Source organism: Rhizobium sp. C4, from assembly GCF_021026315.1.
GTDB lineage: Bacteria > Pseudomonadota > Alphaproteobacteria > Rhizobiales > Rhizobiaceae > Ensifer_A.
The window spans coordinates 1-115,343 of the sequence record NZ_JAJNCX010000012.1 but is presented as its reverse complement, the minus strand read 5'-3'; the positions used below and the strand labels follow the sequence as shown (position 1 = coordinate 115,343).

The window sequence follows — 115,343 nt, the reverse complement described above, 5'->3', positions numbered from 1 at the left end:
GCTGGAGTTCGATGAGCGCGCCCAGCAGAAGCGCCCTCTTCTCGAAACGGAGCCCCGCTTTGACGACGAGGCCGCCGAGCTCGATTTTCTCGCGCGTGTCTTTCTTCCGCGCGTCGGAGGAGATCGTACGCGCCATCCGCTCAAGCCTCAAAAGCCTGGCCCGAAGCCGGACCAGAACCGGCCGTCGCGATTGTGCCTTTGGCGTCGCTTGTCGTCGCTCCCGGCTTCTGGCTCCGCTGGCCATCGCGAAACCGCCTGGCGACCGTTTCGAAGGCCGCCTGCAGCTCGCCTTCGTCGATCTCGATCTCGCCGAGGCCAGCTTTCAGGGCGAGCCGGCCAATCCGTTCCGCCTCGCGTGTCTCCGCCTGACGAAGCTGCTCCTGGAGCTTGGCGATATCCTTGCGCAGCTGACCTGACGACTTCTTCATTTCCGATTGATCCTTCCGGGTGTCTTTGGCTGTGTATGCGGTTCACAAATTTCCAGAAGTTCGGGCGCGAAGCGACTATCAGAAGTGGTAGTTGGCTCTGCCAACGCTTCTGACCATCATCCCGGCCGTTCGAAGGACGGCATCCAAGGGCGCAATTATACGTCGCTGACGCGACGCCCTGGCTTAAGGCCCTGGCGGGGCCAGCCGCTTCCATCGAACGCGTTGCATTCGACCGGAAGATGGAGTGCCCTCACCGTGGCCGTCCCACATTTCTCAGTCAGCATTGTCGCCCGCGGCTCAGGTGCCAGCGCCGTGCTGTCTGCGGCCTACCGGCATTGCGCCAAAATGGAGTTCGAGCGCGAGGCGCGAACCATCGACTACACCCGTAAGCAAGGTCTCCTCCACGAAGAGTTCGTCATTCCCGAAGACGCGCCGGAATGGCTGCGGTCGATGATGGCCGACCAATCGGTCTCGGGGGCGTCCGAAGCCTTCTGGAACAAGGTCGAGGCCTTCGAAAGACGTGCAGATGCGCAGCTTGCGAAGGACGTGACCATTGCCTTGCCGATCGAGCTTTCCCCTGAACAGAATATCGAGCTTGTCCGTGATTTCGTGGCGATGCACATCACGGCCAAGGGCATGGTCGCCGACTGGGTCTTCCATGACGCTCCCGGCAATCCACACATCCATCTGATGACCACGTTGCGCCCGCTTTCAGAGGACGGCTTCGGTCCCAAGAAGGTGGCGGTGCTGGATCCGAACGGCAATCCCGTTCGCAACGATACCGGCAAGATCGTCTATCAGCTTTGGGCCGGCGACGCGGACGATTTCAACGCGTTTCGCGATGGCTGGTTCGCCTGCCAGAACCATCATCTCGCGCGGGCCGGGCTGGATATCCGTGTCGATGGCAGATCCTTCGAAAAGCAGGGGATCGATCTGACGCCCACCATCCATCTTGGAGTCGGGACCAAAGCAATCGAGCGGAAAGCGACGAGCGGGCGCGGCACGGAGAAGGAGGCGGTCTCTCTCGAGAGGTCGGAACTGCAGGAGGCGCGGCGCGCGGAAAACGCCCGGCGTATCCAGCACAATCCGGAAATCGTCCTCGATCTCATCACGCGCGAGAAGAGCGTGTTCGATGAACGCGATATCGCCAAGGTGCTCCACCGCTATATCGACGATCCCGCCCTCTTTCAGAACCTGATGGCCAGGATCCTGCAGAGCCCGCAGACGCTGCGGCTCGATCGTGAGCGGATTGATTTTACCACCGGTATCCGGCAGCCGGCGAAATACACGACGCGCGAGCTGATCAGGATCGAAGCCGAAATGGCCAATCGGGCGATCTGGCTGTCGCAACGTCTATCGCATGACGTTAAACGCCCAGTGCTTGCGAGTATCTTTGCACGGCATGAGCGCCTGTCCGACGAACAGAAGATTGCGATCGGACATGTTGCCGGACCTGAGCGGATTGCCGCCGTGATTGGCCGCGCCGGTGCCGGCAAGACGACGATGATGAAAGCGGCCCGCGAAGCCTGGGAAGCGGCCGGCTATCGCGTCGTCGGTGGCGCGCTTGCCGGCAAGGCGGCTGACGGGCTGGAGAAAGAAGCCGGGATCGTCTCCCGCACGCTTTCGTCATGGGAGCTGCGCTGGAACCAGGGGCGAGACCAACTCGATCACAGGACGGTCTTCGTTCTGGATGAAGCCGGCATGGTGTCGTCCCGGCAGATGGCATTGTTTGTCGAGGAGGTAACGAAAGCAGGCGCCAAGCTCGTCCTGATCGGCGATCCTGAGCAGCTACAACCGATCGAGGCGGGGGCGGCGTTTCGCGCGATTGCCGATCGTATCGGCTATTCGGAACTGGAGACGATTTACCGGCAGCGCGAACAATGGATGCGAGACGCATCGCTTGATCTGGCCCGTGGAAAGATTGGCAAGGCGATAGAAGCCTATGGCGCTTGCGGTCGCATCATGCCCTCGGAGCTGAAGGCGGACGCCGTCGCCAACCTGATCGCCGACTGGAACCGGGATTACGATCCCAAGAAGACGTCGTTGATCCTCGCGCATCTGCGGCGAGATGTTCGCATGCTCAACAATCTCGCTCGCGAAAAGCTGGCCGAACGCGGCCTTCTTGACGATGGGCATCTCTTCCGGACGGCCGACGGTGCGAGGAGATTTGCGGCCGGTGATCAGATCGTCTTCCTGAAGAATGAAGGATCAATCGGCGTCAAGAACGGCATGCTGGCGAAGGTCCTGGAAGCCTCGCCCGGTCGGATCGTCGCGGAGGTCGGCGAAGCCGGGCATCGGCGGCGGTTAAGCTTGGAACAGCGCTTCTACAACAATGTCGATCACGGCTATGCGACCACGGTGCATAAAGCGCAGGGCGCTACCGTCGATCGCGTCAAGGTGCTCGCGTCCCTCTCGCTCGACCGCCATCTGACCTATGTGGCCATGACGCGTCATCGCGAGGATCTCGCCGTCTACTACGGCCGCCGATCCTTCGCCAAAGCCGGCGGTCTGATCGAGATGCTGTCGCGCTCGAACGCAAAGGAGACGACGCTCGATTACGCAGGCGGCACACTCTACCGCCAGGCGCTTCGTTTCGCCGAGGCGCGCGGGCTGCATCTTGTCAATGTCGCCAGAACCATTGCCCGCGATCGGCTCGAATGGGCGGTAAGACAGGGCCAGAGACTGGCCGATCTGGCAGGGCGACTTGCCGCAATCGGGGCCGGGATCGGTCTCGGCTCAAGCCCCGAATCCCATTCCACCAAGGAGGCAAAGCCTATGGTCGCTGGTATCACAACCTTCGCCAAGACCGTTGATCAGGCCGTCGAAGACAGGCTCGCCGGAGACTTGGGCCTGAAGAAGCAATGGGAGGACGTCTCGACACGGTTTCGACTTGTTTATGCGGACCCGCAAGCCGCGTTCAAAGCGGTCAATGTCGACCAGATGCTTGCCGACAAATCGAGCGTCGCGGTGAGGCTGCAAGCCATTGCCGACAAGCCTGAGAGCTTCGGCGCGCTGAAGGGAAAGACCGGCATGTTCATCGCGGCCTCCGACAGACGAGACCGGGAACGTGCGATCGCCAATGTGCCAGCGCTTGCAGCCAGCCTGTCAGACTATCTGCGGCAGCGCGAGACGCTGGAGGCGCGGATGCTCACAGACGAGCTTTCAACGCGCAGGCAGGTATCGATCGACATTCCGGCACTGTCGGCGAGTGCGAAATCCGTGCTCGAACGCGTTCGCGACGCCATCGACCGGAACGATCTTCCGGCAGGATTAGAGTTCGCCCTTGCCGATAAAATGATCAAGGCAGAGCTGGAAGGTTTCGCCCGGGCGGTCTCTGAGCGTTTTGGTGAACGGACACTTCTTCCTTTGGCGGCAAAGGATCCGGACGGCGAGACGTTTCGTTCTGTCACAGCCGGCATGACCACTGGCCAAAAGGCAGAGGTTCAGACTGCCTGGAGCATGATGCGGACCAGTCAGCAGCTCGCCGCACACGAGCGCAGTGTCAACGCGGCAAGGCAATCCGAGGCCCTTCGGCAAACAAAAACAGAAGGGCTCTCGCTCAAATGAAGTTGCTCACGCACAGCCCCCGTCCAACTTCCCGAAATCGCAGGTTCAGATTTGTGTGTGTTGCCCTTTTGGCACCCGTCTCTCTCGCTGTGGCGGGCCTTGCCGGGTATCGGGTCAACGTGACACCGAGCGAACCGATCGGGATCTGGCGCATCCGGTCGCTAGGCCGACCTCCAGCCATCGGGGACGTCGTCTTCATCTGCCCGCCGGAAAGGCCGGACATGGATGAGGCCGCACTGCGCGGTTATCTCCGATCCGGTCTGTGCTCCGGCGGCTTTGCCCCGCTGATCAAGACGATCGTCGCGAGTGCGGGCCAGCAGGTTGAGATCGGGCAATCCGTCACCGTCGACCATGTCGCGCTGCCATATTCGGCGTTGGCTTCAAGGGACGGAAAATGGCGACCGCTGACGCCCCATGCTGGTGGCGTGGTTCCGAACGGCTTTGTGTTTCTGCACTCGGATTTCGTCGGGTCCTTCGATTCCCGCTATTTTGGCCCGATCCCTGCTGCCGGGATCTTGGGACTGGCACAGGAGGTCTTGACCTTTGCACCCTGACTGCCCTCGCCCAATTTTGCTCACTGTTGCAGCCATCGGCGTCGGATGGTTGGGCTGGAGCGGCTTTGTGCTCGCACTTCCGTTGTGCCTCGTCTTTCCCATCCTCTGGTCGATGGCACCCTCCCGCACCTCCGCCGCGCTCGTGTCAGCCGCCTATTTCCTGGCGGCCTCGCGCGGGTTGCCGCAGGGCGTAGCCACCTTCTATGGTTCGGACCTCTTGCCTGGCCTTATTCTCTGGATCGTTGCCTCACTGGGTTTCGTCATCGTTCACACCGTGCTCTGGACCGCGAAACATGGCCTGCAACGACCGCTCCGATATCTGGTGGCATGCATGCTGATGGCGGTTCCGCCGTTTGGGATCCTCGGCTGGGCGCATCCACTGACGGCAGCAGGCGTGTTGTTTCCGGGGTGGGGTTGGTTTGGGCTGGCCGCCCTTGCAACCGGCCTCGCCGCCTTGACGACCTGGCTTCGGCCGGTTGCAATACTCACCCTATCGGGTCTGTGGGCTTGGTCCGCCGCAAGCTGGACGCATCCTGATCTACCGGTCGGATGGAAGAATGTCGACCTCGAATATGGCGCAAGCCTCGGCCGGGACACGTCTCTTGAGCGGCAGGCGGCACTTGCAGGGGCGGCCCTCACCGAGCTCAGGACAGGCAATTGGGTCGTTGTTTTGCCTGAAAGTGCCATCGGCTTCTGGACGCCGACGGTCGCGCGAGTCTGGCAAAGAGCGCTGAAGGGTTCGAACGGGCTGGTTGTCGCCGGCGCATCCGCTGTGGTCGATGCCGGCTATGATAACGTGCTCGTGGCTATCACCAAAGACGGCGGGAATATCATCTACCGGGAGAGGATGCCGGTGCCCGGATCCATGTGGCAGCCATGGCGTGCCTGGTTTGGAGAGAGTGGCGGCGCCCGCGCGCATTTCTTCGACAACCCCGTCCTTGATATCGGAGGTACACGGGTTGCGCCTCTGATTTGCTACGAGCAACTGGTCGTCTGGCCGATCCTTCAGTCCATGGCCAAAGACCCTGCGCTGATTGTCGTAGTCGGAAACGGATGGTGGACCGCGGGCACGTCGACCGTCGGCATTCAAAACGCAAGTGCGGTTGCCTGGGCAAGGCTCTTCGACAAGCCGCTCGTGATTTCCTTCAACCGCTGACCAGAAAGCCAACCATGATCGATTTGGCCCTTATTGAGAAATGCGCAGACCCATCCCTAACCCCGGCGATCGTCGAGCAATTCGTTGCCTCGGCCGGGTCGGATGATCCACTGGCTGTTTCAGTCAAGATCGGTGGACGTCTGGTTCTCATTCCAAGGCCCACAGATCCCGCAACGGCTCTGGAGGCAATCCGAGGCTATGCCGGCAAGGCAAGCGTGAGGGTCGGAATTACGCAATATCCTGCGGGCGTCGGTATATCGGAGAGATCACAGCTGACGCCCGACATCTTCGACGCGTGCACCAATCTTCGCATGGGTACTGCGCTCTTTGCCAAGGTCGCTCGCATCGTCACCAAATGGTATGGTCGCCCGACAAATAGAGAGGTGCTACCGCAGATGATGGACGACGCGATCTACGCATGGCGCACCGAGGTGTTCGATGGGGAGAGAGTTTTCCAGGCCGCTGATCCAGGCGGGCCGACGTTTATTCCGGGCAAAAAGCGTGAGCCGGAAGATCAGGTGGATGATGCTAAATCAGGTAACTCCGCTGCATCAGCAGCAGGAAAGCTGCAGGAACGCGACAATGCAGGCCAAACCGGTATCCGTGTCGATCTTTCGCGTATTGGGGTACCATAAGTCCCTCTTATCAAAAACCTATATATCCGCCGAACATAATCTCCGCTCTCGCCCTACATATCCAGTTTCGGAATTACAATATTTTTTTCAGATGAATTACGTTGTCTCCAGTTTCTATAATTTGCGTCCTATGAGTTATCGCTATTACAATAGTATTCGGAAGAATATTCCGAATAGCGGTCATTATTGCCTTCTCCGTCGCTTCATCTAAAGCCGCGCTAGCCTCATCCAAGAGGAGTATTTGAGGTTTTTTCAGCAATGCACGAGCCAAGGCTATGCGCTGTCGCTCACCACCCGACAGATTGCTTCCCATTTGCCCGACCTCCGTCTCCAATCCGAGAGCAAAACTACTGATAGTCTCTGAAAGCGAGGAGGCACGAAGGGCCTCGTCCAGCTCCTCATTGCTGGCTTCCCTTCCCATGCAAACGTTATCTCTGATTGTACCCGCCATCAAAAATGGATCCTGAGGAACGATCGCGATGATGCTTCGCCAGTGTTCCTCACTAAATTGGTAGATCGGAGTACGGTCAAGTAAGACTTCTCCTGAAATCGGAGCTAGGGAGCGTGCTATAACACGAAGCAACGTAGATTTTCCCGATCCACTCTCGCCCACAATAAAGGAAAGCGTACCTCTATTGCAATTAAAGGAAACATCGGTCTGCAAAGGCGCTCTCGCGCCGTTGACGCCATACGAGAGCCTCTCTGCGGATAAAGAATTTGCCGCGAACACCAATGGATAATCTTTTGTATCATAAATATTATCGTTCTTTGCGGGACTATACCATAATTTCGCTGCCGGCATGATGGCCGCCTCTGCTTGCGTAAATTGACCAAATACATTGCCCAAGGTCTCTAAGGGACCGTTCATTTGCAATATCAATGCGTTAAAAAGAACAATATCACCGATTGTAATGTTTCCGGCACGCAACTCTGGGATTAATAACATATAATTGATAACAAATTGGATAAGCGATAACAAAAAAAACACTACCGAAAACTTTGCATGAAACGCTGCCCAGAGGTTCCAATTCCTCTTCATTTTCTCAACAGAAGAAGAATATTTAGATATAGCCCATCTTTCAGCACCAAAATAGCGGATCGATGTTATCCCAGAGATTGATACACCTAATTGGCCAGCTGCATTTTGTATTGAGGAAGTAGCTAAATGTAGAAATGTTCGCGTACGGTGATTGGAAAAGAATATTCCAAAAAAATACAATATTCCGTAGCAAATAGTTATCAAGAATACATATATCCCAACCTTAGAAAAAAGTATGGTTCCAGATAATACTAAGTGTAATAAAGCTGGAAGCGCCGAATACAATACGATAGATACCACCATCCTGGCGCCGTTCTGTCCTTGAATTATAGCGGATTGCATTTCGGAAGCGTTTTTTTCCCGAAATAGCCGTTCTTCCTTCTGGAGTATTCTCTTAAATAATTCCATGGAGACAAAATATATTATTTCGCTATTCAGCTTTTCTCCAAGATATATGGAGGATATACCTAGTGAAGCCGAGGCAGAAAATAGTACGGCGTATGCAAGAAACCAGTATATATCTTTGACATCGATCGCGTGCCCAAGTGTTAACGGAGCAAACGCGCCTGCAGATATTGCTAAAAATGAAGAAATTGTGAAGTGAACGATGGGCCGTGGATTTGATCTTGAGAATAGGAGAATTATTTCCCCTATAAATAGGCGACTCAACCTAGTTTCAGTCATTCACTTCCTCATATGAGAGGCCCCACGTTTCCGAAGATAACCATTCATTTCCCATATCATCGGGGCCCACTCGAAGGCTCTTAATCCGATGGGCTTGGTTGCTATTGAGACTTCTCTTCAGATTTTCTAGGTATTCCGGTGTTTCTCCAGCGTCGCATTCGTCCCAGACAAAAAATGCAGATCCCAATACAGTCGCCGTGTACCCCAGCTTCTTACGCTCGATTAGAAGGAAGATTCCACGGGCAACTACGGGTGAGCCCATGACAGCCGCGTCTTGCGGGGCGCACAAAGGAAACAGCAGTCTCCCGCCTATCGCGAGATTTTCGATCCACGGCTGCGCAGGACGGGCCGTTGCGAAGTTTACATATACCCGGTCTACCTGCTCTTGTGGCCAGGCGCTTCCGTTACCTTGGATCACCGACACATTGGCGTATCCATGCAAGTTTTCCACGCATTGCTCTTTGAGCGACGCATTTTGTTCAACAGCAAGAACCCTCCCGGTGGCTCCGACCAAAACAGACTGCAATGCAGAATAGTACCCCGTGCCCGCGCCAATATGAGCTATTGAGTGGCCCGCCGAGATCGCCAAATTGTGAATTCCGCGCGCATGTAAGGTTGGGCTTCCGTTGTTGACAAGCCTATTTTGCTGCAAAGCTATCAGGCAATCTTGATAGAGCACAACTGGATCTGACGAAGGTAGCTTATGGTAGCCTTCCCCTCGGGCGATGTACCATGGCGCCTTTCCTACGAAATCCTCACGCGGGACTGTCGCAAACGCAAACTCTAATGCCTCGTTAGTTATTCCGGCTGCCGCCAATATCTGCTTGGCGTACGCTAATCTTGCAATCGCCAAGTCGGCTCTTGAAAATGTCATTTGATCCTCACTGTATGCATTGCCACCGAGCGATCTTGCGGACTTTACCTGCCGCGTCTCGCCTCAAGGCAAAGGCGAATGGGGATGGGCTGCCGCGCAACGCTTCAAACTTTAGGTAATTCGCAACAGAGCGCAAATTCGTGTCTTTAGCAACCAAATCGGTAATCCACAGTTCGGTGCCACCGCTCCAGTCTTCTGGAGTGGGATCAAGGTGTTGCTCCCGCAGAAGCTGAGACGCGTTTGGCGTTAGCCACGCCCAAGTACAAAACGCGCTAATGTCCGATTTTTCGGAGGAAGGGCCGAAGAAGCGAACATAGCCATGTTCAATCGGAGGAAGAAAGAAACGCTCTAGGTCTGCGAGAGTCCAGTTCAGATAGGAGCGAGTTGTAATGCAGATATTACACATGTGCCAAAAGCTCTCTTCAACAGAAAGCTCAGATATAACTGTAAGATCTGCAAAAGGCTCTGCCCTCATGATCGCAATCTCAAGTGAAAGGATGGACGCCAAAAAAGGGCCAAGTCTGTTGATAGTCAGGAAATTCGGATATCGCCGGTCCAATGTTGAGGGCGTAAGGAGCTATAGTGTGCTGTGGAATTAATCCGGAAACGTGCACGCCGATGACCGAAACAGTCCGCCCCATTATTTCGTGTTCGCCGAGATCTTCGGAGAAAACCTCCATTTCCTGGGGTCGACTATTTTTGTTGGTAAACTGATCGGGCCAGACATTTCCTGTCTCCATTTGCATGAATGAATAGCAGCCCCTGTTCCAAAAAAAATCGAGATTTGAGAAATATCCATTATAGAAATGAAGATTATAACTATTGTGAAAGTATGATTGGGCGAATGTGTGATACCAGGAATAGAAAAAGAACACTTCTGAGGCTGCCTTCTCAATGGCGGCACTGCAGTCTTTCGAGGCGCCCAAGCCGATCATGTATCCGTTCTTGTCTTTTCTCACCATGATTGCAGCAACTGCGTATATATCCCGACAGCGAACCGGCAGTTCATAGAGTCTAAGCTGGGTGGGCAGCTCATCCACAACTTGGGATATAGTGCTAGGAAGTTTCTCATGCCCAATAACTTTAGACGCGATGTTGCCATACCACGTGAGAAAAAACGCATCACGTTCCAGAATTTCCAGCAGGCCATTTTGCAACGCAACATTCCTGTCAGGATGGGCAGCGTACCCGCTTGTAGACGTGGGCACAATTTGCACCCATTCTCGTCGCTCCTTCAATTCCCCGAATACTGGCAAGCGATATGGTGTTCCGCTGACAAGGCCAGTTAAAGTCCTCACTTTTAGCGACGAGAACAAGCCAAGTTCGGTGTGATAGGAAACCTCACCCTCTATTGCCCCAGTTCGACTGGCAATCTGCAGCAGAGAAGATCTCGCTCTTCTTGAAATGAGCTTCTCACAAAACTCGCTAACAGCCTTCGCCTGGGCGACCTCTTCGTTCAAATCAAAGCCGTAACCTGAGATATCTCGTTGGTCGTCGCGGACCTGAAAGAAATGATACTGTTGCAACGGGCGGGGTGGCGAAACTTTTGTGACCGATATCATCGTCGACCCTTTGCAAAATTCGGTCGGCTCGGAGCACCGCGCCGACCGAGATACTCTAGTACTCAACCACCAGAGTCGGGGCCATTAGGGCCGGGTCCCACCGGCCCTGGGGGGTTTGGCGATGGGTCTCCGCCGCCGCCGCCGCCGCCCGAACCACGTGTCAGTTTATATTGCTTTATAGACATGAGTTTCTCCTCTTCGGTTCAGTCTACGGGGGAAATTAGAACGCGAATTCCTCGCGCCTTGCAACTGCGATATTCGCACTCATGACTTCATGTACATTGGCCTGCTGCCGGTTTTTCGGAAACCGAGTTAGGCCAATCTAGCTTTTTCCAAGTTCCACCGGGTTGATACGGGCCCTCACTAATCAGAACCCATCCGCCCATTCTTTTTTGCCGATGGACATGATGCGCCAAGGCTGGCCTTCGAGTTTCCGCCAAGCATGGAAGAAATGATCGACGATGTCGTCATGGGATTTGAAGACGCGGTTTGAGAGCCAGTTCTCGCGCATGAAGCGCCAGAGGGTTTCAACTGGGTTCAGCTCTGGGGACTTCGGCGGCAACGGTAGGATGGTGATGTTTTTGGGCACGATGAGATGGTTGGACATGTGTCACAGCCCGCCTGATCCATGATCAGGATGGTGTTCGCGTCCTGGTCAACATGGCGGGAGATTTCGGCCAGATGCTGGGTCATCGCATAGGTGTCGCACCAAGGCATGACGAGTGCAGCCGCTTTGCCGAGCTTCGGGCAGATGGCGCCGAAGATGTAGGCCGACCTCGTGCGTTGATCGTGCTGCGCTGAAGGCCGTGTTCCAAGTTTGGCCCAACGGCGCGTGCTCTTGTTCTTCTGCCCGACACGGGCCTTATCCCTGAACCAAATCTCTATGCGTTTTCCTCGGGCCGCTCCGGTGGTAAATTCTGCCACAGCGGCGGGGAAACTTCTTTAAAATCCTCAATGGTTTGCCGGTCTTGCGCATGATGTTTGGGCCAGGTCGCATAGACGCCAGCGAACGACGCCGTCGAGATAGGGTGTTGGTCCACGCTCCATGGCCTGCGCGAAGGCCATGCGCTGCTGATCGTTCAACCGAGACTGCTAGCCCGGAGCCTTACCATTGATTAGGTCCTTCGGGACCGCGCTCGCTGAAACGCATGACTCAATCACAAACGATCTGGAGCGTGACATTGCCCAAACGGGCGGCATCGGATCGCGAGCCGCCATCATAGATCGACGCGAGCGCCAACAGACGCCGAACCTAGGCGGCGTCCTTCGTCTGCCGCGCCAGACGCCGCAGGCCTTCTCCATCAAAATCTTCCCGCAAAGAAATCCCTGTTCGCATCCAACACCTCCGTTTCGCACCAGAGATTCAGGTTCATCGCGTTTTGGGAAGCCAAAAGAGTCGAATTCAGCGAGACGCCGTATAAGATCCCGCTCTAGCTCCGCATAGATGCTATGCCGCACCCAATTTGATTTTTCCCGGACGCCGGAAAACCTCTAGTAAGTAATTATGGCCCCCCAGTCATTCGATATATTAGAATATAGATTAGTAAACGTTAAAGTGGTATACTAGCTGAAATTTTCCTTCTATGGGCAGATATCACAAAATATCTTGACCACGTCAAAGCTAAATGTATGGACATCATCGATGCGACAATCGCGGAAGATAATATAATATATCTATATTATATTATATATATATTTAATCCGCCCGAGGTGGTCGTGAAATAATTGTGACAGCATTCATTTTAGTTTGACAAATTTTACGAAATCACAGATTGTAAAGGTGCATACCTGTCCAACATAAATTGTGACGGAGTTCGTGCATGCGACCGCAATTCAATCTTGGGTTTATCTCGCGAGGTAGGCTGGCGCGGTTTCCTTGGCAACTGAAGGTTCGTAATTCTTCGAGCCGGAGAGAGTTATTTGCTCCAGCGTCGATACGGAGCCTTGCCGCCTCTCTCAATCCTGACAGTTGTGTCAGAAACTCAGATGCTGAAGCTGCTGAGCAAGACAAGGCGGCCGGGGGCCTTTCCACAGAGCCTGTCGTGTCGAGATCCCGTACTTTCGCCGCTACTGGCTCAATGTCCACGAGTTGTGTGAACTGGCGTCATCCAGGGCTAGCTCCTCGGCCCATTCCGCGGGCATGTTTATTGGGATTTTTTGTTGCCACGCACGTAGGTACCCGCAGTTGCCCCCCAGCACCACAAACTGTCTTGCGAACCAGCAGTGACGTTGGCGCTGCAGCGCTTATGACTGTCATGACTGCTCCCTCAAATGTTTTGAAACTTGTGATGGCGGCGATCTATTGGAGACCGGCTGTACGATTGGACTCGTCACGCTCCCAAGCCGTTAGCGACATTTTGATCCGCTCGTTTTTTGCGGGGAGCGATACGTTTCGTGCTGTCGACACTCATTCGGGCCGACAACAAAACCCGGAGGTTTTTGATTGATGACGAACTGCTTCTACGACTTGAACCTTTTTCCACAGCTTGCGTCGTTAAGAGATAAGTGGACCGTTATACGCGATGAAGCTCTAGCGCTAGCCGCACCTCGAACGCCCATACATAGAGTTGGGAAGCGCCACGAGGAGGTTTATGGCGAAGTTGCGCTACACGTTCAAAACGGCGGCTCGTATGGGTGGTTAGATGGGTGGGGCAGGGATGGAGCCAATAATGATTGGCTACAGTATGGTCTCATATACAAAGACAAGCCCATTGAATTCTTAGATAGGCAAGTTGAAAATACTATCGCCCTATTGTCGAAAATCGACGGTATTAATGTGGCTGCATTCTTGAAGCTTAAGCCCAATTCGTTGTTGCCAACGCATAATCACCCCGAACTGCGAGATCTAGGGCTGCTTCAGATGCACCTAACACTGGATGCAGCTAGTTCAAGAAATTTTTCATACCTGAATGTAGAAGGTGAATTTAGGCAACATGTTCCAGGTGAAGCATTTGTGTTTGATGGATCTAACTACCACTTTGCGTTAAATGCCTCTGATGCTGATAGGACGATACTTTATATAGAATTCAAAATAAACTATTCACCTGAAAATATAAAAATCGATGCAGCCGTATATGAATCGTGAGACGAGGTGGATACGACATGAAGACGAATAATACAAATCTGACGGAGCGCCAAGAACTTCTTCTTCAGTATATGGCCTCCGGATTGAGTGTGAAGGAAATTTCCGGGATGATAAATTTATCTCAGACAACAGTTCGGAATGATATCAGAAAGATAATGCGGAATCTCGGATGTATAAACATCCAACATATGGTCGCCAAAGCCATTATTTCCGGTACTATAGTTGTCACGCATATCGACTAAGTATCAGTATGAGTGTTGGCCGCGGTGAGAGTATCTTGCGGGTTTGGTGCGAGTGTCGGAAGTCCTAGCGCAAAGACTAGTGATAGTGCAATGACTGAGGTGCTTCCTTAATCTCGACCGCCCGGCTGGGTAATTCCCCGGATATTTGCTCATGGCGGACCGGATGCGCCTGCGCCGTTCATGAGCGAAATCTGCGGCCTGTTGCCGATGGCACTATGAGGTCGAACCTCGTTGCAGTTTCTAGGGCAATCCTCCATTTTTCGGCGCGCTTCCTAAAGGGTCAGGAATCAGTGCTGGCTCAAACAATCGGCGTGGAACTTGCCGTTGGAAGACGCAATGTTGGCGTTATCGGTGGGTTTGCCTGCCCGTGAGAAGTCGAACGTGATTGCGCATCCTGAAAATCGTTGACTCCCATTCGGGCTTTGCACCAGTGACCGATCCGCAGTTCTACTATCGCGGGAAGCGCACGTCAATTTTGATCGGAGCTTTTTGGCGCCTGACTGTCCCTTATCTGGTCTCGATTTCCGCGAAGCAGTTCACTTGCCTCGACGCCCAGCGCTTTGGCCAAACGATCCAGGACGTCAATGCTCGTCGCATAAACGCCCCTTTCAATCGAACTGATATAGGTGCGGTCGATGCCGGCCTCATGGGCAAGCGTCTCCTGAGACATGCGCCGGGCCTGTCTCAACGACTTCAAATTATTGCCCAAAACCTTGCGAAGCTCCATGCTGGCGAATGCAGCGGGTTGTAGAGTATTTCGCCACGGAGTATTCTCTACAAAACTAGGAAGCGCTGCCGTTTTTGAAGCGTGGGAGAGAGTATGCCCGCATGCAGGCGGTGTGTTCGTGCGCGCCGCTTTTGTGATACGTGTTGTCTGGCAATGGCCATGATGTGCGTTGGTCGATCAGGAATTGCGGACTGTGCCTTCGGCGACAGGACACGAGAGGAGCCTCGCAGAAGGTGGATTACGAAAAGATTTTTCTACGACCGCTGGTTGGCTTGCTGGAAGGAAAGCCAAAAGACATGATCGAGCGCCTCACGATCGATGCGATGAACAAACATCGATGTCTCGTCGGCGAGGCAGAACTGGCTTATGACCGGTTCAAGACCAAGCCTGACGAACTCGCTATTGCCGAGGCTCAGGAAGCCTATCTCTCATCGATGATCGCCGTCCACGCTCAACAGACGGTCGTCTCGACGCTGCTTGATATATTGGGCTACATCCCTGCGACCCCGATCGAGAAGGCTCATTGAGGGTCGAGATCAGATCAGACCGAGTTTCGTCGCAATCCGTGCGGCTTGCGTCAGGGTCGCGGCACCGAGCGCACGTTTGGCACCCTTCAGATGAAAGCGGACATTGTGCGGAGAGGTTTTCTCGATGTCGGCAATGTCGTCCGCAGTCTTGCCTTCTGCGTTCCAGCGTAAGCATGTGAGTTGGCCTGGCGTCAGTTCGACTGGAACATGCAAACGGGGCTTCAATTTGAGGATATCAAGCCTAGCATGGACTTGCCCAAATGCCGCGGCAGCGTATGTCGGCGTCATTGATCTGCTTTGCGCATAGTCGTGCTCGCTCGAAGCCAATGTCAGCATTGCCATCTGACCGAAACCAGACCTGATTGGGATGGATATGCCGGACCGGATGCCAAACTCCGCGGCTTCGGCGAAGAATTTCTGTTGGCGCCGCGTCAATCGGCCGGGCGTGGGATTCGCCCACGCGAACGGATCCGGTTTATGCCGCGCGCCCAACATGATCGGATCGACCGAGACGTAAAGTTCATCGACATATCTTTGCTGCCAAGCCTCTGGATAATTCGACAGGATCTTATGCGTATTGGCTTGGACGCTTATATAAGCGAACAGTTGAAACCCGGCTTCGTATGCTAGGTTCTGGAAAACGGTTGTCGCCGACTTCTCGTCTGCCGCCAACGAAACCTGTTCCGTCAGATGTTCAAGCCACAGATCCAATTCAAAGGCCCCTCTATGCGTGAGGAAATCAATGCAATTGAATTGCATTGTAAAAAAGGAAAACAAATCGCGATGTTAGGTCGTCTCCACGGGGTGGGAGAGCGAAACGACGACGGCAACTCTAAAGGGCATAATTTGAGATTTGTCAATCTCCGGAGTTGTGGCCGGGGTTTGCGTTCTTGACGTCACTCGCGATAGCTGGCCGGAAATACCATGTCCTGATCGACAAGGACGTTGAACGTGTAGCCTGGCCGGATCTGGATCGTCGGCTGCACATTCAGGTTCTTGGAGATGGTCTGCTCCGCAGCGCGTCCAAAGGTCTCGCCAAAATTCCGGCGAGCGGCATCGGAGGCCGTACTTTGGGTGGCGAGCGTCGAGCTCTGCGGCATCGACATATCGATCCCGGTGCCGATCAAGGCGATCAATGCAGCCGAGCCAAATGTGCGCCAGAGATGGCGATCGACCTCGTCCTCGAACCCACCATAACCTTCGGCGTCCGTTCCTGCCATGCCACCGATCTGAAGCGTCGAACCATTGGGGAAGATAAGGTCTGTCCAGACGACCAGCGCGCGCTCTTGACCGAACGAGATTTTTGAATCGTAACGACCGAACAGCTTGGCGCCCTGCGGGATCAAGAGGCGATAGCCGGTCGCGCTGTCATAGACATTCTGGCTCACCTGCGCTGTGAGCCGGCCGGGAAGATCGGAGTTCAACCCGGTAATCAGCGTGGCTGGAATGACGGAGCCACGTTTCAGTTCGAATCGGGAAAGCGACGGCACGACCTGATTTGGCAGATAGCCAAGGTCCTTGATATCCTGATTGAAGAAATCTTCCTTGGAGACTTGTCCGTTTGGGTCCGCATTTTGACCCTGCAGACCCGCCTTGAGAGCCGCCGAATAGAGATCTGGTGCGCTCTTCGTTCCACGGGCGGTGTCCGTTGCGTTTGAGCCATTGGATTTGTCGTTCCGGCTGACGGCAGACACATCGACCTTCAACGGTGAATCCAGGGCCGTTGCCCTTGCTTGCAGACGAGCCATGCGTTGCCGGTTTTGCTCGCGCAAATATTGCTCGTCCTGTTCCCGCCTCAGCCTCGCTTTCCATTCCTGTTCGGACTCCACTGTAGGCTGCATTGGTTTTCGCTCCGTCGGCGGCGTCTCTACAGTGTGTTGGTCTGGTGCCGACCGACGCTCGACGGGCGGCGTCGGTGTCGGCTGAAACGTCTCGCGCTCACCGGGATCACCGATGATGCCGTCACTGATGCCACGCTTCAATTGATCGCCGAACGAGGTCGCGGGTGAATTCGATGCACTCCCGACATTGCCTTTTCCACCGAACGACAGGCCTCGCCAGGAGAGACCAATGACCACGACACCGATGAACAACACGATGAAGACGATAACGGCAATAACGGGCAGCCGATTGAGGCGACGCATTCCGCTTTCGGATCCTTGAGCGTCGGACGTGCCGAGTTGAAGAGATTGGACCATGGCAGCCTCCGTCAGTTCTTGTGCATGATGGACAGCGGACTTGCAGGTGTCGCACCGGTTGCCGATGCGAGATAGACCCGCCCCAAGGCAATCGACGGGGTCGAAACCTGGGCCATCAATTGGCCATCCGCGCCTTGGATAGAATAGGCGAGTTCGACCGCCTTATCGGCTTTGGCAGCCGGATCGGTGATGACGGAATAGCCCCAGCCCTTGAGCGCGGCCTCGAGTGCAATCGCAAACTCGCTGCGGTCTGACTTGAGACGCAAGGTTGTCGCAGCCGGCGGGACCTGTTCAGCAAGCCTGCTTGAAAGGTCACCTGCAATGGCGCTTGCTGCGGGGCCGGATGCTGTTGTGGTCGGCGTATTTGCCAAACCGTCTTCAGCCGTCTGGCACCCAGAAAGAACTAACGCGATCCCGAGGAGAAAGGTGAGGCTGCGCATATCGTCAACCTCCCCTATTGATCGTGACTTTTTGTTGGCTCCAGCCCACACCGGAGATGAGGATCGCCTTATCGATTGCATAGTCGACGATCATCATGTCGTTTTTCATTCGATAGTTGACGATGCGATTTTGTCCGCCAGACACGACGTAGAGAACCGGCGCATCCTGTCCCTTGATCGATCGCGAGAACTGGATGTAGGTCTTTTGGCCATCGGAATAGACACGCTTTGGCTTCCACGGAGCATCACCGCTGACCGAATAGGAAAAGTTCAATTTGTCGGGCGCTGCACCTGAGATGCCGCCAGTTTCCAACCTTGCATTGATATCGGCGAGCTTCGTTGAAACGTCTTCAGGATATTCGAAGCCGACCCTTGCCATGTACTGCGTCGGATGGGATTTGAGCTGGATGTGATAGGTACGGCGGGACGTCGTCACCACCATCGAGGTCACCAGTCCCGGTTCTGATGGTTTGACGACGAGATGGATGGCCTGCCCGTTTGCAGCACCGGATGTGGCGGGCTCGACCTTCCAGCGAACGGTATCGCCGATCAGAACGTCGCGGACGATTTCGCCGCCCTGCAATTCGATATCGCAAACCTGCAGCGGCGAGCACACGATGGAGGGCTGTGTTTCTCCGAACAGGAAAATCACCTTTCCGTCTGCCCCTCGCGTGACGAGACCGGTCGCCCCCCGCCAACTGCCGGACAGACCGGCGCCCTTCGCCTCCTTGCTGTTCATCCCTTGTGAATCCGCCGCGACAGCTGACGCCGAAACGGCGAGCCAAGTGGCCGCCGCCAAAAATCCAATCCTCATCATGTGAATGTCCCTTGGCTCCTAGAGCTGTGCTGTCCAGTCGAAATCGCGGATGTAGAGGCCGATCGGGTTTAACCGGATCGTCGCCTCGTCCTGCGGGACAGTGAGTGCGACCGTCGCGATCCCCCGAAAACGCCGCGTGCCGGTTTCCTTGCCCTTCCGATCCCGTTCGAATTCGGTCCAGTCGATCTGGTACGTCTGGTTCGACAGTGCCACGATATTGTTGACCTCAATGGCGACGGTCGCAGATTTCGCGCGCTCGAAGGGCGAGTTACTGCGAAACCAGGCGTTGATTTTTTCCGTCGATGGGTCGGAGGCGCGCAGCAGGGCATAGGTGCGATCGATATATTGCTTTTGAACAACCGCATCCGGTGTGATGCTGCGAAACGCCGTCACGAAATTGCCAAGCGACGCGCGGACAACCCGGGCATCGGCATATTCGATCTGCTGCGGGAAACCGGCGCTAACGGCGTTGCCGAGCTTGTCGACCTCAATCACATAAGGAACGAGCTTGACCTGTGAGCTCAGATAGAGCGCATAAGAGAAGCCGATCACCGCCATCGACAACCCCAGAACGCCGACGATGCGCCATGCGGCTGCGGCTTTGACATAGGATCCATAGCGTTCCGACCATTCCTGGCGGGCCGCAAGATACGGGTTATCCGGGGCGCGATCTGCGGCCATCAATCATCCAATCGTTCAAAAATCATTTGTCGTTTCGTTCCGGAGCCGATGGCGTGCCGCTACGTCCGGACCGGCTCTCGTCAAGCTTGGCATTGGCCAGCCCCAGAATTGACCCGGCATAGGCACCAGGAGATCCGATCGCTTTTTCTTTCGCGGCCGAACCCGCAGCCTTCGCGCCGGAACTGAGGCCCGCGCCCATTCCCTTGAGCACCGAGCCTGCGGCCGACGATCCGGCAGCGCGGGCGGCTTGCGCGGCTGCAAAGCCGGCACCAACGGCACCGGCTGCGAGAAACGCACCGCCGGTCGCAAACGATGCGGCCTGTCCGCCGTGGCGGATCGTTTCCATGCCGCCGGTGACCGACGCCCCCTGAACCACGCCCTGAATGATGTTCGGCACATACATTGCGATGATGAACACCACGACGGAGATGCCTGCGATGGCAAGAGTGGTGATGAACTGGTCGCTGGTGGCGGTCGGGGCCTCAGCAAGACCGAGCAACACGCTTGAGCCGATCTTCGCGATCATGACCAGCGCCATGAGTTTCATGCCCACGCCGAAGGCGTAGACCAGGTATCGGACTGCGAAATCCTTCGTGAACGACGATCCGCCAAGCCCCAGCATGATCATGCCGGCGAGGAGGCCCACATACATCTCCACCATAACCGAAACGAAGATGGCTGCGACGAGCGAGAAGCAGATGACGACGATGGCCATCGCCAGAACTGCGGCAATCGCCAGGGCATTGTCTTCGAAGACGCCAAATTTTGCCTGCTGCGACATCTGCGATGCAACGCGGATGCCGGCATCGAAGACCTCGGCAGGTGACGCCGACCCGCCGCCGGAACCGATCTGGAAAAGACTGTCCACGACCGCCTTCGCGAAACTCGGTCCCTGCGTCAGCACAAAGGCGAAAAAGCCGATGAACATGATGCGGCGGACCAGTTCCGCAAACCAGCTGTCCAGCGATGCGGCCTGGATCGCGAGCCACACGGCGGCAATGCCGACCTCAATTCCCGCAAGGATCCAGAAGAGCGATTTCGCCGCATCCATGACAGTGGTCTCCCACCCCTTGGCCGCGGCAGAGACCTGGTTTTCCAGCTCGGTCAGGACCTGCCCCTGTTGCGCGAAGGCAGGCAGCGCCATGACGAGGCAGGCGGCGCCGGTGATCAGGAAAGTCCAACTCAGTTTGCGCGTTACCATCGGGGCCGCATCTCCTGGCCCTTCTCGATCGGCGGCAATTCTTTCCCTATCCCGAAGAACGTTGCGCGCGCAGCACGGTTCTCTTCAGTCATAGGTGACGCAGCCGCGCCTTCATCACGCATCAGAACGACCGTCGTGATGGTGGCAATGCCGGCGATGACCATGCAGGCGGAAACGATCAAGACAGTGCGTGTCACCAGCGCGGCTCCATTTTTTGACCGGAGGGAATCGGCTGCACATTGGCGTTGAAGAATTTCTCGCGACGGGCCTGCGCCAGATCCTTGTCGGTCTGCTCGCTCTGCAGCCAGGTCCCCATCATCGTGGTTTGTTGGGATACGATGCCGCGCAGCTTCTGCATTTGCGCGACCTGTTGGGCGGCGATCTGATGTCCGACCTGCAGCGCCTTCATCTGGCCGTCCGCAGATTGCGACATCGAGCGCAACTGGCTCATCGTATCTTCCTCGCTGTCGAACTGATCCGCAGTGAGGCTTGCGGCCTTGAGCGTGCTAGAAATCGTGTCGCGGTTCGTGTCCGACCAGGTCTGATAGGTCGAGGAGAAGCTTGCAGAATCCGGAAGCCCCGTCTTCAAATCGGCATAGCTCTTGAAACGCTGCCTCAGGAGATCGTCGGCATTTCCCATCGAGAAGGCTATGCCTTTGCCCTGGTTGACGATGCTGCGCAACTGATTGAGATCACCTTCAACCTGACCCCAAACCTGGTTGGGGAGCTGCGCGGTATTCTGCAGCATGTTTTGATAGATCTTCAGTTGGTTCTGGATCTGCTCGGAAAGCTGCGTGATTTGTGTGATCTGGTTGTTGATCTGCTCCGTGGACTGCCCAACAAGGGAGACGAGCTCTCCGTTGTTGAGCAGCTGCGTCATTTCTGTTGCGCCGGTGATGGCGCCGCTTGCGAGTGACGGCGTTGGCAGTATGGCGACGCCGAATGCGAGGACCGTCGCGATCAGCATTTTCTGAGTCTTCAGGGTCTCAATTGCGTTCATCATATCGGATCTACGCCCCTTTCGATCAGCCACTGATTTGGCCAGTCAGTTCCATGGGTGGCGAGGAGCGTCCGGATACGGGCGAGATCAGCTTTGCCCGAGGCACCGACAAAGGAAAGCGTGAGGGGGCCAAGCGACATGTCGAAAAGCCGGCGCCCGTCGGGAGAGACCACGTAATATTCGCGTTTCGGAATAGCGTTTGCGACGATCTCGATCTGACGCTCGTTAAAGCCAATCCTCTCGTAGAACTCGCGTGTGCCCGTCTCGCGCGCGGCACCATTCGGAAGGCAGATTTTCGTCGGGCAAGATTCCTTCAGGACATCGATGATCCCGGAGCGCTCCGCGTCTGAAATCGACTGGGTCGCCAAGATCACGGCGCAATTGGACTTTCGGAGCACCTTCAGCCATTCGCGAATCTTCTCGCGGAAGACGGGATGGCCGAGCATCAACCATGCCTCGTCGAGAATGATCAGGCTCGGTGAGCCGTCGAGCCGCTTGTCGATCTGCCGGAACAGATAGGTGAGCACGGGAACGAGATTGCGCTCACCCATGTTCATCAAATGCTCGATTTCGAAGGTCTGAAAGCCGCGAAGCCTCAGTCCATCCTCCTCGGCATCCAGGAGGTGTCCCATCGGCCCGTCGACCGTGTAGTGATGGAGAGCATCTTTGATCTCGCGCATCTGAACGCCGGACACGAAATCGGAGAGCGACCTGGCCTGGGATTGCGCCATCAGCATGATCTGACGGGATATCGCATTGCGATGATCGGGTGTGACGGCAACGCCTTGAATGGCGACGAGCATCTCGATCCACTCTGACGCCCACGCACGATCCTCGTCAGTCGCGAGATCTTCGAGTGGGCAGAAGGCGAGCCGTATCCCCTCCCCGTCCCGGCCGGCCCCAATCTCGTAGTGGTTACCGCCGGTCGCAAGGGTCAGAGGCTCGAGCGAGCGGCCCTTGTCGAAGGCGAAAATCTGCGCATATTCGTAGCGGCGGAACTGCGCGGCAATCAGCGCCAGAAGCGTTGACTTTCCAGACCCGGTTGGCCCGAAAATCAGGGTGTGGCCGACATCATCGACATGAAGGTTCAAACGGAAAGGCGTAGAACCACTGGCGACCTGCATCAGTGGTGGAGCGTTTTCCGGATAAAACGGGCACGGTGCCACCGGAGATCCGGACCAGACCGAGTTCAAGGGGATAAGGTCAGCGAGGTTGCTCGTGTTGATCAGCGGTTCGCGGATGTTGCAATACCAATTGCCGGGCAAGCTCCCAAGATAGGCATCCGTGGCATTAAGCGTTTCGATACGGGCACCAAACCCTTCGGCCTGGATGAGGCGACGAACGGCCTCAGCCTTCTCCTGAAGGACTGCCCGATCGGCGTCGAAGAGGACGATCACCGGCGTGTAATATCCATAGGCAACGAGTTGCGAGGACGCCTGCGCGATCGCATCCTCGGTTTCGCCAACCATCGCCATCGCGTCCTGATCTACAGACCGGGACTGCGTCTGGAACAACTGGTCGAAGAACGGCCGTACCTTTTGCTGCCACTTCTTGCGGGTGCGCTCGAGTTTCTCCCGCGCCTCTTCAGCATCGAGAAAGATAAAGCGTGATGACCAGCGATAGGTGAGCGGCATGAGGTCGAGACTGTTGAGTATACCAGGCCAGCTTTCCGCCGGAAGGCCGTCGATCGCGACAACACCCAGAAAGCGGTTTTCGACGCGCGGCGTCAGGCCATGCTCGAGCTCTGCCGTTGCAACCCAGTCCAGATACATCGGGATATCGGGGAGACGAACGGGGTGGTTTTCGCCGGTGATGCAAAACCGGATGAACTGCAGGAGTTCGTCGTAGCGCGCCCGTCTCTGCCCTCCCCTCTCAAAGGTTTCGTTCGTCTGCATGCGGCGGATCGACAATGTGTTCGCCAGATACTGTTCGATTTCGCGGATCGTGTTTTTGAACAGGTGGAGGACCGTGTCTGCATAAGACCGTTTGCGGCTCGCCTCGTCAGAATAGATGTATTTGCTGAGGCCCGTCCGTTTAGGCTCCAGCGGACGGTAGGTCAGGATGATTGCATGCTTGCTTTCGAAGTGGCCCTTCTCTCGGGCAAAATGCGCGCGGCGCTCCGCCTCTATTGCCTTGCTGACAGGATCCGGGAAATGTGAGCGTGTTTCGTCAGGGTAATCGACAGTCGGCACCCGGACCGCTTCGACCTGAATGATCCAGCCGGATCCCAGGCGCGACAGGATGGCATTGATCTGTCGTGACAACTCATTGCGCTCCTGATCTGTGGCGCTTTCTGAGTCCGGGCCGGCGAAATACCAGCCAGCCATGAGGCTCCCGTCTTTCAGAAGCATAACTCCATTGTCGATCAGTCCGGCATAGGGCACGAGATCCGCGAAGGATGGTCCGGTCGCGCGAAAACGCTTGAGGGCAACCATGATGGTATCCACCTCAGTATCGTCGCCACGGGGCAGACGTGGCTTTGTAATAGGGTCGATAGGAGATGTGGCGGATATAGACGCGCCGCATGAGCGGATCGGATTTCGCCATCACACGCAGCAGTCCGACGATGAAGACCCAGACCGCCACGCCAAATACCGCCGAATAGATGGTCAGAACGACGAAGATCAAAATGATTGCGGCCAGTCCCGTTATCAAAACGAGTTCGCGGTCGGCGCCCATCAGGAGGTTCGGGCGCGACAGCGCTCTGTGGATGCGATTGTGTTGCAATCCTGATTGAGGATCAGGCATTCGGCCCCTCCCCTTGCCACAGCGATATAACCATCTCGCCTTCGAGGAGCATTCCAATCGATGCGCCGGTGGCCCCAAACAAGCCGACGATCGTCGTGGCTCCAAGCAGGATCCCAGCGACAAGGACGATGTACATGAGCCGCCGCGCGAAATCGTTCAGCTCGCCGCCAAAGATGAGCATGCCGCCAGCGATCGCCACCGCAGCGAGCGCGATGTAGCCGGCGACCGGGCCGGTGATGGATTGCTGGATCTTTTCCAGCGGTCCCTCCCAAGGTAGGCTCCCGCCGGAGCTCGCCAAGGCCGGCGATGCGACCACGATCGCAGCAATCGTCAAAATCGCGAGGCTCCCTACATTTCGGTCAAGCCGCATTTCTGGGCTCCTCTCCATGGGATTCAGTCTGGTACTGGCCACCCGCAAATCTCACGACGTGCAGGATGTCGCTCACGCGGCGTCCGCGGGGCGTTCGTTCGATAGAGATGACGAGATCGACGGCATCGCCGATGACGCCATGCATCGGTTGCTGGCTGACTTCCGCTGTCAGTTGTTCAAGACGCTGGAGCGCCGACTTCGCGCTATTGGAATGGATCGTGCAGAGCCCACCCGGATGGCCGGTATTCCAGGCTTTCAGCATGGTCAGTGCAGCGCCGTCGCGAACCTCGCCGACGATGATGCGGTCAGGCCGGAGGCGCATGGTGCTTTTCAGCAGCCGCGCCATGTCGATCTCATCACTCGTGTGCAGGGCAACGGCGTTTGTCGCCGAACACTGGATTTCGGCCGTGTCTTCCAGAATGATCAATCGGTCTTCGGGCGCATGCTCGACGATTTCGGCGATGATGGCGTTTGCAAGCGTCGTTTTGCCTGATCCAGTTCCGCCGGACACGACGATGTTGAGACGCGATTTTACGGCGTTGCGAATGATCTCCGCCTGATTGGAGGTCATGACCTTCTTGGCGACGTAGGTATCGAGTGGGATGAGTTGGGATGCGCGCCGGCGTATCGTGAACGAGGGGCCGGAAACAACAGGCGGCAGAAGGCCCTCGAAACGATGTCCCCCGATCGGTAACTCGCCCGACACGATTGGGTGGTCGTCATCGACTTCCGAATCGAGCACGTGGGCAACGCTGCCGATCACGATCTCTGCCGAGCCTGGCCGCATATCGCCAGCGGGAGTGATGCCGTGACCAAGTCGCTCGATGAAGAGCTTGCCATCCGGGTTCAGCATGATTTCGACGACACTGGGATCGTCGAGCGCGACGCAGATCTGATCTCCCAACGCTTCCTGCAGCTTGCGAATCAATCGAGGTAATGACCGCTGTGTCATTGGTGTCCTCCCTGAGTGATTGGGAGGCGCTTTGGCAGGGCGAAGCGCTCGCTTTCTCGTCTACCTTGCACAGCCATCGATATTGCTCCTCTGCTGGATGTGAGGAGGTTTGCGATGTCCGGGTTTAGACTGCTACTATCAAAAGTGGTAGCAGTCGATTCTCAGCACAGAGCCGTATTTGGCAAACCAGATCGTTTATGGATGGCAAGATCTGACTATCAAAACTGGTAGTCCCCAAAAGTGAGGCAGCCTTGCTGTCAACACTAAGTGGCTATTATTATTGGGAAATGCCAAGGTTGCTGTTTTCAGCCTGATAAAGCCTCGAAGTGAGTTAAGGGTTTGTTTACCCTATTTTCCTTGCCATGATCCGGGAATCGGGCAATTGTCACGATAATTAGATAAAATCCTTGCGATTATCGTGACTAGAGGCAATAGGCTAAATGAACGTGAAAATGGCGGCTTCGGAGAAAGTGACGAGTTTCGCGGATACTATCCTCGCACAGGGTGGGGATATTTCCTCGAAGCTCGACATGCTGCGGCAGGAGAAATTCCCGCCGAACGCACAAAAGACCCTTCGCCAATTTTCTCTGGCTGAAGTCGCCGATTTTGTCGGTGTCTCCCAGAGTTATTTGAAGAAACTCCACCTTCAGGGCAAAGGTGTGGAGCCTACTACAACATCGACCGGCCGCCGCTACTACACCGCCGACCAAGTCAACGAGCTTCGTCAACTTCTCGATCGTGTTCCACATCGCCAGGCTCATGAAAAGCTTCAAGTCATAGCGGTCGTCAACTTCAAGGGCGGTTCGGGGAAGACCACGACGTCGGCTCATCTCGCACAGTTTCTGGCGCTGAAAGGCTACCGAGTGCTTGCGGTTGATCTCGATCCTCAGGCCTCTCTGACGGCTCTTTATGGCATCCAGCCGGAGCTGGACGAGAAGAAGTCTTTTTACGAGGCACTGCGTTACGACGATCAACGAAAGTCCATCAAAGACGTCATCCAGCTCACTAACTTTCCTAACCTGGATGTGGTGCCAGCCAACCTCGAACTGCAAGAATACGAGTATGACACTCCGATCGCGATGCAGCGGAAGGATTCGACTGCTGGCAAGCTCTTCTACACGCGCATAGGCGATGCTTTGACTGAGGTCGATGATCGATATGACGTGGTCGTGATCGACTGCCCTCCCCAGCTGGGGTATCTCACGCTGACAGCGTTGACTGCGGCAACATCGGTCCTCATTACCGTGCACCCCCAGATGCTCGACATCATGTCGATGTCCCAGTTCCTATTGATGCTAGGCGAGATCCTCAAGAGTGTCGAAAGCGTGGGCGTCGACGTGTCGCTCGACTGGTTCCGCTATCTCGTTACGCGCTACGAGCCCACCGACATCCCGCAACAGCAGATGGTCGGCTTCATGCAGTCGATGTTCGCACAGCAGATGATGAAGAATCACATGGTCAAGTCAACAGCGGTATCCGATGCGGGACTGACGAAGCAGAGTTTGTATGAGGTCGAGCGTGCGCAATTCACTGCGTCCACATATGACCGTGCGCGTGAGTCCATGGATGCCGTGAACAACGAGGTGATTGAACTTCTGCAGAAGGCTTGGGGGCGACGTCATGCGTAGCGAATTGTCAGCGGTACAAAGGTCAGTTTTTTGTAGAAAAAACAATATTGTGATAAAGCTCGAGGCGATCTGATGGCGCGTAAGGATGTTTTTGCAAACATAACGTCGTCGGCCAACTCAGGGACCGAACGGCGAGCGACACCTGGCTACGCGACGCACGGAGCATCTCGATCAATGATAAGCTCACTGAGCGAGCTTCGCGAGAAGGTCGCTCAGGCCGAACAGCAGATTTCGGGCGAGGCGATTATCGATCTTGACCCTGAACTTCTGGATTCGTCATTTGTCGCCGATCGGATCGGGGCAGATGATCTTGCCTACGGCGAGCTTCTTGAGGCTATCCGCGAGCGTGGACAGGACACACCGATAATGGTGCGCCCTCACCCAACAGTCGATGGTCGGTATCAGATTGTCTTTGGACATCGCCGGGCTCGGGCAGCAAAGGAACTCGGTCGCCCAGTCCGCGCTGTTGTGAAACCGATGTCCGATGCTGATCACATCATCGCACAGGGGCAGGAAAATTCAGCTCGTGAGAACCTTTCCTTCATCGAGCGCTCGATGTTCGCGCATAGGCTACTTGAGCTTTCTTACGAGAAGCCCGTAATCCAGGTGGCGCTTTCCATTGACGCACCGATGTTGACCCGAATGCTGTCGGTGGCTAGTCGAGTTCCAGTTGATATCGCTAACGCTATTGGAGCAGCAAAGTCTGTCGGCCGCAATCGTTGGACCGAATTCGCTCAATTGATCGAGAAGCCTTCGACGCTCGAACATGCAAGGACGGTCATCAATGATGAGGTATTCTCATCGCTGGACTCCGACATACGATTTGAGCGGCTCTTGGCCGAAATCAAGAGTGCTTTGAAGCCTGCAAGGCGCCCCAGCAACACTCGCGAATGGCGTGCCCAGGATTCCAGTGTCCGTGCTGAATTTAAAGGAAGCGGAAAGAGCTACTCGATCGCCCTTAAAGCGAACGATGCCGGCAGATTCGGGCGTTTCATCGCCGACAACCTGGACCGCTTGCATCAGGAGTTTCTGAAATCAACCCAAACAGAGGGAAAGTAGCGGCAAAAGAAAAAGGCCCCCAAACGTCGCCGTCGTGGAAGCCTTCCTCATGTCTAAGCAGCCTGAGAATCGCATTTCCATGAATCGCAGTCAAGAGTTTTTGGCGCCAGTTTGGTGAGCGGATTTCCTTTGCCTTTCGAAAGGTGAGAGGAAAATGCAAACAGGAAATGTGACGACGCCGTTCGGGCGGCGGCCAATGACGCTTGCCTCGGTGAAAAGTCAGCTTGCCACGGCAAACATCAAGGCAGGAAAGACTGTCGATAAGTGGAAGGTCTATCGCAGCGCCTGCGAGGCGAGAGGGATGCTTGGCCTGCGCGATCGCGCCCTTTCAGTTCTAAATGCACTGCTCAGCTTCTATCCTGAGCAGGACTTAAGCGAAGATAGCAATCTTGTTGTCTTCCCGTCCAATGCACAGCTCGCAATTCGCTCAAATGGAATTGCAGGAACGACCTTGCGCGAAAACCTCGCTCTGCTCGTCCAGGCTGGTTTGATTCACCGCAATGATAGTCCGAACGGGAAACGCTATGCCCGCAAGGGGAACGACGGCCGGATAGAAGCTGCATACGGCTTTAACCTCGCTCCGCTGCTTGCGCGTTCAGAAGAGCTTGCGTTGATGGCTCACCAAGTTGCAGAAGAAAGCCGAAAGCTTCGTGTTTTCAAGGAGCGCATCACAATCACGCGACGTAACATACGCAAGCTCATCACGGCTGCCGTCGAGGAGGGGGCTTCGGGTAATTGGCAAGCGATTGAGAACGCACTCGTCGCGACTATTGCGCGAGTAAAACTAGCAAAAACGTCTTCTGAATTAGAAGCTTGCCTCGACGAACTCAGCCTTCTCAACGATGAAGTCGTTAATACGTTGGAAAGTCAGTTAAAACGCCAAAAATCCGACACCAATGATGACGAAATCCGTCATCACATACAGAATTCAAATACCGAATCCAATCTTGAACTTGAACCTAGCTCAAGAAATGAGCAGGGCGAGCCGACGGTCGTGAAACCGAGAGGCAGTGCCGAGCCTGTAAAAGCGTTTCCGTTGGGGGTGGTATTGAGGGCATGCCCTCAAATTTCCGACTACGCGACTGGTGGAACCATTTCGCATTGGCGCGAGCTAATGGCGGCGGCGGCGGTCGTCAGGACAATGCTCGGGGTAAGTCCGTCGGCATATCAGGACGCCTGCGAGATTATGGGACCCGAGAATGCGGCGGTTGCTATGGCTTGCGTACTTGAGCGAGCTGGGCATATTAATTCGCCGGGCGGTTATCTGCGAGATTTGACGAGGCGGACGGAGAGGGGCGAGTTTTCGCTTGGCCCGATGTTGATGGCCTTGTTCAGGATGCACGAACCTCAACGACGGCAATCGGCATAATCTATAGCTTGTACAGGTGTCTGATCCCTGCCGCCGGCGCCGTATAATTTGTCAGCGGTACAGATGGCAGTTTCTTGCAATGAATACAGTATGATGAAGGTATCTTGTCGATTTCCACCCGGTCCGAACCGGCTCAGTTCTGCGTGGAAAGGAGATTCGCGTCAGGCCCCCCTGAACGCCCTACTGATCTGATCAGTCGCGGGTTTCATGAGGTAAGAGCGGATTGTGTGGTCACCGGTCTCGACGAGGGCCTCAATGGGCAGGACGGGAACGAGTTTGACCGCCCCGAGTTTCGGAGTGTCCTTCTCTTGAGGTTCAAGGCGAACAAGATAAGCGCCAGCAGCTGTCTTCTGGTCTATCGTGAGGTCGGGTGATTTCTGAACCACGTGGCCGCTGATCTCCGGCGTGGTGCGATGGTTGAAGGTGGAAAAGGGCATGATCGCCTATTGACCCTCGAAGATCTGGTCGATGTCCTGTGGTGCGATGCGGACTGCTGCGAGCAACTTGTCCTGCACCGGCGCGATCGTCATGATCGGATTTCCAGGGGGAGATCACGGCGCCGGATGGCGATCGGGCGGTTACGATTTTCCAAACACGAAAGACGCTGATAAACGATCGATTGTGAACGTGTCTAAGTGGTTGCCGCTTGTTCGGATAACGGATTTTGCCCTGGTAGGCAGTAAGAAGACAAATGAATAAATCGGGCTCCCGTCGGAGGGAATACAAGCGCATGCCCTTTCGATGCCGTCCGATCTTTCCTCACAAACTCCATAAGACCGAAGACGCATCATAGATTTTGCGTGTCGATCGTTCGCCAGCGGGACAGTAAACAGCATCGCGTGATCTTCACTTGTACTAGCCCTCGCTTCAACCGGCGGAATGTCTAAGGCGGCAAGGAACGTGCGAGGGACAGAAATCGTTAAGCTTTTTGGAGCGATTCACTTCCTTGCTCACAGGCGCCGTGCAATACAGCCAGTGAGAGCAACAATGAGATTTTTATGCGTGCGCCGCGCCACCAAGAATTTGAGAACATCATTGCTAATTATTTTCACAATGCAGACGTAAATGCGGAGGAGGAACAGGAACGGTTATCGAACTTGTTCAAACGGGCCAAGCGCGCTGTAGACCTCGCTGCAGATCATTGGAGAACAGTAGAGCCACAACTCGCCAGTCGGCTCGTGGTCGCCTTCACGACCGGGCTTGCAATCAGCCCCGAGGCAACGGGGCAACCGCCTGAATACTACCGTATCATAATCCCTTTGTCGCTTATCCATCGGATGAGCGACATCGCCGAACGGTGTGATAGTTCGCTTCGAGAGAAACCGTTTATGGTATCCGATGCGGATGTGGTCGTTTTGATCGCAGTGCTTTTGGCGTTCGGCCATGAGTTCTATCATGCAATTGCTGGCCATGTAGGCTTGAACCTCCCTGACGGGACGGCCGCCCCTAACGATTTCCAAGAAGTATCTAGCGACTTCATGGGAGCAGCTTGTGTTGCACGATGGCTGGTTGCGGACGATATCGAGGCGTTGTTGGCGATCGGCGAACACGATACACGCGCAAGGGGCTTCCAAGTGATGTTCGCCTTTACGCTCCTTGCACTGGTCTTTCGAGATGAGGCCGGTGAAGGCTATCCTCAGCCAACCGAGCGGCTACGAACATTCCTCGATGGCTTTGCCTTTGGTTGCGAGGGCTTTTGGTGGGAGGTGCATCCACTCATCAAGTTGACCCAAATAGAGCCCCACGACGCGCTACACAAAGTATTTGAAGGCGCGGCTCTCGGCGAAAGAGCTCGCCGGCTTTGGCTCAATATGCCAGACGAATACGATGGTGGTTCGAGGGTCTATGCACCGGCTGATCAGACGACGCGACGAAACTGGTACAATAATGCGCCCCTATTGAGGCCTATTGCCAAGGATCTCCTTCAGATCGTGCCCCGCGCCTCGAAGGAGCGCAAGTGAGTGATTTACTCATGCGGGGCGGCGACCTGAATCAGAAGTGCGGTCGCAATTGTTGAACATCCGCGGTTCTTGTCTAGGACAGGAACCGTGATGCCAGCCCATCCCACGTGGGGATAAGGAAGGGGTAGCTAAAGCCCTGACGCCTTGGTCAAATTCACCCGGAAGCGATCACGTCTTCGCTGATAGCGACGGGTCATTTCGGCCGAGGCATGACCGAGCTGCTTCTGAACATAACGCTCGTCGACCTCGGCCGAGGAGGCGAGGGGCGAGAGGTCTTGCCGGCCGCACCAGGCGGCAAAATGTTTCCAGTCGGACGCATAGGCGCGGCGCGTATTGGCGGAACTGGCGGCTTCGACATAGCCGCGGGCGCGATCGGTGAGGTCCTGCAGATGCGCCGGCAGGCCGGCGTTGGCGTCGGTAAGAGGCGAGGGCAGCCCGGCCGACAGCCGGGCCGCGGAAACTTCGGGGAAACCGCTGTGTTGCGCGGCGGCGCTGATGCTTCCGGAGGGTGATTTTCGCCGTTTTCGTCGATGATTTGGGCCATCGTCTATATAAAGAGCAAAATGAACGATAATGCAACATTATCAGTCATTTAGGAAAGTGCGCTTTCAAGGATATATGTGTACGCGCCCGTTGTCCGACTCGAAGGGCATTCGGTTATCGGTGAAGCAACAGGCGACCGGCGGCCGGAAGGGGCATAGCAGTCACTTCGTTTGGAATTGGAAAGGTCTCTCTGCCGGGATAGATAACAATGCGTTTTTGAGGCTGTAGATCCTCGCAAGCCAGATGAAAACCTTTCTCGAGTTTCGGTGACAGACTTCGCTTGATCTCTATGGCCCAAGGCTTTTGACCTGGAGGGGTCAGCAGGAGATCGATTTCGGCGCCGGCCGCTGTACGGTAGAAGTTGGCTGCAGTGCCGTCAGGCGATGCGGCGATCAATGTCTCTATAACGAATCCTTCCCAACTGGCACCGACAACTGGATGCCCAAGCAGTTGCTCGGCGCTTCCAAGTCCAAGAAGGGCGTGTGCAATGCCGCTGTCCCTGACATAGACTTTGGGTGATTTGACCAGCCGCTTACCGGCGTTGGCATGCCAGGGTTCGAGGCGGCGCACGAGAAGCAGGTCGACAAGAAGATCGAGATAGGACGCAACGGTCTTCCCATCGACCCCAAGGGAGCGAGCGAGTCCGGCTGCGTTGAGAAGCCCGGACTGGAGGTGTGCCAGCATGGTCCAGAACCGTCGCAACGTCTCAGCGGGAATGCGCGGTCCCAACAGTGGAATATCGCGTTCGAGATAGGTGCGAATAAAATCTTGTCTCCAACGCATGCTTGCACGGTCACTGGACGCGAGTAAACTATCGGGAAAGCCACCCCGCAGCCAAAGCGTATCGAGACTATCCGGCGATACTTCCAATCCATCGACGGGCTGCATTTCAAGATAGGCAATGCGGCCGGCCAGCGTTTCGCCCGACTGCTTAAGGAGATCGATGGACGCCGAACCGAGCAGCAGAAATTGGCCAGTGCGCCGTCCGGCTCGTCGGTTGCGATCAATCAGTCCACGCAGCACTTGGAACACATCTGGGAGGCGGTGAACTTCATCGAGAATGACGAGTTTGTCACTGTGACTTGCAAGATAGAGTTCCGGTTCTGACAGCTTGGCCCGGTCCGCCTCCGATTCCAGATCGAGATAGATCGAGGGCCGAGTCTTGCCGATATCCATGGCAAGCGTCGTTTTGCCGACCTGGCGAGGCCCAAGCAGCGCAACGGCTGGGCTGTCGTCAATCAGATTTAGGAGCTTTTCTTCGATTCTGCGTTCAATCATCCTTGCATTTATGGATATAAATTCCAGAATTGCAAGGATATTTCTACTATGTAAACAGCCGAGCTGCCCGACCACTGCGACGTGTTGCGCTGTTATAGTAGCTTGACGCCTGTTGCACTGAGCGATGGCGCGACTGCTCCATGGCCTCCGGCAGCGGAACGCCCCGGTTTGCAGCTTCGGTCAGATAGCCCGAACGCAACCCATGCGCCGAAAACTCCCCTGGCTCCAGCCCCGCCATTGCGGCCCGCTGCTTAACGATCTGGTTGATCGCACTCGGCTCTAGCGCCCGCTTCGAAACATTGCCCCAGCGATCGACCTTCCGAAAGATGCTCCCCGTCTCGATATTGGCAACCGCAAGCCAGGCATTCAGCGCATTCACCGGTCGACCGGTCAGATAGACGATCTCGTCGTGTTCAGCGCCTGACGTTTTGGTGCGACCCAGATGGATGGCGAGAGAGGGGAGGGGAGGGCCGCCTTCGAAGGGGATGGGGGGCTCAGCGGTGAGCTGTTCCTTGCGCAAACCGGCAATCTCGCTGCGACGGCGACCGCCCGATGCAAACGCCACCATCAGGATTGCTCGGTCACGGATATCGCGGAGGCTGTCCGTGCTGCAGGTCGCCAGCAACTTTGCCAGGACGTCGCCAGTCACGGCCTTGGCGCTTTTGCGTTTCCTCGGCCGCGGCGTTGCCCGAACGGCAAGGCGTATCGCGGATTTCAGCGAAGGGGACGAGAAGACGCCGGTGAGGCCACGCCATTTCGTCAGCGTCGACCAGCTGGCAAGTCGCCGCCGCACCGTGTCGGGCGCATGCGGCCCTGGCGATCGAAGGAAACCTTGTTCGCGAAGGCTTCGCTCGACGGCGGCCGGCATACCGTGGTGAGGATCGATCTCACGCTGTTCGGGCTGCCAGAGATGATGGGCAACGAATTTGAGAGCCAAAGCTTCGGGCGCTGGCCAGGGGAGGGAGGCGCCGGTTGCTGCGAGCGACCAGGCCTGCAGATAGGCAAGATCGGATGTGAGTGCGCGCAGGGTGTTTTCGCCCATGCCCTCATTGACCAGATGGCGCAGCGTTTCGATGTCCTGGTCGGTCAGCAGTTCGGCCAGTTCGTCGCGCCGGTCAATCGGCAGCACGCTGGCGATGGCGTCGAGTTCGTCGGCGCGGCGATCGATGGCGGTCTTGGAGTTGTCTGATTTGGCCACAGTAATACTCCGGATCGACGGTTTCGACGGCCGAGCGGCCGTGGATTGGACCGGATTCTTTCTGATTTGCGACTCAAAATCAATAAGCTCCGATAAGAGGTACTTATCGTGAGTGAGTGCCTAGAAAAATGATCGTTCCCTATGTGAAACGATAGCCCATATTAGCTTTCGTTAAGGCAACATTTACCATAATATCAACGGGGTAGATCTCGCGATAGTCAGCATCAGCGACCTGATGCGGCCGGCTTTTGAGGCCGGCGTCGCGCTGACCCGTCTCGACGAGCGCGTCGCCCGTTCTCTCGTCGGGCAAGGCTGGATGGAACGGCAAAATTTCGCCGACGCGTGCGCCTCGCTGTGGATCGACGGCGAACTCGTCCATCTCGAAGACCTCGTCCTCCACGACGCCACCCGCGACATCCGCACCCCGACCCACGAACTCACCATCGCCCGCGACGTCCTGCGCACGCGTCGGCGGATCGCCGGCCAATCCCCCGATTGGGCGCTCTCTACCGACGGCATCCGCTCGCTGCGGAAAACCGCGGAAATCACGACGGCTGACACGGAAGAGGCGACGACCGCCGATGCCATTTGGCTCGCGGTCGCAAGCGATCCGGAAGGGGAGGGGGATGATGCCGACGACGTCGAAAATCTTCCCGGCGTCGACTATGCCGCCATCGATGCCGTCCTCGCCCGATCGAATGCGGCGATCGCAAACGCGACAAGTCCCGGCCGCGGCGGCGGAGCCGAAAAAGATCCGATGATCTATGATCTCGATTGGGACGAGGATTCAAGGCTCGACGAATGGCGCGGCGTGCTGCGGCAGGCAGAAAATCTGCCGGCGGTGCTGCAGGCGATTGTTGCCCTCGTTGCCTGGAACGAGTTTTCGGTGTTGCAGCACGCGCCCTGGCTCAGCCGGCTGTTCGCGGCGTCGATCCTGCGCCAGGCCGGCATCACCTCAGGCGCGCATCTCGCCGCCCTCAATCTTGGCCTGAAAACCATCCCCGTCAACCGTCGACGGCATCGCGACCGCGAAACCCGGCTGCTCGCCATCGCCCACGGGTTTTTGGCAGCCGCCGAGATCGGGCTGAAAGAGCATGACCGCTTGGCGCTGGCGAAGACGATGATGGATCGGAAGCTGGAAGGGCGCCGGACGTCTTCGAAACTGCCGGAGCTGGTCGAGCTTGTACTGGCAAGGCCGTTGGTGTCGGCCGGGATGGTGGCGAAGGCGCTCGACGTCACGCCTCAGGCGGCGCGGCGGATTGTTTTGGAGCTCGGCCTCCGCGAGATGACGGGGAGGGGGAGGTTTCGGGCGTGGGGAATTATTTAGCTACTCGAGATGAACTTCGACATACATTGTGGCGATGATCGAAGACGGGAGGCGAACTTGGGAAAAATGAAGGAACTACAAATCGAGACCCAGAACCTTGCTCGCGATTGGGAAGGTTTGGTCGAAGATATTCTCAGTCAACCAGCAGTCGGTAGCGCGGTAGCGTTGAAGCCGGACGAGATGCCGGCCACTGAGGACGAGTACGAGCAGTTCCGCCTTGTACCGGACCTGAGGTTTCAACCGCTCGGGTTAGATCACTCGGTAGCTATTGAAATAAGGATGTTTCGTTGGCATCGCGATTGGCATCAGCGCATTTCGGACTCGATCGCCCATATGCACGAGATCCTCAGCTCGGACGAATTTGATCGCGGGATTATTGTAACGACGGTGGACCTCCCGGATAACCTACGAACTCAATTTTATTCCCCTGAGGACAGGAGGGTGGAAGTTTGGGGCGTCGAGAAGCTGCGGGAGCTTGCTGAAGGTAATGACGCTCTGTCGGGTATTCTTGACGAATTGCTTTCAGAGACAATTCTCGACGATGATCTGCGGGGTCCTCTCAAAATGGATCGAGAGTTGCGGCAAGGCCGTATGCTGTCAGATAAATTGCGACAGACGCCGGCCGGACTAAAGGGATGGAGAGATTTCGAGTTGCTGACCGAAGAGGCCATTCGCTTGTTGTTTGGACGCGACCTCTCAAGCATCAATGCCCAGCAACGAACTGATGACGGTCTCAATCGGATGGATCTGATTGGCCGGATCAAGACGGAGGGCGGTTCCTTCTGGGCCATGGTTGCTTCGGATTTTTCGACTAGATACGTCGTCTTCGACGCGAAGAATTCACATGATCCTATCACGCAGCAAGAGATTCAGATCACCGAGAAGTATCTCTTCGCGAGAGGACTCAGAACCTTCGCAGTCGTCATTGCAAGGAACGGCGCCGATCAGGGTGCATCGAAGCTCGTGGAAACCCAGCTCCGGGAGAACGGAAAATTTATTCTGGTCATCACTCTGGCAGATCTCTGTGCAATGCTCGAGGGGGCTGATGTCGGAGAAGCTCCTGAAAACTTACTTTTTGAAAGAATGGATTACGTTCTAATGAGGATGGGCCGCTAGCTTGTAACAGTAATAGACAGCACTGGTTGCTGCACTAGATAGCAGAGTCCACATGTTGAGGGCGAGCACGCGGGCGGCCAAGGGATCGAGCGTCGTTGGTGCGGGGACCATTCAGTCTGGATTTTTTTGACGTTGATATCGAACCAGATACTGAAATAGCGTTGTGCGCGGCTTCGAACCGAAAGCCTTTTCGATCAGCGGTCTCATCTCGTCATCTCGAGCGAAGGCGAACCTGACAGCAGCGCCGGCAATCAACCTATTGAGCCCGCCCACCCACCTCTCGGCATCATAAGCCTCGATTCTTCGCTGCGTCGCGACGTTGTTGACTGCGACAAAAGCTGACTTCGGGCCGATCGGCAAAATGATATACGAGTCCTCGGCCGCGAACTCGTAGAGGGTTATGATCGGCCGATCACTCGTCAAAAACTGAGCAGGACCGTCAATCTCGCGTACGAACCAACGCATATTGTTGATCAGTGCGCCGACTTGTGAATGATCGATCAGCGTTCGCAGGACTCTGAACATCCAGCTACGAATTTCATGGGGCGAACGGCCGTCCAAGTATTCTGTGAGGGTTGCCGGATCGGTCGGTCCTTTCCCTACTGCGTAAGCCGCTTCCAGCTCTGGCATCGCTCTTGCCCATTCCTCCATGAGACCGCCTGATAGCGTTTCAAGGTGGTCGGGCATACGCATCATCAACGACATTAGGAAGCGGGACCATGCGCTGCGTAGGCGAGAGTCGCGACGGAGTATTGGATCATTGGCTTCGAGGGCGACAAGAGCTTGGCTTGCCAGTGAATCGAGGGGCGACATGAAGCCCGACTCCAGCGCCTGTGCGATGTCTACGGGCGCTGCGTGATCGGTGTATAGTAGATCCTCGCCGCCCGACACCTCTGGGGAGACCCATTTCGCTACAATCTTGTTCTCAATGGGCTTGCTAAACCGGCGCAGCTTCCCGTCTTCCCCGGCCCATCGTGCCTGATAGAACGATGGTAGGTAGTGATGGTACAGCGGCTGTTGTTTTGTGTTGTCCACTTGTCCGGTACTTTGCGAGTAATGTAACGGTTAGCAATTCACTCTTTAATTGCATAACTGGAAGCTGCATAGGGACGAAATCAATGATCGACAGCCTAGATGGTATCCCAAACAAGCAGGTTCTCGATCTTTTCGCCAACGAAGCAGAGTTTCGAGATTTCCTCGTGGCTAACCTCGATCTCATTGAACCTGGCCTTGAGTTCCTGGAAAAAGAACACGTTATCCAGAATCCAAATGGTTCTGGTGGCAGGGTCGATATCTTGGCGCGCGATCCGTACGGCCATATCCTCTGCATCGAAATCAAGCGTAGCGATAGCAGTGCTCGTTCGACCCTGAACGAACTCAGCAAATACGTTGCTCTGCTGGTGGATCGAGACCAGCTCCCGCAACACAACATCCGATGCGTAGTCGTATCGACCCATTGGAACGAGCTGCTCCTCCCGCTGTCGTACTTTGCCCACTTCGTGAATGTTCAAGTTACGGCTCTGCAAGCAGTTCGCGATGGTGACCAGGTTTTGCTGCAGCCACTTACGATGACTGACATCAGGTTTCTCCCACAGCTTAGCCCTGATATGGACTTGATCTGGTTCGAGGCGGAGGAGCCACGCTTACGCTACGTTGATTTTCTCAAAGCTCGCTCGGCAAGACTCCCTTTCGTTCGGCTGGCGTTGCTACTTTTTCAGCTGCGCCCAGAGGCAAGCAAATCCCTCGATCCCTTTTCGATGATGATTTGCGTCTGGCGGATTAAAGATGGCCTTCACGATAAGATCGAAGGGGTGATCGGCAAGCCAATTGGCCAAGATTGGCCGTATGCTGCCCGAGGATGGGAGCCGGAGGCTGACGCTAAAAACTGGATTGATGACGCGCCTTTTACCGATTTCCCGGAAGTCGCCAAAGGTTGGACCCACGGCACACCGGAGAAACTCTCCTCGCTATTGCCGAACTACGGCCTTCAGGAGGTCGTGCGCCTGGGCGGGTGGCCGAAGAATGATCTTATTAACGACGATAAGAGAATTTTGGAGATGGCTCAAGCCACGTCGCCTTTGCTCGGCGCCGGTCGGCCCAGCCGCCATCGATTTCATACGACTGTGACACCCCGGATAGTGCCCTCCTGGCAAACAGCGATCGCTTCCTTTTTGGATTTCATATCCTTTGAGGAGCTTTGGAAAGCGCAAGCAGCGGCATATTTAGACCAGATCGTCGAGAGCGACGTAAGCGTGGAGCTGCATGCTTGGGACAAGAAGCACCTCGTTTATGCCATCCATCAGGCACGCTTCTATGAGGAGGCGATGTACAGCTTTTTCCAGATCGCGATCAGCAGACATGGAACGCTCCTGCGTGCCATGCGGGGAATGTACGTCTGGGACGGTGTGACCTGCCCGCCTTCCGCTTCTGAACTAATTCACACGGTCTACGGCGGGATAATGCCTGCGCGAGTGGCGATAGGCAGCGCCGTTGATGACGCTCGTTACGAACTCGCGAATAGACTACATGGATTTGTTTCGGCCTTTGATTGGTTGGATGAGGATGGCTCAGTACGCAGCTCCCGCTCTATAGCACGCTATTCGCTTCGGGACTTCGTCGCTAGCAATCCCGACTACAGCGCCGCTATATCCGATACATTGGAACAGGTGGGTTCGCTCCCAACTGATCCATCATCGTAGGCCACAAAACGGCATCAAACACGCGCCCAGTTTGACCCGGAGGGAAGCTCAGCGGGCAAGATGGAAAGGTCTCCGTGCTTTTCACGCGATCAGAGTTGTTGGTAACCGCTCTACAACCGAGAAGAGATCCATTGATGGCTTGACGCCTAGTATTCCTGCGACCCATCATTCAACAAATGAAGTATGAATTCGCAACACTTTCTCCAGAGGACTTCGAGAACCTTAGCCGAGATCTCGTCGGCGCTGCAATCGGCGTCCGGTTCGAGGCGTTCACAGTTGGTGCAGACGATGGGATGGACGGGCGCTGCACCAATGCTGATGGTTCGATCATTCTCCAGGCGAAGCACTATTTCCGATCCGGCTTCTCGAAGCTCAAGTCCAAGATGCGAGAAGAACGTGTTTCGATTGATGAACTGGCGCCGCAACGATACATCCTGACAACGTCTGTTCCACTTACCCCGGCAAACAAAGCGGCGTTAGCGGAGATTATCGGTCCGAGCCTCGCAGGCACCGGCGACATATTTGGCGCTGACGATCTCAATGCCCTGCTCAGGTCCTATCCAGAGATCGTCAAGGCTCATGAAGGGCTCTGGGCGCACAGCACACCGGTGCTAGAACAGGTCGTGACCAATGCGGTGCGCAAGGCTATGGCGCCGGCAGAGGTTCCCCCAACGCTCGCTCGCTTGATGCCGCCATTAGGGGCTGCGGCAGATGCGACTTTCGAGCCTGCGGCGCGCGATACGATTTTCGTAATCAAGTCCTCACCTATCGACGACGAGTTCACGCTTTGGCTCGCGCCAAAACTTGAGGCGGAGGGCTATCAAGTCTTTGCAGACGTGCTGACCCTCATGCCGGGCGAACGTTGGCGACGAGAGATAACCAGTGCGCTGCGCCACCGCGCGATCAAGGTCCTGCTTCTTTGCCGTGATTCCAGTCTGGAGGATACCGGTGTTCAGGACGACCTAGACATTGCCCTAGAAGTCGGAAAGGAAATCTGCGATCAGAGGTTTGTCATCCCGCTTCGCATGGAAACCTTTCGGAAGATAAAAGGTCTCGGCGACACCGTTGCGGTCGATTTCGTTCGAAACTGGGGAGAGGGGCTGCTCAAGCTTGTCGACACTCTGCAACGTCAAAAAGTCCCGCGAAGCGCGGACACGCCGATCAACCCAAATTGGGAGATTTTTCGCCGACGCGGGGCCGTGCCGATTATCGACATTCCCGAGCGCCTGACCTCAAACTGGCTTCGGGTCGCCGAGGCACCAGACTTCATCAGATATTTCGAATGTTCGGGCGTGATCAACAAAGGGCGCCTTCAGGGAGCAATCGAGAGCTATGGACATCCCTGCGCATTGGTCGGCGAATCAGGTTTTCTCGCATTTGGGAGCGTGCCGGAAATCGAAATGGCATTCGAGGGCGTCGGACGCTTCAAGCTGAAATACGAAATTCCACTGGTGGAATTTACAGAAGGCGGTTTCCAGCGGCTGCGGATCGACCGCCAGACAGCATCCAACCTTGTTATCGCAATGCTGAAGAAGGCCTGGATCAACTTCTGCAAACGTAACGGATTTATCGAATACGAGTATTCGAATGGTATTGGCTTCCACGCGTCACCGGAACAAGCGCCGACCGGCAAGCGGATTCCGTGGGGAAGCCAAGCGGAGAAGAAGCGGTCATCAATGCTCCGCAATTCTGCCAAGGGCCATATCTGGCAGTTCGGTGTCACCGCCATGCCCGCTTTCTGGCCATTTTGGCACTTCAAGCTGAAGTCGAGAGTCCTGTTCGCGCAAGATAACGCAACACCAGCCGGCCTTGTTGTCGACGATCCCAAAAAACTCCACCGGTTAAGAAGGTCGATCTGCAAGGGATGGCGCAACAAGCAATGGTATGGGCGTCTTCTCGCATTCCTTGAATTGTTATCCGCCGATTCGGCTTTTGTGCGCCTCCCCCTGTCGGAGACCGAAACGTTCGTTCTCGAGGCCTCGCCCATGTTGTTTTCCTCGCCGGTAAGTACCGTGCTTCCAAACGATCTCGATGACGAAGACGAGGAGTTGGACGACAGCACTCTTGGCCGGCCTGACAATGACGAGGAGGGCGGCGAATGAAGTTTCTCGAACGATCACTAGAGGTCGATCATATCCATGAGCCGGAGTTGGAGTTCGCCTTCGGTCAGAAGAGTGCTCACCCAAAAGACGGTCTGCACCTCTACGGTCCTCATCTCAAGGGGAAAAAAGCGAAAGAGATAAGCGTCGGCGTCATCGGCACAAGCGAAGGCATCGGTCACTTTCGGACGTGGAGTCGGGAGTTGCAATCCGTAGTCAGGGTGCCTCCGCCGGGGAAAGGAGAGAAGGCGAACCGGCTGCACCTCGCCAACTTCCCAGGCCTTGAGGAGACCTTCGGAATTTTCTACGATCCAGACGAGATCAGTGCACTATCAATTCCCCTCGCTGATATCGACCGTGCGACGAGAGTGACAAACCAGCACGAAGCAGTGGATAAGGTCGCAAAGCTTTTTATCGAGCGCGTAAGCAAACATCTCCGCAACGAAGAGCGTGCGGTCGATATTTGGGTGCTGGTACTGCCTGAGATCGTTTATGAGAGGTGCCGCCCCAATTCTAAACGAACAGGCTTGCCGACCGAGAAAGGCGACTTCGCCAAGAAGCAGAAAAAGCGTGAAAGCCTTCCACTATTCGCGGGTGTTATCGACCAAAGTGGCGAGACCATTTTCGACGACGTCCCGGATTTCCATCGGCGCATCAAAGCGGACTTTCTGAACATTGCACCTACGCAGCTCATTCGAGAAACCACGCTCGCCCCGGGTGCGTTTCTGAATACGGCTGGTTATCCGACCCGCAAGACCCAGGACCGTGCCACAGTTGCGTGGAATCTCGGCACTGGGCTGTACTATAAGACGCAACCGCGACCACCTTGGCGGTTATCGACGATCCGGCCCGGTGTCTGCTACCTCGGCATGGTCTACAAGAGCCTCCCGAATGACCCCAATGGCCACGCATGCTGCGCAGCACAAATGTTTCTAAACGAGGGAGACGGCGTTGTATTCCGTGGTGCAAACGGCCCCTGGAAGACCGGAGACTACGACTATCATTTGAAAGCTCCCGCAGCCAAAGACCTCTTGAGGCTCGTCCTGGACAGTTACGTCGACACCCATGGCCAGGCGCCTAAGGAGCTTTTCATCCATGGCCAGACATACTTCAACGACGAGGAGTGGAATGCGTTTGCCGATGCGGCGCCTGAAGGGACCAATGTTGTTGGGGTCCGAATTCGACCTACAGGCGGCGAAACGAAGCTCTTCCGCGACGGGGATTATCCTGTTCTGCGCGGCACAGCCTTGATCCTCGATGCGCAGACCGCCTACATTTGGACGACAGGATACGTTCCGCAGCTCGATACCTATATCGGTCCGGAAACTCCAAATCCGCTACATGTGACCATAACGCGGAGCAAAGACCCTAAGCCCGATATTCGTGCCGTCCTTTCAGACATCATGGGTCTGACAAAGATCAACTACAATTCTTGCAACTTCAACGATGGCCTTCCCGTGACGGTCCGCTTTGCCCGGATGGTCGGAGACGTTCTGACAATGGGCTCCGCCGGGAAAGGTGAGAAGAAACAGCCGTTTAAATTCTACATCTGAACGGCTTCATCAGGCCGGTGCGCGCCACCGTTTAAATGCGAGCGTAGCGAGGGGCAATTCTCGGCAGATTCGGTGGCAATCCCTCGAAGCCCCGGCTTTTGTAGAGGTGCGTGAAGCCGTCTTGTTCGGCGCCCGCCAGTGCAAAAAGCACCACATTCTCGTGTTCGACGCACACGCCCTTCACCTGATCAGAAATTCTCTTCAGCTGTCTTAGGGTTTCGCCCGGAGGCCGTTCAAGCGCTTCCGAGAAATCAAGAAGATCAAACTCCGCGACACCGCAGCTTCCAAGATCTCCATGCCCGTCATTGGCCAGATGATGAACGATTGAAAAGGCTAACCGATCATCCGTCGTTTCAAGTACGTCGAACTCGAATCGTTCCTTCAAGCTCAGTCTTGCCATCGCTATCCCCCCATTAAATCTTCGTCGAAGTTATTTGCATCGCGGAGGTCCCTCAACCCGTCTTGACGGGGCCAAACATGCCGCTCTCAACCATCGACATATATACCTTCTTCATCGCCAGCGCGGTGTCCTGACTAACGAATAGCGAGGATCTGCTCCCGTGCGGTGATCCCAGGAGATACGGGCGCATGGTCTCCCAGTTTTCCGCCCGCGATGACCACCGCCATACTGGCAACTCCTGCTCGATCATCAGCGGTACCGCCAGTGATTTCGGCACCATCTTGCCGATTTCGAGGGGCGCATCCCATTCGCAGCGGACGAGAACGGGCTGGGTCCCCACATTGTAGAAGGGAACATCCAGAATCTCCGCTGAGATCGTTGCCCGGGGGTGGTGGGGCAGAGCATCGGCAGCCTTTACAACCGCCGCGCCATCGACATAGGGGCAGGTCAGAAAGCCATGGGCGAAATAAACGGTATGATCTAGGCCGACGTATCCGCAACGCTCGCTCGGATATGTTTCCGGATGGTGGTCATCATGGTTCGATACCAAGGGGTGCCAGGTGGGATATCCGTCCACGACCGGCCCGCACTCTTCTATTATGTCTAGCAGCGCCTTTTCGCTTCGGGCCCGCTCTTCAGGCGAGAAATTCCGGGACACGAGATAGCTCTTTGCCCGCTCGTATCCATTCGTCGCAGCTTCGTCCGCCCTGAAAGCCATTGTCCATTCCTTGTACAATCCATGCATTATATATAAATATCGCGCATGAAAAATCAATTCTATGCGTAATATTATTTTACATGAAGATGCAACGAACGGGCCGTCCGGCAGCGTGAGGTCCTGAGCACACGACCCCCGGCGCGGTGGAAATCTGTCTGGCATTCAGAACGTCTAGTTGTGCGATTGAGAAAAGGTTGGCACGTTCACCATGCCACCCGCATCCCTCGAGCGATCTCATTTTTCATGTTGAAGACCATCAATATCGCCATCAACAAGTTCCCGGCGACACCGCCGTCGCTGACGAATGCCACCGGAGGGATTCGATCCTCCGTCGATATCGACCTCGCGGCGCTCTACCATCACTACTATCTCGATTGTTACGGCAGAATCCCTCCTGATCCGGATCCCGCGCATTTCGAGCACATCCAATTGCTGACGACGCAAACCGAGTTTCGGGTTCGGGGCGACGGCCTTGGGTCCAATCCCGCGACAAGGCAACACCGATCAAATGAACTTGGCCAAGCGTTCTTCAGATGGTTTCTGGATCAACATCTGGATATTCCTTACTTCGCCCACATGCATGACGCGCTTCAGGGACGGCTGAGCAACGTCCTGAACGGCTTCAAGGTCGAGCGGATCTCTGCCGGCGACGCGCCAGATTATCTCTGCGCCAGCGATGCCAACCATGTCTTTCTCGGCGAAGCCAAGGGCCGAATCGAGGCAGTATCGTTCGGGTCAAAGGACTTTAAGACGTGGCGAAAACAATTCGACCGTGTGAGAGTTACGGATCCATTAGGTGTCGTGCGATCCGTAAAGGGCTTCATCGTCGCGAGCCGCTTCGCGCGCGAGTCCCAACCTCGTGTCAAATCGGTACTGCTGGCCGAGGATCCCGCGACCCGCGGCGAGCCTTTCCCGGACGGTAGCCCCAGTCTGCGCAACATAGTCGTCTCCCTGCACTATGCCACGATTGCACAAAAGCTCGACCAGCCGTTGCTTGCGGCGGCCCTGCAGACATTAACAACCGTTCCGCCGGAGCTCCAGTTTCGGACCGTCATTTGGGAATGCTTGCTCGAGCCGATGAGAGGCATTCGCTTCGTTGGTGGATACTATCAAGCCGAGGATGGACACGATCCATTCGTGATGCTGCCCGATGGGCGTGCCAGCTTTAGCCCGGTACGGCCGTTGCGATTAGACCTCGCGAAGGGCACCTTCGTCGGGTTGGAACTCGGGCAATTCAAGAGCATCGCCGAGGGTGCCCGGCGTGGCACCGACGCATTGTCAAATCATCGCGCGTTGGATCGCTATCCGTTCGTTTACAGTGCCATAAGCTTTCTGCGCGACGGCTCGATCATTGGACCGGCGGAAATGTTCCGGCCGATTACTCTCGCAACTTTCTGACAGACCGAATATTGCAAGGCTGGCGTGACGCCCCGGGAGAATGCTTCATTGATGCTGCATTTCCAGCGCTCCCGCTATGGGGCGAAACAATGCCTGTCCGACAACATAAGCTCCAGGACCTGAGCTGAAGTATTTCCACAGGAGATCGAGGTCGACGGGAGTCGTCTTCAGTTCGTCGAGCAGCGCAAGTGCCAGTTCGATCGCTGCCAGCCCAATCGCACTTTCAGCCAATGCGGATAGTCCCGACGGTCGCTTTGGGTCTTCGGCAATCTGGGCTTCGAGGATCGCGATGATTGGTTTCATGTGGGGCTTGTCGCCCTCGCGAGCGTTCAAATCGTCAACGACATGACGCGCCAGCCGCAGCACCCGACCAGCTTCCTCGCCTACAATCTTTTCAACCTCAAGAGCCAGATTGTTCCGATCCGATGATGCCGCGGCGATACGCTGCTTGATCGGCTCCATGTCCTGATCGAACTTCCATCGTTCGATCTTCTGGAACAGATTGCCAAGGGCGGCCTGCCCATCTCCCTCGAAAATGGTTCGACGGAGATGAGCTTGAAGTGGTTCGGGCTTCTTGAGTTTCGTTGTGACATCGTTTGCCATCTCAACACGGATGTCATCCGGCGGATGGTCGGCATGCGGATCAATAAATACCGTCACTGTTTTCGACGGCATGTCAGACAGTGTCCCAAGCGCCACACCGAATGTCAGCGCCTGAAACAGGCTGACGATTGCCGCCGCTTGTTGCGTTTCGCCATCGGTGATCAATTGGATCGTGTGGCCGAACTTGAATGGATTTGCCGGAAGCTTTCCCGCCGTTTCGGCCGACTCCCACCAGACGAAATTATTGAGCTCTGCTCCGAGGACGAAATTCTTCACTGGAGCAAGCTGGTCAAGCCGAGCGAAGTCCTGAAAATGATGGGCGAAGAAAGTCAATGCGATGTACGCGACGGCGCGCAATCCCTCTGTGCCTCCAAGCGAGAGCTGGACCCTCATTGTCCCGCTATGTCCTGGATCACTGTCGGTGCGCTGCACCGATCCCGCAAAGAGCCGCAGACGCTCTCCCGTCTCAGTTTCGTATATGAATGGTTCGGCTTTGTCGGCGCGATCCGGCCGAACCGCCAGCAGAGCGTTAATCGGCTTGAGCTGATGCGCGATTATGCTTGCGAGCGGACCAAATCCGTTGTTGTGCGGACCGCAGTAAATCTGCTTGTTCGTCCGACGTCCGCCCAGGGCGGCCGGGAATACATGTTCGCGCGAGCCAGCAACCTTGTTGCAGATAATGCACTGCTTGGGCATCGGATTTCCTCATCTTTACCCTCAGTATGGAGGATCGAATAAATGAATCGAACTGAAATTTATAGTTGAATTTTCTCGAGAATGCGGTGGCACGCCACAATGTCCGGATATCGATAGCTGCATTAGCGCGGGAAACCCTAAGGGCTTGATGCTGGGGACCTCAGAGCTTGGGCTGAGCGAGACGATAGGAACTTTTCAATTTTGCTGCCGATCTCAGGGAATACGAAAGTGAGGAACGGTAGCGTATCCTCATCGGGTAGATAGCGTTGATCACCTGCACGGATCTTCTCTCGGATCGTGCGGGCGCGTTTTTCCCACTTTCCGCTCTTGTCCTGGGCCCTGATCAATTCCTCGCACCCATATTCTTTGAGGGCAAATCCCATCGCGAGCGCGTGTTCCGGATATCCGTCGCAAATGCGGTGCGCGACCTCGATGAGGTGTTTGAAGTCCCACCCGATCGGGCGCTTTTCGCGCGCGCTTAGGACGCCGTTCATCAGACCAGTAACGGCGCGGTCGTATCTGTCGTTAGTTGGAGGGGTAACGCCGCGGGCGGAGAGTTCTGCGACCAGGCTCCGCCACGTTTCCTCAGCGGACAGTGGTTCGGGAGTGTGCTGATTGCGCGACAACCAAAATGCGCAAATCCTTTCACGCAGGTCGCGATCCCGCGTTTCGAGCTCGATCCTTGCGTTTTCGAGGAGCAACTGAGATTGGCCGTCGTAGTCGAACGCCCAGGCTGACTGTGATTCCAGATCTATTCTCAAATCGCGGAAGGCGACGATCTGAGATGCCCAGTCATCTCTGATGACGCCCGATACCAGTTCCGGGACGCGGTAATGCACGCGGAGGTAGAATATGCCGCTACTCTCGGACAAAGCCGCTGTCTCTTCATCGACAACGAGAATGTTGGAGTTGTTGGAGAACAGCAGGTCGTCCGTCGTCATGCGCCGATAATCGGGGTCAAATCCTGCCATAACCCAAATAAGCAATGCGCCTTCATTGCGGTAGAATGAGCGACGTCCCGCTACCACGTCGAGGAAGGTCGTCGACAGCTGTGCCTCGAAAGCCACCCGGCCAAAGGTGGTGAGAGCCTGCACATCGGGTTGACGTCGGCTGCCGGGGTCTCGGGCAGAGCGCCACTGCCTTTCAGAGAGGATTTCGCTGTTCGAGGGGTCGGCTGCAAGACTGCGCAGGAGCCGTTCCTTGATCTTTCGATGAGCGACACTTTCTCGCTGGCCATCATATTTGAGCGCCCGGATCTCATCGCGGCTCAATGCGGAACGGGTGATCGACGGGCAAGAACCATCCTCCCGGCAGTGGCGAAAAAAGAAACGCTTCTCGCGAGAGGCAACCAGATAGACTGGCGTCGCGCAAAGCCCGCATGCGAAAAGCGGCTTGTCCGCTAGATTTTCCCGGATCGAAACGCGCTCCGCGACCAACCGATCATAGCGCTTTTGAGAGATAAAAGCTGTGGCTTCAAAGAATTCCCCGCTCTCCAAATCGAGAATCTCGGTGATCTCCGGCTTTTCGACAGGCTCGGCAAAAGCGAGTGGGTCAAAGGTGACATTTCCTTGCATGATCGCACCTGGTTTTACGAATCAGTCGAAGATAGGCAGATTCTGTTGCTTTCATGCACGCAAAATGAAGAATTACGTTTGATGAAAGAGTGTAGGTGAGGCGCGAGAAATGAATCGGTCCTTTTCCGATAGACATGGTTATCGTGGCCCGGAACCGGAAATCACGATCCGCGAGGATGCTCCCGACTTTCTGCGGTTCCAGGTCGCGAGCATCGCGCGAAACTGTGGTTTAAGCCCGACAGCTATCCGGACCATCGTATGCGATATCTTGCTCGAGGTTCCAGATCCTCGCAACTGGAGCGAATACCCAAACATTTGGGATGAAGTCCTCGGCTTGTTGAGAGGCTGCGAGTGGTACAAGGTCTATGACGTCGCTGAAGCACTTTGGCGCAGCTTCGAATACCGCCCAGACGAAAAGCGGCGCTTCGAGGACGATTTGAACAGGGTGTTCCGCGAGAAAGGGATCGGTTGGGAGCTCAAAGATCCGGATGGAATAGTGTTTCGTGGTGATCCGACTTTCGCGATTGCGACTGAGCAGGCGGTTGATGCTTTTGCGCAAAGCGGGAGGTACACGGCGGCCGGCGAAATCCGTGAGGCGCTGAAGGATATCTCACGTCGCCCGGATCCAGACCGAACAGGCGCCATTCAGCATTCGATGGCTGCGCTCGAATGCGTCGCTCGAGACATGACAAACGCCCCCAATCAGAACCTCGGCCAGATTATCAACAGTCTGGCCCTGACTCCGCCTTTGGGGGATGCGGTCCATAAGTTATGGGGTTACGCCTCACAGAATGGACGCCATGTCCAGGAAGGCCGAGACGCGACGGCCGCCGAGGCAGAGCTCGTTGTCAGTGTTGCGTGCAGCCTCGCCGTATTTCTGCTGAGGCGGACTTAGAACCTGCGGCAAATCGCTCTGTGAGGGTAACAACTATGCCTGTGGGATAGAGGGCCGTCACAGTCGTGGAACGATGTTCTTCTCTCGTTTTGCGGGTATATTCGCGGAACCACGAGTCTCGAAGGATCCACGATGCATATCTCCCGCGTTCAATTGGTAAACTATCGTAATTTCGAGCGGGCAGACTTTCATTTCAACAAAGGCATTAATACGATCATCGGCGAGAACGGTTCAGGAAAGACGAACCTGTTCCGCGCAATGCGGTTGATGCTCGACGATGATTTCCTCCGTTGGGCGTACCGACTTGAAGAGGGTGACTTTCACCGCGGCCTCGGCAATTGGCGTGGGCATTGGATCATCATCAGCATTGAGTTTGCGGAGGTGTCCCAGGAGGAAGCAATCCAGGCGCTTTTCCTCCATGGCACCGGCGTCATAGAAAACGACGCCGTCGCGAGAGCCACTTATAATTTAATTTTCCGACCTAACGCCGCGACGCGCACGCTTCTCAGCCAACTCGCTGAGGGGGATCATGCCGGCCTCGCGGGGATCTTGAACACGATCACGCTTGACGATTACGAGACGGTCTTCACCGGTAAAAGCACTGCTGATTTCTCCGATCCAGCCGTATATCAGGCGTTGGTTGGCGACTTTGCGACAGTGCAGTTTCCAGAGGAGCTTCATCCCGCGAGCCTCGGCGGTCGGGTTCCAGGGATCATGTCCGTGAGCAAGGAGGTCTGCTTCACTTTTGTCCAGGCGTTGCGGGATGTTGTCAGCGAGTTCCAGGGGCAGCGGACCAATCCATTGCTGACGCTGTTGCGCAGCAAGAGCGGCGAAATCGACCCCGCTGCATTGGCGCCGATCACCGAGCGCGTCAAAGCGCTGAATAACGAGATCGAAGCGCTTCGCGACGTTGGCGAAATCAGAGCCGATATACGACAAACGATCCGCGACGCAGCGGGAGAAACATATTCGCCTGCAAGCTTGGCGGTGAGGTCGGCGGTCCCCGACGAAGCCGACCGGCTGTTCCAATCATTGAAGCTTTTCGTCGGCGAAACGGACGACGACTATGAGGGAGCCATCAACGAGTTGAGCCTCGGTGGCGCCAACCTGATCTACCTGACGCTGAAGCTCCTTGAGTTTAAATACCAGAAAGCCAAACAGGCCTGCGCAAACTTTCTGGTGATCGAGGAGCCCGAGGCCCATATCCACACGCATATCCAGAAAACTCTGTTTGACCGCCTGAGTTATCCCGATACGCAGGTGATTTATTCCACACACTCGACCCAGATCTCAGAAGTCAGCAACGTGGAAAACGTAAATATCTTGGGGCGCAGCGGGTCACGCTGCGAGGCATTCCGTCCGAGTGCGGGACTGGATGAGCCGGAGATCAGAAGCATCCAACGGTATCTCGATGCGGTTAGAAGCAATCTCCTATTCGCTAAGAGTGTCATCCTTGTTGAAGGCGATGCGGAAGAAATCCTCGTACCTGTCCTCGTCAAAGAAGTACTCGGGGTGAGCCTCGATGAACTGGGCGTAAGCCTGATCAACATCCGCAGCACCGGATTTGAGAATGTCGCGGTGCTTTTCCACGACCTTAGAATAAGAAGACGATGCGCCATCGTCACCGACCTCGACGCGACGTTCTTCAATACGGAGCCCGCCGAGGACGATACGAAGGCGATGAAGGGCGCGAAAGAAAAAGCAATCGGAGCCCAGGCGGCCGGGGTCGCCCGGCGGGCAAGACTGACGACGTTCAAGGACGGCAACGACTGGGTGTCCGTCCATTATGCTCCGAGAACCTTCGAAGTCGACTTCGTGGCGGCGGGAAACTGGGAACTCGCTGTTTCAGTCTTGAACGCGGTCTATAAGGACAATCCGACCATAGTTGCTGCAACTGCGGAATTGAGATCCAACGATCCGGCAGTGTTTGGTCGTCGAATCCTTGCCATGGCGGATTATGCCGGCAAGGGTTGGCTCGCAATCCAGATGGCCAAGCAGGTATCCTCCTCGACGCGCATCCCGGACTATCTGGTCGAAGCGATCTTTTCCGCCCATCGACCGATCGGTCGCGCTGTTCTCGCAAATATGATCGAGCACCGCCTGAAATTTCACCAGGATCCCGCGGTGATCGGCGACCCACAGCTTGCGCAGCTCAGGGAGCAGGTAAGATCATTCCGCGCTGGCGAGCTGGCGACAGAGCCGCTCCGCGAAGCATTGATCGGAGCGGTCGCCGGCGACGTCATCATCGACGTCATGGGACATGCCTGATGGTTTTCGTATGGCAAAACGGCGACCTCAATGAAGAGCAGACGGATGCTGTCCTTCATGACGGGAGCATTTTCCTTGCCGCATGTCCGGGGAGTGGGAAGACGAGAGCTCTAACGTACAAGATCGCCCTCGAACTGTCGAAGCTGGAAAGCGAACGCCATTGGGTGGTCGCCATCACCTACACGCATCGTGCCGCCGAAGAGATTGCTGAACGTATCGAGAAGCTTGGGGTGTCGACCGATCGCCTCTGGATCGGCACGATCCATTCGTTTTGTCTCGACTGGATCATTAGACCCTATGCTATCTATCATGATCGTCTTGCCAACGGGTTCCGGGTGATTGACCAGCATGAAACCGATGACATCCTGACGGAACTCTGCCAACAATCTCCGAATTTTGTCCGCCCCCTGGATTGTCGGTATTATTTCACGACCGCTGGTTTCCAGCTTGAGGGAGCAAATCCGAACCGCCGAGCAGCAGCAACAGCCGTACTGCAACGCTATTGGGATCGGCTTCAGGAACACCGGCAACTGGACTTTGAGATGATCTTGAGTTGCGCATACGACTTGATTGCCAGCAAACCCTCGATTTCCGTGTTGCTCGGATCTCTATTCCGCTACATCCTCGTTGACGAATACCAGGACACCAAAGAGATCCAATACGCAATTGTTGCCGCCATTCTGAGGGCATCGGCCGGAAACACGAGAACGTTTATCGTCGGGGACCCCAACCAGGCAATATACGGTTCCTTGGGCGGCTATGCGATGGCTCGGCCAGAATTCGCGGCGCGCGCTGGCATCGATCTCGCCGAGAAAAGCCTGTCGAACAATTACCGCTCCTCCGAAAGGATCGTCGGCTATTTCTCGAACTACTGCGTCGCTCCGGCAGCCATTGAGGCTGTTGGGAAAGACCGCGACTACGGAAGCTTCATTTCCTTCGACCAGGAGATCAATCACCAAGAGCTGGATGATGAGATCGTGCGGCTCATTCGCCACAATATCGAAACGCTTGGAATTTCGCCGCACGAAATCTGCGTTGTTGGACCGCAATGGGTGCAACTGGCGGCGATAACTCGACGCCTCGTGGCCGCGCTTCCCGAATACAATTTTGACGGCCCGGGCATGGCGCCGTTTTCTCGAGACCAAGACAATATCTGGTTCAAGGTATCTCGTCTGGCATTGACCCGGCCAGAGCCGCAAATGTTCGTTCGAAGGATGCGCTGGGCCGGCGAGGTGCTGGAGCATTTTCGGTCCGTAGGTGTCGACACGTCGAAAGTTTCCCGAAGGGATCTTTTGCGTCACTGCAATCAAATCGAGATCCTGGTCGACGATGGCCTCGAATACCTAGAACTGTTTTTTGACGAGCTGCTGCTGGCGCTCGAGATCGATATCGCGCTGTTTCCGTCGCTCGGTGATCATCGCACGGCATTTTTCGAACGTTCGAGAATCCAAATCGAACGGCTGGAAAACGCCGGCGTGCAAGCGGTATCCAATATCGCGATGTTCAGACGCGTGTTCGCGACGCGTTCCGGAATCACGATATCGACCATTCACGGTGTCAAAGGGGCTGAATTCGATTCCGTAATAGCATTTGCGCTGCTCGAAGGCATGGTTCCGCATTTCGCTGATCCTAATGCGCTGGATAGCGCCAAGAAGCTCCTATATGTGATTGCATCGCGCCCGCGAAAGAACCTTCATTTGATTGCCGAAGTCGGGCGGGTCAATGGGATCGGCGAGCCGTACGAGACGACAAGTATCCTTGCCGAGCACATTTTTCGTTATGACTTGATGGAAGCCATTGAGTAGGCCTGCAGCGTACATCACGACGCCGCTCGGCATGGGGTTCGGCTACTTGCGGGGTCCCAATCGAATATTCCGGCTGCTCTACGTCGCCTACAATCTTGCAACCGCAATCGCTTCGAGGGGATCCAGGACCGCGTGCTGGATGACACTGAAATCGGAGACTGGGCAGTCACAGAGGTAACGGCCGCTGCTTGTCGACGTTCCCAGCCTCAAGACCTTGGACCTGTAAGCATGGTGCCAAGGCGTCCCCGGTCAGACTTCTCCGTCAACGGCCATTGAGGTGGGAAAACCACCGTGTGGTTTCGCAATGAACGCCAGCCGCGCCTTACGGAGTGGCCACGTCTTGTCGCGCCACCAGTAAAACTCCAGATGCGATCTGCCCTGCGCGCGAATTTCCGACTCGATATCGCGGCTTTCGCGTGTGCCCGGAACTGCGAGAAAATTTCCTGTCACGATGCAGCGAGTGCTGCCCCTTACAGTGGGCTCGGTGTCGAAAACAGCCTCGCCGATGCAAACTCCCAAGAAATCCCTGCAGCGCTGTCCCTCAGGGCTCTCGATGATGAGATCACCCGACTTGCGATCAAAGTAGATTTTCACCCGACTGCCGATTTCCGGTGCTGACGAGAGACGTGCGGAATATCCATTTTCTACTCCTGTGGTAGTCGTATTGGCACCAGCGAGGCTTTCGCAGGCACATCTGGAGAGCTTTCCTGGTCCGCAGGAAGGTCGAAACGCGGATCAGTGAGATCCAACGCGCCATGCCGCATCAGCGCCTTCTCAAGCCGACCGAGTATCCACTTATAGGCTTGGGGCGTGAGCTCCATATGCGGTTTTCTCATGATGGCCCGTCGCGGATTGAGATTGCCACCATTCCCCGCGTTGAGATTGCGCTGCGTTGGAGCAAAAGATCCCGGACCGAGTTCGGCCATCATGTCGGCCATGGACACCCCCGCCGAAAGCGGTCCGTTGATAAAGACGGGATCGTGGACGCGAACGTAGTGCGGCCAATTCTCCTTCCAGGCTCTCACCGACAAATCGGCTGGCGTGGCGTCATCCAGGACTGGCCTATGCTCCCTCCCGATAGCACGGCCGTAGATCACGTAGTCGCTCCGTGCCTGGACCATGCGTGCCATGAACATGATGGCTCCGTCTCGAACCTGACGGGGCCGTTTTCCAATCGGGTACGTGCAAGCCCAGTGCGAACCGGAGCGAATGACTTCCTCGTCGATCTGCATGGATAGCGACGCGCGGTTGTCCGTTCTTCCAAAGAACTTCACGAACGACTGCGCAGGCGCATCCGTCGGAGGCTCTAGCACAAAGGGGGATGGTGCGTTCACGGTCTCGCCGAAGTCGGGCAGAGAAACGCTATCTCTCGTCCCGACACGGTATGGGGCGAGAATTTGACGCCATTGCTCGATTTGGTCTTTCGACAGATCGTGCTTGGTGTTGGCCCATAGGCGATCGAAATAGCTCTGGCACTGTATGGCGATAGAGGGGTCATCAGCGGTAAAGCCGAACTCCTTGTTGTGAAACATGGCAGCTTCAGTGAGATTGGCGCTTGTCACGATCGCTCGCCTGGCGCCGAAGATATACATTTTGGAATGGAGGCCGACGACCCCGCGGATTTTCGCTCCGCTCTGGAGAAGGAGATCCAGCGCGTCCAGATCACTTACCCCTGCATTGAAGGCGTTGAGGTCGAAGCGAGTGATGACGCGAAGATCATAGGGACGATGGGCGAGCACCAGGCGCTCCACGGTCCGCTTTTTGATGAAGGGACATACGATCGACACCGTTTGGGGTCTTTCCCGCATGCCGGCATCCAGTTCGTCCGACCAACCAGAATCTACTAATCTGAAGCTCAACGGCAATCCTCCCGGTCAATACCGCCGGTGTGCGCGTAAAATCGCGCCCGTCGCCTTGCCTGATGCGACCTCGATCCCGACGAGGATCTGGATGCGAGGTTTCTGGAGTTCCTTCACCGCCAAAGCGAGCGGGGTGGCGTCGTCCATTTGCGTCCATCTATCCACGAGGTTGGCCATCTTGAGCAGGTCCGAAATAGTGTGATCTTTTAGATCGATCATTCCGCCTAGTCCCTTGGCGCTTTCCGAGATGAAGCGAATGGCGTCGACAGCGGTGAATGCTGCGGTCGGACGCCCCTTGTCATCGAGGCAGATGATTGCCTGGTGCTTTTCATCAAGCAGTTCGGCCAATTCACCCAAACTCGTTTCCGGCTTGACCGACACGAATCCCGGGTCGAGCTTCGCAGCCAGGGTATTGGCATTAGTTCCGTCCCGGCGAGGGCGCGTTCTAACGACAGTGCTGAGAGTTGAGTGATGCTTCATCCAAGATGCCGTTTCAGTGCATCGCAATTCGATCAGCCGCACGATTTTGGCGTGAATGTCGGTCACGTTCAGATCGAGAACCGGTTCGTGATGGGCCACGCGATTCCGGAAGACATTGATCGGCTTCACCAGGTTCTGGATCTCCTGGCGGCTTTGGCCGTGCTGCAGATTCGGGAAGGCGATATTGACGGTGGTGCGCCAGAGAGCGCCGTATTCGGGTCGGAAGAGGTTCGACCAAAAATCGAAGGTGAGTGTTGCGACGATCTGATCGCGCGGTGCGTTGGCGCCTGCCCTTTGTATGGCCTTGTCGAGCGTCGCCAGCCCGTTTCCCGTCAGGGTCTGATCGCGGAAGGTGGCGTCCTGATGCCAGCTCGCTCCGAACCTTGCGACAAGGATATCGTCGACGGCGTTTCGCAGCGTCACTTCCGCCACATTCAGCGGATAAAGGAAGGCCTTGGCCACCCGTGCATTGTAGAGGTACAGTGCCATCGCATATTCTTCGTGATTGCCCCCCTTTGCGAGGTAGGTTGCGAAGCGTGGCTCTGAAATCGAGGCCCGGATGGCCTGCAGCTGCGCCGGCAGGTAGGGAAAAGGAACTTGACTTTCTGCCATATTGCGTAGATAACCACCCCAAGCAGTCGAACAGGCCCCACTGGCTTGCCATGCGCCTTCGACATCGATCTTTTGTGCACCAGGTCAGGCCAGTCCTCACCTGGTGTTTCAATTTCTAAGGTGTGATTCAAACAGTAGCAAGCGGTAGAGTTGCTCCGAGCGTGCTGCCGAAAGGCGGCCTCGCGTCCAGGGTTTCGGATGTCGTGGGTGGGAGCGTGCTCCGCCGACCACGTCCTGATTATTGCACCGCCTGACTGCGCTTGATGGCCTGCGCCAGCGCTTCGACAATCTGCGAGAACCGATCTGGATAACGTAAGGCTGACTTAAGCTGGTCAGCCCAGCCGGGATTCGATGTACTCTATTGGCCATTGCGCCCTGGCCAATTCCGCGGTGGCGGATGAGAAACTCGCTCATCATCCCAAAAATAGGATCTTGCGCTACGATGGGCCTCTCACCTTGCACAAGTAAAGGTTTCAAGTGCTTAACGTGGGTCAGTCACGGGTCGACGGTTCGACTCCCATCAAGGCGAAGTAGGTTGAGCGAACAGCGGCTCGGCGCGAGATGCTCTCCCGTGCGACGGCAGCTTTGCGCCTTCAAATCGGTCGCTTAGACACCTTGGCGCTGACCCCGAAACCGGACACTCACGTTTTGATATGGCGAATGGCGAGCGTATTCCAGCCGAACTGGAGGAAATGCTTGTCCGGCAAGTTACGCGTGCTCGTGGGCAGCACTATGAAGGAACTCGATGGGCAGTGATCGAGCAACTGCGATCGTTGAACCTTGAGCCGGTTACCGTGGGCGCGCATTCAGCGCTTGAGCCTTTGAAATGAAATTTCTATCGCGCCTGCATTTCAAATAGCAGTTGTCGTCGTTAGCGGGAAAGTCAAGGACGGTAGTGTTTCGTGTGTTGCCCTATCGCCTTCGCGATGGCAGCCGAGTTTGAGGCGCAGCAGTTCGGCTAGGCGGTCATTACCGTCGATCAGGTCGGAGAGGAGAACCTTGTCCAGCGAGCGATAGAATGCATCCACCGCGCTGGAGATGGCGTCGCGGAGCCAGCAGACGTCCACAAGAGGACAGGTGTTGGACGCGCTGAAACATTCCGCGAAGGGCAGATCGGACTCGAAGATCCTGAAGACGGATCCGATATTGATTTGGGCGGGCTGGCGCATCAGTTGAAGGCCGCCATTCCGGCCACGGGTGGCGTCGATAAAGCCGTGATGGCCGAGCGTGCGGATGACCTGCGCCAGATGATTCTCGGAGGCATTGCAAGCGGCGGCAATGTCGCTCTTGCGGACCGTCATATGCGAATTGACCGCGCAGAACATCAGCGTCCTGATCGCCAGATTGGTTCGCATCGTGATGCGCATCGTGCCCGTTCCCCCCGGATGGCTGTGGCTATCTGTCCTGAATACATCACATTTCAAAGCTGCGATTGATCTATGTCAGGCCAGCACGCCACAGCCCCAGAAACTTGATCCATGTCATTTCCCGAAGGCGATTTTGCCGTAAAGAAGCATGCGAGATACATGATTATCCGAGATGTCCGCAGTGCGTACCAAATCAAAATCCGATCCCGGTGCTGATCGGCTGAAGGTGATCGAGAAGGGTGCGACGCAGGGATTGCGACGCGCGGGGCTCTTGACGGTACTTTCCGTGCTGACGGTCCTGCCGCAAAGCCTGTTCATCGGTGACAGTCTTGCCACGCTTGTCACGGGCGACACCCCCTTGCTGTCGCCGCTTCACGCGACGCTGGCCTATTTTGCTCTCGGTGTCCTGAGGCATGGGCTGGATGCCTGGGGCGGACGGTTCGCGTTTCGCGCGGCACAGGACGCGGTTGCCGCAGAACGCTCCTCGCTGGCAGTGGCGCAAAGCCGCATCTCACCCTATTCCGAGGCTGCGATCGCGTCTGGCGAAGGGGCGGCGCTCATCGGCGAGAAGCTGGATATTCTGTTGACCTATCTCACGCGTTATCACACGGCCGCCTTCAAGACGCGGGTCCTGCCGCTTGTGATCCTCGCTGCGACGGCCACCATCTCATGGGCTGCTGCGCTGATCCTTCTCCTCTCCGGTCCGCTGATCCCGCTCTTCATGGCGCTGATCGGTTATGCGGCGCGCGATGCCAGCGCCCGGCATCTCAAGGAGACGGGCTCGCTCAATGCGCTTCTTCTGGAACGCCTCAACGCGCTCGTCGATATCAAGGTGCTCGACGGGCGCAACACGATGGTGTCCCAGTTCTTCACTCGCGCCGACACTCTGAAGGAGCGGACGATGGCGGTGCTGCGTGTCGCGTTCCTTTCCTCCACCGTGCTGGAGTTGTTTGCAGCGCTGGGCGTCGCCATGGTCGCGGTATATGTCGGCTTCAGCCTACTCGGCACGTTCAGCTTCGGAACCTATGGCAGAGGGCTGACACTGGCGCACGGCATCGTGCTTCTGATCCTCGCACCCGAATTCTTTGCACCGTTGCGCGAACTCGCCGCAGCATGGCACGATCGCGCTGCGGCGCTGGCGGTCGCGGGTGAACTGGCCGAGATCGACTCGCGAGACGCGATGGCGATCCTGGGCGAAGGAGGCAAGGTTGCGGTACTCGGCGGGCCGATCAGCATCACCACGCGCAACCTCACCTTCGCAGCGGGAAGGTCGGGTTGCATCGTCTATCCGGACCTCAACATCCGCGCCGGCGAGGCGGTCGCCATCACTGGCCCTAGCGGCATCGGCAAGAGCACGTTGCTGGCGCTGATCGCCGGGCTCGCGCAGCCGGACCGCGGCCTGATCAGCGTCTGCGGGATCAATCTGGATGACGCGAACGCAGATGCATGGCGGATGCGCCTTTCGTGGGTTTCCCAAGTGCCGCATTTCGCCAATGCCAGCGTCCTTTCCAATATCATCGGTCCCGGCGGACTGCGCGATGAATGCAGACTCAAGGCGGCCATAGAGGCCGCGTCGCTCGGTCCGGTCATCGCCGCATTGCCGAGAGGCCTCCTCACACGGCTCGGGGAAACCGGCGCAGGACTTTCAGGCGGAGAGGCGCGCCGCGTCATGCTGGCCAGCGCGTTTTACGCCAGGGCCGATGTCGTTCTGGCCGACGAGCCGACAGCGGACCTCGATCCGCCGAACGCACAAGCTGTCACGGAAAGCCTTCTTGCGCTTGCCCGCCAGGGAAAGACGCTGATCATCGCGACCCACGATCGCCAGTTGGCAGACCGTATGGGCCGGAAAATCCGGCTGGGAGGTGCGGCATGAGGCGGCTCGCACGCATCTTCTTCCGGGTCTGGCGACCGCATGCAGGCAAGCTCGCCCTCGGAAGCCTGTTTTCCGTGCTTGTCGTCTTTGCGGGAGCCGCCCTGCTGGGTTTGTCAGGATGGTTCATCACGGCAACGGGAATTGCCGGATTGGCCGGAGCCGGGATCGCCTTCGATGTCTTCAGCCCGAGCGCCGCGATCCGCTTCCTGGCTCTCGGACGTGCCGGCGCACGCTATGGAGAACGGCTTCTCACGCACGACGCCACACTGGCGGGACTTGCGGAACTGCGCGGTCAGTTGTTGGCCGCCATGACACGCGCGCCGCTGCGCAAGCTCGCATCGCTCAATGGTTCCGAGCGGCTGAACCATCTCACGCTCGACGTGGACGCCCTCGACGGGCTGGCCCTGCGGCTGGTCATTCCAATTCTTTCCGCCGTTCTGGTCCTCGCCGGTTTTCTTCTTGTCCTCTGGTGGATCGAGAGCGGGACCGTTGCGGCATGGCAGGGCGCAAGTCTTGTCCTCGGTTTCCTGCTCTCTGCAGCCCTGATGCTGAAGACCGTCCAACGCCCCTCGCGGCTGGCGCACAAGGCGTTGCAGGCGATGAGGCTGCGGTTCATCGATCTTATGCGGTCCAGGCCCGAACTGGTCGTCGCCGGGAAGCTCGCAGGCCAGACATCGGCAGTCATGGACGCCCAGCACCGGCTCCAGAAAGAGCAGGCACGTATCGACCTTGCGGAGCGCGTATCCGGTCTTCTCATGGGCATGGCCAGTACGTTCGCTGCCGCGGGGAGCCTCTACCTTGGCATCAAGCTTGGCGAAGCCAAAGCGATCGATCCGGCGCTCGCCGCTATGGGCTTCTTCGGCGCGTTGGGAGCGGGCGAAATCACGGCACCCGTCCATCGCGGCCTGTCCGAACTCGGCCGCATACTGGATGCCGCGCGCCGGGTCGATGCGCAGATGATCACCGATCACGAGGAGCCGCGTCGTTCCATCATCGCGGATGCGCCTATCGCCGACGAGCCGGTTCTTCGGATGGACGAGGTGCGATACACCCAGGCGAGCCGAACCATCCTCCAGGATTTCCATCTCTCCGTCAGCGCCGGCGAGACGGTCGCGTTGACGGGGCCCAGCGGCGTCGGCAAATCGACCGCGCTGTTGCTGGCGATCGGGCAGCTTCAAACCGATACGGGCAATGTAAGAATCCACGGATGCGACATTCGTGCGCTCGATGAGAGCACATTGTTCAGCCTTGCCACGCTTCTGCCACAGCGAAGCGCCTTGATGAGCGGATCGATCCTCGACGCCCTCAGGCTGGCGCGCCCGGATCTTGCCGCGGAAGAGGCGTGGCAGGCGCTGGAAGCCGTCAGGCTGGATAACGTCATTGCCGCAAAGGGCGGGCTGGAATTCATGCTCGGCGAAGGCGGGGCTGGCCTGTCGGGTGGCGAGCGGCGGCGCCTTGCACTCGCACGCGTGCTCGTCAGACAGCCTCGGCTGCTCTTGCTTGATGAGCCGACCGAAGGGCTGGACGAAAAAACGGCCCGCGCGGTGCTCGCCGGCATCCGTCGCTATCTGCCTGAGGCGGCTATCCTGATGGCCTCGCACCGGCGACCGGAAACCGAATTCGCCGACCGTGTCGTGTCGCTCGTGTAGTCTGCGACCAAACAGCGCAAATGTGTATCCCCAATACACCTTATTGACCTCGATCAAGTCCAAGGCCTAGCGCTTGTTCTAAGCATCAGATCATCACTATGTTTGGCCAGGCGAGAGCATCATGGATATCGGCGTCGTCGAGCTGTCACGACTGCAATTTGCAATGACAGCGCTTTATCACTTCCTCTTCGTGCCTTTGACCCTCGGACTTTCCATCATCGTCGCGATCATGGAGACGGTCTATGTCATGACCGATCGGCCGATCTGGCGTCAGATGACGAAGTTCTGGGGCACGCTGTTCGGCATCAACTTCGTTCTCGGCGTTGCGACCGGTATCACGATGGAATTCCAGTTCGGGATGAACTGGAGCTACTACAGCCACTATGTCGGCGATATTTTCGGCGCACCGCTGGCGGTCGAGGGGCTGATGGCCTTCTTCCTCGAAGCGACCTTTGTCGGCCTCTTCTTCTTCGGCTGGGACCGCCTTTCCAAGCGCGCGCACCTGATCGTCGCCTGGCTTGTCGCCATCGGCTCCAACTTTTCGGCGCTCTGGATCCTGATCGCCAATGGCTGGATGCAGAATCCGGTAGGTGCGGCCTTCAACCCGCTGACGATGCGAATGGAAATGACCTCCTTCTTCGACGTCGTCTTCAACGAGGTCGCACAGGCGAAGTTCGTGCATACCGTCTCGGCAGGCTATGTGACGGCCTCCGTCTTCGTGCTGGGCGTCTCGGCCTGGTATCTGCTGAAAGGCCGCCATATCGAACTGGCGCGCCGTTCGATTGCGGTTGCGGCCTCCTTCGGCCTCGCGTCAGCGCTTTCGGTCGTCGTGCTGGGCGACGAGTCGGGCTATTCGGTCACGCTGTCGCAGAAGATGAAGCTCGCGGCCATCGAAGGCATGTGGGAAACGCAGCCAGCACCTGCCTCCTTCACGCTTCTCGGCCTGCCCGACCAGCAGGCACGCGAAACACATTATGCAATCCACGTTCCCTATGTCATGGGCCTGATCGGTACGCGGTCGCTCACCCGTGAAATTCCGGGCATTGCCGATCTCGTCAAGCAGGCGGAGGCCCGTATCCGCTCCGGCATCGTGGCCTACAACGCGCTGATGGACTATCGCGCCAACAAGGGCAAGGTCGCGCCGGATGTCGCCACGACCTTCGAGGAACACAGCAAGGACCTGGGCTTTGCCCTGCTCCTGAAGCGCTATGTCGATGACCCGCGCCAGGCGACAGACGCACAGATCGCGCAGGCCGCCAATGATACCGTGCCGACGGTGTGGCCGCTCTTCTGGGCCTTCCGCATCATGGTAGCGCTCGGCTTCTCGTTCATCGCTTTGATGGTCTGGTTCTTCTGGATGTCGTCCTTCCGCAACATGCGGTTCCCGCGCGTGGCGCTGCGGCTCGCCGTCATCCTGATCCCGGCGCCGTGGATTGCCGCCGAACTCGGCTGGTTCGTCGCAGAATTCGGCCGCCAGCCCTGGACGGTAGACGGCGTCCTGCCCACCGCGCTCTCGGCCTCCACCCTGTCGGTGACGGATCTGGCCATTACGCTAGCGGGCTTCGTGCTCTTCTACAGCGTACTTTTCGTGATCGAGATGGGGCTGATGGTGAAATACATCCGCAAGGGCCCGTATATCGACGTCCCCGAAACCGACCGCTGGCAATCCATTCATCGTGACAGGCTGACGGCCCCCTCGCCCTTTGGCCAGCAACCTGCGGAGTAACGATCATGATTCTCTTCGAACTTGTTCCCTTTGAAATCCTGCGGGTGGTCTGGTGGGTCCTGCTCGGTGTGCTCCTCACCGGCTTTGCCCTCACCGACGGTTTCGACCTCGGCGTCGGCGCACTCCTTCCCTTCGTCGCCAAAACCGACACCGAGCGGCGCGTTGCGATCAATACGATCGGCCCGGTCTGGGAAGGCAACCAGGTCTGGTTCATCCTCGGCGGCGGCGCGATCTTTGCCGCCTGGCCCCCGCTCTATGCGGTTAGCTTCTCCGGCTTCTATCTCGCCATGTTTGCCGTTCTCGCCGCCCTCATCCTGCGCCCGGTCGGCTTCAAGTATCGTTCGAAGCGCGACAGTGCGGCCTGGCGCAATGGCTGGGACTGGGCGCTTTTCGTCGGTGGCGCCGTCCCCGCGCTGATCTTCGGGGTCGCCATGGGTAATGTGCTTCAGGGCGTTCCCTTCCGCTTCAACGACGACCTGAAGATCTTCTATGACGGAACATTCTTCGGCCTGCTGAACCCCTTTGCGCTGCTGACCGGTGTCGTCTCGGTTGCCATGCTGATTACCCATGGCGCTGCATGGCTGCAGTTGAAGGCAGAAGGACCCGTGCGCGATCGCGCCCGCGCCATTGGCTCGATTGCGGCACTGGTCACCATCGTGACCTATGTGCTGGCCGGCCTCTGGCTCGCCAAGGGCATCGGCGGCTATGCGCTGGTCGGCCAGATCGTCAACAACGGTCCCTCGAACCCGACCTTCAGCGAGACCGCGCGAACCGCAAGCTGGTTCGGCGCGTTTGCGGAACGTCCGTGGATTGCGGTCGCCCCCATCGTCGGCCTCCTCGGCTCGCTGCTCGCCTTCTATGGCCTGCGCACCGGCAAGGACCTGATGACCATGCTCTATTCGAAGCTGGCGATCATCGGCATCATCTCCTCGGTCGGCCTGACGATGTTCCCCTTCATCCTGCCATCGTCGATCGATACACGCTCGTCGCTGACCGTGTGGAACGCCTCGTCGTCGCATCAGACGCTCTTCGTCATGCTGGTCGCCGCCGTGATCTTCGTGCCGATCATCCTGGCCTACACGGCCTGGGTCTACAAGGTTCTGTGGGGCAAGGTGACCGAGGCAGACATCAACCGCAACCACGAAACCGTCTATTAAGAGGAGATAAGACCATGTGGTATTTCGCCTGGCTTCTCGGCCTGCCGCTCGCCGCAATCTTTGCTGTCGTCAACGCAATGTGGCTGGAAATGCAGCAGGACCGGCAGATGATGAATGGCGGCGATAACAAGAAAAAGGTGCGCTAACGTCCAGGAGATTTTGAACGTGACGGCCGACAAGCTCTCTTCAGGTCGCCGACTGATCGTTGTGGCAGGCCATTGGAGAAAGGATTGGCTGGCGGAGCATGGAATTCAGGTTGAGGGCTTATGAAGCTCAGGCGATCGCGGCACCGGTCGCGAAGGTCAGTTATGGGCAGAAATTACAGCAGAAACTGTTCTGGCGGATGTCCGGATTGGAGAGATCATTTCCAGGTCCGGCCATTCCGCTGCCGGCCCCTAGCAGCCATTTCCGAGAGCAAGCAGCGAGCTCTACATTGAAATCTGGCGCAGCCGTATCGGCAAACGACGGGTCGGCAGTTCAAGTCCCTTCAAGACCTTGGCAGTGAAGAACGCATTCAACAGGAGCACTTCCGCCGGCCTCGTGAATTTGTCTGCTTTTCGCCCTTATCCCATCCATTTGCAGTGAAAAAAGTGCGTTTATACCAAGATGTTTGCTCATTTAGCAGTTAAGCCCCGCCGTGCTCAATTATCTGGGAGATTCTAACGGCGATCTACTGTATTCATGGTTGCAATGAACGTCGGGAGACCGTCTTTTGGCCATTTTGGACCCTCGCCTTCTTCAGCTTTTTGAAACACTGGTGGCAGCCGGTGCCGATTGGCTCGTTTTTGAACTGGTGGAAGGCATTGACGCCGGGGTCGTCAACGAGGAGAGTAGTGACGATTTAGCATTGGCGCGTGTCCTCGCGAGACAGGATCGCGAACCACGTAGAACCGCCGACCGGGTCGCGGTCAGTGTTCAGAGCTCGCCTCTAGAAGGAGATGAGCAACTCTCTTGGGCGGCACACTATGTCGCCGAACGTCTCGAGAACGCCCTCGACATGATGGACGTATCGATTGACCGAATGCATCGGCTCGTCATCAACGGTGACCCGATGAAGGATTCGTCAGCAGCACAATCATCCGTGAATTTCAGCCTACAGGACGACGGGGAGGCTGCGCTGGTGACGGTAGAAGATCGATCCGCTGGGCAATTGGCAGTGCGGGAGCTGCATGTTGCGCTTGAGCGGTGGCTTGGTGAGGCTACTGAGAGGCGGAAGTCGCTTTGATCACGGATGTTCAATCAGCCCTTAATGCCGTTCTCGGCAGCGTTGCAATCCTAAGGCATGCGAACGGTGCTGGCAGGATATTCGAGTTGTTCGTCATGACAGGCATAGCTGCGAAGCTGTCTAGCCGCGGCCATGACGTATGGCTACAACGCTCTGATGGGACGCGAATGAACCCAGGCGATCCAACACTTGACTTCATCCAGCGGGGTGGCGCTCCAGCAGGGATTTCACCGGCTTCGGCCGGGCCCGGCAATGCAAGCTGCATAGGTTTTCAGAAATCAGGTAGCACGAAAGTTTGGGAGGTTTGGAACGGTGTGCAGTTCGAAGGCCGCAGCGGCGCAGCACATGAATTGGACATCGCTATTGTGCCGCAGCAGGTGGGAACTACGCTACGCCTACATGGCGGGAACCCATTTGGCCGTCCGCGTATTGCGGTTGAGTGCAAGGATGTCGCCACGTCGGGCAGTATTGATGAAATGCGTGCCCTTGTCGCCCGGCTCTACGACGTCACCATCCTCGATGGGCATCGATCCCATCTCGGATTGGGGGTGCCGCCACAGGCGATCTATCCGGGCAATTTCGCCGGCGATCCTTATTACAGTTCTCAAATTACCTACCGCCAAGAGAACCTGCACAGCTTCAATGTATTTGCTCGCCGGACAGGCTTTGCCAAAGGCGCCGCGGCGATGACCGCCTATCATTGCATTCAGCCTCACGGTTCGATCACTGCGGGGAGCCCGGAGGCCGACATTCTGTTCACTGATATAGCAGACTGGATCGATGCCAATCTTCCTTAAAACGGGTCAAAACCGTGGCCGGCTGACAGCTACATCAGACTCGAGCTGTACTCGCTCTTGAAAACTTAGACAGCAGAAGCGGCAGGTTCGCTTCGAAGCGATCAAATTACGAGCAGAACTGGCAGGTTCCATTGCCCTTGCGCCCCAGTCTCAATGCTGGCGTTGGCAAAAAAAATTCTCCCACTAGGCGTGCATTCAATACTGACGCCAATCGAATGAATCTCGTACACGTGAAGAATTACGTTGAATTCGTCCTCTGGTTGATCATTATATCTTTGATTTCGATCTCAATCGATTGAGAGATGAGTTCGAAGTCCGATCCGATACTTCGCGCAGTTGGGGGCTGAGACGTGGCTGATATCGCAGGTCTGCTTGTCAAGGTTGTTGGGGACGGTACTGCGTTCACGGCGAACAAACGAACTCTCGGCCTAAAGGCGGGTTCAGTCGAGCCTGTCTTGAGCATGCCTCCGGACCCGGCCGCCGGCATGACAGTTCAGGCCGGGCAGGGGGCCACTTGGCTCAAGATCGGTGCAGATTTCAGGAACTCGGACAATCCATGGGATGATGCCCATGCTGTCGTCGATCGCGGTTCGGCCTTTGCAGCCGCGGGCGGAGCGCAGATGCTGGCCGTCGAACCCGATCTGGTCCAGCAATGGGACTACAAAGACGCGAACGGCGACCGCGGCATGGCGGCGAGCGCCAGCCCTGTCTGCGTTTTCGACGATCAGGACGACAGCGGCCGAAAAGCGGTCAAAATGGGAGTAGTCGCCTGGAATTCCGGCTCAGCCTTCAGCCAGTTCGACGCGGCGCGTCGGAAGGTCGGCAATAAGCAGGAAAGGATAACCGTTGCTCACCTCGACACGGGCTTTGATCCGAAACACCAGACGCGGCCCGTCGGGATCGTAAATAATGCGCTCTGGCGCAATTTCGTCGATGACGGCCACGGCCCAAACGATGCGATTGATCATGCGCCCGCCGGGACGTTGAGCAATCGCGGGCACGGTACAGGAACGCTCAGCCTGCTGGCGGGCAACAGGCTGGATGGCACCTCACCGGGCTGGCTGGGGTTTTCCGACTATGTCGGCGGCGCTCCGCTCGTGCAAATCATTCCAGTGCGGGTGGCGAACTGGGTCGTGCGCTTCAGTACGTCGACACTCGTGCAGGGTTTCGACTATGCTCGCCAGCAGGGCGCCCATGTGCTTTCCATGAGCATGGGCGGATTGTCCTCGGCAGCCCTCGTAGACGCCGTCAATCTTGCCTACGAGCACGGTGTGGTCATGGTCACCGCTGCAGGTAACAATTATGCTTATAGGCCATCGCCGAAGAGCATCGTTTTCCCGGCCCGCTACCAGCGCGTTCTGGCGGCTTGCGGTGTGATGAGCGATGGTCGCTCCTATTCGGGCCTCGCATCCGGAACGATGCAGGGCAACTATGGTCCCGACAGCAAGATGGCAACGGCGCTGGGAGCCTTCACCCCCAACGTTCCTTGGGCAGAAATTGATTGCGGCAAAATCGTCGACATGGACGGCGCTGGCACCTCGGCTGCGACGCCACAGATTGCTGCTGCTGCCGCCTTGTGGCTAGCCGAGCACTGGGACACGGTGAAGAACTATCCGGAGCCATGGATGCGCGTCGAGGCGGTTCGTCACGCGCTCTTCAGCACAGCCCTGAAATCTACTGCGAAAATGAACGCGCAGGAAACCCAGGAGAAGATCGGTCAGGGCGTCCTGCGAGCGGAAGACGCGCTTGCCGTCTTGCCGCTGGCCGCGAACAAGCTGAAGAAACTAAAACTTGCGACCGATTCCTGGAGCTGGCTCAACCTCCTCATTGGTGGCGGCGTCAGTCTGGCTCCGGAGGGACCGCAAGCGCGGCAGAAACAGCGTATGCTCGCACTTGAGCTGACACAGATGGCGCAGCGTGTCGCTTCTGTAGATCAGGCGATCTCCGATCCAGATGCGGATCCGGCACAGATATCAGCCGCTGCCCGCAATCGTTATCTGGAGGCCGCTCTCGACGAGGGCAATCCGTCCAAGCCCCTGCGAGCTGTGCTGGAGGCCGCTCTTGGCCGAGCCGCCGTGGCTACGACGGCTGTATCAGCTCCGCCGACGCCGCCGCCGATCGCGCGAAAGCCTCGGGCGGTCACCCCGCCGGCACGACGGCTGCGAGTTTATGCGCTCGATCCGGCGGTCAGCAAGAAACTGGATTCGGTCGCGATTCACCAGGCGACCCTTTCGGTACCGTGGGATGATGAGCGGCCGGACGGGTCGCTCATGCCAGGGCCGGTGGGTGAGTACATCGAAGTGGTCGATGTCGATCCGGCTTCGAACCGTGTCTATGATCCTGTCGATCTCAACGACAAGCGTCTGCTTGCCCAGGATGGCCTTACTCCCTCGGAAGGCAACCCGCAATTCCACCAGCAGATGGTCTATGCCGTGGCCATGACGACGATAGGTCACTTTGAGCGGGCGCTGGGGCGTCGAGCTCTCTGGGCACCGCGTTATGCCAGCTATATCGGGCGTGATGGCGACCGGAAGTCGAAGGGGTATGAAGTGCCGCGACTGCGCATCTATCCGCATGGACTGCGCATGGAGAATGCCTATTATAGCCCGGACAAGAAGGCCTTGCTATTCGGCTATTTTCCGGCAGATAGCGGCGGCGATGACACGACCGCGCCGGGATCCATGGTCTTCTCCTGCTTATCCTTCGATATCATCGCGCATGAAACCTCGCATGCACTCCTTGATGGTCTGCATCGCCGTTTCCAAGAGGCTTCTAATCCGGACGTGCCTGCGTTTCACGAAGGGTTTGCCGATATCGTTGCGCTGTTCCAGCACTTCACCATGAAGGAACTTGTCAGTTTCGAAATCGCTCGAACCCGTGGCAATCTTTCGGCCGTTAATCTCCTGTCGGGTCTCGCCATTCAGTTTGGGGAAGGGAGCGGTCGATCCGGCCCTCTTCGCGATTATGCCAAACCGAAGATGGCAGAGCTCGACTATGAGAAAACCCTTGAACCCCATGACCGAGGCTCGATCCTCGTCTTTGCGGTCTACGATGCCTTCCAGGCAATCGTCGCGCGGCGAACGCAAAGCCTCATCCAACTCGCGACAGGCGGGAGTGGCATCTTGCCAGCCGGTGCTTTGCACCCGGGGCTTGTAGAACGTCTGACGGAAGACGTCGTCAAGACTGCACGCAGCATGCTCGACATGTGTATTCGGGCTCTCGATTATTGCCCGGCGGTAGATATTACGTTTGGTGAGTATCTCAGAGCCGTGATCACGGCCGATTTAGATGTCTTTCCAGAGGACACCTACAATTATCGGCTGGCCTTCATGGATTCCTTCCGGAAGTGGAAACTTTTGCCGCGCGATGTGCGGACCATTTCGGAGGAAACGCTGACTTGGGATACGCCGGCGGTTGCCACGCCATGGCTGGAAAATATCCTGAAAGGGATCGATCTAGGATGGGATCGTAAGCTGACCCGGTCGAAAATATTCGAACTCAACGAAAGTAACCGTTGGAAGATGTGGACGGGATTGAAGAGCGTTCTGCTGGATAACCCGGGGATCCACGCACATTTCGGTTTGTTGCCCGACCTGCCGCGTTACCGGGACGATGGTACATTGCTCAAGAAGCCCGATAAGGGCGGCACGACGTTCGACGTCTATGGCGTGCGGCCAACACGCCGCGTCGAGCCGGACGGATCGTTTCGCACCGAGGTGATAGTCACGATCCAGCAGCGTGTTCCACTGAGACCCGACGGAACGATGGCGATGGAAGGCGTGAAAACCGGCGAGGAATTCCTCTGGTTTCGCGGAGGCGCCACGGTGATCATCGATCCGCGTAAGGGGCAGGAGGAAATCCGTTACGCGATAATCAAGAATACGGGAAGTAATGCGCGCCAGGAGCGACAGGCGAAAGCTGCCGCAGCCCATTACATTTCGCCGCTGAGAGCACTGTATTTCGGTGAAACTACGTCCGAGCCGTTCGCGATGCTGCATGCAGATCATGGGGGACACGACCATGGCTAAGGCACCCGCAAAGAAAAGAAAAAGGACATCGGCAGCTGCAAACGCGACAGCACCGTCTTCCCTGTTGAACAGCGCTCTTCCCGCGCTTACCGTTCGCCACTACTGCCAAGGTATAGGTGACAGCCATCTCCTTACATTTCGCAAGTCCGACGGCTCCATGTTTCGGATGCTGATAGACTGCGGCGTTCACAGCTCTATTACCGGCGGTGGAGATCTCATTCGGGATATCGCTGCCGATATAAAGAAAGAGACAGGCGGAAAGATCGACGTCCTGGTCGTGACGCACGAACACTGGGATCATGTTTCTGGTTTCACCAGTGCGGCGGAGATCTTCGACAAAAACAAATTCGCCGTCGACGAAGTCTGGATGGCCTGGAGTGAGAACCCGAAGGATCCCGATGCTATCGCATTTGACAGGTTCAAGACCCAGGCCCTCGCTGCTCTGAAGGACGCGAGCGCTAAATTGGACGCGGTCAAGGGCTTAGACAGCTACGTGGGTGGCCTCCGTGATAGCTTGAATTCGGTGCTGGGATTCCAATTCGGAGCGGCGGGGGAGAAAGTTCGGGCTGCGCGGGACGCCGCCGCCGCGCTTTCGAAAAGGCAGCCGCCTGTCTACATGGGGCCGGAGACTGCCCCATTCTCGATCCCCGGCCTGCCAAACATCCGCATCTACGTGCTTGGCCCGCCACGTAGCAGGGATGCACTGAAGCTGGAGACCAAGGCGAGCGAGCAATATCCGCTGGCTGCCGACAGGGCCCCTCAATTCCTGAAGCCCTTGCGTGCCGCGCTAGATGCCAACAATGCGGATAGTGCCGCCTATCCTGCAGACGATGCGTGCCCTTTTGACCCGCATATCGGGACTCCGCTTTCAGACATCCTGGCCGGGTCGGTGGACGGAGAGACATCCGATTTTGTTCGAAGGCATTACTCGGAAAGCTTACCGACGACGAGTGCCAAGCCCAGGATCGATGATGAAACGGTGAGGGACCAGTCCTGGCGCCGGATTGATGCAGACTGGTTGGGCATTGCCGCTGACCTCGCCATGCAGCTCGATCGCGGTGTCAACAACACCAGCCTCGTGCTGGCATTCGAAATGATCGACAGCGGACGGGTCTTCCTGTTTCCTGGTGATGCCCAGATCGGAAGTTGGTTGAGCTGGCAGGATTTGAACTGGAAAATTGGGGATGCGACAGTCACAGCGTCAGATCTGCTTGCTCGAACGGTCTTCTACAAGGTCGGACACCACGGCAGTCAGAACGCGACTGCGCAGGCAAAGGGGATGGAGCTGATGACGAGTCCAGATCTCTCCGCGTTCATTCCGACCAACCAGGCAGATGCGAAGAAGGTGGGCTGGGGCGAAATGCCGTTCCACGGCATCCTGGACGCGTTGGAAAAGAAAACGGGCGGGCGAACGGTGCGGGCAGACGACAGCTGGCTGGGCTCCGGAGCGCTTCCGGAGGCGCTTGAGCGGCCGTCCGGTTCACTAAGAGCCATTCGCTCCAATTCGAAACTGTGGGTCGAGTTCGACCTCGCCTAAATTTAGGGGCCCTTCACCGTGCAAGCTTTCCTTGGCAAACGTCTATCGTTTTTCAATAGCATCCTCGTCACGATCCTTATTTTGGTCGGAGCGATGTCAAGCATGGCCTTGGCGGCGGACGAACAATCCACGCTTGGTCTTTCGACCAACGTCTATTCCGCGTCCATCAAATCGCTCACCATGCTTTTCGTTATCGCCGTCATCCTCGAAAGCGCGTTTGCTGTGATTTTCAACTGGCGCGTTTTTCTCGCCTTTTTCGATACAAAGGGCGTGAAGACGGTTTTGATGGTCTTGATATCGTCGATCGTCGTGTTCGGATTTAAGATCGATATTTTCGCAAATCTGGTCGTTGCGTTCAGCGTACCGGATACGCTCACCGACAAGGCCGCGATCGCGCAGTTCCTGAGCACGCACGCAGCAGATACTTCCAATTTTTGGTCGAAGCTGATTACGGCATTCGTTCTTGCCGGTGGAAGCAGCGGGATCCACAATCTGATGTACGCGTTGGGTATTCGAACCAGTCGAGATGCCGAGGTCACGCCAAAGCCTGATCAGGACCAGGCTTGGGTTTCGGTTTCGATCAAACGAAAGAATATCGTAGGCCCGGTTCAAATCGGTGTGGTGAAGGTCGATGGCCCGCCGGCAGGTGAAACAGCAATACCGCTCTCGGGGACCGTGAGGTTCGCACGCCCGACACTTCAGGCTCTCCTCATGCGGGCAGTCAATCGCTTCCCCGCAAACGGTGGTTATGTGGTCGAGCCGAACAAGATTTATCTTGTCAGTGCGGTCGCGGATGTTCCCGGGGCGAAACCCGGAGAGCAAGTCCCGTTCAGGACTCAGCCGCGCTACTACACGTTTTCCCCGCGCGCTGTCGTTGATCTCAGCATTGAGATCACCGGCCCGGCAGTCGCGGTGGTCGAGCCCATAAAGACGAAGGACGTTGTGCCGCCTGCCGCAGATGAGGGCAGGTAGACATTGAAAGGGCTGGCGCATCCCATTCTGCCGTGGACCGTTCGCCGACGGAATGCGCAGAATTCAAAAGTCGACGGGCACGCATTCAGTGAGTTTTTGAATTGCGTGTTCCGAATGCCGATTGAGAGGAGGAGAAGTGGAGCGCGATTGGCCGCGAAAGAAAAAGCTGTCGTTGGCTGGCTGCAATCAACCAAGACGAGTATGACTGACAAGCCAATTGAACTTTTAACGGGAAGCAGTAATATCCGTAGGAACGCAGAAACGCTGAGTATAGGGGCGGCCCTTGATACGAATTGAAAGAACAAGCGTTTCAATGCCCCCGTCGCTGTTTGACAACAGCGACATAAAGCGAGGCGCTCTTGCCCACGTCCGGGAGTACTACCAGGTCGAACATCTGAAGCGCGGCCAAAAGAAGTTTACTTTCGACGAGACACCTTATCGCGGGAGGGATGTCAAGGCGGCGTTGCGGGAGCTGTTTCAGCAAAAATGCGCATACTGCGAAAGCGAGCTGACCGATGTGCGGCCAAACGAGATTGCCCGCCACAGGCCAAGGACCTTCGCAACAAGCATTAAGGGGGTGATCGATGAGGATTATTATTGGTGGCTCGCCTACGAATGGCAGAACATCTACCATGTGTGTGCCCATTGTAATCGCAGCAAAGGACGGCGATTTCCGGTCGAGGGTTCGCGCGCCGCGATCGGAACCACATATTGGGATGTCGTCAAAACCGAACAGGCGTTGTTGATCGACCCCTGCAACGACGATCCCAACGTTCACCTGGCTTTCGATGATACGGGCATGGTGGGAGGCTTGACACCACGAGGCCAGGCGACGATCGACATTCTGGCATTGAACCGTGCAGACCTCGTCTCTTCCCGCCAACAGGCATTGGCCATCTATCGGTCTGCGCTTCGCCTTGCGACCAAAAGCGGCGAGGGCGTGTTGAGCTCCGACTGGCTAAGGGAGCTGAACAAGACCCTTCGCGAACCGGGGCCTTACCTTGCCGCCCGCAGACAGTTCGCGGCACGAGAACTCAATCGTCAAATGGGTAGAGGGAACGGACTTCTTTCGCCCAGTCGGATGCTGAACTTCCTTGGAAAGATAACGGGGCGGGCAACGGCTGACCAGCTTCTCTCGGACCTTGTTGCGCTCATTCCTCCGATTGAGCTCAAGGGAACAGCGCTCAAACGGAAGGTGGCCGAAAGTCAGGCAGACGCCGAGTTTTCGGTCGAGGTCGGTCGCCAGAGAATCGATCCGGCATATTTCGAGAAGAGTCGGCTTCTCGAGTCGGTGGAAATCCGCGATTTCAAGAAGATCCGATCGGTCAAGCTAGATCTTGCCCGCTCCCAGTCGCCAACGGGACCTTGGGCGATGCTGCTCGGGGAAAACGGTGTCGGCAAATCGTCAATTCTTCAAGCGATTGCTTTGACAATGATCGGCGCAAAATATGTCGATCAACTCGACCTTGATCCCATGACGTTCATTCGCAATGGCGCAAGCAAGGCGTCGGTGGCGATCAAGATCACAGGTCGGCCTGAACCACTGACCCTTACGATTGACAAGACGGGTTTCAAGCACTCGTCAGTTGAATCGAAGGTTCTCACCCTTGCTTACGGTGCAGTCCGTCTTATGCAAAAAGCTGGTTCAGCGAAAGGGATCGACCTTCCCTATGCCAAGGTCGATAATCTCTTCAATCCACTTGTCCCGGTTAGCGATCCTGAAGCTTGGTTGTCGGCGGAAAAGACGACATCCTTCAACAAATTCGCCCGATCATTGAAGGACGTCTTCTTCGTGCTTGACGATGACGACAAGCTTGTGCGCCGGAACGGAAAGATTTCGGTAAAGTCGCGCCAGGGAAATGTTTCGTTTTCGCAGCTAAGCGACGGGTATCAGTCGGTCATCGGGATCACCGCCGACATTATGCGGGTCCTATCGAGCGTGTGGGACGCCATGGAGGCGGCCGAAGGACTGGTTCTGATCGATGAGCTTGGTGCACATCTGCATCCTCGATGGAGAATGAGGATTGTCTCCGGACTTCGAAAGGCCTTCCCGCGCGTCCAGTTCATTGTTTCGACGCATGATCCGCTTTGCCTGCGCGGTCTTCAGCCTGGTGAAGTCTTCGTTGTTGAGGACGAGGACGAAAGTGGCGTTCCCTACATCATCACCGATGTTCCCGATGTGTCGAAGATGACGGCGGAGCAATTGCTGACGTCGGAGTTTTTCGGCCTTCACAGCACCGTCGATCCGGAGCTCGACAACAAGTTCGAAAGATACCTTCAGCTAAAAGCAGAGCCGCACTCCGACGTGGTAACCGCTCAGCTTTCAAGCCTGGAAGCGGATCTGCAACAGGATGGTATCCTCGGCAAAGACAGGCGCGAGCGGATGATGTTCGAGACGATTGACTCCTACCTCGCCGAGGAGCGGACGCTAACCGAACCCGCGGATCGCGCATTGGCGAAAAAGGAGACCCAAGAACGACTGGCCTCGATCTGGCTTCAAGTTCCCCCTGTTCCCGAGACGGACGGGGGAAATGCGCAATGATCAAGGTCGAACGGCCGGCTTTGCCAGATGACATCAAGAAAATAATGGACGAGGAGCGCGCTGACGCCGAGGCATATCACAAGCCGCCATTTGACAAAAAGAAGCCGCCATATCCCTTCAAGGCCTACAAGAACAAAAGATTGGGAGAGCTTCTCCAGGAGGTCTTCCATAGCAAATGCGCCTATTGCGAGTCATCGATGGCCGCGGTTCAGCCCCAAGACGTCGAACATTTTCGTCCCAAACAGGCCGTACTCATAAACGGCGCGCTGGATAAGCCCGGATATTACTGGCTCGCATCGCACTGGCCGAACCTTCTTTCGTCCTGCATTTATTGCAACCGACCCAATCGGCACAAGATCGGCAGCAAGGCCGCGGCCCGGGCGCTTGGAAAGGGCAACGAGTTTCCTCTCGAAGTCGAGGCCAACAGGGCAAGAAGCCATACGATCGATATTGCGCAGGAAAAGCCGCTTTTGCTTGATCCATGCGTCGACGAGCCATCGGAACATCTGACATTTTTCTGCAATGGCTGGATAGAGGCGCGCAAAGATGATGCGGGCATACCTTCCAGTAGGGGAAGCAAAACCATCGACATCCTGGCGCTGCAGCGACCAGGCCTAAAAAACGAACGGCATGCGCGGGCGACGCTTATCCTCGGTGACCTCGTTATGTATGACGCGTTGGAAGCAGAAGTGGCCAAAGGTGAGGGTTCCAGAACAAACCTCGCGCTGGCGACCGTTCGGATCGACCAATATCTGAAGGACAATCAGCCATATCTTGGGATGGCCCGGCAACTCATCGAGGGCCGGAAGCCCGGTTTGATCGAGATGCTTCCAAAAATCCTCAATTCCGGTGCTCCCGAAATCAATGAAGCCAAAAAGCAATTGGCGGCCGCAATCCCTTCCGACTGATTTGAACAGTAGGCGAGGCCGCAGATGCTATCGGTGTTCAACCATCGTCATGCGGCTTCGAAAACCTCGTCCTGGTATGAAGGGTCCGCGACAACTTGAGTGGGCAGCGGCCGGCGGCATGGAATGCCATCGAGCATCATTGACGGTTGATGTATCCGAGGTAGGTTATGGCAAAAACGCCTGGAGCCAAGCAGCCAAAGAAACGAGAACTCCTGGCTACAGCCGGCGGAAACACCACGGCCTCGGGTGTAAGATAGTGCGCATGAATTCTTTTACGCGGTGGATTTCCGTTTCGCGGAAGGAACGCCTTAGCAGTGGGCCGAAGTGCTCCGGCGGCTACGTGATAGTGGACTGTTTCGCGGCGGTATTGGGATGTACGTGAGTTTCGTGCACCTCAACGCCCGCGGATCTGTGAACCGGGACTGGTGAAAAGCCGGCCTGCAGAGTGAGGACAACTCCTAGCCTCGGTTCTCTAGCTTCAACCCTTCATGAAGATGGACGAGAACCTTCGCGGTCGACTCGCCGACAGTGATCCTGCCGTCCTTGTTGGCGTCGAGGCCGGCATTGGCCTTGTAATTTTTGCTTGGATTCTCGTAGATCACCGTGCTGTCGGAATTGCCGAAGAAGGCCGGCGCTAAAATTGCCATATAGACGTCCGACAGTTTCTTGAAGGGGCGACCCTTGGCCCATCGCGTCATGTATTTCTCGACGAAATCGAGTTGGCGCAGTTCAGTCATGGTCGCGAGTTCGGCGACTGTGGTGCCCAGATCGGCGGCGGCGATCGGCGTGAATTGGATGAGCCCAGTCGCTGAGCCGCCGGCGAGGTTTTTCTGTTTCGCCGAGAAGCTGCGCGCCGTCTCGAAGGACATCGCCGCCATCAGGTAGCTTGGGTCGCAGTCCATGCCTTCGCAGATCGCGATCACCTTTTTCTTGAAGGCGTCATTGCCGAACTTCTTGTCGACATAGCGCCCCCAGGCGATGCCTTCGCCAGGCGGGACCACATCTGAGCCCGGAACATCCCCGCCGCTGCCGAGCGGCGGGCCGACCCAGCGGATCGCCGCGACTTCGGACCGGTCGAAATCCGAATCCTTCACCGAATTGCTTTGGTTGCCGCCGAGCAGCGTGACCTTGCCCGCAACGCCGCTTTGTGTCGGAGAGTAGAAGCTGACGTGGCCGGAGCGCGACCCGTCCGGCGGCGGCGACATGACGACGACCGCGCCGACAGGGATGTCGGCGCTGCCGAGCGGGATCGCCAGATTGCCCCATTTTTTCCAACTGGCGGCCCAGGCGGGATCGTGGACGATCGTATCGGCGACTTTACCCCCGACCTCCTTCATGCAGAAGGCTGCAAAAGCGCCGCACCAAGCCAGCACCTTGCTCGTCGAAAGATTGGTCGCGTCGAAGTATTCGAGCACCCTTTTGGTACCGGCCGCGCTGTTCTCTTTCAACACGCCGTTCTGCCACGGGTCGACTTGTTCGCGTAGCGCGATCTCCAGCCAGGGTGCATCGCCGGCGGTGATCGGGAGCAGTTCGGGAACGTGAAGTTGCATCAGCTTGAAGGCGTCTGCGAGCAGCTGGTCGATCTTGGCGTTCACCGCGGCGTAGAAATCAGCAACCGTGCGCGGCCCGGCGGCGACGCCCTTAGCCTCTGCTTCAGCCTTGTCGACCTTGAAGACGTGGTGATTGTGGCGAAATATCCGCTCCATCTCCGCCTCGCGAAGATCGTCCAGGTTCTTGACGATCTCGTCGATACGGGCATCGACTTTGCCGGCGATCTGCAGCTTGCGCAGTTCGATCGCAGCGAGCGGCGTGACCACAGCGGCAATGAAGACATCGGAATAGGTCGGGATGTAGGGACCGGTCTTTTCCGGCTCCGTATTGGTGCCGGCGCCTTGGTCATGCGCGGTAATCGCCTCGCTGATCGCGCGCGTATCCTCGCGTGTCAGGAAGGCTGTGCCGAAGATTTGGTCCGATACGTTGTCGCGATCGTCAGCTGTCAGTTCGGGAACGTGCGCTTTGTCGAGATACTGGCTCCAGCGCGTCGATGTGATCTGGAACGGGCCGACTGCATCGGTGCCCGGGGTAATGTTGCCGACGTTGGCGAGGCCGGATTCATAAAGCGCCAGCGCGATCAGGTAATCGGCGTTGACATAGTTCGTGCCTGTGTCCGGCAATGCGTTGATCCACTCTTCCGCCTGCACGCAGGTGGTCAGGAACGCCCAGGGGATGATCGGCGGTCGCTCGGCCGCCTCCGCCGGTTCGAGAAACTCCACCGGTAGCCAGCAGTGCCGGACGTCACTTACCATTCGAAACTTGACCCGTCGAAGGGTTCCGTCCGCACTGAGCGTTTCACCGACGTCGCCGACCGGATCGTCTTCTACGATGCTACCCACGGGAATGCGCGGCGGCACCTTGGCAAGCGCCGGTGGCTCCCCTTCGAACGGGAACTGCGCCTTTGTCAGTTTGTGGAACATGATCGCTTCCTCCGCCGCTTCCGCCGGACGCAGTCGTTCGGCTAGTTCAACAGCATTCGTTCGAGATCGGGCGTGAACTGCGAGTTCAGGAACGCCTTGTCGCCCGACCGGAAGACGTCACCTCCGATCTTCTGCTTGATGGCCACGATCTTCGGGCGAAGCGTCGTCAACGTGTCGGTATCCGAAATCTCGACGGTTGCGCCATGTTTCTTGGCTAACGCACTAAGGTCGTCGCGCAATTGCGCCAGCGCCGCCGCGTTCGCCGGATCGTTCTGGAAGAGGTTCCGCTCCAGGAAGTTGGAAAACTGAGGATCGCACTCTGCGAACTGTTTCGGCTGACCGGCACCAAACGTGTTTATGATTACTGTCTGGACATTGGGCGACAATTCGCCGGTCTCGGCCTGCTTTTGCGTATACTGGTAGGCACGGATCCCCTCAATGGTGCGTGGACCGGCCTTGCCGTCTGCCGGTACGCAAAGCGCCTTCTGGATCGCTAAGGCGATGGTATTCAAGGTCGTCGAATTCTTCGTACCTTGACCGCGATCCGGTTTAAACACTTCCGTGTTGGATGTAATGGTCCCCACCACTGGCAGGTCGCCAAAGGAGCCACCGGCTCTTGGCATCTCGCCCTGTGCTCCCAGCGTGGAGAAGTCGTTGACCTTCGCCTCGATCGCAAAAGGTAGGCAAAGACGCGTGTAGGACCTGAGCGCATGCTCAGCGTCCGGCTTGGTAGTGAACTGGATACGCTGCTTCTGAATATAGCTGCGGAAATCGTAACGGCCTCTGAGCACGATCGAATTGATCGTTGAGGATTCGATCTCGAGTAAAAGCCGACTGTGGTAGTTTTCCACACTCTTGGTCAAGAGTTGGAAGGCCTGGCCGACGATGGTGATCGCCGTGGTCCCTGCATTTACCTGGCCCAGTATCGCCGAGGTCGCCGCTGCGGTGTCGCCGATCTGACTGATCCACGGCCCCTTTGATCGCTTGCGATTGTCGAGCCATTGCAGATAGGCGTCGCAGCGCCGGTCGATGTCGTTCATGCCCTGCTGGACAATCAGATTCCAGCTGTCGACCTGGCACCTCGCGTTCGGCGCATAGCTCTGGCTGGTCGCCTGCCGGCAGAGATAGCTGAAATACTGGTTCTGCAGCGATTCCGTCCGCACCAGGCCCGGCGCTGTCAGCTCGGATCCGATGCCGTTGGTCAGGTAGTTCTGCTCACCGGCCTGGCATCCGGCAAGCGCCGTCGCGGCCAACACCAGAATTGGCACGAAAACGCTGAGAATCGACTCGCGTGCTCGGGCCAAGCGCGAGCGTATTATTGTTAAATGCGAGCGAAAGGCCGAATCAACCATGGGGTTAGCATGAGGCCCATTCTCGCGCGAGCGCAATCAGGCGAAGTGGCGAATTCACAAATATCAACAAGTATTCAACAGCACGCGTCACATGTAACTGCTTTTCGAATTTCGATGCTGCACCGAAATTTAATCGCTGAAGAAGATCGCGTGGTGGCAACTGCCAAGAAGGACACCGTGTCCTGGGTATGGCGGACTCAACCGAAAAAGCTGGAGCATCGTACGCACGTCCACCCAATCGACAGGCCTGGGAAGGCGTCGCGGAGGGCGGAGATCAATCTCAAGGCCGGTGAAGTGATTGGTTTTGAGGAAGCCTGATTTTGTCAACCAATTGGTGAATGCGCGCAACGTGACAAGGCGTCGCCGGATCGTCGCCTGTTTTTGAGCTCGCTCAGTCTTTAGGTGCTGAAGATAGGCGAGAACCAACTCGCTATCGAAGCCCTCGCTGTTTCCCTGATTCAGAAACCGGACAAAGGCCTCAAGGTCTTGCCGATATGCATTCATGGTGTTTCGGCTGAGGCCGCGCGTGTTTTCACAGTGCCGAAAAAATGCCTCTCTGTTCGATCGTGTAGTTTCCCGAGCCATAGCGACCTCCTTGAAATCAAAAGAGGTTTGCTATCGTTCCACCGTTAAGGATTGATGTGTAGGTGGCTTGAGCGCATACGACACCCATTCCCGAGTTCGCCAGCAATCAGCCACCGCGCTGACCGCCTCATAAGCAGGCAAAAGCACCGAATTTCGGGGATCGCTTAAAAAGATTGCCGCCCTAGCCTTGATCGTCGTCCGCAGCGAGCGCTTTGACCAGATTCAACAGCTTCGCGCGCACCTTTGCATCTGTCACCTTGGCAAAGGCGCGATTGAGAGCCAGCCCTTCCTTGGATGACACGAAGCTGATAAGCTCGTCGGGCTCAACACCTCTCTCTGCCGGGACGCTTCCTTCGGCCAGCGCCTTGGGACCGTCGTCGAAGAAGAAGGAAACCGGCACGTTCAGGATGTTGGAAACGGCTTGCAGCCGGCTTGCGCCCACACGGTTGCTGCCTTTCTCGTATTTCTGCACCTGCTGAAACGTCACGCCCAACCCTTCTGCGAGCTTTTCCTGGCTGAGGCCAAGCATGTTTCGCCGAAGCCGGATGCGGGAGCCGACGTAAACGTCGATCGGGTTTGGGGTCTTCTTTTTGATTTGCATGGATAAATCCTAGACGTGCAAGGGTTTCCGCAGGTTCAGGTGGTTGAGGATTGATTCAGCCTCAATCAGGAACGACGCAAAGTTTCCGCGAGCCAGATCTGCGAATGTGGGGAGTGGAGAGTGGCGAGGTGGCGCAATCGTGTTTCCTTGGCATAGGCTGCGGTACGCCCCCGCTGCTTTGCTCATTGACCCGTTTCTTGTGATCGGGGAGTTGGAAAACCGAGCGCACTCGATCCCTGCGGCCTTTAGCTCGGAGAACCTGGACATACGCCACAGGCTCCCCGACCATAAGGTCAACGCACCGAAACCATTCTGGTTGGCCTCTTACCAATGCACTTTGGGTTTTCCACGCCGCAGAGCGGCGCGTACCACCCCGCCACTGACTCGGCTTAAGAATGCGATCGCTGGCAACATCGTTGAGGGAAAACCATACAGGCAGACCAGTGCTTTGCTGGCCCGCGTATTTCCCACGACGAAGGTTTGACAATGGCCACTAAGCTCCAGTGATAACAGGAGCATTCAGAGTTAATTCAGAGAGCTCAGGATTACAACTGACAAAGGTGTAAATTACTTGCCATTGGTTGTGTTTTCGGACGAGGATCGAGGGGAGACGGCTTCAGTTGCGCTATCGGTCCTACGGGGCGCTGCATCTGCGTCTTGCTGTCGAACGAGCATCAAAGAGGCCGTCGCCAAAGCTTCCTTTGGCGACGTGCCCCTCAAATATTCGGTTTTGATCCGCGCTCGTAGCAGGCGCTGAAACGCTTGGTTTGCCAATGCCATCTTCCAACCATCCGATTTGGCCAGAATGCTGGCCTAGAATGGGATGCATGTCGATGACTTTCTATGAGTTCACTTCCGGCGTTTGCCCTGCTTCCCTTCTGAGGCACCGGCCTGGAACTGTTCGAAGGCCATTTTCAGGAGGTATGAGAGAAAGTCGTCGCCCAGCTGTTCGGCATTGAATAACGCGGAACGAAGATGCACCTCGGTCTCTCCACGCAGTTTGTTTTCTTCAGGCAGTTCTGCAACGTTTGCCATCTCGCGTCCCCCGACACACATCAAGCTGCACGAAGGATTTCGGCGGTCACAGAGCGCTCTGGTACCGTTCTACGATAAAGCGGCATGTCAACGCCGAGCTTCGAGCGCATCGTTTCGAGAACGCGCTGCGAAACCTCGAACTCGCCGCAGCAAACTGGCAGCTTCCCGTAGCCATCGGCGCGACCGAGCTCATTCACCTCAACGCCCGCCCGCCGATAGATGCGCTTCATCTGCGGTTCGTAGTTGGAGATCATGGTGTGAATGCCATGTTCCATGGCGCATTCGCAGAGAGCCAGGAACATCAGACTGAACGCCCGACCGGGATCGATATCGGGATGGTCGGCAGCGATCGCTTGCTCGTCGATGCACATCCGGGTGCCCTCCCAGATGCCGGGGGCAACAAGATTTGCCGTATCGGGAAACGTGCGGCGGAAAACATCGTAGAGAAGGGTAGGGCCGGTGGTCGGCATCAGACGCATCATGCCGTAGAGCGTCGTCCGATCGGGACCGCACCAGACGAGATATACGGGCTTCAGGGCATCATACTCATCGCGTTCACAATCGCCGTTGACGGGAACGTCCCAACCCAACTGGTCGGCGAACACCCGCTTGCGGAGCTTGAACATCTTCTCCATGAGGACTGGATACTTGTTGTATTCATGAGCTTGAATGGTAACGAACATCTGTCTCTCCGCAGGTGGTTGGATGGAGAGAAACTGCCCGGCAAAAGGCCATCTGAAAATTCGCACATATGGCTCAACACATATGTACCCGCACATTTGTACGGTGGGCATTCAGGGATTAATCAGCCTGAGCTTGATGGCCACCGCAACGGCCTGAGACATGTTTGCGCAATCCAGTTTGAAGCGGGCGGAGCGCATATAGGTTCGAACGGTATGCTCGGATATTGCCATGATCATGGCAATTTCCTTGTAGTCCTTGCCCTGCGCCGTCCAATAGAGCGTCTCCAACTCGCGCGGGCTCAAGACCGGGGCCGGGTCATCATCTCCGAACTGCTCGAAGATCGCCTTCTTGTGGAGTACGTGTGCCAGTTCGATCCAGTCTTGGCGGAAACGGGTCACGAGTTCGTCCCAGTTCGCTTCATCCGGTTTGGAGTTTAACGAGAGCAATGCTCGTCGGCCGATCTTGTCGAGGATCGGGATTGAGTATCCTGCAGCCCCGAGCCCATGCGACTGAAAATCAATCAGCATGGCGATGGCGTGTTCGCTGGGCTCGATTTCCGACCAGTCGAATGGCAGCGAACGCAGCAAGCCTTCCTTGATCACCGGATCGACATGCACGTAGCCCTTCATCAGATATCGGGCCACCCAGGTCGGAGGATAGGTGGTGCGGACATAGGGGGCATCGATCTGCAGCTGGCCAGCGACGGTCTGGGCCAGATGGTAGGTGACATGCCCCAATCCATAGCCATCGCGAAACTTCTGAACGGCCTGCTCGACATCGGCGGCGTTCTTGATGGACTGGAAGATGCCCTCATAGAGCCGTTCATCATCGTGCTGCTGATCGTGCATGGTTTCGTCCCTCTGGGAGTTTCTTATAGCGAGGGACAATTTATGGATGCAACCCAATTCGTACATATGTGGGAGGGGCGTTCAACGCGCTGGCATGGTACCGTTACTGATGGCCATGACAGCAAACAGAGTAAGCTCAACCGAGACCACAACCCCTGCAAACCTGGAGAGCTTCGTCCGAGCTTTGCAGGTCTATGGCGATCTAGCCGGCTCTGAAGCCATTACGCGTGCCCTTGTTGCAGAGCGCACCGGTGATCGTGCGGGTGCCATCTTCTGGCTCGATGTGTTCTCCGAAGTTGTTCGGGATCAGGCGAAGCAAACGATCTAGGTCACATACCCATAAAATAGTTTTTGATTTGAATGGATTGTGATTCACTGCCTCTGTTGATTTGGAGGCAGAGATGGCCCGCTTTGATTTGACGGATTTCGAATGGTCGGTGATTGAGCCGCTTCTTCCCACGAAGGTTCGTGGTAAGGCGCGGGTTGATGACCGGCGGGTATTGAATGGCATATTCTGGCGGTTGCGGACCGGTGCGCCCTGGGCCGATATTCCAGCTCGATATGGTCCTTATACGACCTGCGTCAATCGCTTCAACCGGTGGCGTCACGCCGGTCACTGGGCTCGCATTCTCAAGGCAATTTCAGAAGCTTACGACGGCGACATTCAAATGATCGACAGCTCATCGATCCGCGTGCATCAACACGCCGCCAATGGTCAAAAAAAGAGGAACGATCCGGTTGCATGGGTCGTTCGCGTGGCGGGCTGACAACCAAAATCCATGCCCTTGTCGATGCCGAAGGGCGTCCAATCATGTTGAAGCTGACAGCAGGCCAAGCGCATGATGGACGCTCGGCGGCGAATATGTTCGACACCGTCAAACCCGGTAACATTCTTCTTGCTGATCGCGCCTATGATAGCGACGCTCTGCGCGACACCCTCAAATCCCGTGGGGCATGGGGATGCATTCGCCCCATGCCCAACCGGGTCAATATTCCCGTCTTCAGCCCTTGGCTTTACAAACAGCGCAATGCGGTGGAGAGGTTCTTCAACAAACTCAAACACTTCCGAGCCGTCGCAACTCGATATGACAAACGCGACGACAATTTCCTCGCATCCGTCCAGCTCGCTTCAATTCGGATTTGGCTCCGTTCTTATGAGTCCGTGACCTAAAGGGCGCGTTCCAAAGCATTGTCTCGACGAACGCGCTTTCTCATCTTTTTGACGAAATGCTCAACCTGACATGACAAACATGGCGCCGGCTAACATGACGAAGATGCAGATGTAAAACGCCACGCGCCAGAGGTTAGCGGGCAGCGGCGTGTAGTCATTGCCGGGTCCAGGCTTCTTATCCCATCCGCTTACCATCGCGTGTTCTCCTCGACTTCTCAAGATCATTGGCCAGACGGTGGTAGACGACCTTGGGCTATAGCGAATGACCTCCCGGCGATCGAGTCTGGGTTCAGATCAGCATGGACAAACTCAGGGGCGCCCACGCTTTATGGCATCGCCAGAATCAAGGCGCAGTCCAAACCGCGCATCCGAACGTTCCAGATCCCCAGATGGCATTCGAATTCCCGGCGACCCAGGACGCATTACCCCACGTGGCTTGTCCCCAGAGCGGCGGTGAGCTGACAGGCGCGATGGCCGCTGCGGAGAGACGGTTCCCATTGGCGTCTAAATCATAAAGGGTGCAATTCCCGTTTGAGTAGTGCGCGGTTCGAAGCCTGCCGTCCAGGTCATAGCCGTAACTCGATGTTCCGGTATCTGCGTGCGCGATATCCGTACCCGCGAAAAGTGCAGGAAAAACAATCAGAAAAATCGACATCTTTCGAGTCATTTCTTTGGTCTCCGCAATGTAGTTGGAAGCTTTGTATCGCATAGCTGGAATGTTTCTTAGCACGATTTTGGAGTTATGTCATTGGATTTTAGGAACTATGAAGTTTTGTATTTCATATTTCGAATATGTCCCAAAATGAATATCGCATAGTTCCCGATTATTAGCATTTAGACAACGGTGGTTTTTGAATAGATTGTGACACTCAAAAAATTCAATTGACAGAAACCCCCGTCAGGACGATTGTGCAACCGGACACGCAATTCACTTTAAATTGCAGCGGAGATCTTGCATGAGATCCTACCTCAACCGCGAATTGATTTCGGCGGCGGCCTTCGTATGCCTGTTTCAACAGCCTGCGATTGCAGCCTGCACCGTTCCCAATCAGCTCATAAACGGGCAGACGGCCAGCGCCACGGCGCTGATGCAGGACTTTAGCGCTGTGGCAGCTTGCGCTGATTCTGCGGCACCCGCAGGTAGCGCCGGCTCGGTTCAATACAAGGCGGCTAACGGATCATTCGGCGCCGCGCCGCTTTCCAGCGGCCAGTTGTTGATTGGAGCAACCAGTGGGTCACCGGTCGCCGCGAGCCTTTCGGCGGGACCAGGTGTGTCGATCACCAGCTCCTCAGGTGCCGTTACCATATCGGCCGTTGCTACTACGGCCGCGAGCGCCGTGGACTGGTTGAATGAAGGAGCGGTCCTTCGTCCGATAGCCTCGACTTTTTCACTCCAGACGTCTTCGATTTCCCCCGCAGGAGCTAGCCTTGCACCGACAGTGCGCGGAATGGTGCTGACGACCAACAGTGCCACGGACGGTGCAGCCCTGATGGCCGAAACAGCGGCACCCTCTGGCGCCTGGCAAGCGACGATGCTGGCCATTTATTCTGGACCGATCGCGACATTCAGTTTTCCGGCGATCGCCGTCCGTGACGCCTCCGCAAACCGTGCCGTAGAATTCGGGATCGAAGGCAACGGGACGGCCTCATATCGCTTCGCCTACATTCGCTCCGCTGGCGGCATCGGACTTGACACTATCCTGTCCGAAACCAATTTGAGCGACATCGGTTTGCCGCCGCCCTCACAACCATTCTGGTCCCGCCTGACCTACGATGGGACAACTTTGTCCTGGTCCTTCTCGCGCGACGGTGAATTCTTTGTCACCGCCTTTTCCATTGCCGCCAGAGACAATCTGACGACGCTCTCGAAGGTTGGACCGGCCGCACTTTTCCGTCAGCCGACCAATGCTTCCTGGTCTTCCGCTTATCACATCCTTTCGTGGTCGGTCACATCTCTCTGACCGTTTCGTTTGCAGCCGAACAACAGGTGGTCTCATGCGCAGGTCTTCCTCCAAAGTGGCCCTACTCGCCGGAGCCTTGCTCCTTTCTGGTGAAGTGCAGCCTTCCCTTGCAGCTTGCTCGGTTCCGAACGCAATTACCAACAACACCGTCACCGACGCTTCCAAACTGATGGGGAACTTCGGAGCCATCGGAGGATGTGTGGACGCCGCATCGCCAGGCGGCGCAACAAACGCAATTCAGTACAACAATGGCAGCGGCGGCTTTGGCGGAACTTCACCACTAACGGATGGCAAGATCGTTATTGGTGCGACGGGCGGCGCCCCTCAAGCATCACAGCTAACTGCGGGCGCCGGGGTCTCGATCGTAAACGGTCCGGGCTCAATTACGGTTTCGACCACTGGAAGCGGAACCGGGGCCGCGGTCGATTGGCTGAACAAGGCCGCAGTCGTCAAACCAACGGCCTCCGCATTTACCATGCGCACCAGCACGACAGCACCAACAGGATCGGCAATTTCTGCCACAGGCCGAGGGATGCTTCTTTCGACAACGGCGTCGCCGTCCGGCAAAAATCTCCTGGCGGAAACCGCGCTACCGAGTGGGCACTGGCAAGCGACGATGTTAGGTGTTTACACTGGTCCGCTGTCAAACTGGACTTCGATTTCTTTCGGTATCCGAGACACCACAAATAATCGAGCTATTACCCTCGGCCTTGGTTCGAATAACGGAAGCTCCACCCGTTTCGACTATGTCAAGTTCAATGGTGGTATCGGCTTAGACAACTATGTCGGCGACACACCCTTAACAGACGTCGGCCTGCCTTACCCGACAGAACCGATCTGGTCGCGACTGACCTATGACGGAACCAATCTCATATGGGCTTTCTCGCAGGATGGCGAGCACTTTACGACCGCGTTTTCTGTCTCCGCGACAGACTATCTGACCAATCTAAACACGATCGGGCCAATCGTTACGATCGGCGCGCCTTCTGCGAACCCGACATGGGGCTCGGGATTTCACATCTTTTCCTGGCAGCTTGTTTCCATCTGATTGAGACTGAGGAGATATACGATGAGACGCGGAAGGTTGATCCTCGCTTCGAGCTTGCTGCTTCTGAGTGCCAATCTTGCATCTGCACAGTGCACTGTACCAAACACAATCGTCGATGGAACGATCATCGACGCGGCCCCGGTGGCAGCGGATTTCAACGCAGTTGCCACCTGTGCGGGCCAACTCGGATCTGCGGGGGCTCAAAATGCTGTGCAAATCACCGGGACGGGCGGAGCTTTCAACGCTGTCGGTCCCTTATCGAGCGGTCAAGTTCTGATCGGTTCGTCTTCCGGCACACCCGTTGCTGCGACACTCTCTGCTGGTCCGGGCATCTCCATCACAAACGGTGCCGGCGCAATCACGATCTCCGCGTCCGGGACGCCTGCCGGCGGGGGAGCTGACTGGCTAAACGGCAATGCGGTCGTTGCGCCGAACGCTAGTGCCTTTACGCTACGCACCGGATCGACCACGCCAACTGGTGCAGCGATCAGTGCGACAACGCGCGGCATGATGCTTGCTGCAACGAGCGCAACATCAAGCTTTACGGCGATGATGGCAGAAGTTCCTCTGCCGTCCGGACCTTGGCAAGCGACGATGCTGAGCCTCTACACGGGGCCGCTTTCGACCTATACCAATACTGGGATCGCCGTTCGCGACAGCGTCAACGCCAGATCGGTTCAGTTTGGTATGGGGGCGATGAGTTCAACCTCATATCGCTTTGACTATCAAACGACCTCGGGAGGAGCAGGCCTCAACTCCTACCAAAACGATACCGCGCTTGTTGATCCCGGCTTGCCGTTGCCCAACGAGCCGATCTGGTCACGTCTAACCTACGACGGGACCAAGCTCACATGGTCATTCTCCCGTGACGGTGAATTCTATGTCACGGGGTTTTCCGTCGCGGCGAACGCGTTCCTGACCAACCTGAACACGATTGGCCCCGTGGTATTTTTTAACCAGACGGCGCGCCCATCCTGGATCCCGACCATGCACATCTTGTCGTGGAAGGTCGTCAGTCTCTGAACTGAACGTACGACATTCAACAAAATCGCGGAGAATGGCAATGAAGTTGGCACTGTCGTCATCTCAGCATCAGGCCGCCTTGATGCGTTCGATACTTGGAACCGTTGTTGTAGCCATGCTCAGCTGCGCTTCCGTATCGGCCCACGCCGACACCATTGCAAATGCCCCAGGCTTCGCAGAGCCTCTCTTTCCGACTAGCAAAACGGCCTCACAGGAAGACCTGAAGCTCGGTTCGATGCTCGTCTCCTATGGAGGTCTCACTTCGAAACAAGGTGAGGAGCAGTTTCTTCGATACGCTGAACAGCATCCAAACTCCGGATGGACCGCAGCCATCTGGGCCAATCTCGGAGCAAAGTACTACCACGAAGGCCATTTCTCGAAGGCGCTGGAGGCTTGGCAAAAATCATGGGCACTCGGCAGAAACGCGACTGATCCGCAAGCGCGTGCTATGATCGACGGGGCTGTTTCCAAACTAGCCGGGCTTTACGCCAATCTGGGCAAGATGGACAAGCTCGCCGAATTACTCACCGACATTGGCGATAGACCGATTTCCGGCTCTGCGACCGAAGAGATTCAAGCAGCCGCAGAGCTCCTGAAACTGTCGAAGGCCGATCCGCGACATCTCTTCATCTGTGGCCCATTGGCATTGAAGGCCCTGGCTCTCGAAGAAGGCGCAAAACTTTCGCAGGTCGACTTTCTCCAGTGGTATCAGGCTGGTCCCAAGGGTACCAATTTCGAAGAATTGAAACGCCTGGCGGAAAAGCTCGATCTTTCGCCTTCAATCGTTCGCCGCAGTCCAGGGCAAGCTGTGCCTGTGCCCTCGATTGTGCACTGGAAGCTCGGGCATTTCGCCGCCATCGTCGGGAAGGCGAACGGCCGATACCATATTGTCGACTCAGTTTTCCCGAACGCAGAGATCTGGGTGACTGAAGACGCTCTGAATGAGGAAGCTTCTGGATATTTCCTGATCACCGGCAAGGATGGCACCGCCAGCGGCTGGCAAAAAGCATCCAGCGACGAGATCGCCAGCCTCTGGGGGAAGGGACCAACGAACCAGCCCAGACCTGGCGATGCTGGCGATCCGCCGGCAAACGGCCCAGACCCAGCAGGTCCTCCTCCAGGTGTTGCCGCTGGAGGTCCTCCTGGCTCTCCGCCCGGAACACCCCCAGGGACGCCACCGAACCAGCCTGAGCCACCTGAGCCGCCAACCCCACCAATGTCAAAAAGGAGGCCCCCGCCCCCCGTACCACCGAGGTGCCCTGCGCCGATGTGTTCTGTTGATATCAAAGAGTCGAGCGTCAGCTTGTATCTGAGCGACACTCCCGTGGGATATGTGCCTCCGATCGGCCCGTCCGCGATGGTGAAGATCAGTTACAACCAGCGCGAGGACAGTCAGCCGCAGAATTTCAGCTTCTTCAACCTCGGTCCCAAATGGACTTTCAATTGGCTGACCTACATCACCGACGATCCAACCAATCCGGGAGCAAGTGTATCGCGCTATCTTCCGGGAGGCGGCGCATTTTACTATGTCGGATTCAATGCCACTTCGCAGACGTTCTCTGCGCAGGATACTGACGGTTCGGTTCTCGTCATGGTGTCGCAATCGCCAGTCGTCTATCAGCGCAAGATGCGCGATGGCAGTACCGAGACGTACAGCCAATCCGATGGAAGCGCGAGTTTCCCGCGCCGCATATTCTTGACCAAGCTTCAGGATCCTCAGGGCAATGCCGTTCAGCTCAACTACGATAACAGTGCGCGCCTGACGTCATTGGTCGACGCGACTGGACGCGCGACGACCTTCTCATACGGCCTCAGTGCACAACCGTTGAACGTCACGAAGATCACGGATCCCTTCGGTCGAAGTGCGAACCTGACCTATGATGCTGCCGGCCGGCTAACCTCCATTACGGATATTATCGGGATCAAGTCGGCTTTCACCTATGATGCCAACTCGCTCGTCAACAGCCTGACGACCCCATACGGGACCACTTCATTCGCCTATACTCCCCCGGGAACCAGTAGCCCTCCTCGTTTTGCACAAATCACCGACCCACTTGGCTTCAAAGAGCGTGAAGAGTGGCTCGACCAGGCCCCCATTCCGGCATCCGATCCATCCTCAACCGTTCCTACGGGGATGCCGTACACCCCGACAAACCAATATCTCAACTACCGCGACAGTTTCCACTGGGACAAGAGCCAGTATATTGCCGCCGGCTGCACCGATAGCGGAGGCTGCGATTACAGTAAGGCGCGCATCCGCCACTTCCTGCACATGACCGGGTCGCAGATTAAGGGCACGACCCTGGAGAGTGAGAAGCAACCGCTCGAGAACCGGGTCTGGTTCCAGTATCCCGGGCAGACCTCGACGATCTATATCGGCACATTCGACTCTCCGATTGCTGTCGGACGTGTGCTCGATGATGGAACGACCCAGCTCACGCAATATACCTATGATGCGACGAGCTTCTTCAATCTGACGAGAATGGTCGATCCCTTAGGCAGGACCACGAGCTTCGGCTACGCCAACGATATCGATCTGGCGGCTGTATCCCAGACAACCGAATACGGTTTCAAAAAGACGCTGGCTCAGTTTGTCTATGACGGCCGTCATCTGCCGTTGTCCTACACGGATGCCTCAGGGCAGAAGACCAGCTACACCTATAATGCCGCGGGTCAAATGACCTCGACAACCGATCCTCTGAACCACCTCACCACGTTCAACTATGCCGCAAACGGCAATCTGCTCTCGGTCACCAATGCCAACAGCCAGACGGCGGCGACCTACACCTATGATGCTGCCAATCGGGTTGCGACATACACGGACTCCGAAGGCTGGACAGTTGCCTATCAATATGACGCCGCCGACCGTCTCACCAAGCAGACCTACCCGGATGGGACGTCTGAAACCTACAGCTACGATCGGTTGGATCTGGCCTCCTACACCGACCGTCTCGGTCGAACGACGACCTATCAATATGACGCCAATCGCCGGCTGGTGAAAACCACCGATCCTTCCGGTCACGTCATTCAATACGGCTACACCCCGACCAACGCGATGTCTTCACTGACGGACGCGAAGGGGAACGTCACCTCCTGGACATATGACCTGCAGAGCCGTCCGATCTCGAAGAAATACGCAGATAATTCGTCCACCACCTATACCTACGAGACGACCACCAGTCGCCTGAAATCCACCACCGATGCGCTGGGGCAGATCCGTCAACTGACCTATGCCCTCGACGATAGTGTGACGAACGTCGCCTATATGAATGCCGTGAACCTCACGCCTTCCGTCTCCTTCACCTGGGATCCATATTTCAAGCGGTTGGCGTCGATGTCTGATGGGACGGGGACGACCCGTTATTCCTACGGTGCACCGTTTCAGCTGGGGGCGCTGCAGCGGACAGGGGAGTGCTTTGTTGCCACCGGCGGCAGCACCTGCGCTCATCAGATCGCCTATGGCTATGATGAGCTGGGACGCGTCTCGTCGCGTTCCGTCTCAGGGGGCGGTGCGGAAACCTTTCAGTACGATGCCATTGGCCGCGTCACCGATCACCAAAGTGATCTCGGGGATTTCACCATCAGCTATCTGGGACAAACGAACCAGATTGCTCTGAGAAAACTGACGGGGTCGGGTGCTACGCTCCAGACGGCGTGGTCTTACCTCCCGAATACGGGCGATCGCAGGCTTGCCGGTATCAACAACACCGGATTGAGTGCAAGCCAGTATTCCAATTTCGCCTTCACGACCAATAGCGAGAACGAGTTCACGGCGATCACGGAAACGATCGATGGTACCGTGGCGACGCCCGCTTCGGCAAACCAGAACGCCAGCTACAACGCCCTCAATCAGCTCACCAGTCTCTCTGGCCAGGCGCAGACCTATGATGCCAACGGCAATCTGCTGAGTGATGGGCAACGCAGCTACGCCTGGGACGCAGAGAACCGGCTCATCGCCATCACCTATCCTTCCCAAAGCGGCAAGGCCACGAACTTTACCTATGATGGCATCGGTCGGCGCACCCGGATCGTCAGCACACCGGCGGGCGGTGGTAGCGCTCAAACGAGAAACTTCGTCTGGTGCGGCGATCGGATCTGCCAGGCACGTGACTCCTCCTATGCGCTGACCCGGCAATATCTCGATGAGGGCGAATATCTATCTGGATCGTCGCCGCAGACCTACTTCTACGGTATCGACCAGTTGGGCTCGGTTCGCCGCGTGTTTGCGAGCGCATCGTCAGCACCCGCCTACGACTACGATCCCTACGGCGTCGCGCTTCAGGCTACAGCTCCTCTCACTGACTTCGGCTATGCGGGAATGTTCGCAAATCCCGAAAGTGGGCTTAATCTCACCTGGTATCGGGCGTATGATCCCGGTGTTGGGCGTTGGATATCGAGGGATCCCGCGGGTGAATTTACCGATGAGGCGCGGAATCGGTACACCTATGTCGAGAACGCTCCTCTGCGTTACGTTGACGAAATCGGAAAGCAGCCTAAGGATAAGTATTATGGATTACCCAAGCCGTTCTGGAAATGGTACCATAAGCAGGTGAAGCAACCTGGAGATCCAGATCTGGAGAAGGAAGAAGCTCACGATTGGCATGACGAGTGGAAGCGTTTGGGTTGCCCGAGGCCAGATTGATGTTAGAAATCGCAACGATAGTTTATATAGTCTGCGGGAAACCTGTTGACGTAGATGAAATTTGTAAATTCATCAATAAGTTACCGTTCCGCTCTTATCAGTCGGGCGAAAAATCTTATAGACACTTCGAAGTCGATCTTATAGATGACGGTTTGGCCTCATCACTTGGAGATTCCATAAGAGATTTTCTAAAACACATAGATATTATTATTTTGACGCATAATATAAGCATATCCTCCTTTTTTGACGTCGCTGTTTATGTGAAAAATACCGGAGGAACCGGTTCTCTAAAAGTAGACGAGAATACGATTTGTGAATTACAGAGATTTAATTCGCACTTAGAGTTTTCTTTTTATCCTGTAGGTGATGAAGAATAATTCTTTTTAAGATATGCATTCTTGGCACCAGGCCTTATGATCTTCGAGCGGGCATTGAGAGAGTCATGTCACGTTAATGCTGACGAGTGCTCGCTTGGCATGGTAAAGTGATCAGGCGGCACTTCCGGTAAAACCCTTCCAAAGTGCGATAGCCCAGAGGCGATGCAGATGGACCTCGATTGTTGAACAATCAGTCCAATTTCTATTTCGCCCAGTGCGGGTTTCAGCAGTATTGAGATAGAGAAGCCTTAGCTTGTTGATTTCCACGCCAACGCAGAGCTGGAAGCCCTTCTTTCGGAAGAGCCGCCCCTCTTGAGGACGGTCGATATCCTGATCTTTTTCGTACCGAACTATGCAGGCTTGCTGTTGATCTCGGTGCACATGCTCGCCGACTTCTGAACAACTCTGGTTAGACGGCGGTGGACGGCCTTGAGACATTGCGAGTCAACTCGCAGACGCCGGTCTCGGACCGAACCGCCTATCGGTCGGTTGCGATGGTCAGCCTGTAGCGGGTTGCCTTGCGTTCACCGGTCCGCAGTAGCGCACCTTTCTCGACGAGATCTGAAAGGTCACGCGTGACTGTGGTGGGAGGAGCTCCGGTGATTGTCGCGTAGTTGCCGGCGCTCAGGCCACCCGTGAACCCATCCGGGCCCTCAGCCAGCATGCGCAGCAGGACCTTCTCTTGTCGCTCATTCAGGAAGCCACGCAGTCTGTCCATCAACTTCGTCTTTTCGATCAGGAAACGGACCAGGTCGTCTGTAGATGCTTGGGCTTCAAGCGCTCTGTCCGCAAACCAGGAAAGCCAGTCGTTGATCGCAAGTGTCCGGCTCGCCGCTTCCAGGCGAGCGTAGTAGTCCTTACGATGTTTAAGCAGCGATTTCGACAAGGCGTTGAATGTCGGCGTGGAGATCGCTTGAGCCAGCGCGCTTTCGGCAATGGCCCGCCCGATACGCCCATTGCCATCCTCGAACGGATGGATGCTTTCGAACCACAGATGGGCAATGCCGGCGCGTGCGAGCGCTCCAAGCGGACGCCTTCCTTTGGGCGACGTCTCGTCAAGCCATTTGATGAGCATATTCATCTCGCTCGCAAGGCGCTCGGAGGGGGGAGCTTCGAAATGAACCCGCTGTCGACCGAAGGCACCGGACACGATCTGCATCGGCTCACTGTGAAGGCGGTAGCAGCCTATATCGGCAATGTCGCGGCGCCCGTTCATCACCATCCGGTGCCACTCGAATAGCCGATCTCGTGTGATGGCTTCAAAGGGATGGCGGTAGAGATCGGCCATCATCTCCGCGATACCGGCCTCCGCTGGTCTGCTGCGCAAAGCCGCGGCCGACATTCCGAGTTGGCGGCGTAGCGAAGATTGCACGCTGTCACGATCGAGGACCTCCCCCTCGATCGCGGATGTGCTCAATGCGTCGGAGCTCAAGAGCTCGATCACGAGATCCGCTTGATCACCCCGGTGGAGATGACGCATGGCACCCACGGCGATCGCTGCATTCTCAACGAATGCCTGCTCCTTTGATCGCAGAAGGTCTGAATCCCTGTCAGTACCGGAGCAATACTCCCCAATAGTGCCGTTTGAATCTTCCCCAGGTGCTGCGGCCGCCGGTCTTCCGGGGCGCGCCCCGGAAGACCGGCGGCGCGTCATCGCCGATACTCCTTCCGATGGTCGGGAGGGGGATTTTGGTGATCAAGCTGAGGGAGACGATCATGATCCTGGATCTGCATCAGCAGGGGCTGACGGTGTCGGCCATTTCCAGAGAAACGGGCATCGACCGCAAGACGGTGCGGAAATACATAGAGCGAGGCCTCGAGGCTCCTGCCTATGGCCCAAGGAAGCCGCGAGCGACGGTGATCGATCCGTTTGCTTCCTACCTGCGGGAAAGGGTCAAAACCTATCCCGGTCTGACCGGGAGCCGACTATTTCGAGAACTGCGCGAGCGTGGCTATACCGGCGGCTACACCGCTGTGACGGATTTTCTCCGCGACGTGCGACCGCCGACAAGCCAGGGATTCGAAGTTCGCTTTGAGACGCCGCCGGGCGAGCAGGCGCAAGTTGATTTCGCCCAGTTCCATGTCGTCTTCACCGACGAGCCAATGACGCCGAGGATCGTATGGCTGTTCTCGATGGTGCTGGGTCACAGCCGCCTCATCTGGGCGCGCTTCGTCATGCATCAGAACCTGCCGACCGTTCTGCGCTGCCATATCGCCGCTTTCGAGGCCCTTGGCGGCGCTCCAAGGGAGGTGCTTTATGACCGTATGAAGACTGCGGTCATCGGCGAAGGGCAGACTGAAGGCATCGTCTACAATCGTGCGCTCATCGACCTGGCGCGGCACTATGGATTTCATCCGAAGGCATGCAAGCCTTATCGCGCCAAAACAAAGGGTAAGGTTGAGCGGCCGTTCCGCTATATCCGCGAGGACTTCTTCCTGGCTCGCTCGTTCCGCAATCTTGACGATCTGAACGCCCAGCTTCGGCATTGGCTGGACACTGTCGCCAATCCGAGAAAGCATGCCACGACACTTCGGGTCGTCAACGAAGCCTTCGCCGAGGAGCGGCCCCATCTGCGACCCCTACCGCTGGCACCGTTCAAGTCCGTTCTGAAGCTCGAGCGCCGCGTGTCGCGGGAAGGTATGGTCAGCGTCGGAGGCAATACCTATAGCGTTCCGGATGCGACGCGCAGTCGGATGCTCGAGGTCCACTCTCTCGCCGACGAAGTCCGGATCTGCGGGTTTCAGCAACCTCTGGACAGGGTTTTCAGTAATCTCCGGACACAGTTTTCGTTAATTCCCGGACAGTGTTTCCGCTAAATCCCGGACAGTTTCGGGCGACGGAAAGAGGGTTGGTTCGCGGCTGCGCCGACTTGGTTGTTATGCCTCTCACGACAACGTTGCGAGGGGCCGATGCCGAGACGGAAGCAAGCAAGACGAACGACAGTGAAGGATATCCGGACCATTTTGCGCCTGACCCACGAAGAGGGTCTTTCGGTGCGCGAGATTGCCGAGCGGCTGAAGATCGGCAAGAGCTCGGTATCGACCTATTTGCTACGAGCTCGGGAGGCCGGGCTTTCGTGGCCTTTACCAGTTGGCGCTGACGAGGATGCAAAACTGGAGCGGCGGCTATTCGGCCGAGCCGGCCGGCCGCCGCGCGATCTGATCGAGCCAGACTGGGCGCTGGTGGTTCAAGAACTGAAGCGCAAAGGCGTGACGCTGACGCTTCTATGGCAAGAATACCGAGCCAACCATCCCGATGGTTACGGCTTCACCTGGTTTTGCGGGCAGGTTGCAGCCTTTCGGCAGCGCACGAGTGTGGCCTTCCGCAATCGGCACGCGGCGGGTGCCGTTATGCAGACCGACTATGCGGGGCCGACGGTGCCGGTAATTGATCCGGCCACCGGCATTGTCCACCCGGCTCAGATCTTTGTCGCGGTGTTAGGCGCTTCGAACCTGACCTTCGCCTATGCCAGCTTCAGCCAGAAGTTACCGGACTGGATCGACGGCCAGATCCGTGCGCTGACCTTCTATGGCGGGGTCACCAAGGCGATCGTATGCGACAACCTCAAAGCGGGGGTTGCCAAGGCCCTTTGGTTTGAGCCGACATTGACGGCGACGTTCGCTGCCATGGCGGAGCATTACGATACCACGATCCTGCCGACCCGAAGCAGGAAACCGCGCGACAAGGGCCGGGTCGAAGGCGCAGTGCTGATCGTCGAGAGGTGGATTCTGGCACGGCTCAGGAACCGCAGCTTCTTCTCGCTGGCTGCCCTCAACGCGGCGATCGCCGAATTGCTTGAGGAACTGAATAGTCGGCCGATGCGCCATGTCGGCAAAAGCCGCCGCGAACTGTTCGAGGAGATCGAACGGGCAGCCTTGAAGCCCTTGCCGGCTATTCCGTTCGAATATGCGGAATGGAAGTCGGCGAAGGTTCACCCGGATTATCATGTCGAGGTCGACAAGACCTTCTACTCGGTGCCACATCGGTTGATCGGATGCACCTTGCAGGTGCGGCTCACCCACCGGGTGGTCGAGATCTTCCATGATCACCAGCGCGTTGCCAGTCATGTTCGTCGCTCCCAGCGTTCCGGCCACGTCACGGTCAACGACCATATGCCCAAGGCGCATCAGCGCTACGCCAACACCACGCCGGCCAATCTCATCAGCCGTGCGAACCAGATTGGCCCCAGCGCCGCCATCCTGGTCGAACGCATGATGCGCGACAAGCCACATCCAGAACAGGGATACCGATCGGCGATGGGCATTCTGTCGCTGGTGTCACGCTATGGAGCACAACGCCTCGACGCGGCCTGTGAGCGGGCGCTCATCATCAACGCCATCACCTATTCCTCCGTCGCCTCCATCCTCAAATCCGGCCTCGACCGGGAAAGACCGCAGGCTGAACACGCGGCCCCCACGCCTGCGCATACGAATATCCGTGGCCGATCCTACTACCAGTGAAGGAAGAAAGAATGCTGACAAACCCCACCCTCGACCAGATGCAGTCCCTCGGGCTCACGGGCATGGCAACAGCCTGGCGCGAATTGGCCGAACAGTCCGGCACCAATGAACTCAACCGTGATGAGTGGCTGGGCTTGATGCTTGACCGCGAAATGACCTTGCGCGCCGACAAACGCATCCGCAACCGGCTCGCTTCAGCCAAGCTCCGCTTCGCCCAGGCCTGCATCGAAGATATCGACTTCTCTGCCGCCCGAGGTCTCGATCGGCGCAACACCATGGCGCTGGCCCAAGGTCAATGGCTCACCGCCCATGAGAGTCTGATCATCACAGGCCACACCGGAACCGGGAAATCATGGTTAGCCTGCGCCTTCGGCAGACAGGCCGCCAGGCTCGGGCACTCCGTGCTCTATGTCCGCGCGCCGCGCATGTTCGAAGATCTGGCACTTGCCCGTCTCGATGGCTCCTTTCCTCGTCTCATCGACAAACTCGCACGCGTCCAGCTCCTCATCCTTGACGACTTTGGAACACATGCGCTTTCCGATCAGCAGCGCTTCCACCTCTTCGAAATCGTCGAAGAACGCTATCAGAGGAAGTCCACCCTGATCACAGCCCAAGTCCCGGTCGCAAACTGGCACGATCTCATCGCCGATAGCACGGTCGCCGATGCCATCCTCGACCGTATCGTCCACAACGCTCATCGCATCACTCTCCGTGGCGAGAGCATGCGAAAGCAAAAAGGCGCGATCCCCTTGACGGCTGATGAAAACGGCGAAATCAATCAGCCCTGATGGTAACCAGGCTGCCAAGGACCAACCTCGGCAAACTGTCCGGACTTTAGTGAAACTGATGTCCGGGATTTACTGAAATCAATGTCCAGAAACTGCGAAGCGCGCATCCAGCCGGCCTTGTCGGTAAAGGCCTTGGTGAAAGCCATGACCGCATCGCGCGTCGTCGTGATGTTGTAGAGATTGCACATACGGCGCTCCTCTTATTGCCACATCCCGCGCATCCTCGCGCCAACGTCGATCCTGATCTGGCGGGCGCTGCGTTCGCTGGCGGCAGCAGAGACCTTTGGCCAGCTCGTCGTCTCGAAGAATTGCAGCAGCGTTGCCGGGATGAAGCGGGTGCGAGAGGCGTATACATGCCGATCGCCTTGCGCATTCTGCCCGTGGGTGAAGAAGCGTTGCGGCGTGATGAGGGCGAGGTGATCACGTGCCCGCGTCATACCGACATAGAGTAGCCGCCGCTCCTCTTCGAGCTCAGCCGTCGTTCCCGCTCCGAGGTCGGATGGAATGCAGCCATCGACGACGTTCAGCATGAACACCGAACGCCATTCCTGTCCCTTGGCGGAATGGATGGTCGAGAGGATCAGATAGTCCTCATCCAGCAACGGCACGCCTGCCTGATCGCTGGTCGCATCCGGCGGGTCGAGCGTCAGCTCGGTGAGAAACCGCTCGCGGCTTGGATAGCCACTGGCGATCTGCTCGAGTTGAAGAAGGTCGGCCTTGCGGGTGTCTGCATCCTCATGGATGCGGTCAAGATGCGGCTCATACCAGAGGCGCGCAATCTCCATCTCACCCGGCCAGCCACCCTCGGCCTTGCGGAGGCTGGAGACCAGCTTGATGAAGGCCGGCCAATCCTCGCCCGTCTTCGGCGGTGGAGGGATTTCTGCAAGCGACTGCAAGGGTTCGGGATCAGCGGCAATCGTGTCGAGGATCTTGCCTGCAGTCTGCGGGCCAATGCCGGGGAGCATCTGAAGAATGCGAAACCCTGCCACACGATCCCTTGGGTTCTGAGCAAAGCGGAGCGTTGCCAGCAGGTCCTTCACATGGGCGCTGTCGAGGAACTTGAGCCCGCCGAACTTCACGAAGGGGATGTTACGACGGGTGAGTTCGACTTCCAGCGCGCCGCTGTGGCTGGACGTGCGGAAGAGGACTGCCTGTTGCTTCAGCGTCATGCCAATCTCGCGATTGGCCAGCACCTGTTCCACGATGTAGCTCGCCTGATCGTTCTCGTCCTTGACGGTGACGAGGAGAGGGCGCTGCTCGGACGCGCGATCCGTCCATAGGTTCTTGGTGAAGCGCTCTCGGGCGAGATCGATCACGCCATTGGCAGCGGAGAGGATCGGCTGCGTCGAGCGGTAATTCCGGTCAAGCGTGATGACGTCGGCGGGCTTCGGCGAGAACTCGGACGGGAAATCGAGGATGTTGCGCACGGTGGCGGCCCGGAAGGAATAGATTGACTGGGCATCGTCACCGACGACCGTCAATCCGCGGCCGCCCGGCTTCATGGCCATCAGAACGGAAGCCTGAAGCTTATTGGTGTCCTGATACTCATCGACCAGGACATGATCGAAGCGACCGCCGATGTCGTCGGCCAGTTCCGCATCCGACATCATCTGCGCCCAGTAAAGGAGCAGATCATCATAATCGAGGACGTTCTGTGCCTGTTTGGCCTCGACATACGCCGCAAAAAGCCGCTTCAGTTCCGCCTCCCAGCTTGCGGCCCAAGGGTAGGCGGACTTCAGGACATCGGCGATTGACGTCTGCGCGTTGACGACGCGGGAGTAGATCGCAAGGCAGGTTCCTTTGGTCGGGAAGCGGCTCTCGGTCTTGGAGAGGCCGAGCTCGTGGCGGACCAGATTCATCAGATCGGCGCTGTCCTCGCGATCATGGATCGTGAAGTCGGCATTCAAGCCGATCTGGTCGGCATACATCCGCAAGAGCCGCGCGCCGATCCCGTGAAACGTTCCAGCCCAGGCGAGCGCGTCGGTCATGATCGCAGCATTGTCGCCAAGCACCTGCCGACAAATGCGCTCAACCCGCCGTCCCATCTCGGAGGCTGCGCGACGCGAAAATGTCATGAGCAGAATACGGCGCGGATCCGCTCCATTGACGATCAGGTGGGCGACGCGATGCGCCAGTGTATTGGTCTTGCCCGACCCGGCTCCCGCAATGATGAGAAGCGGACCGCCGATCGATCCGTCTTCAGAACCGACCCCATGGACGACTGCGTCACGCTGCCTGTCGTTCAGTTTTTCCAGATAAGCCGCCATCTGTCCCCGTCGCATGCATACAAGTGTGCGTCCGGAATCGCTGTATCATTGCTGCCGGAACAAATATGGAACATATCAGCATGCACCGGGACTGGAAAGCCCCAACAAGGCCGACTTATCGGGCTGGACTCAGCCGTCTCACCTGGTCGCAAGCGGGGGCCTTGGAAACCAGGCGGCATCTCCGCGCCGATAAGCGCTCTTCAAAAGCGGCGTTGCTCTGCGCGCGTTGCATCTTGAGCAGACGACCTTGAAGCGAATGGTTTCAATCTTGGTATCGGGACCGAACCTCCAGACCAAGTCGAGAAGGTCGCTCTGCGATAGCCTCTCACAACTTGCGCATTCGAAAAAGAGTGCCAGCCGGTCGTCCACCACATCACGCAGTGTCCGGTCATTGGGGTTCCGGTTGTCTTCAAACTTTGGGTTCGGCATAGGCGAACAAAATAGGAACAAAATCCTGTTCGAGTCCAGTCCTTTTCTGCTTCGACAATGAGTCTCCAACTTTCTTGCGTCATGATCTCCGTCATAAGCGCCATCGGCTTGTGAACTGTCCGATCGGCATACAGATCTGGTGGAGCAACGGCTCCGCCTGCGAGGCGTCGCCGGCATCTTGGTCCGTAATGACGTATAATGATATCGCCGCTGTCGGGGTCCAGCGCCAGGTGCAGCTTGCGCCACCCCCGACCGGATTTGATGCCATGCTTTTCCTCCAGCCATTGGCCAGCGCCGTAGACCTGCAGCCCCGTACTATCGATCAATAAGTGGACGGGACCTTCCCGGGATGCCCCTATCTGGGCGCTTGTTCGGCGCTCTCGGTTTATTTGCACGACGGCTCAGGGTCGTGTGATCGGGAACGGCGAGATCAAGCCCAATCAGCTTTAGCAAGGAGGTCAAAAAGCCCTCCGTCTGACGCAGTCGAAGGCCGAACACCAGCCCAAGCGTCAGGGCAGTTTCGATCGCCAGATCGGAGTAGCGCGGCTGTCCACCGCGCTTCGTCCGCTTCGATGCCGGCCACGACGATAGCGCCTCCGGCATCATCCACAGGGTCAGGCTGCCACGCCGTCGAAGGCCTGCCTGGTATTCTGCCCAGGTCGTCACTTTGAACTTCATCTTGCCGATACGATGACGGCGGCAAGCGTTGTGTTTCAAACGAATGTTAAGTCAGTCGCGCTGTTTCCACCCCAGCTAACTACGCCACTGCCGATGAAGGGTCCGTGCTCCAACGCTGCATGGCATGATTAATTGCGCGATATCATTCGGTGCTTCAAAGTGGGATCGGGTCCCACCACGGGGAAACCTTCGAACGTCTTCAGCGTATCGAGAACGATTGACGTCTTCACGTGCTGAACGGACTCGTGCGGAAGAAGGACATCGTTTACAAACCTCGATAGATCGGAAAGCCCGCGCACGGCCACTTTCAGGTGGTAGTCCATTTCTCCGGTGAGGGCATAAGCTTCCAAAACCTCTGGCAAACCGTTGATCAACTTTGAGAATCGTTGAGCGTTGTCGCGGTTATGCGTCGCGAGTGTGACTGAAATGACGACCATCAACTCCAAACCGATTTTCTGCCGGTCGAGTATGGCCTGGTACCCGGAGATATATCCTTCTTCTTCCAGCCGCATTCGTCTTCGGGAACATTGCGATGGCGAAAGCGACACCCGTTCCCCAAGCTCGTTGTTTGTAAGGCGGCCGTCTCTTTGAAGTTCGTCTAGGAGACGTAGATCGAATTTATCAAGCTGCTCATTCATTGCGGGAAACTCAGTTTTTGCTCAAAGATCGTGCGAACTTTCGCATCCATCCGCCAACTTCGCAAGAACATTGCACGCTTCGTGCGCGATAATGACCTTATTGATTTGACCGCCTTTGGGGAGATAGCAATGGGACCCTTTCCACACGACGCGCCGCCATCTGAAATCACAGCTGATAATCCCGCAGGGACGGATGGCTTCGAGTTCGTCGAATTTGCACACGCGGAGCCCGAGAAACTGCAGGAGCTTTTCACGCGTATGGGTTACGCCCCCGTTGCCAGGCACAAAACCAAAGATATTACGGTCTGGAGGCAAGGCGATATCAATTATATCCTGAACGCCGAGCCAGGCAGCCACGGTACTCGTTTCGTAGAGGAGCATGGACCGTGCGCACCGTCGATGGCGTGGCGGGTCGTCGATGCTAGGCACGCCTTCGACCACGCGGTGTCAATGGGGGCCGTTCCGTACGAAGGTACAGACAAGACGTTGGATGTACCCGCCATTGTCGGCATAGGTGGCTCACTACTTTACTTTATCGACAGCTACGGTGCGAAGGGCTCTCCTTACGACGCCGAGTTTGAATGGCTTGGCAAACGCGACCCCCGGCCTGAAGGTGTCGGCTTCTACTTCCTCGACCATCTGACCCACAACGTCTATCGTGGAAATATGGACAAGTGGTGGGGCTTCTATCGCGAACTGTTCAACTTTACGCAGATCCACTTTTTCGACATTGACGGCCGCATGACAGGCCTTGTTAGCCGGGCGATCACCTCGCCCTGCGGCAAGATCCGTATTCCACTGAACGAGTCGAAGGACGACACCAGTCAGATTGAGGAGTATCTAAGGAAATACAAGGGGGAGGGCATCCAGCACATCGCAGTTGGAACCGACGGTATCTACGCCGCGACCGACAAGCTCGCCGCGAACGGCTTGCGCTTCATGCCCGGTCCGCCGGAAACTTACTATGAGATGTCATACGATCGCGTGAACGGTCATGACGAGCCGATCGACCGGATGAGGCAGCACGGGATTCTCATTGACGGAGAGGGCGTGGTGAACGGTGGCATGACCAAAATCTTGCTGCAGATCTTCTCGAAGACCGTGATTGGTCCGATCTTCTTTGAATTCATCCAACGCAAGGGCGACGAAGGGTTCGGGGAGGGAAACTTTAGAGCCCTGTTCGAATCGATCGAGGCTGATCAAATAAAGCGCGGCGTTATCAAGCCGACCGAGGCCGAGTAACATGATCCGAGGCCTCGTCGAAAGACTGGGCCATCGCTGCAACTTTCGGGAGGATGAAATGGAACTGGTGGTAGCTGAGAGGCCAGTCGGCTCGCGGGTCGTGCGCAACGGACCGACTTACATGCCGGGTTTCGGGAACGACTTTGAAACCGAGGCGCTTCCAGGTGCGCTTCCGCAAGGGCAGAACAGCCCTCAGAAGTGCAACTACGGGCTCTATGCCGAACAGCTGTCCGGGTCGCCGTTCACAGCACCGCGTGGAACAAACGAACGTTCTTGGCTTTACCGGATTCGGCCAAGTGTTCGACACATGCGTCGCTTTTCGAACGCCAGTTATCCTTATTGGAAGACCGCCCCATGCCTTGACGAGCACTCACTGCCGCTCGGGCAATTGCGTTGGGATCCGCTACCTGTTCCCAATACGGAGCTCGACTTTCTCGCAGGCATCCGAACGATGACGACGGCGGGCGACGTGCTGACGCAGGTTGGTATGGCGGCACACGCTTATACGTTCAACGCCGATATGGTGGACGACTACTTCTTCAACGCCGATGGCGAGATGCTAGTTGTTCCGCAGCTTGGAACCATCCGGGTTTTCACCGAGATGGGCGTGATGCACGTTGAACCGCTGGAGATTTGCCTCATCCCCCGAGGGATGATGTTCAAAGTTTCACGGATCGGCGAGGGCGATATCTGGCGCGGTTATATCTGCGAAAACTATGGAGCGAAGTTCACGCTCCCGGATCGCGGTCCCATCGGCGCCAACTGCCTTGCCAATCCACGAGATTTTAAGACGCCAGTTGCCGCCTACGAAGATAAGGAGACGGTGTGCCGGGTTCATGTCAAATGGTGCGGTAAGTTCTACGTGACTGAGATCGGCCATTCCCCGCTCGACGTTGTCGCCTGGCATGGCAACTACGCGCCGTTCAAGTACGACCTACGGACCTTCTCTCCTGTGGGTGCGATCCTTTTTGACCATCCCGACCCATCGATCTTCACGGTGTTGACCGCACCAACAGAAGAAGCCGGAACAGCGAACGTCGACTTCGTGATCTTCCCGCCTCGTTGGATGGTCGCCGAGCACACCTTCCGTCCGCCGTGGTATCACCGAAATATCATGAGCGAGTTCATGGGCCTGATCCAAGGCCAATACGATGCCAAAGAGACTGGCTTCGTGCCGGGCGGCATGAGTCTTCACAATATGATGCTGCCCCACGGTCCGGACGCGGGAGGGTTCGACAAAGCTTCCAACACCGATTTGAAGCCGGTGAAACTCGACCACACCATGGCGTTCATGTTTGAGACGCGCTTTCCGCAGCAACTCACCAAATTTGCCGCCGAGCTGGAGACGCTGCAGGACAACTACATTGAATGCTGGGATGGCCTCGACCGCAAGTTCGACGGCACACCTGGCATCAAGAGCAAGCCAAACAATTAACGGATCAAGAAATGAAGCTCGCGACCTTAAAGGACGGCACCCGGGACGGCAGGCTCGTCGTGGTATCTCGTGACCTCGCGCGTTGCGCGGATGCTGGCCAAATTGCAAGAACATTGCAGGCGGCGCTGGACGATTGGAACGTTGCGTTACCGGGGCTTGCCGTGCTCGCCAACGCGGTCGAGGAAGACACGGTGCCGACCCAGCCGTTTGTCGAGCGCGATGCGGCTTCGCCGCTTCCCAGGGCATTTCAATGGATTGACGGCTCGGCCTACGTCAATCACGTCGAACTTGTCCGGAAGGCCCGCAACGCGGAGATGCCGGAAAGTTTCTGGACAGATCCCCTTATGTACCAGGGTTGCTCTGACAGCTTCCTTGGACCGCATGAGCCAATCTCGATAGCCGAAGAATCCTTCGGGATAGACATGGAAGCCGAAGTTGCCGTTGTCTTGGACGATGTCCCGATGGGCGTGACACCTGAACAAGCTCGAAAGGCCATCCGCCTGGTTATGCTTGTCAACGACGTCTCACTGCGAGGACTGATCCCTGCGGAGCTAGCCAAAGGATTTGGCTTTTTACAATCGAAGCCTGCCTCGGCATTCTCGCCCGTTGCCGTCACGCCCGATGAGCTTGGTGACGCGTGGGATGGAGGAAAGGTCCATCTACCCTTGTTAGTGACGCTCAACGGCACACCCTTCGGCCGGGCCAATGCCGGTGTCGATATGACCTTCGATTTTGGCGACCTGATCTCACATGCTGCAAAGACGCGGAACCTCGTGGCGGGCACTATCATCGGCTCTGGGACTGTTTCCAACAAGCTCGATGGCGGTCCAGGAAAGGCCATCGAGCAAGGAGGAGATGGGTATTCCTGTATCGCGGAAATCAGAATGATCGAAACTATAGAATCCGGCTCCCCAAAGACGGTGTTCATGAAGTTTGGCGATCGAGTTCATATCGAGATGAAGGATCGAGATGGGCATTCAGTCTTCGGTACGATTGATCAAACTGTCACGAAGTATAAAGGCCCGCCAGCGTGAGCGAAATCGTCCTCTATGATTACTGGCGGTCGTCGGCGAGCTACCGTGTCCGTATCGCACTTAACCTCGCGGGCATCAGCTACAGGCGAGTGCCGGTTGATTTATTGACGGGCGAACACCGGAAGCCGGACTACAAAAAGGTCAATCCTCAGGGGCTTGTCCCAACGCTCTTGATCGACGGTGAGAAACTCAGCCAATCGCTGGCTATGATCGAGTACATCCACGAAACCCGGCCAGGCACCGATTTGCTCCCCGACGAACCAGCCGCACGACATCGCGTTCGAGCACTTGCTGACGCAGTCGCTATGGACATTCATCCCATTTGCAACATGCATGTGGCTTCTCACGTCGTCACACTCACTGGAGCTAAGGACGCGCGAGAGGCCTGGATGTCCCATTTCATTTCGGACGGTTTGTCCAAACTTGAAGCGATGCTCTCCAGCAGCGACGGCAATTACTGCTTAGGCGACCGTCCTACAATTGCGGACCTTTGTCTCGTCCCACAGGTTTACAACGCTCGTCGTTGGGGCATCGATCTGCAGGAATTCAAACGCATTGTCGAGATCGACGCGCGATGTGCCGAGCTGGCGTCATTTCGCGAGGCTCACCCCGACGCTGTAAAACCCATCTAGGAACACAGAATGTTCGACGAATTGACCGCCCCGTCAGAAGACGCGCTCTTAGCATTGATTGGCTTGCACCGTGACGATCCGCGAAACACGAAAATCGACCTTGGCGTCGGGATGTACCGTGATGATAATGGGCAGACCGCCATCATGCAGGCGGTGAAGGAAGCCGAAAAACGAATTTGGGATACTCAGAAGTCCAAAGCATATATCGGCCCGGAAGGTGATCCAGCCTTCCTCGACCTTCTCGCGAAAGAAGTTCTGGGGGCCGACTGGAACCAAACTTCCGTTATAGGCCTACAAACACCGGGAGGCAGTGGAGCGCTCCGTCTCGCGGCCGAGCTACTCGCTTACCAGGGTCCTCGGACAGTCTGGATTGGAACGCCGACATGGCCAAATCATAACGGCATTTTCAGCGCCGCAGGCCTTACCGTAAGAACACACCCGTACTTCGACGCAACCACGCAATCCATTCGCGTGGAGGAAATGCTAAGCGCACTGAGTGGCGCTTCGTCCGGAGACGTCGTCCTTTTGCACGCAAGCTGTCATAATCCCACCGGGGCCGCGCTGGCTCTGGAGGACTGGAATGCGATTGCAAAGGTCATGGCCGGACGCGGCCTCATTCCGCTGCTGGACAGCGCATACCAAGGGTTTGGACGGGGCATCTACGAAGACAGGATGGGACTTCATATCCTTCTTAAAGCCTGCCCGGAGGCCCTGATCGCTGTATCTTGCTCAAAGTCCTTTGGTCTTTATCGCGAGCGAACAGGAGCAATCTATGCAAGCTCCAATTCAGGAAACGTTCTACCTAAAGTGAGAGGGGCTCTCGCCTCTCTTGCCCGCGTCAACTACTCGATGCCTCCTGCGCACGGGGCCGAGATTGTTAGAACCATCCTTGCCGACGGCGACCTCAGGGCATCATGGTACGCGGAGCTAGAAACGATGCGGTTGCGCATAGTGGAAATCCGGCAAGCCCTTGCGGGTGCTCTCTCCCAGCAAGTACCAACGATGGCCGCGATTGCTAGTCAGGAAGGGATGTTCTCCCTTTTGCCCTTGGCTGGCGACACGGTCATGTCGATTCGCCACCGACACGCGATCTACATGCCGGAAAGTGGCAGAATTAACATTGCGGGCCTACGCCTCGACCAAGTCGGACGCTTGGCGAGCGTCCTGGTCCCACATTTGCATTAACGAATAGCGGCTGATGGAACTGGGCCGCGATTTGCGGTGTAGTTGCACATTGATTGTCTTCTCAGCCGCGACTGCGACCCATCGCGCCCTCGCCCACGACACGACTGCGGTGCCGGACCCTCGGCTCAACATACACGCCGGACAGATCTCTTTTGTCGATTTTCTCGAAAGAAATCGTGCGCCGACGGCCGTTCACACAGTGGCGGGTCGGATCACGACTACCGGTCTGCTGGGCGTCGTACCTCACCAAAAAAAGTCCATGCGAGATGTAACCCATCTCAAAAAACGTTGACAACAAAATGTCCAAAATGTACGAATTGTCCAGAATGAATTCACGGAAGGATTAGCCCATGGAGGAGTTGGATCGGGTCGTTTCAGGGATAGTCGCGCTGTTCTATCCGCACGTGGAGGCCGTCCTTCACGACGTTAAAAACGACCGTATCGCAAAGCTATGGAACGCCTACTCGAAGCGTTCAGTCGGCGAGGAGACGCTGCTGGACGCTGAATCAATAGTGGGCGCTCAGCTCGACGCCGTAATGGGCCCTTTCGAACGAACGCTCATTGATGGGAGGCGCGTCTCGTGCGTCAGCATTCCCCTGCAGGGTGGCCGCTACCTTCTGTGCATTAACTTCGATCTTACGGTCCTCAATGACGCTATCGGTGTGTTGCAGCGTTTTGCAACCCCGCTGAAGGTTCAACCGCCGGCCCTGGCTGCGGGCGATTGGCATGGTCAGATGAACCAGGTCATCGAAGATTGGTGTCGCGCCAACGAGCGACATAGGACGGCATTGGACAGGCAGGAGAGGCTTCAGATCATCGCAGAACTCGATGAGCGCGGGTTATTCTCCATGAGAAAGTCCGCAGACTATGTAGCGAGGGCGCTGCAGGTCTCCCGTTCGAGCATCTACCAATCGCTTAGCGAAATTCGTGGTTCGGGAAGGATTGCGAAATGAGCGCCTCAATCGAAGAGTTCGATAATCTGCGAAGCATTCGATACTTCGATGTTGCAGCGCTCGGCATTACACCGCAGTCCGTGCGAACTTCTACCGGTGCGATGCTCGAACAGAAGATGTCGTGGGGAATGGCGTCGCACTCCGATCTGAGCAGCGACCGGGTGATTGCCCACGCCGAGCAGGCCGTTCGTTCGCTCCTTGGTGTCACTGGCGGAAAATCATTCATCGCTTCGAGTTCGATGAGCGCCGCCTATTCGATCCTTCAAGCGTTGCCGCACAACGGCGGAACAATTGTATGCGCAGCGAACGAGTATCCTGGGCTGGTAGAGGTCGCTCGCACGTTATCTCGACAAACTGGATTGGAACTAAGATTCGTCGAAAGTGCGGAAGATGGTTCAACGAACTTGCTCGAGGCGATCAGCGATCGAACTGAAGTGGTCGTCGTTAGTCAAGTGCATTGGGTGACGGGGCGCGTCAATCCCATCGAAGAGCTTGGCAAGGCAAGGCGGCATCTGAATTTCGTCCTTGTTGTTGATGCTTCCCAAGGGCTTCCCATAGCACCATTGAATCCCGAGAAGATTGAAGCTGACGTTGTGGTGGCCGCCGGATTCAAATGGCTCGCTGGCGCACTTGGCTCGGCGGTCGCTCATATTTCGGAGAGGCTACTTGACGTTCTTGCTTCCCGCTTGGGGCCAAGCCTTTGGCCTATAGTCCCATCGACGCAGAGCTACGTTGCCATGCACAATCTCGCGGCATCGATCTCCTGGATGCAGGAATTCGGCATCGAGAAAATAAGAAACGATACCATTCAAGCGGCTCAGGCGATCAGGGACTTTGGTCAAGATGTGGGTTGGTCACCACTTGGAGGCAATGGCCGTCAAAGCTCGGGCATCGTTAGCTTTCCGTTCCCCGCAGCCCAGGCCGAGTACATCGTCGGACAAGCGCGGGCCGCCGGTCTTTATCTTTCGGCGCGAGCAGGCGCCATCCGCCTCTCACCTCACTTTACGGTATCCATCAACGAGTGCCGTAACGCGGTGGGTCTTCTCAAGCAAATCTCGTTGATGCCCAAATAACAGAGGGAACCTAAATGAAAACTGTCAAACGCACGCTTGCCATTGTCTCGCTCCTTTCGGGAATGGTTGCTGGGACCGCCGTGGCAAATGCGGCCGATGCAAAACTGAACGCTATGCTTCCGGAGAAGATTAAGACCACCGGAGTGGTCCGCGTCGCTTCCGACTTTCCATTCCCCCCATATGAGTTCATGGACAAGGACAACAAGCTCACCGGCTTCGAGTATGACTTGAGCCAGGCGGCAGGGGAATTGCTTGGCGTGAAGTTCGAATGGCAGAAGCAGCCGTTTGACGGCATCCTGCCAGGTTTGGCAGCGGGCAACTATGACCTTGCCTGGTCAAGCATCACCGACAAGACCCAGAGGCAGAAAATCGTCGACTTTGTCGACTATGCCGTCGGGCAGGGCGGCATTCTCATGAAGAAGGGTGCGGGTCTAAAAGGTAAGGCCGATCTATGCGGCTTGAAGATTTCCACGCAGAAGGGCGGAACGGGCGAGAAGGACATCCAGGACCTCTCAGCCAAATGTGTGCAATTGGGCAAAAAGGCGGCTGAACCGGTTCTTTACCCATCCTCAACAGAAGCAGAATTGGCGATTAAGTCCGGTGGCGCCGATGCGATGCTGAGCGATGCCGCAGGTCTCGCATACATCGCACAGACTGTGGACGGCGGTAAGGCGTACGATTTCTCGGTTTACACAGACTTCGAGAACCCCCGTTTCCCGCTAGGCGTCGCTGTGCCGAAGAACAACAATCAACTTCGTGATGCAATGCAAGCAGCGCTTCAGGCGCTAATTGACAACGGCACCTACGCGAAAATCATGGACAAGTACGACATCAAGGCTCTCAGCGTCGACAAGATCACCATCAACGCCGCGATCAAATGATCGTCGTATCGGCTCAACGTTGAGATTGCACATGAAAGCTCAAGCATCAACGAAGCCGACGATTGTCGCGCCCCAGATTTTCTGGGGCCGACGGATCGCAGCGGCAATCTTGCTCGTCATCATGGGATTTGCATTCAAGTCCATGGCGACCAACCCTCGTTTCGAATGGGACGCGGTGGCGAGATATCTTTTCCATCCCGAAATCCTAAGCGGCGTCGTCGTAACGATCGAGTTGACAGCGCTCGCGATGATTATCGGTGTCATCGGCGCAGTCATCCTTGCCTTGATGCGCCTATCCGGGAATCCGGTACTCGTCGTTATGTCAACGGCCTATATTTGGTTCTTCCGGGGAACTCCGCAGCTTGTTCAGATAATTTTCTGGGGGTTTCTGGGCGCCCTGTATCCAGACTTCGTGCTCGGGATACCTGGTACCGATGTCATATTTTTCACAGCGCCCACCAGTTCGGTAATCGGGGCGTTCACAGCGGCGTTGCTCGCGCTCGGGTTAAATGAGGCTGCCTATGCTTCGGAAGTCGTTCGAGCGGGCATTCTGTCTGTGAATTTTGGCCAGATCGAAGCCGCTCATTCGCTTGGCCTCACGCCTTCGAGAGCTATGCGCAAGATCGTTTTGCCGCAGGCAATGCGGGTGGTGATACCACCGCTCGGAAATGCCGTGATCGGGATGCTCAAGACCACCTCGCTCGTATCGGTAATTGCCGGACACGATCTTCTTACGAATGCGCAGTCGATCTACAACAACACCTACGAGATCATACCGCTGCTCCTTGTTGCCAGCTTCTGGTATCTCGTGATGACGACTGTGCTGAGCGTGTTTCAAGCTTGGCTAGAGCGAAAGTTCAACAAAGGCGTTAGACGTCCTCCAAATCTCATCATCGCGATGTTGAAGGATCGATCTTTGCGCGAACAGCAATCGCTCGCCATGCAGCGCAGCATTGCTGAGAGCAACGCGGCTTCGGAGGTGGCAGATGTCGGCCGGTAACGTTCCCTTTCTTGCGATTGAAGGCGTCCATAAGTTCTTTGGTGCCGACCACATTCTGCGGGGCATCGACCTCCAAGTTGATAAGGGCGAAGTCATTTGCATCCTTGGACGGAGTGGCTCGGGAAAGTCGACGCTGCTTCGGACGATAAATGCGCTTGAACCAGTAAGTGCGGGACGTATCGCTCTAAACGGAGAGCTTATCGGATACCACGAAAAAGGCGATCGACTGTACCCTTTGGGGGCCGTCGCGCTGGCTCGCCAGCGAACCAAGATCGGGATGGTATTTCAGGGGTTCAATCTTTTCCCCCACATGACAGTGCTCGAAAACATCACGATGGCACCTAAGATGGTACTATCAGTTCCGGCTCGCGAGGCAGAAGAGCAGGCTCGCCATTTTCTGGAAAAGGTGGGAATGTCCGACAAGGCGTCGGTCTATCCAACGTCGCTCTCCGGGGGACAACAACAGCGGGTAGCGATCGCAAGATCATTGGCTATGAAGCCAGAACTCATCTTGTTTGACGAGCCAACGTCAGCGTTGGATCCCGAATTGGTGGGCGAAGTCCTATCTGTCATGCAACAGCTAGCCGCAGATGGGATGACTATGTTAGTTGTCACGCACGAATTGCGGTTCGCACGCGATGTCTCTGACGTCACAGTCCTGATGCACAACGGCCGCATTGAAGAGATGGGGCCGACCAAGGACGTCATGTCGGCTCCGAAGACGAAGGCAGCCCAAGGCTTTTTCGCAAGTCTCAACTAAGTCCAGGGACCAGCCCTCACCAAAAAATCAAGTAAGCTCGGATGGACCCAAAGCTTCATCCGGGCGTCAACCGGAGATCGTTACCGGCATGAGATTCATCGCCAGAGAAGAAATAGAACCGCTGCCATTGTTACGCGAAAGTGTCGCCGCCATAAGGGACGCTTACGTGGCTGCTATCGATGGACGTGCGCAACTACCGCCGGTTGGATATCTGGGCTTTCCAAACGCAGACTGCCACGTGAAATTCGGGCACATTGCTGGAGATCCGATTTTCGTCGTGAAGCTGTCTTCTGGCTTCTATGATAATCCGGCGAGGGGACTTCCCTCGAACAACGGCATCGTAATTGCGGCTTCAGCACATACGGGCGAGATCGTTGCCGTCCTCGATGATCGGGGACTTCTCACGCAGCTCCGGACTGCAGTCGGAGGGGCAATTGCGACGTTGGCGCTGGCGCGACAGGATGCGAGGGTGATAGGAATTGTTGGCTCGGGCATTCAAGCCCGCCAGCATCTAAGAGCGCTTACCGCGATTTCGGACAAGCCATTGGAATTCCACGCGTGGGGTAGAAATCTTGCGCGGGTCGAAGAAATGGCGATCGACCTTTCTCGCGAGAATATTGTAGTGGCCATAGCCCAGGATATTCGACAACTATGTGCAAAGGCAGACGCGATCGTCACCACAACGCCTGCGTCGTCGCCCGTGATATTCTCAGACTGGATAAGGCCTGGCACCCACATCACCGCGATAGGTGCCGACTCTCCAGGGAAGCAGGAGCTAGAATCGGCTTTGGTCGCTCGTGCTGATCGCCTTGTGATGGATCTAGCTCATCAATGCCTCGATCACGGGGAGTTCTCCGCCGCTCACCGCCAAGGGTTAATCGATCCCGGCAGATGCGTTGAACTCGGTGCTATTCTTTCGAACCGGGAGCTAGGGCGTCGCTCCAACGTAGAAATCACAATAGCCGATCTTACAGGACTGGCAGTGCAAGACATCGCGATCACACGAACTGTGCTCGACCTACTGCATAACGCCGAGCAATAGCATCAAGTGGCGTTGGTGCACGGATCGATGAGACAGCTTCTGTTTCTCCGGCAATGAGCGCGCTTGATGATGCAATTGAGCGGGTTCGCGACAAGAAAGAACGCATTGCGGGCCACCTGACACTCACCGTGCCCCTGGTGGGCTATCATTTTCTCAATGATAATATCGGGACGTTTCTATGCGCGCATTCCGAAGTCGATATCGAAGTCAGGTTTTCCGATGCGATGGTGGACCTCGTCGCAGAAGGCATCGATCTGGGCATCCGCAATGGCCCGTTGCGGGATAGCTCGCTCAAGCAGCGACGCTTTGGGCCTTTCTACCACGGGCTTTTTGCGTCTCCTGATTATCTGAACCGGCGCGGCGAGCCGCAATTTGCAAATCTCGAAGGTCATGATCGCATAGCCTATCGGTTCAGCATGACGGGTCAGCTTCAGCCCTGGCGCGCACGCGAGGGAAGTGAGCTAGCGCTTTCGCCACCGCGGATCATTGTCAATGCCATCGAAGGTGCACGCAGCGGTACGCCTCCGGTGAGGGCCGCCTTGCGAGATTGGCGTGAACATCGGAAGTCCTAGTGCAAACACTAGGAGTAGTCCTATGACGAAGCATCCGATTGAAGTGATCACGTCCGTTGAGCGTCG

The 115,343-nt window shown here is 56.7% G+C and carries 95 protein-coding genes and 6 pseudogenes (1 of these 101 running past the window's edge); 55 read left to right on the top strand and 46 right to left on the bottom strand.

Annotated features, from left to right (window positions below; translation table 11 throughout):
- Together traD and LQK84_RS19260 are read right to left on the bottom strand one after the other, a co-directional pair.
- Positions 1-136, bottom strand: the 5' portion of a protein-coding gene (gene traD / locus LQK84_RS19265; RefSeq protein ID WP_230830358.1) for a type IV conjugative transfer system coupling protein TraD. The gene continues 80 nt to the left of window position 1, outside the view; 136 of the gene's 216 nt are visible here — the first part of the coding sequence; it begins with the start codon at positions 134-136; its stop codon lies beyond the left edge, outside the window.
- Between the two features lie 4 nt (positions 137-140).
- Positions 141-428 carry a TraC family protein gene (locus tag LQK84_RS19260; protein WP_230830357.1) on the bottom strand — a complete coding sequence of 96 codons (288 nt, stop codon included), beginning with the start codon at positions 426-428 and terminating at the stop codon, positions 141-143.
- A 255-nt stretch (positions 429-683) separates the two neighbouring features.
- Between LQK84_RS19260 and traA the strand changes: the two genes are divergently transcribed.
- The 4 genes from traA to LQK84_RS19240 are packed head-to-tail and all read left to right on the top strand — an operon-like array spanning position 684 to position 6,340.
- Entirely contained in the window at positions 684-3,995 is a 3,312-nt protein-coding gene (gene traA / locus LQK84_RS19255; RefSeq protein WP_230830356.1) for a Ti-type conjugative transfer relaxase TraA, read from the top strand.
- Complete coding sequence (gene traF, locus LQK84_RS19250) at positions 3,992-4,549, top strand: conjugative transfer signal peptidase TraF (RefSeq protein WP_230830355.1); 558 nt, start codon at positions 3,992-3,994, stop codon at positions 4,547-4,549. Before traA ends, traF begins: the two co-directional genes overlap by 4 nt.
- Positions 4,539-5,705 carry a conjugal transfer protein TraB gene (locus LQK84_RS19245; protein WP_230830354.1) on the top strand — a complete coding sequence of 389 codons (1,167 nt, stop codon included), beginning with the start codon at positions 4,539-4,541 and terminating at the stop codon, positions 5,703-5,705. The genes traF and LQK84_RS19245 overlap by 11 nt, the downstream gene beginning before the upstream one ends.
- Positions 5,706-5,719: 14 nt before the next feature.
- Positions 5,720-6,340 carry a TraH family protein gene (locus LQK84_RS19240; RefSeq protein WP_230830353.1) on the top strand — a complete coding sequence of 207 codons (621 nt, stop codon included), beginning with the start codon at positions 5,720-5,722 and terminating at the stop codon, positions 6,338-6,340.
- Between the two features lie 73 nt (positions 6,341-6,413).
- On the opposite strand, the gene LQK84_RS19235 is transcribed toward LQK84_RS19240, so the two are convergent.
- From LQK84_RS19235 to LQK84_RS19215, 5 genes and pseudogenes are all read right to left on the bottom strand, one after another.
- Positions 6,414-8,063, bottom strand: coding sequence for an ABC transporter ATP-binding protein (locus LQK84_RS19235; RefSeq protein WP_230830352.1), 1,650 nt, complete (start codon positions 8,061-8,063; stop codon positions 6,414-6,416).
- The gene (locus tag LQK84_RS19230; RefSeq protein ID WP_230830351.1) at positions 8,056-8,937 is read right to left on the bottom strand and encodes a protein-L-isoaspartate O-methyltransferase family protein; all 882 of its coding nucleotides are present in this window, start codon (positions 8,935-8,937) and stop codon (positions 8,056-8,058) included. The genes LQK84_RS19235 and LQK84_RS19230 overlap by 8 nt, the downstream gene beginning before the upstream one ends.
- 7 nt (positions 8,938-8,944) lie before the next feature.
- Positions 8,945-9,412, bottom strand: a complete 468-nt coding sequence (locus LQK84_RS19225; protein ID WP_230830350.1) for a toxin-activating lysine-acyltransferase — start codon at positions 9,410-9,412, stop codon at positions 8,945-8,947.
- Between the two features lie 10 nt (positions 9,413-9,422).
- The gene (locus LQK84_RS19220) at positions 9,423-10,499 is read right to left on the bottom strand and encodes a YcaO-like family protein (RefSeq protein WP_230830349.1); all 1,077 of its coding nucleotides are present in this window, start codon (positions 10,497-10,499) and stop codon (positions 9,423-9,425) included.
- Between the two features lie 367 nt (positions 10,500-10,866).
- Positions 10,867-11,835 (bottom strand): annotated as a pseudogene (locus LQK84_RS19215) (IS630 family transposase).
- A 1,110-nt stretch (positions 11,836-12,945) separates the two neighbouring features.
- Here LQK84_RS19215 and LQK84_RS19210 point away from each other — a divergent pair.
- The gene (locus tag LQK84_RS19210) at positions 12,946-13,584 is read left to right on the top strand and encodes an aspartyl/asparaginyl beta-hydroxylase domain-containing protein (protein WP_230830348.1); all 639 of its coding nucleotides are present in this window, start codon (positions 12,946-12,948) and stop codon (positions 13,582-13,584) included.
- A gap of 17 nt (positions 13,585-13,601) precedes the next feature.
- Entirely contained in the window at positions 13,602-13,826 is a 225-nt protein-coding gene (locus LQK84_RS25350) for a helix-turn-helix transcriptional regulator (RefSeq protein ID WP_442966985.1), read from the top strand.
- 149 nt (positions 13,827-13,975) lie between these two features.
- Here LQK84_RS25350 and LQK84_RS19205 read toward each other — a convergent pair.
- A pseudogene (locus LQK84_RS19205) lies at positions 13,976-14,212 on the bottom strand (integrase core domain-containing protein); the annotation flags it as partial.
- Positions 14,213-14,295: 83 nt separating this feature from the next.
- On the bottom strand, positions 14,296-14,496 hold the full coding sequence (locus tag LQK84_RS19200) for a helix-turn-helix domain-containing protein (protein ID WP_330166426.1): 201 nt from the start codon (positions 14,494-14,496) through the stop codon (positions 14,296-14,298).
- 290 nt (positions 14,497-14,786) lie between these two features.
- Between LQK84_RS19200 and LQK84_RS19195 the strand changes: the two genes are divergently transcribed.
- On the top strand, positions 14,787-15,080 hold the full coding sequence (locus LQK84_RS19195; RefSeq protein WP_230830346.1) for a transcriptional repressor TraM: 294 nt from the start codon (positions 14,787-14,789) through the stop codon (positions 15,078-15,080).
- A 9-nt stretch (positions 15,081-15,089) separates the two neighbouring features.
- Here LQK84_RS19195 and LQK84_RS19190 read toward each other — a convergent pair whose 3' ends face one another.
- The 12 genes from LQK84_RS19190 to trbB all read right to left on the bottom strand — a co-directional run bounded on the left by LQK84_RS19190 (position 15,090) and on the right by trbB (position 25,487).
- Positions 15,090-15,791 (bottom strand): autoinducer binding domain-containing protein, encoded by a 702-nt coding sequence (locus LQK84_RS19190; RefSeq protein WP_230830345.1) that lies wholly within the window; start codon positions 15,789-15,791, stop codon positions 15,090-15,092.
- 185 nt (positions 15,792-15,976) lie between these two features.
- The gene (gene trbI / locus LQK84_RS19185) at positions 15,977-17,278 is read right to left on the bottom strand and encodes an IncP-type conjugal transfer protein TrbI (RefSeq protein WP_230830344.1); all 1,302 of its coding nucleotides are present in this window, start codon (positions 17,276-17,278) and stop codon (positions 15,977-15,979) included.
- Positions 17,279-17,289: 11 nt separating this feature from the next.
- On the bottom strand, positions 17,290-17,718 hold the full coding sequence (trbH, locus tag LQK84_RS19180) for a conjugal transfer protein TrbH (protein WP_230830343.1): 429 nt from the start codon (positions 17,716-17,718) through the stop codon (positions 17,290-17,292).
- A gap of 4 nt (positions 17,719-17,722) precedes the next feature.
- The gene (gene trbG / locus LQK84_RS19175; RefSeq protein ID WP_230830342.1) at positions 17,723-18,535 is read right to left on the bottom strand and encodes a P-type conjugative transfer protein TrbG; all 813 of its coding nucleotides are present in this window, start codon (positions 18,533-18,535) and stop codon (positions 17,723-17,725) included.
- Positions 18,536-18,553: 18 nt separating this feature from the next.
- Entirely contained in the window at positions 18,554-19,216 is a 663-nt protein-coding gene (locus tag LQK84_RS19170; protein ID WP_230830341.1) for a conjugal transfer protein TrbF, read from the bottom strand.
- Between the two features lie 22 nt (positions 19,217-19,238).
- Positions 19,239-20,417 (bottom strand): P-type conjugative transfer protein TrbL, encoded by a 1,179-nt coding sequence (trbL, locus tag LQK84_RS19165; protein WP_230830340.1) that lies wholly within the window; start codon positions 20,415-20,417, stop codon positions 19,239-19,241.
- Positions 20,411-20,614 carry an entry exclusion protein TrbK gene (gene trbK, locus LQK84_RS19160; RefSeq protein ID WP_230830339.1) on the bottom strand — a complete coding sequence of 68 codons (204 nt, stop codon included), beginning with the start codon at positions 20,612-20,614 and terminating at the stop codon, positions 20,411-20,413. The genes trbL and trbK overlap by 7 nt, the downstream gene beginning before the upstream one ends.
- Positions 20,611-21,420, bottom strand: coding sequence for a P-type conjugative transfer protein TrbJ (trbJ, locus tag LQK84_RS19155; protein WP_442966984.1), 810 nt, complete (start codon positions 21,418-21,420; stop codon positions 20,611-20,613). The genes trbK and trbJ overlap by 4 nt, the downstream gene beginning before the upstream one ends.
- Positions 21,417-23,852 carry a conjugal transfer protein TrbE gene (locus tag LQK84_RS19150; RefSeq protein ID WP_230830337.1) on the bottom strand — a complete coding sequence of 812 codons (2,436 nt, stop codon included), beginning with the start codon at positions 23,850-23,852 and terminating at the stop codon, positions 21,417-21,419. The genes trbJ and LQK84_RS19150 overlap by 4 nt, the downstream gene beginning before the upstream one ends.
- Before the next feature lie 13 nt (positions 23,853-23,865).
- The gene (locus LQK84_RS19145) at positions 23,866-24,165 is read right to left on the bottom strand and encodes a conjugal transfer protein TrbD (protein WP_230830336.1); all 300 of its coding nucleotides are present in this window, start codon (positions 24,163-24,165) and stop codon (positions 23,866-23,868) included.
- Positions 24,158-24,535 carry a TrbC/VirB2 family protein gene (locus LQK84_RS19140; RefSeq protein ID WP_230830335.1) on the bottom strand — a complete coding sequence of 126 codons (378 nt, stop codon included), beginning with the start codon at positions 24,533-24,535 and terminating at the stop codon, positions 24,158-24,160. The genes LQK84_RS19145 and LQK84_RS19140 overlap by 8 nt, the downstream gene beginning before the upstream one ends.
- Entirely contained in the window at positions 24,525-25,487 is a 963-nt protein-coding gene (gene trbB, locus LQK84_RS19135; protein ID WP_230830334.1) for a P-type conjugative transfer ATPase TrbB, read from the bottom strand. The genes LQK84_RS19140 and trbB overlap by 11 nt, the downstream gene beginning before the upstream one ends.
- 440 nt (positions 25,488-25,927) lie before the next feature.
- Here trbB and repA point away from each other — a divergent pair, with 440 nt between their 5' ends.
- The 3 genes from repA to repC all read left to right on the top strand — a co-directional run bounded on the left by repA (position 25,928) and on the right by repC (position 29,543).
- Positions 25,928-27,115, top strand: a complete 1,188-nt coding sequence (repA, locus tag LQK84_RS19130; RefSeq protein WP_230830333.1) for a plasmid partitioning protein RepA — start codon at positions 25,928-25,930, stop codon at positions 27,113-27,115.
- Positions 27,116-27,187: 72 nt separating this feature from the next.
- A complete protein-coding gene (gene repB, locus LQK84_RS19125; protein ID WP_230830332.1) occupies positions 27,188-28,174 on the top strand; it encodes a plasmid partitioning protein RepB in 987 nt (328 codons plus the stop codon).
- A gap of 154 nt (positions 28,175-28,328) precedes the next feature.
- Complete coding sequence (gene repC, locus LQK84_RS19120) at positions 28,329-29,543, top strand: plasmid replication protein RepC (RefSeq protein ID WP_230830331.1); 1,215 nt, start codon at positions 28,329-28,331, stop codon at positions 29,541-29,543.
- A 161-nt stretch (positions 29,544-29,704) separates the two neighbouring features.
- On the opposite strand, the gene LQK84_RS19115 is transcribed toward repC, so the two are convergent.
- Complete coding sequence (locus LQK84_RS19115; RefSeq protein WP_230830330.1) at positions 29,705-29,980, bottom strand: hypothetical protein; 276 nt, start codon at positions 29,978-29,980, stop codon at positions 29,705-29,707.
- A 561-nt stretch (positions 29,981-30,541) separates the two neighbouring features.
- On the opposite strand from LQK84_RS19115, the gene LQK84_RS19110 reads away from it, so the two are divergent.
- A complete protein-coding gene (locus LQK84_RS19110) occupies positions 30,542-31,504 on the top strand; it encodes a hypothetical protein (RefSeq protein ID WP_230830329.1) in 963 nt (320 codons plus the stop codon).
- 128 nt (positions 31,505-31,632) lie between these two features.
- On the opposite strand, the pseudogene LQK84_RS25345 reads toward LQK84_RS19110, so the two are convergent.
- From LQK84_RS25345 to LQK84_RS19095, 3 genes and pseudogenes are all read right to left on the bottom strand, one after another.
- Positions 31,633-31,770: pseudogene (locus tag LQK84_RS25345) on the bottom strand (integrase); the annotation flags it as partial.
- A 391-nt stretch (positions 31,771-32,161) separates the two neighbouring features.
- Positions 32,162-33,325 (bottom strand): ATP-binding protein, encoded by a 1,164-nt coding sequence (locus tag LQK84_RS19100; protein ID WP_230830328.1) that lies wholly within the window; start codon positions 33,323-33,325, stop codon positions 32,162-32,164.
- A 46-nt stretch (positions 33,326-33,371) separates the two neighbouring features.
- On the bottom strand, positions 33,372-34,523 hold the full coding sequence (locus tag LQK84_RS19095; RefSeq protein ID WP_230830327.1) for a site-specific integrase: 1,152 nt from the start codon (positions 34,521-34,523) through the stop codon (positions 33,372-33,374).
- 235 nt (positions 34,524-34,758) lie between these two features.
- Here LQK84_RS19095 and LQK84_RS19090 point away from each other — a divergent pair, with 235 nt between their 5' ends.
- Both LQK84_RS19090 and LQK84_RS19085 read left to right on the top strand, forming a co-directional pair.
- Entirely contained in the window at positions 34,759-35,850 is a 1,092-nt protein-coding gene (locus tag LQK84_RS19090; protein WP_230830326.1) for an RHE_PE00001 family protein, read from the top strand.
- Positions 35,851-35,907: 57 nt separating this feature from the next.
- A complete protein-coding gene (locus LQK84_RS19085; protein WP_230830325.1) occupies positions 35,908-36,966 on the top strand; it encodes a hypothetical protein in 1,059 nt (352 codons plus the stop codon).
- Between the two features lie 111 nt (positions 36,967-37,077).
- Here LQK84_RS19085 and LQK84_RS19080 read toward each other — a convergent pair whose 3' ends face one another.
- On the bottom strand, positions 37,078-38,001 hold the full coding sequence (locus LQK84_RS19080; RefSeq protein ID WP_230830324.1) for a DUF4238 domain-containing protein: 924 nt from the start codon (positions 37,999-38,001) through the stop codon (positions 37,078-37,080).
- A gap of 83 nt (positions 38,002-38,084) precedes the next feature.
- Here LQK84_RS19080 and LQK84_RS19075 point away from each other — a divergent pair, with 83 nt between their 5' ends.
- The 3 genes from LQK84_RS19075 (at position 38,085) to LQK84_RS19065 (ending at position 43,317) form a co-directional block, all read left to right on the top strand.
- The gene (locus LQK84_RS19075; RefSeq protein WP_230830323.1) at positions 38,085-39,665 is read left to right on the top strand and encodes an endonuclease NucS domain-containing protein; all 1,581 of its coding nucleotides are present in this window, start codon (positions 38,085-38,087) and stop codon (positions 39,663-39,665) included.
- A 176-nt stretch (positions 39,666-39,841) separates the two neighbouring features.
- On the top strand, positions 39,842-41,767 hold the full coding sequence (locus LQK84_RS19070) for a toll/interleukin-1 receptor domain-containing protein (protein WP_230830322.1): 1,926 nt from the start codon (positions 39,842-39,844) through the stop codon (positions 41,765-41,767).
- Positions 41,764-43,317: an argonaute/piwi family protein gene (locus LQK84_RS19065; protein WP_112241221.1), complete on the top strand. Its 1,554-nt coding sequence runs from the start codon at positions 41,764-41,766 to the stop codon at positions 43,315-43,317. Before LQK84_RS19070 ends, LQK84_RS19065 begins: the two co-directional genes overlap by 4 nt.
- Positions 43,318-43,348: 31 nt before the next feature.
- Here LQK84_RS19065 and LQK84_RS19060 read toward each other — a convergent pair whose 3' ends face one another.
- Together LQK84_RS19060 and LQK84_RS19055 are read right to left on the bottom strand one after the other, a co-directional pair.
- Positions 43,349-43,717 (bottom strand): hypothetical protein, encoded by a 369-nt coding sequence (locus LQK84_RS19060; RefSeq protein WP_230830321.1) that lies wholly within the window; start codon positions 43,715-43,717, stop codon positions 43,349-43,351.
- Between the two features lie 52 nt (positions 43,718-43,769).
- Positions 43,770-44,435, bottom strand: a complete 666-nt coding sequence (locus tag LQK84_RS19055; protein ID WP_230830320.1) for a hypothetical protein — start codon at positions 44,433-44,435, stop codon at positions 43,770-43,772.
- A 243-nt stretch (positions 44,436-44,678) separates the two neighbouring features.
- Between LQK84_RS19055 and LQK84_RS19050 the strand changes: the two genes are divergently transcribed.
- Positions 44,679-45,833: a hypothetical protein gene (locus tag LQK84_RS19050; RefSeq protein ID WP_230830319.1), complete on the top strand. Its 1,155-nt coding sequence runs from the start codon at positions 44,679-44,681 to the stop codon at positions 45,831-45,833.
- Between the two features lie 45 nt (positions 45,834-45,878).
- Here LQK84_RS19050 and LQK84_RS19045 read toward each other — a convergent pair whose 3' ends face one another.
- Positions 45,879-47,132: an HNH endonuclease gene (locus tag LQK84_RS19045; protein ID WP_230830318.1), complete on the bottom strand. Its 1,254-nt coding sequence runs from the start codon at positions 47,130-47,132 to the stop codon at positions 45,879-45,881.
- A 137-nt stretch (positions 47,133-47,269) separates the two neighbouring features.
- Positions 47,270-48,706: a DUF6035 family protein gene (locus tag LQK84_RS19040; protein WP_230830317.1), complete on the bottom strand. Its 1,437-nt coding sequence runs from the start codon at positions 48,704-48,706 to the stop codon at positions 47,270-47,272.
- Positions 48,707-48,815: 109 nt separating this feature from the next.
- On the opposite strand from LQK84_RS19040, the gene LQK84_RS19035 reads away from it, so the two are divergent.
- The 3 genes from LQK84_RS19035 to LQK84_RS19025 all read left to right on the top strand — a co-directional run bounded on the left by LQK84_RS19035 (position 48,816) and on the right by LQK84_RS19025 (position 53,674).
- The gene (locus LQK84_RS19035; RefSeq protein ID WP_230830316.1) at positions 48,816-49,601 is read left to right on the top strand and encodes an AbiJ-NTD4 domain-containing protein; all 786 of its coding nucleotides are present in this window, start codon (positions 48,816-48,818) and stop codon (positions 49,599-49,601) included.
- Positions 49,602-49,733: 132 nt separating this feature from the next.
- Positions 49,734-51,869 carry an ATP-dependent nuclease gene (locus LQK84_RS19030; protein ID WP_230830315.1) on the top strand — a complete coding sequence of 712 codons (2,136 nt, stop codon included), beginning with the start codon at positions 49,734-49,736 and terminating at the stop codon, positions 51,867-51,869.
- Positions 51,869-53,674 (top strand): UvrD-helicase domain-containing protein, encoded by a 1,806-nt coding sequence (locus tag LQK84_RS19025; protein ID WP_230830314.1) that lies wholly within the window; start codon positions 51,869-51,871, stop codon positions 53,672-53,674. Before LQK84_RS19030 ends, LQK84_RS19025 begins: the two co-directional genes overlap by 1 nt.
- A 249-nt stretch (positions 53,675-53,923) precedes the next feature.
- Here LQK84_RS19025 and LQK84_RS19020 read toward each other — a convergent pair whose 3' ends face one another.
- The 4 genes from LQK84_RS19020 to LQK84_RS19005 form a co-directional block, all read right to left on the bottom strand.
- Positions 53,924-54,268 (bottom strand): hypothetical protein, encoded by a 345-nt coding sequence (locus tag LQK84_RS19020; protein ID WP_230830313.1) that lies wholly within the window; start codon positions 54,266-54,268, stop codon positions 53,924-53,926.
- A gap of 50 nt (positions 54,269-54,318) precedes the next feature.
- Entirely contained in the window at positions 54,319-55,482 is a 1,164-nt protein-coding gene (locus LQK84_RS19015) for a phospholipase D family protein (RefSeq protein WP_230830312.1), read from the bottom strand.
- Positions 55,483-55,548: 66 nt separating this feature from the next.
- A complete protein-coding gene (locus tag LQK84_RS19010) occupies positions 55,549-56,625 on the bottom strand; it encodes an Abi family protein (RefSeq protein ID WP_230830311.1) in 1,077 nt (358 codons plus the stop codon).
- Positions 56,626-57,476: 851 nt separating this feature from the next.
- Positions 57,477-57,992, bottom strand: a complete 516-nt coding sequence (locus LQK84_RS19005; RefSeq protein ID WP_230830310.1) for an RrF2 family transcriptional regulator — start codon at positions 57,990-57,992, stop codon at positions 57,477-57,479.
- A 181-nt stretch (positions 57,993-58,173) separates the two neighbouring features.
- On the opposite strand from LQK84_RS19005, the gene cydD reads away from it, so the two are divergent.
- The 12 genes from cydD (at position 58,174) to LQK84_RS18945 (ending at position 76,406) form a co-directional block, all read left to right on the top strand.
- Positions 58,174-59,865: a thiol reductant ABC exporter subunit CydD gene (gene cydD / locus LQK84_RS19000; protein WP_230830309.1), complete on the top strand. Its 1,692-nt coding sequence runs from the start codon at positions 58,174-58,176 to the stop codon at positions 59,863-59,865.
- On the top strand, positions 59,862-61,514 hold the full coding sequence (locus tag LQK84_RS18995; RefSeq protein ID WP_230830308.1) for an amino acid ABC transporter ATP-binding/permease protein: 1,653 nt from the start codon (positions 59,862-59,864) through the stop codon (positions 61,512-61,514). The genes cydD and LQK84_RS18995 overlap by 4 nt, the downstream gene beginning before the upstream one ends.
- 121 nt (positions 61,515-61,635) lie before the next feature.
- A complete protein-coding gene (locus tag LQK84_RS18990; protein ID WP_230830307.1) occupies positions 61,636-63,240 on the top strand; it encodes a cytochrome ubiquinol oxidase subunit I in 1,605 nt (534 codons plus the stop codon).
- A 5-nt stretch (positions 63,241-63,245) separates the two neighbouring features.
- Entirely contained in the window at positions 63,246-64,397 is a 1,152-nt protein-coding gene (cydB, locus tag LQK84_RS18985) for a cytochrome d ubiquinol oxidase subunit II (protein WP_230830306.1), read from the top strand.
- A gap of 14 nt (positions 64,398-64,411) precedes the next feature.
- Positions 64,412-64,543 carry a cytochrome bd-I oxidase subunit CydX gene (gene cydX / locus LQK84_RS18980; RefSeq protein ID WP_230830305.1) on the top strand — a complete coding sequence of 44 codons (132 nt, stop codon included), beginning with the start codon at positions 64,412-64,414 and terminating at the stop codon, positions 64,541-64,543.
- A 566-nt stretch (positions 64,544-65,109) separates the two neighbouring features.
- The gene (locus LQK84_RS18975; protein WP_230830304.1) at positions 65,110-65,622 is read left to right on the top strand and encodes a hypothetical protein; all 513 of its coding nucleotides are present in this window, start codon (positions 65,110-65,112) and stop codon (positions 65,620-65,622) included.
- Positions 65,619-66,419: a toll/interleukin-1 receptor domain-containing protein gene (locus LQK84_RS18970; protein ID WP_230830303.1), complete on the top strand. Its 801-nt coding sequence runs from the start codon at positions 65,619-65,621 to the stop codon at positions 66,417-66,419. Before LQK84_RS18975 ends, LQK84_RS18970 begins: the two co-directional genes overlap by 4 nt.
- Before the next feature lie 485 nt (positions 66,420-66,904).
- On the top strand, positions 66,905-70,447 hold the full coding sequence (locus LQK84_RS18965) for a S8 family serine peptidase (RefSeq protein ID WP_230830302.1): 3,543 nt from the start codon (positions 66,905-66,907) through the stop codon (positions 70,445-70,447).
- The gene (locus LQK84_RS18960; RefSeq protein ID WP_230830301.1) at positions 70,440-71,984 is read left to right on the top strand and encodes an MBL fold metallo-hydrolase; all 1,545 of its coding nucleotides are present in this window, start codon (positions 70,440-70,442) and stop codon (positions 71,982-71,984) included. Before LQK84_RS18965 ends, LQK84_RS18960 begins: the two co-directional genes overlap by 8 nt.
- 18 nt (positions 71,985-72,002) lie before the next feature.
- Positions 72,003-72,956, top strand: a complete 954-nt coding sequence (locus LQK84_RS18955) for a hypothetical protein (protein ID WP_230830300.1) — start codon at positions 72,003-72,005, stop codon at positions 72,954-72,956.
- A gap of 283 nt (positions 72,957-73,239) precedes the next feature.
- Positions 73,240-75,498 carry an AAA family ATPase gene (locus LQK84_RS18950; RefSeq protein WP_230830299.1) on the top strand — a complete coding sequence of 753 codons (2,259 nt, stop codon included), beginning with the start codon at positions 73,240-73,242 and terminating at the stop codon, positions 75,496-75,498.
- On the top strand, positions 75,495-76,406 hold the full coding sequence (locus LQK84_RS18945; RefSeq protein ID WP_230830298.1) for a hypothetical protein: 912 nt from the start codon (positions 75,495-75,497) through the stop codon (positions 76,404-76,406). The genes LQK84_RS18950 and LQK84_RS18945 overlap by 4 nt, the downstream gene beginning before the upstream one ends.
- Positions 76,407-76,864: 458 nt before the next feature.
- Here the strand turns inward: LQK84_RS18945 and LQK84_RS18940 are convergent, their stop codons facing one another.
- A complete protein-coding gene (locus LQK84_RS18940; RefSeq protein WP_230830297.1) occupies positions 76,865-78,880 on the bottom strand; it encodes a hypothetical protein in 2,016 nt (671 codons plus the stop codon).
- A 41-nt stretch (positions 78,881-78,921) separates the two neighbouring features.
- Positions 78,922-80,232 (bottom strand): hypothetical protein, encoded by a 1,311-nt coding sequence (locus tag LQK84_RS18935; protein ID WP_230830296.1) that lies wholly within the window; start codon positions 80,230-80,232, stop codon positions 78,922-78,924.
- Positions 80,233-80,241: 9 nt separating this feature from the next.
- Here LQK84_RS18935 and LQK84_RS18930 point away from each other — a divergent pair, with 9 nt between their 5' ends.
- Positions 80,242-80,550, top strand: coding sequence for a hypothetical protein (locus LQK84_RS18930; protein WP_230830295.1), 309 nt, complete (start codon positions 80,242-80,244; stop codon positions 80,548-80,550).
- Positions 80,551-80,559: 9 nt separating this feature from the next.
- Here LQK84_RS18930 and LQK84_RS25340 read toward each other — a convergent pair.
- The 5 genes and pseudogenes from LQK84_RS25340 to LQK84_RS18910 form a co-directional block, all read right to left on the bottom strand.
- Positions 80,560-80,817, bottom strand: a pseudogene (locus tag LQK84_RS25340) (site-specific integrase); the annotation flags it as partial.
- A gap of 181 nt (positions 80,818-80,998) precedes the next feature.
- Positions 80,999-81,418 carry a helix-turn-helix domain-containing protein gene (locus LQK84_RS18925; protein WP_230830294.1) on the bottom strand — a complete coding sequence of 140 codons (420 nt, stop codon included), beginning with the start codon at positions 81,416-81,418 and terminating at the stop codon, positions 80,999-81,001.
- An 849-nt stretch (positions 81,419-82,267) separates the two neighbouring features.
- Entirely contained in the window at positions 82,268-82,453 is a 186-nt protein-coding gene (locus tag LQK84_RS18920; RefSeq protein ID WP_230830293.1) for a hypothetical protein, read from the bottom strand.
- Positions 82,454-82,473: 20 nt separating this feature from the next.
- Positions 82,474-83,136 (bottom strand): acyl-homoserine-lactone synthase, encoded by a 663-nt coding sequence (locus LQK84_RS18915; RefSeq protein ID WP_230830292.1) that lies wholly within the window; start codon positions 83,134-83,136, stop codon positions 82,474-82,476.
- Positions 83,137-83,247: 111 nt separating this feature from the next.
- Positions 83,248-83,985, bottom strand: a complete 738-nt coding sequence (locus LQK84_RS18910) for a helix-turn-helix transcriptional regulator (RefSeq protein ID WP_230830291.1) — start codon at positions 83,983-83,985, stop codon at positions 83,248-83,250.
- A gap of 109 nt (positions 83,986-84,094) precedes the next feature.
- On the opposite strand from LQK84_RS18910, the gene LQK84_RS18905 reads away from it, so the two are divergent.
- The 7 genes from LQK84_RS18905 (at position 84,095) to LQK84_RS18865 (ending at position 94,207) form a co-directional block, all read left to right on the top strand.
- The gene (locus LQK84_RS18905; protein ID WP_230830290.1) at positions 84,095-84,313 is read left to right on the top strand and encodes a hypothetical protein; all 219 of its coding nucleotides are present in this window, start codon (positions 84,095-84,097) and stop codon (positions 84,311-84,313) included.
- A 73-nt stretch (positions 84,314-84,386) separates the two neighbouring features.
- Positions 84,387-85,156 (top strand): IS5 family transposase gene (locus LQK84_RS18900; protein WP_230830289.1). Its coding sequence is split into 2 segments (ribosomal slippage): positions 84,387-84,698 and positions 84,701-85,156, totalling 768 coding nucleotides; the frame shifts between segments, so codons are not numbered across the junction.
- A 956-nt stretch (positions 85,157-86,112) separates the two neighbouring features.
- Positions 86,113-87,117, top strand: coding sequence for a hypothetical protein (locus tag LQK84_RS18895; RefSeq protein ID WP_230830288.1), 1,005 nt, complete (start codon positions 86,113-86,115; stop codon positions 87,115-87,117).
- 34 nt (positions 87,118-87,151) lie between these two features.
- The gene (locus LQK84_RS18890) at positions 87,152-88,165 is read left to right on the top strand and encodes a hypothetical protein (protein ID WP_230830287.1); all 1,014 of its coding nucleotides are present in this window, start codon (positions 87,152-87,154) and stop codon (positions 88,163-88,165) included.
- Positions 88,166-88,186: 21 nt separating this feature from the next.
- On the top strand, positions 88,187-89,188 hold the full coding sequence (locus LQK84_RS18885; RefSeq protein ID WP_230830286.1) for a hypothetical protein: 1,002 nt from the start codon (positions 88,187-88,189) through the stop codon (positions 89,186-89,188).
- Positions 89,189-89,228: 40 nt separating this feature from the next.
- Positions 89,229-93,830: an RHS repeat-associated core domain-containing protein gene (locus tag LQK84_RS18870; protein ID WP_269072185.1), complete on the top strand. Its 4,602-nt coding sequence runs from the start codon at positions 89,229-89,231 to the stop codon at positions 93,828-93,830.
- Positions 93,830-94,207 carry a hypothetical protein gene (locus LQK84_RS18865; RefSeq protein WP_230830285.1) on the top strand — a complete coding sequence of 126 codons (378 nt, stop codon included), beginning with the start codon at positions 93,830-93,832 and terminating at the stop codon, positions 94,205-94,207. Before LQK84_RS18870 ends, LQK84_RS18865 begins: the two co-directional genes overlap by 1 nt.
- 478 nt (positions 94,208-94,685) lie before the next feature.
- On the opposite strand, the gene LQK84_RS18860 is transcribed toward LQK84_RS18865, so the two are convergent.
- Positions 94,686-95,861, bottom strand: coding sequence for a Fic family protein (locus LQK84_RS18860; RefSeq protein WP_230830284.1), 1,176 nt, complete (start codon positions 95,859-95,861; stop codon positions 94,686-94,688).
- A 38-nt stretch (positions 95,862-95,899) separates the two neighbouring features.
- Between LQK84_RS18860 and istA (LQK84_RS18855) the strand changes: the two are divergent.
- The 3 genes and pseudogenes from istA (LQK84_RS18855) to istB all read left to right on the top strand — a co-directional run.
- Positions 95,900-96,940: pseudogene (gene istA, locus LQK84_RS18855) on the top strand (IS21 family transposase); the annotation flags it as partial.
- Positions 96,941-97,117: 177 nt separating this feature from the next.
- Positions 97,118-98,668: an IS21 family transposase gene (istA, locus tag LQK84_RS18850; protein ID WP_230830283.1), complete on the top strand. Its 1,551-nt coding sequence runs from the start codon at positions 97,118-97,120 to the stop codon at positions 98,666-98,668.
- 11 nt (positions 98,669-98,679) lie between these two features.
- Positions 98,680-99,456: an IS21-like element helper ATPase IstB gene (gene istB, locus LQK84_RS18845; protein WP_230830282.1), complete on the top strand. Its 777-nt coding sequence runs from the start codon at positions 98,680-98,682 to the stop codon at positions 99,454-99,456.
- On the opposite strand, the gene LQK84_RS18840 is transcribed toward istB, so the two are convergent.
- The 4 genes and pseudogenes from LQK84_RS18840 to LQK84_RS18825 all read right to left on the bottom strand — a co-directional run bounded on the left by LQK84_RS18840 (position 99,447) and on the right by LQK84_RS18825 (position 103,468).
- The gene (locus LQK84_RS18840) at positions 99,447-99,644 is read right to left on the bottom strand and encodes a hypothetical protein (protein WP_230830281.1); all 198 of its coding nucleotides are present in this window, start codon (positions 99,642-99,644) and stop codon (positions 99,447-99,449) included. The genes istB and LQK84_RS18840 overlap by 10 nt on opposite strands.
- Positions 99,645-99,656: 12 nt before the next feature.
- A complete protein-coding gene (locus tag LQK84_RS18835; protein WP_230830280.1) occupies positions 99,657-101,723 on the bottom strand; it encodes an ATP-dependent helicase in 2,067 nt (688 codons plus the stop codon).
- Between the two features lie 516 nt (positions 101,724-102,239).
- Positions 102,240-102,830, bottom strand: a pseudogene (locus LQK84_RS18830) (IS5 family transposase); the annotation flags it as partial.
- Positions 102,831-102,958: 128 nt separating this feature from the next.
- The gene (locus tag LQK84_RS18825; RefSeq protein ID WP_230830279.1) at positions 102,959-103,468 is read right to left on the bottom strand and encodes an Lrp/AsnC family transcriptional regulator; all 510 of its coding nucleotides are present in this window, start codon (positions 103,466-103,468) and stop codon (positions 102,959-102,961) included.
- 129 nt (positions 103,469-103,597) lie between these two features.
- Here LQK84_RS18825 and hppD point away from each other — a divergent pair, with 129 nt between their 5' ends.
- From hppD to LQK84_RS18765, 12 genes are all read left to right on the top strand, one after another.
- A complete protein-coding gene (gene hppD, locus LQK84_RS18820) occupies positions 103,598-104,710 on the top strand; it encodes a 4-hydroxyphenylpyruvate dioxygenase (RefSeq protein ID WP_230830278.1) in 1,113 nt (370 codons plus the stop codon).
- Between the two features lie 58 nt (positions 104,711-104,768).
- A complete protein-coding gene (gene hmgA / locus LQK84_RS18815) occupies positions 104,769-106,145 on the top strand; it encodes a homogentisate 1,2-dioxygenase (protein WP_230830277.1) in 1,377 nt (458 codons plus the stop codon).
- Positions 106,146-106,156: 11 nt separating this feature from the next.
- Positions 106,157-107,179, top strand: coding sequence for a fumarylacetoacetate hydrolase family protein (locus tag LQK84_RS18810; protein ID WP_230830276.1), 1,023 nt, complete (start codon positions 106,157-106,159; stop codon positions 107,177-107,179).
- The gene (maiA, locus tag LQK84_RS18805; protein ID WP_230830275.1) at positions 107,176-107,811 is read left to right on the top strand and encodes a maleylacetoacetate isomerase; all 636 of its coding nucleotides are present in this window, start codon (positions 107,176-107,178) and stop codon (positions 107,809-107,811) included. The genes LQK84_RS18810 and maiA overlap by 4 nt, the downstream gene beginning before the upstream one ends.
- Before the next feature lie 9 nt (positions 107,812-107,820).
- The gene (locus tag LQK84_RS18800; protein ID WP_230830274.1) at positions 107,821-108,996 is read left to right on the top strand and encodes an aromatic amino acid transaminase; all 1,176 of its coding nucleotides are present in this window, start codon (positions 107,821-107,823) and stop codon (positions 108,994-108,996) included.
- Positions 108,997-109,346: 350 nt separating this feature from the next.
- Complete coding sequence (locus LQK84_RS18795; protein WP_230830273.1) at positions 109,347-109,949, top strand: helix-turn-helix transcriptional regulator; 603 nt, start codon at positions 109,347-109,349, stop codon at positions 109,947-109,949.
- Positions 109,946-111,022, top strand: coding sequence for an aminotransferase class V-fold PLP-dependent enzyme (locus LQK84_RS18790; protein WP_230830272.1), 1,077 nt, complete (start codon positions 109,946-109,948; stop codon positions 111,020-111,022). The genes LQK84_RS18795 and LQK84_RS18790 overlap by 4 nt, the downstream gene beginning before the upstream one ends.
- Positions 111,023-111,036: 14 nt before the next feature.
- Positions 111,037-111,903, top strand: a complete 867-nt coding sequence (locus tag LQK84_RS18785) for an ABC transporter substrate-binding protein (protein ID WP_230830271.1) — start codon at positions 111,037-111,039, stop codon at positions 111,901-111,903.
- Positions 111,904-111,934: 31 nt separating this feature from the next.
- Positions 111,935-112,903 carry an amino acid ABC transporter permease gene (locus tag LQK84_RS18780; RefSeq protein ID WP_230830270.1) on the top strand — a complete coding sequence of 323 codons (969 nt, stop codon included), beginning with the start codon at positions 111,935-111,937 and terminating at the stop codon, positions 112,901-112,903.
- Positions 112,890-113,663 carry an amino acid ABC transporter ATP-binding protein gene (locus LQK84_RS18775; RefSeq protein ID WP_230830269.1) on the top strand — a complete coding sequence of 258 codons (774 nt, stop codon included), beginning with the start codon at positions 112,890-112,892 and terminating at the stop codon, positions 113,661-113,663. Before LQK84_RS18780 ends, LQK84_RS18775 begins: the two co-directional genes overlap by 14 nt.
- Before the next feature lie 88 nt (positions 113,664-113,751).
- The gene (locus tag LQK84_RS18770) at positions 113,752-114,705 is read left to right on the top strand and encodes an ornithine cyclodeaminase family protein (RefSeq protein ID WP_230830268.1); all 954 of its coding nucleotides are present in this window, start codon (positions 113,752-113,754) and stop codon (positions 114,703-114,705) included.
- A 53-nt stretch (positions 114,706-114,758) separates the two neighbouring features.
- A complete protein-coding gene (locus tag LQK84_RS18765) occupies positions 114,759-115,277 on the top strand; it encodes a LysR substrate-binding domain-containing protein (protein ID WP_230830267.1) in 519 nt (172 codons plus the stop codon).
- Positions 115,278-115,343: the final 66 nt, after the last annotated feature.

Bases quoted from the DNA above. Each gene is read 5' to 3' on its own strand.
- LQK84_RS18935 (WP_230830296.1), bottom strand. From the start codon at position 80,232: ATGGTTGATTCGGCCTTTCGCTCGCATTTAACAATAATACGCTCGCGC.
- LQK84_RS25350 (WP_442966985.1), top strand. From the start codon at position 13,602: ATGAAGACGAATAATACAAATCTGACGGAGCGCCAAGAACTTCTTCTT.
- trbB (WP_230830334.1), bottom strand. From the start codon at position 25,487: ATGACACAGCGGTCATTACCTCGATTGATTCGCAAGCTGCAGGAAGCG.
- LQK84_RS18895 (WP_230830288.1), top strand. From the start codon at position 86,113: ATGAGATCCTACCTCAACCGCGAATTGATTTCGGCGGCGGCCTTCGTA.
- LQK84_RS19260 (WP_230830357.1), bottom strand. From the start codon at position 428: ATGAAGAAGTCGTCAGGTCAGCTGCGCAAGGATATCGCCAAGCTCCAG.
- LQK84_RS18960 (WP_230830301.1), top strand. From the start codon at position 70,440: ATGGCTAAGGCACCCGCAAAGAAAAGAAAAAGGACATCGGCAGCTGCA.
- LQK84_RS18770 (WP_230830268.1), top strand. From the start codon at position 113,752: ATGAGATTCATCGCCAGAGAAGAAATAGAACCGCTGCCATTGTTACGC.
- LQK84_RS19235 (WP_230830352.1), bottom strand. From the start codon at position 8,063: ATGACTGAAACTAGGTTGAGTCGCCTATTTATAGGGGAAATAATTCTC.
- LQK84_RS18990 (WP_230830307.1), top strand. From the start codon at position 61,636: ATGGATATCGGCGTCGTCGAGCTGTCACGACTGCAATTTGCAATGACA.
- trbH (WP_230830343.1), bottom strand. From the start codon at position 17,718: ATGCGCAGCCTCACCTTTCTCCTCGGGATCGCGTTAGTTCTTTCTGGG.
- LQK84_RS18870 (WP_269072185.1), top strand. From the start codon at position 89,229: ATGAAGTTGGCACTGTCGTCATCTCAGCATCAGGCCGCCTTGATGCGT.
- LQK84_RS19010 (WP_230830311.1), bottom strand. From the start codon at position 56,625: ATGGCAGAAAGTCAAGTTCCTTTTCCCTACCTGCCGGCGCAGCTGCAG.
- LQK84_RS18825 (WP_230830279.1), bottom strand. From the start codon at position 103,468: ATGAATGAGCAGCTTGATAAATTCGATCTACGTCTCCTAGACGAACTT.
- LQK84_RS19220 (WP_230830349.1), bottom strand. From the start codon at position 10,499: ATGATATCGGTCACAAAAGTTTCGCCACCCCGCCCGTTGCAACAGTAT.
- traF (WP_230830355.1), top strand. From the start codon at position 3,992: ATGAAGTTGCTCACGCACAGCCCCCGTCCAACTTCCCGAAATCGCAGG.
- LQK84_RS18890 (WP_230830287.1), top strand. From the start codon at position 87,152: ATGCGCAGGTCTTCCTCCAAAGTGGCCCTACTCGCCGGAGCCTTGCTC.
- LQK84_RS19140 (WP_230830335.1), bottom strand. From the start codon at position 24,535: ATGCGGCTTGACCGAAATGTAGGGAGCCTCGCGATTTTGACGATTGCT.
- LQK84_RS19030 (WP_230830315.1), top strand. From the start codon at position 49,734: ATGCATATCTCCCGCGTTCAATTGGTAAACTATCGTAATTTCGAGCGG.
- LQK84_RS18925 (WP_230830294.1), bottom strand. From the start codon at position 81,418: ATGCAAATCAAAAAGAAGACCCCAAACCCGATCGACGTTTACGTCGGC.
- LQK84_RS18780 (WP_230830270.1), top strand. From the start codon at position 111,935: ATGAAAGCTCAAGCATCAACGAAGCCGACGATTGTCGCGCCCCAGATT.
- LQK84_RS19005 (WP_230830310.1), bottom strand. From the start codon at position 57,992: ATGCGCATCACGATGCGAACCAATCTGGCGATCAGGACGCTGATGTTC.
- cydX (WP_230830305.1), top strand. From the start codon at position 64,412: ATGTGGTATTTCGCCTGGCTTCTCGGCCTGCCGCTCGCCGCAATCTTT.
- repA (WP_230830333.1), top strand. From the start codon at position 25,928: ATGAACGTGAAAATGGCGGCTTCGGAGAAAGTGACGAGTTTCGCGGAT.
- LQK84_RS19045 (WP_230830318.1), bottom strand. From the start codon at position 47,132: ATGCCCAAGCAGTGCATTATCTGCAACAAGGTTGCTGGCTCGCGCGAA.
- LQK84_RS18860 (WP_230830284.1), bottom strand. From the start codon at position 95,861: ATGACGCGCCGCCGGTCTTCCGGGGCGCGCCCCGGAAGACCGGCGGCC.
- LQK84_RS19015 (WP_230830312.1), bottom strand. From the start codon at position 55,482: ATGCGGGAAAGACCCCAAACGGTGTCGATCGTATGTCCCTTCATCAAA.
- LQK84_RS18885 (WP_230830286.1), top strand. From the start codon at position 88,187: ATGAGACGCGGAAGGTTGATCCTCGCTTCGAGCTTGCTGCTTCTGAGT.
- LQK84_RS19050 (WP_230830319.1), top strand. From the start codon at position 44,679: ATGTTGAAGACCATCAATATCGCCATCAACAAGTTCCCGGCGACACCG.
- LQK84_RS19200 (WP_330166426.1), bottom strand. From the start codon at position 14,496: ATGTCTCAGGAGACGCTTGCCCATGAGGCCGGCATCGACCGCACCTAT.
- LQK84_RS18835 (WP_230830280.1), bottom strand. From the start codon at position 101,723: ATGGCGGCTTATCTGGAAAAACTGAACGACAGGCAGCGTGACGCAGTC.
- LQK84_RS19060 (WP_230830321.1), bottom strand. From the start codon at position 43,717: ATGGCAAGACTGAGCTTGAAGGAACGATTCGAGTTCGACGTACTTGAA.
- LQK84_RS19240 (WP_230830353.1), top strand. From the start codon at position 5,720: ATGATCGATTTGGCCCTTATTGAGAAATGCGCAGACCCATCCCTAACC.
- LQK84_RS19145 (WP_230830336.1), bottom strand. From the start codon at position 24,165: ATGCCTGATCCTCAATCAGGATTGCAACACAATCGCATCCACAGAGCG.
- LQK84_RS18915 (WP_230830292.1), bottom strand. From the start codon at position 83,136: ATGTTCGTTACCATTCAAGCTCATGAATACAACAAGTATCCAGTCCTC.
- LQK84_RS19170 (WP_230830341.1), bottom strand. From the start codon at position 19,216: ATGGCCGCAGATCGCGCCCCGGATAACCCGTATCTTGCGGCCCGCCAG.
- LQK84_RS19115 (WP_230830330.1), bottom strand. From the start codon at position 29,980: ATGCCCTTTTCCACCTTCAACCATCGCACCACGCCGGAGATCAGCGGC.
- LQK84_RS19225 (WP_230830350.1), bottom strand. From the start codon at position 9,412: ATGAGGGCAGAGCCTTTTGCAGATCTTACAGTTATATCTGAGCTTTCT.
- LQK84_RS18905 (WP_230830290.1), top strand. From the start codon at position 84,095: ATGGCCATGACAGCAAACAGAGTAAGCTCAACCGAGACCACAACCCCT.
- LQK84_RS18785 (WP_230830271.1), top strand. From the start codon at position 111,037: ATGAAAACTGTCAAACGCACGCTTGCCATTGTCTCGCTCCTTTCGGGA.
- LQK84_RS19150 (WP_230830337.1), bottom strand. From the start codon at position 23,852: ATGGTTGCCCTCAAGCGTTTTCGCGCGACCGGACCATCCTTCGCGGAT.
- repC (WP_230830331.1), top strand. From the start codon at position 28,329: ATGCAAACAGGAAATGTGACGACGCCGTTCGGGCGGCGGCCAATGACG.
- LQK84_RS18910 (WP_230830291.1), bottom strand. From the start codon at position 83,985: ATGCACGATCAGCAGCACGATGATGAACGGCTCTATGAGGGCATCTTC.
- LQK84_RS18840 (WP_230830281.1), bottom strand. From the start codon at position 99,644: ATGTGCAATCTCTACAACATCACGACGACGCGCGATGCGGTCATGGCT.
- cydB (WP_230830306.1), top strand. From the start codon at position 63,246: ATGATTCTCTTCGAACTTGTTCCCTTTGAAATCCTGCGGGTGGTCTGG.
- trbI (WP_230830344.1), bottom strand. From the start codon at position 17,278: ATGGTCCAATCTCTTCAACTCGGCACGTCCGACGCTCAAGGATCCGAA.
- LQK84_RS19065 (WP_112241221.1), top strand. From the start codon at position 41,764: ATGAAGTTTCTCGAACGATCACTAGAGGTCGATCATATCCATGAGCCG.
- LQK84_RS19070 (WP_230830322.1), top strand. From the start codon at position 39,842: ATGAAGTATGAATTCGCAACACTTTCTCCAGAGGACTTCGAGAACCTT.
- LQK84_RS19110 (WP_230830329.1), top strand. From the start codon at position 30,542: ATGCGTGCGCCGCGCCACCAAGAATTTGAGAACATCATTGCTAATTAT.
- repB (WP_230830332.1), top strand. From the start codon at position 27,188: ATGGCGCGTAAGGATGTTTTTGCAAACATAACGTCGTCGGCCAACTCA.
- LQK84_RS19090 (WP_230830326.1), top strand. From the start codon at position 34,759: ATGCGGCCGGCTTTTGAGGCCGGCGTCGCGCTGACCCGTCTCGACGAG.
- LQK84_RS18765 (WP_230830267.1), top strand. From the start codon at position 114,759: ATGAGCGCGCTTGATGATGCAATTGAGCGGGTTCGCGACAAGAAAGAA.
- LQK84_RS18940 (WP_230830297.1), bottom strand. From the start codon at position 78,880: ATGTTCCACAAACTGACAAAGGCGCAGTTCCCGTTCGAAGGGGAGCCA.
- LQK84_RS19025 (WP_230830314.1), top strand. From the start codon at position 51,869: ATGGTTTTCGTATGGCAAAACGGCGACCTCAATGAAGAGCAGACGGAT.
- LQK84_RS19100 (WP_230830328.1), bottom strand. From the start codon at position 33,325: ATGATTGAACGCAGAATCGAAGAAAAGCTCCTAAATCTGATTGACGAC.
- LQK84_RS18865 (WP_230830285.1), top strand. From the start codon at position 93,830: ATGTTAGAAATCGCAACGATAGTTTATATAGTCTGCGGGAAACCTGTT.
- LQK84_RS18810 (WP_230830276.1), top strand. From the start codon at position 106,157: ATGAAGCTCGCGACCTTAAAGGACGGCACCCGGGACGGCAGGCTCGTC.
- LQK84_RS18945 (WP_230830298.1), top strand. From the start codon at position 75,495: ATGATCAAGGTCGAACGGCCGGCTTTGCCAGATGACATCAAGAAAATA.
- hmgA (WP_230830277.1), top strand. From the start codon at position 104,769: ATGGAACTGGTGGTAGCTGAGAGGCCAGTCGGCTCGCGGGTCGTGCGC.
- LQK84_RS18965 (WP_230830302.1), top strand. From the start codon at position 66,905: ATGACAGTTCAGGCCGGGCAGGGGGCCACTTGGCTCAAGATCGGTGCA.
- LQK84_RS18930 (WP_230830295.1), top strand. From the start codon at position 80,242: ATGAGGCCCATTCTCGCGCGAGCGCAATCAGGCGAAGTGGCGAATTCA.
- trbJ (WP_442966984.1), bottom strand. From the start codon at position 21,420: ATGATGAACGCAATTGAGACCCTGAAGACTCAGAAAATGCTGATCGCG.
- istB (WP_230830282.1), top strand. From the start codon at position 98,680: ATGCTGACAAACCCCACCCTCGACCAGATGCAGTCCCTCGGGCTCACG.
- LQK84_RS18920 (WP_230830293.1), bottom strand. From the start codon at position 82,453: ATGGCAAACGTTGCAGAACTGCCTGAAGAAAACAAACTGCGTGGAGAG.
- trbL (WP_230830340.1), bottom strand. From the start codon at position 20,417: ATGGTAACGCGCAAACTGAGTTGGACTTTCCTGATCACCGGCGCCGCC.
- LQK84_RS18800 (WP_230830274.1), top strand. From the start codon at position 107,821: ATGTTCGACGAATTGACCGCCCCGTCAGAAGACGCGCTCTTAGCATTG.
- LQK84_RS19075 (WP_230830323.1), top strand. From the start codon at position 38,085: ATGATCGACAGCCTAGATGGTATCCCAAACAAGCAGGTTCTCGATCTT.
- LQK84_RS19210 (WP_230830348.1), top strand. From the start codon at position 12,946: ATGACGAACTGCTTCTACGACTTGAACCTTTTTCCACAGCTTGCGTCG.
- LQK84_RS18790 (WP_230830272.1), top strand. From the start codon at position 109,946: ATGAGCGCCTCAATCGAAGAGTTCGATAATCTGCGAAGCATTCGATAC.
- LQK84_RS19040 (WP_230830317.1), bottom strand. From the start codon at position 48,706: ATGCAAGGAAATGTCACCTTTGACCCACTCGCTTTTGCCGAGCCTGTC.
- trbG (WP_230830342.1), bottom strand. From the start codon at position 18,535: ATGATGAGGATTGGATTTTTGGCGGCGGCCACTTGGCTCGCCGTTTCG.
- LQK84_RS18995 (WP_230830308.1), top strand. From the start codon at position 59,862: ATGAGGCGGCTCGCACGCATCTTCTTCCGGGTCTGGCGACCGCATGCA.
- LQK84_RS19055 (WP_230830320.1), bottom strand. From the start codon at position 44,435: ATGGCTTTCAGGGCGGACGAAGCTGCGACGAATGGATACGAGCGGGCA.
- hppD (WP_230830278.1), top strand. From the start codon at position 103,598: ATGGGACCCTTTCCACACGACGCGCCGCCATCTGAAATCACAGCTGAT.
- LQK84_RS18775 (WP_230830269.1), top strand. From the start codon at position 112,890: ATGTCGGCCGGTAACGTTCCCTTTCTTGCGATTGAAGGCGTCCATAAG.
- LQK84_RS19230 (WP_230830351.1), bottom strand. From the start codon at position 8,937: ATGACATTTTCAAGAGCCGACTTGGCGATTGCAAGATTAGCGTACGCC.
- LQK84_RS19035 (WP_230830316.1), top strand. From the start codon at position 48,816: ATGAATCGGTCCTTTTCCGATAGACATGGTTATCGTGGCCCGGAACCG.
- LQK84_RS18795 (WP_230830273.1), top strand. From the start codon at position 109,347: ATGGAGGAGTTGGATCGGGTCGTTTCAGGGATAGTCGCGCTGTTCTAT.
- istA (WP_230830283.1), top strand. From the start codon at position 97,118: ATGCCGAGACGGAAGCAAGCAAGACGAACGACAGTGAAGGATATCCGG.